Raw genomic sequence first — 115,343 nt, forward strand, 5'->3', positions numbered from 1 at the left:
TACATTCTTACAATGTTACTGCTCCGCCCCATGCTGCCGGAGTTGCGTCATTAGAGCTTGAAGTTGCCGATGGTCGTTTAGATAAATTGTTGGGAGCCGTTCGCTATGTCGAGCCCCTTAATTTAAATAGTATTTTGCCGGAAATGGGGAGTGTTAACGGCGGGTCTGTAGTCATTTTAGACGGTACCGGCTTTGTTAGCGAAGGAGGGACCAGAATTTGGATTGGAGACGCTGAAGTAGAAAGCTTTAAGGTGCTAAGTCCAGAGCGTATTGAGTTAATTACTCCTCCTGGTCAACTAGGAAACCATGATGTAACGGTGGTTAATAATGATCAGCAAACCGCTACTTTGACTAAAGCCTTTGTATATCAGCAAGCTGCCAACATGTTTATTGATACAACGTCTGGTCGCATCTACCAAATGATTATGGACCCTACGAACACTTATGTTATTGCTGCTGCGGGCAGCGAAGGCGTACTCATTACGAATATCGACGCGTCTACGTATACGTCTGATGTGGATAATATTAGCAATCCAGATGACTTGTTAGAACGTATTGATAACGATGGTGACGAAATTGATGACCGTGTGGTTGGGCGTATAGCATTACCTAGTGGCTATCGAGCACTAGGCGTAGCCGCTTCATTTAGTCGAAATAGTAAACGAATTTATGTCAGCGCCGCCAAATTTTCTGGCTCGTCCCCACGTGATGCACGTTTATTTATTGTTGGTGTGGATACCGAGGATTTATCAGATTCTGTAATTATACGTTCGCTGCCGTTAGATGCTCGTTTTGCCAAGGCGATTAAGCATCAAGATAATCGCTTGCTATTGGCTTTAGCTGAGCAAGGAATGGGAATTGCGGATGTTAATTTAGATACTAAAGCGTATTTAGTGAGTACTAGCCCATTGACTCATCAGTTACCTGCTTTGGATCTAGAAATGCTACAAGCCGATCAAAATGGCTCGGCGTACATTGTAGTGGCTGGTGATTACGATTTTGATGACCAACGTTTATTAAGCCCTGAAATCAGTAATCAGGGCGGGTTTTATATACTCGATTCAACCAGCGAGAACGGCATTTCTGTATTATCTAGTCTAGATATTCCGGCTTCTAGAGTATTTTCCCATAACCAATACGCCTATCTTGCCGCTGGTGATTCAGGCATGGTGATTGTGGATATTAGCGACTTACAAAACCCAGTTGTAGTTAATCGAGTGAATACTCTCGGTCACGTTTATGACATTGCTATCTCAGGAGATTTTGTTTACGCAGTAACAGAAAAATCAGGTGTAGTTGTTATTGATGTCACTGTTCCTGCAACCCCTATTGTTATAGATAGCTTTGCAAATAATGGGCAGGCTAAAACCTTAGTCACGACTCCTTATTCTGTAGTGAGTGGCGGAAGAGGGTGGATTCAAGCAGCTCCGGACGTTGTTTTAAAACTAAGCAGCGTTGATCCGTCTAATGGGATTGTTGAACTTGATTCAGTTGCACAAGCAGATATACGCTTTCGTTTTAACAAGGCCATAGATTTAGTTCCAGGAAACGAACAGTTCTTTAGCTTGTTTGATGGCAACAATGCTCCAGTTCCTTATGACATTGAAATTGTTAATAATGATGCAATTATTAACCTCGTTGCGCCAGAGCAATTAAGAACCGGCGATAGCCTGGAACTATCTGTTCGAGAAGGATTAACTGCAGCGAAACCGATCATTGTAGGGGGAGTCGAAGCCAGTAAAATCCTGTATGAACTAAAGCAATCTATAAAACGTGAATTCGTTGTTTCTCAACAACTTGTTGAGCCGATAGAGCTCTATTCGTTAGTACCGAATCACGCTTCTGTTAATACACCGGTTGTGTTAACTATTTCAGCTCGTGGTATTCCTTTATCGACAGAAGGATTACAGGTTTTCATTGGTGGAAAAGAGCTAAAAGTAGAAGGCGTACAACGTAGCGAAGATAACGCTTTAGTCAGCATCATCACGGTAACAAGCGAGGGTTTTGAGCACGCAGGCATTTATGATTTGTTTGTTTCTCTAGAGACTAACGGTATAACCATTAGCGCTAGCCAGGCAGGCGCGTTAATTGTTGATAATACCTTGAGTTTAAGTGGTTTGACTCCTGCATGGGGCCCGTTATCTGGAGGAACTAGAGTTACAGTAAGTGGTAGCGGTTTTGAACCCGGCACATCGGTAAGCGAAAGCTTGTCGCTGAGCATCGGTGGCGCGCCTGTAAGCAATGTTGAAGTTGTATCAAGTAGTAAGTTAATGCTGACCACTCCTCGAGGAGTGAGTGGTAAAACGGCGCTTGAAGCCAGAGATCGATATGGTAAGCAAACAACGCTGCAACCATCTAAGGGTTTTGGTTATGGCTTAGAATTGTTAGGCGAAACAACTGCTCAACAAACAAGCCCTGTAGATATTCTTGTCGACAAAAAGAGTGGCATAGCTTTAGCGGCTTCTGGTTACTATACCGATGTTAAATCTTCTATGAGTGTTGCTGGGCAGGAAGTGTCTTTCTCTTGGTTAGCGAGCACCTTTGACGTACAAAATGCCAATCAACCTGAATTAGTTGGGGGAGCAAGATCTATAGGTGCGGGAGTATTACAACAACGGCACTTAGACAGGGCATTGTTATCTTCAAGCTTGTTATCTAAAGCGAGCGACTTGAGCACCAACGTGGTGGATCTTGATAGACTTAGTGAAGATGAAAAACGCGCTTTCGAGCGGAGCAAAGAGCATAAACTTCCCTTATCTGCAGATTCTATATTTATACAAAAGAGCCAAATTGGTCATCAATCTGTGTTGTTTACCGCTAACGGTTCTGCCGGAATTAGTTGGTTAAATCTTGATGATATGAATAGCCTGCAAAGTCAGGGGAATTTGTATGTTGAACAAGGCAAAATTGTTAGTGGTTTATTCCAATCCGGGAACTCTTTATTTGCATCAACCTATAATGACTACCTACCTGATAACCCAATACCACCTTGTGGCTTTTTAAGTGGTTCGGTTTCAGCGGGTTCTGTATTAACAGCCAATTTTATGGCGGCGAATGACCCGATTAACATTGAATCAGACACAAGTTTCCGTCCTGCGGGTAGCCTGTATTATCAAAATGGTTGGTTATTTGGTCAACGTTCTGGGGCCGCGGCCAATTGGATAACATGTGGACTTCAGTTAAGCGACACTGCAGCAGCGCGACAGAATGGCTTAAGTGATGAAATAAATGCTGCTAACCTTTTCGATCCTTATCTAAGCCGTAATTGGTCGTTTGAAAATACCGTATTTGATTTAGAGTTTTATGGTGACTACGTATTTGTAGCTATAGGTCGTTTAGGACTTGAGGTATTCCATATAGAGCGCCCAGAAGAGCGGGTTCGTTTGCCTCTTGATAGCTCATTACAATCTCAAGCAAACTCGACAGGCTACGGTGCTGTAGGTTTAACACGTTTTGCTAACGTTTTGTCGGTAGCTACTCAAGTTGGAGTGGTAATGGTAGACATTAGTGAACCAATGAACCCCAAGGTTATTTCTGCGGGTAACAATGAGTTAGTACTTAATGTTGATTATTTTAATGGCCGACTTGTTAGTGCGTCTGGGAGTGGAGGAGTAAAAAGTTTTAACCTACATAAGGTTTTTGTAACGGAATCTTCAATACAACCAGAGCAAGTGATTGCGAGTAATCACTCAATACAAATAGGCTTTAGCGAAGCGGTAACTTTAGATTCTTTAGAAACGGGTATCACCGTCACCGAACTCGGCAGTAATACCGTTGTTCCAGTAACTATAGATGCCGCTGATTCCCAAGAAAATGCAGCGGCTTCGTTTAAGGTTATTTTTCCCCGTAAACCTTCAACAAAATACAGCTTGATGATCGAGGGGGCTCGTTCGCTTCGTGGTACTGGTCAATGGTTAGAATACAACGTGGCGTTTTCAACAGCTAATGAAGATGAATTGAAACCAACTATCCATGCTGTGGAAAATGGGGCGTACCGCCAGTACTCTCAGGCGGCAGTAGTCATTAATGGTGATGGCTTTGTGGCTAGTGACAAACTGAAACTCTATGTAGATTTATATGAAGTACCTTATTCATGGGTGAGTGAAAATCGCTTAGAAATTCCAGAAAATGCTTTGAGCATGTTGCCTTTATCAATTGGCCAGCATCATTTAAAACTAGTTAATGGTAGCCAGAAAAGTGAGTTCTTGGGCGCGATTGTTACGGCTGAAAGTATTGACGGCATCCAATTTGACATAGGCCCCGAGTCTATCGATTTGGTAGGAGGCGATCTCATTAATGTGAAAGCTTCTGCAAAGGCAATATTACCTGGTACTCGCGTTGTTTTGGAAAGCCCTCAAGGCGAATATATTCGAACAGAATATACTCAAGAAGGTGCATTGGTAAAAGAGCTAGAAGATGATGTTATTTCATTAAACCAGTTCCAGTTTCGCTCTCCAGGCGTGCTCAATGGTGGTGTTTACAAGGTATATATAGAGAGAGAAGAAGAGCTTACTCTTATAGGGTCTTTGGCTTATACCGAACGTTCTACAGATTTGTTTGATTTACCTAACGTACCGCCGCATCAAATCAGTTCTTTGCAGCGTTACGGTGATTTGTTGTTTGTTGGTATTTCGGCTGGCGCTAAGCCTAACAACAGTAATACAACGCTGATGGAGCATGGTTTAGAGATATATGATCTGAGCATTCCGTCGCGTCCATTGCGTGTGTCACAGCTACCAACAGACCAGCCTGTAAATGACTTAGTTTTGGTTGGCAACACCGTGTTTCTCGCTAGTGCTAGTGATGGTTTACAAGCGGTAGATGTGACTGAACCGAGCTCACCACTACTTATGAGTACTTTCCCTGTTCCTGGATTCATGGCGACAGGTATCGCCTTCGATCCTAATAGCCAACTGCTGGCCTTGTCGGTAGCCGACCCATTTGGATTAGGTTTCGTAAGATTCTTTGATTTGAATAGTCCTAGATTAGATCCTCCTTTAGGATTATCTAATCTAGTGTTTAGTGAAAATGACCTACTGGGTCAACCCCTAGATGTACAGTGGCATAATGGTGTATTGCATGTATTGCTAAAACGCGGCGACGAGGTGTCTTTGGTTGTTTTTAGTGATGTAGAGAAAGGGATTTACACTTCGCAAATCTTAGAGGGGCTGTCGATTGAAAACCTTAATGCTAGTTTCACTTTGCAGTATGGCCAGCTAACCATTGCCACGGATTCAATGGTTGGTGTTTATGCACTAAGTCAAACTAACCGTTGGGAAAATAGTGGCTGGTATCCAACAGCATCTAGTGGTGGAGCAGTTGCTATCTCTGATGGTAGTACGCTTATCGGCAGTCAGCCTGGAGTAGGTGAGTTACCTAATACTAGCTTTATAGTTAGTCAGGTAACGCCAAATGACGGCGGTGTGTTAGGTAAAAATGAATCGCTTAATATCTATTTTAATCAGCTTATAAACACTCAAGAATCTAATATTGAATCGTCTATTGCTGTGAGCTTGAATGGTAAAGAGCTCAGTGCTGACAAGTACTCTATCGCAGCGGTTAACACGCTTAGTGGTGGAATGATAAGCATTTCGGATGTCGATTTTGGAGACGTAAATAGCGGTACGATTGAGATTAATCTAACTAGTGACTTGTTGAATTTATATGGTTTACCCTTGTCGCAAGTAGTGACCCTTCAGTACGAATTGGTTCAAGTTCAGCCGATAATTGATTCAGTGGTACGGGTTAAAGATAACCAAACTCTTGGACACTATATTCATGGTGTGGCTGGAGAGGTGTTACGTATAGAAGGTCGTCATTTTGGCGACAACGTAGAACAAATTTCGGTCAAAATTGGTGATGTAGTTTTGGCTGAAGATGCATTACAACGATTAGATGATTCAAGTGTAGTTGTTGAGCTACCTAATTTATTGCTGGGAAGCAGTATTGTTTCTCTACCAGTATCGGTTACGCGTAACAACGCAACGGCTACTTTGTTTGGTGCTGTTGTAGTGATGCCAGCCATCGATATTCAAGATGTGAATCCTCTGCAAGGACCACCTCAAGGTGGCAATTACCTTGAAGTTTACGGAGCAGGCTTTGGTTCTTCCACAAGTGTATGGTTTTCAGGAGTTCCTGCAGCCAATGTAAAAATAGCTAATAGCCATCGTTTGTCCGTACAAGTACCCGCAGGAGACTTTGGATATAGTGATATTACTGCTGCTAATGCACAGTTCCCAGACGAAGTTGCTATTGCTAATCAGTCTTATTTTTACACTGGAGTGTCTTCTGGTTCTGTAGATTTAGCTAGTGATAAACCTAGTCCAGTGTCTGGAATGGCAATGGCTGAACAAGTGATATATGCCATTACTGGTGGTGAATATGATATTTACAATTTATCGGGCCGATTAAGTAAGAAACTACGCACTAATGTAGCGCGCTTAGTGGTGGCTGATGTATCTGATCCGGTTCGCCCGATTATTGTTGAAAAAAGCTTTAGTGACTTAGTTAAGCCCTATGTGTTTGATGTAAGCGGGGGATTAGGAACGAAAGGTTTTGAATCTATTTCTCTGAGTAACAATGATTTGTTTATAGCTGGCGGAAAAACCTTATATCACTTTGATGTGACATTAGCGACAGATCCCTTATTGTTGAATAGTTACCCATTGGATGGGAATGTTCGAGATATTCTATCTGACGAAAACTTGGTGTACGTCTCCCATAGCGGAGGTGTTGAAGTGTTTAGGCGTGAAGACAACAGAACGCTTTGGTCTATCGCTATAGTTGACCGGACGGTACTTAGCGGTACGCCATATCAGTTAGCTAAACACGATAACAGTTTGTGGATAGCCATGACTGACTCCCGCAGGATTATTGAGCTAGAACTTGGTAGCGGTCAGTATCAACTTGTCTCTCAATTTAATACAACCGATCTCAGCGGTACTAGGTTTAGACCCGAAGATTTAGTTGTTCATGGCAACTTGGTGTTGGTGAGTTCTGGTAAAGGGGCCTCTGTTGTTGCTTTTGATCGGAATAGAATAGATGGTGCTGCAGCTGTAGATAGCATTAACTTAGCTTACTTAGTTAAGAATGGAACCGTTAATGCTGGCGAACTTCAGTTACAAGGGCAAACGCTATATGTGGCTGCGGGTCAGGGGGATATACAGCTATATGATGTTTCACCTTGGTTAAGTGGGCAGTATTCTAATGCCTTACCATTACTGCATTACTTTTCTGTACTTGGTGATGCCACAACAATAAGCCTCCACCCTAGGGCTATTTATGCAGGTTCTTCGTTCCCATATTTAAGTGGCGAACCAACGGAAAATCCAATTGCTGGTCCTGAAAGTGTAAATCATCTAGGTGGACGACTAAGTACCATTGAAAATGACATTTTGCAGATATCTTCACACTCCCCTGAAGCAGAATCAGTGTGGCCGAGCCAAGAACCAATTGACCTATATTTTAACCGAATATTAGATCGAGAATTTTTGAGTCAATTTGGCGACAGTCTTGTTGAGTTATATGTTGATGGCGCGAAAGTATCAGGTGATTTATCTCATGAGGTAGTGGCTCATGGATCGCGTTTACGTTTTACTCCTCATCAAACTTTGTTGGCCGGCAAACGGTATCAGGTTGTTGTGTCGTCGGCGGTTCGTGATCTTCATGGAATGCATTTACCAAATGATTATCGATTCAGGTTTATTGCTACTGACGGCGTTAAGCCTCAGCTGTCGGATGTTATGCCTTCGTTCGGTTCGTGGCGTGGCGGGGACCTTGTCACGATTGTTGGTAGTGGTTTCACAAGCCAATCTCAAGTTTTAGTGGCTAATCATTATTTGGATAATGAACATGTTACTTGGGTCAATGAAAATGAGTTAAGCGTTTTAATACCTAGTTTGTCGCAGTCGCCTAACGATAACCTTAGCGTTGGTGTAGGGGTTAAAAATGGTGAATTAGTCAATGTTATGAATGGCGCATTTACCTATATTGCAGACCCATATATTGATAGCGTTGGTGTTTGGAATGATGGCCAAGTTAATAGTCATCAACATCGCCTTCAATACGGCGATAGCCAGTGGGTTGGCATTACTGGTAGAGGCTTTAGTGAGAAAACGCTTGTGCGTGTTAACGGTCAAATTGCAGACCAAGTACAGCTTATCGACCCGCATACCATTGTATTCCGCCAACCGGAGCTTACTCTTGGTGAGTTACTGATCGAATTAAGTAATCAAGACACAGATGCGGATAAGGTAACTAATCGGGATATTTCCGTAGTGTTGCAGGGTACAGATCGCTTAACGGGAGTGAATGGTTTTGTGCGTAGCGGAGATTTGCTACTTAGCTACAGTAACAAAAGTTGGAAGCTTTTAAGCACCTTAGAATCAGACGTACCACAATTGCTTTCTAAAGGTACCGTAGCCAACACTATTAAAGACGCTGCAATAGGTAACGGATATATTGCGCTCGCCTATGGTGAGAAGTCTTTGCAAGTTGACATTTTGGGCTTATCTAATCCTTATTCACCTGACTTACTGTCTCATTTTGCTAATAATGAGAACCATCCATTTGAGCAGATTGGTTTATGGCACGATGTATGGTTTGGCTTCAGTACGAGCGGAGCGGTTATATCTCCCATTAAGGGCGATGTAGTAGAGCATATATCATGGGCTCCTGGCATTGATGCTGTGGCTAATGAGCAAGGCGTTTTCTTGCTTTACCCTGGGCGTTTAGAACATCGTAGTATTGAGGCGATTGAACAAGTTACATCAATTAACCACTCAGTGATTGCCCCAACAGAAATAAGCCTTGATCAACAACGGCTGCTAATTCGCTCAAATAGCGAGTTGGAACTGGTTGATGTGAATGCGCAACTGGCTTCTTTAGGTAAAGTGATATTTAGTCAGCAGCAAGTACGCTTATCTGGCGAATTACTGATCGCTCGCTTAACGGCGCCAGAACGAACGGTTGTTTATGATTTAGATAGTCATAATTCTCAATTAGCTTTAAATAAAATTGTAGAAGTAGACCATTTTTCATCGACCGAGCAATGGAGTATTCAAGGAAACTTACTTGAGTGGGTAAGTGACAACAATTATTGGAATTTATCGTTACCGTTAAATAACTTTTGGGGAATACACCCTTACCAATTGAGTTACTCAAATCAGCTGATATCTGCTCTTATTGCTGGGGAAGGTATTGATTGGTTATCGGTACTGATTGATGTTTCTGCTAACGATAGTAATAACATAGTAGATGGCGGCACGGTTTTAGTTGGAAAAGAGCTACGTTTTCAAACTTTTGGTGACCAATATAAGCTAGGGGATGAGTATAAGGTAACGCTCTTTAATCAACCTAATCAGTTGGTCAATGGTGCATCTGTCAATATAGATTTACCTTGGGCACTAACAACTAAGCCAGCATTCAGCCATTTAGAACCTCGTTTAACACACGTTATACCTAGTGGTTCAATTACTAGTCGTACCGCTTTCTATACCCTGTATGGTGAGCGCTTGGATCAGGTTGAGCAGTTATTTATAGGTGGCGATAGTCTTCAATCTGATGCATTTAATGTTAATCAAAATGCTACAGAAATTAATTTTTCACATGCTATTGGAGCGCCTGGTATTTATTCGGTTACAGCGAGTTTTGCCGATAATGCCGATCAAATTACTTTACCAGCGGCTGTTCTTGTGAGCCAAGCCATTGAGCTAAGCAGTGTAACGACAAGTAATTTGTCTGGTAATAGTTTACTTAGTGATTCTGGTAGTAACAGTATTACGATTAAAGGGCTTGGCTTGAAAGGTAAATTGGAGGTTTTCTTACTACCTCTGAACTTAGGTTGGAGTATTGATGATCTTCAATCGGTAGCCTATTCAGTGATTGGCGACGATTTAGTGATTGCGGATTCACCAGAAGCACAAGCAGGCACCGAGTATCAAGTAGTAATAAAACGAAATAGTACAAGTGAACTTATTTATGCTGACGAAAGCATGTGGCTAACCGTTATAGATGATACAGCCCCAACACTAGAAAATATTGACTCGCTTAACTATAACCAAGCGCTAACTATGCGATTTGGCGAAGCTGTTACCGCCAGTCATTTCACAGTGATTAAGCAATTCCGAGACTACAGTGATGCTGAAAACTTAGATATATCTGAGCGTTTTGAGTTAATTACTTTAAGCGAAAACGTTATTCAATTACGCTTAAAGTCAGGGTTCTTGGAGCATAACGCAGAGTACCGGATAGCTATCAATGGTCTGCGAGACTTAGCGGGAAATATTGCAAATGACAGTAAAATTGACACTGGTGTGTATCTTGAACATTTTGTAGCAAAAGATACGCTTGCACCTAGGTTATTGCGTATAGAACGCATATCCGACGGTGAACTGGTTGATTTAGGAATGTTGTTAACCCGCGGCAGAACTGAACAATTTTTAGTGAGCGCAGAAGACAACTATGAAGGTGAAGCTAATTACAAATATCGCTTATCCTACGCTTTTGGAGCTGCTGCTAGTGGATGGAAGTCTACAAATAACCAGAAGATAGCTGAACAGATAAAAGAAGAGTATGAATACCTAGAGCTTAGATTACTTGCTTCTGATGGTGCTGGAAATAGCAGTCAGATGAGCTTTAGGTCGTCATTACGCGACCCTCTCATTGAGTTAGAAAGCTTTTACACCAATCCGATTGAACCTGAAGAGTCTGTACGATCAGAACTATATTTTGACCTATTTGGCGATATAGATATGGTTAGTGCAACCACTATGGGTGTAGACAAAATTAGAAATGGTGCATCAGTAAATGTTTATAACAACTATTCCTTGGCTACCGGTTTGGTAAAAGGGTCGTTTTTAAATCCCAAGATTAAGGACTTATTACCAGAAGGTGCAGATGTAAAACCTGTTGAATTCAAAGCTAGGCTGAATGTGGCTTATGGATTTGGTGCCAGCAAAACATTTGACCAAGATTACACCTTATATTTGGACCGAACACCGCCAACTATAGAGATTGTGTCGCCAGGCGATGGCGAGTTTGTTGCTCTAGATGAGCGTACCGACGTCATCCTCAAATCATTTGATAAATATGGAATTGAAAAAGTAGAAGTACGCCAAAATAGTGGTGCTTGGCAACCGTTGACGGACCCTACTAAACATAGTGTTGTTCCTAGCAGCACAGATATAGAAGACGGCATTCTGATAGACGCTCGTGCTTACGATCCAAATGGGAATGTGAGTGTTATCGAGAGCATTACACTGTATCCATACGATGCCGAAGAAGGTGCACCTAAAGTGGCGTTTTTGTCACCGGACAATGGGACTTCTTACCGCGAGGGTGAGCCTGTTGTATTTGAAGTATTGTTGAGAAATGTTTTTGATGCAGAGGTATATTTCGACATCGGCGGTATTGAATCAGATAACCCTGTAATGCAGGTAAGTCGCAACGAAGCAGACAATGAAAGGCAGTTTGTTACGATCAACATGCCTGCAATTGATGAAAATGTGGTGGTGTTAGCACGGATTCAGAAAGCAAATCTTAAAGGGTTCACCTTCCTTAATGTTGCCAATGATGATGGCATTGAGGAAAGCATGCCATTGGATGTTCAACCATCGCAAAGGGTATTAACTGGTACTCAAGTGAAAGTTGAAGCGCAAAAACCTAATGATATGGCAGATTACTCGCCGTTGTCTTTGATAGAACTGAATGACCCCTTAGACGCATCTGCTGCGAGCACCTTATCAATAGGGTTCCCGCAGTTTGTTGAAGTCTCAAATGTTGGGGAGCAATTCAGTATAAGTTCGGTGTTAAGAGATCGCTCAGGCCACGAGAAGCGTGAACTGCAAATATTGACTAAAGTTCCGTATTTTGTAACTGATGACTGGGACCTTTTGGTTAAGGCTAGTTCAGCTACTGAGTCAGTGGTGGATATGGTTGGCCTGCCAGGCATGAGTTCCGGAAATGACCTTGTGATTGGGTTTGATAATCGAGCTGGTGGTTACAGAGTTACGAATGGTTCAACCACGGTAATTGAGTCGGCTGAAGGCGTGTTGGAGTCTATTAAAATGGGAACACATGGTATGTATGTGGTCTCTCGTGATAGCGCTGAAATACACCTTTCTAGATACGATGTAACAAGTAATGGTATTGCTAGTGGGCCTACTATGTTGTCTACAGTGGCAGGCGAACTTTTAGCAATAACCGAAGATTTATTATGGTTTAAACAAGGTAAGGCTATATCCGCTTACATTGATAACGGTGATACATTAGTTCCTGTTGCCGCTCACACGGTGTCTGGAGAAAACGTTTTTTCAGCCAAAGGTGATGGGCGTAGTTTATTGGTGTTATCTACCACTGGCCTAAGACGCTTGTCTGTTAATACACTGCCAGTTCCAGCTGTAGGCGTTGAGTATTCAATCGCTCTGCCTGCGGAAGCGTCAAACTTTGTTGTTAATCAAAGTGCAATCAGTACATGGCATAATAACCAGCTGAACAACTACCAACTACTGAGTGATGGACAGCTAGTTCCTGTCAATTCGCTATCCTTATCGGGAGAAATTAAAAACGTTGTTTTAGATGGAGAGTTACGCTGGGTTAATGTCTTGGAAAACGGGCAGTCTCAATGGCTAGCCACTCATAAAGAGGAATTGCTGGGGTATCTTCCTCATGCAGCTGAAAAAATAGCGGTGTTGCCGCAAACAATGTATTTACTTGATTCTACTCAAGAGGTACCAAAAGTCTTCTTGCGCCATATAGCCGTTAAAGATGAGTCTTTGTTGTCTACGATAACAGTGACTGAATTACCTAATACTGTTGAATTAGAACTAAGTATTGCTCAAAAACCTTTTGGACAGTTATCTACTGCAGTGTTTAGTGCTGAGCAGAAAATTGGTGGCTCTGCAGTTAATTTACAATCTCAAGGCGCTTACCGCTGGCGTATTCCGCGCAATGCGATCAACGGAAATGCGCTTACTTTAGTGACTAAATCTCATTTAGGCAGAACTGAAGAACCTATTTATTTGGCGACAGAGCGAGGAGCAGATTTAAGCAATCAGTCTCCTCCTGAACTGCAAACTATAGCCGAAGGCGCGACCGTACCATTAGTATCCACGTTGCTCAGTAGTTCTCGTGTTGAACGGGCATCGGGCGTTATAAAAGGCACTGAGTTAGCTTACGCCTCTTTTGATAGCTCTAGTTTGTTGGCTTGGGCTGAAATTGATTCTATAGATGATTTGAGTGTAGAGCTAAATATAGACAGCTCGCCTACTATTCGCACTCAATACCAAGTTATAGAGAATCAATCAGATAGCTTGTCGGTAAATATTCTATCTCCTCTTACTACAGATACGTTCGCGAGTGGCTCAGTTGCGTCTGTTAAATATCAAGTTAACGGTACTGAAGTAGATAACTTCCGCTTTGCTGAAGTGCGTTTGTTTGATTTCAATCGTAATCAACTAGGTCGTTGGTTGTTGGCAAATAGCAACGGTGAGATTGACATCCCTCTGCCTAGCCAAGTAAGTGGTGATATTTATTATGCGCAAGTAAGGGCGTATCACGGAGAGCATTATTATTACTCTGAACGTGAAGTCGCCTTTAAAATACTAGCAAGATCTCAATTGCCTAAACCTATTGTAGAGGGCATAAGTGCTAGCGCAATGGTGGGTGCAAATGTGGCGTATACCTTGACTAACTCATCGACTGAGTTACAAGGTGAGCTGCAGGTTTTCGAACTCAATGGTGAGTTAATCTCTGCAGACGAGAATCAAGTAAACTTTGTGGTACCTGATACTCAAGAGCTATCTGTTCAAGCAATATTACGTGATTCAGAAGGCAATCAATCTGCACAGGAATTTAAGGTGGCAGTGAGTAAAGGCGTCTCAGTCGAGGCCGCTGGTCAACGATTGCCTTTCGACACAATGTTGGGTGATGCAGGTCAAGCATGGCACAGCGTAGGCAGGGAGTTAATCAATCACAACGGTGACGCTGTGGTAGAAATGGCGGGTGACATTACAGCCATGGTAAGAATTGGTGACCGACTGTTGTTGGCAGTTGAGGGGCAAGGCTTACAAATTGTCGATCCTCAGGAAGGCTTCCAGTTACTGAGCAGTACACCTTCGCTTTCACGTACTCACTATATGGCTGTTTATGCAGATATCTTGTTGGTACAGCAAGAATACTCATTAGTGGCTTATCAAATAAAGGGCAATACGCTCGAGCAAGTAGCGGTAAATAGCAAGCAATCAAAGGGAGAATCTTCTCAACCCTATAGTGGCGAAGGAGAGATCCGTTCGATTCGCGCGAGTTTAAATGGATTTAGTGTTTTACAAGGCGATAGCTTACATAGATTTGAAGGTCATTTAGATGCTGTAGGCGGGAACCAAAGCTTGGCTCTACATGAACTAGTCGATTTACGTGTTGAGCTTGAAACCCCTCTCAGTAGTTTAACTAAAGGCGAGGTGGAGTTTGTTCTTAATGCTCAGCAGCAACTAGTTTCCTTAAATGGGAATACTGTTCTTGATGAACTGTATTTGGGCACCTCTGCCGAAATGTTAATAGAGTTTGACCGATACTTGTTAGCGTTAGACGCGACTAACGGGGTATTAACACTTATCGATGCGGTTAACCCTTCTCAGCTGTTATCACTAGGTTACTTTGCACTTCCTGCAAATCCAGGTGCTAAAGCGGCCACTTGGTTTAACGGTCAGTTGTGGTTGGGTGGTGACAATGGGACGGTGGTTAACATAAACGTTGAGCCTCATAGTCCAAGCTTAGTACTTGCTTCTGATGGAACCAAAGGTGCGATAAGCGAAGTCGCAATACAGAATGGCCACGTGGCAGCTGCAGCTGGTTATTATGGGAGTTTGTTGTTCCAACGTAATGTTGAACAATGGCAAGAACAAAGCTATCCGCAAAAAGGCTTCTCACAGGCTATCGACAAAATAGCTTTGGATGAGAAGTTCGTTTATATCGCTAGCCATTCGTTTGGCAGTATTAGTCGTATAGCGATAGATGATTTTGCAAGCGCTTCACCTGAAGTTACATCTGTGTTCTCAAATGTCGTTGCCGAAGAGTTGATCACAACGCCTACGCGTATTGTTGCTGCTCAAGGTAATCAACTCTGGTTCGCTAATAAAGAGAATCTTAATTCGATTGATTCTGTGGATTTACCGCTGGGTGAAACGATCATTGACGTTAGAAATCTAGGGGAAACCTTGTTTGTTGCGACCAATAATCGTCGCCTATATAGAATTCGATTGGGTGAAATGCCGTTTGAAGCATTTGATACAGTTATTGAAAGTGTTATTGATGGCGCTGCAGAACAGATCCGTCTATTAAGTAATTCAAGCGATGCACTGTACTTTATGCAAAGTGGAACCCTCAACAAATTATCGTTAATCGATTACGCAACTTCTAGCTTAAGTATTGCCGATTTACGTAAAGCTACTGCTATGGTGTATGCAAATGGCTATATTTACGTAGCCTATCAAAATGAAAACAATAGTACTGTTGCGGTAGTCAACGCAGAGACTATGCAAATAGACGACTATTTACCCTATACCTTTAGTGATGAGATAAGCTCTTTAGACATTGATCAAGATCTCATTGTTCTAGGTTTAGTAAACCAAGGAGTGAGAGTTTATGAATTAAATAGGCAATATTTTTCACCTCAACCCGGTTTAGCGTCCCCAGTACAAGGGTCTACCTTTGTACAAGGTGATTCTGTTTCATTGCGTTTGAACGATACATCTCACGTTGCTTCTGTTCGCTATTTCATTAATCAGCTAGAAGTTGGGGGAAGTGATAAAAGTCCATTTGTTGCCGACGCATTAGTGCCACCTAGTTTGCGTAATGGTCAGCCATTTTTTGTTAAAGCTCTCGTTGAATTACAAAATGGTAATTTGCATCAAAGCCAAGCGTTAAAAGTACTATTACAAGGTGAGGAACTTCCTGGTAATGCCTTTAATGTGACGCTAGTTAAACCGACTAACGGTTTTGCTACTTATGTTCCTAAACCGCTAGAGATTAGAGCGGTGGTTAATGATTCCTCTGTGCCGGTTTATCAAGTCGAGTACCTAGAAGCGAATACTGAGCTTGGTCCTTATCAAGTTATCGGTAAGCATTTTGGACCAGAATATGTGATTTACCGAGATTATGGCCTTGAAGATAGCGGGAGATTCTTGAAGGTGAGGGCCGTTGATGTATTCGGTAACACTACTGATTCTGTGCCTATATCATTTGTTCGAGCCGAAGACTCAGTAGTACCTAATATTGGAGCTTATCAGCTTAGCGGCGCATTAAATAATGACGGTGACATCATTGAACAGCATGCCTACCAAATTAACGTCGCCGTAAGTGACGATGAAAGTGGTGTGGCTTCAGCAATTATGAAGCGTAATGGTTTGATGATTGCCGCAAGGTTCTCTGATGGTGAGATAAATATCACTGAGCAGGGGGCTATCGCCGGAACAGAATATAGTTATCAACTAGAAGTTGTTGATAATGCGGGTAACCGAAGCCTATACGAGCAAAGCTATACGATGGTTGAGGATTCAGCCCCGTCTATATCTAATGTTGTGATTTCTCCGATGGAAATATTTGAACAGGGGAGATTCACATTAAGTGCTGATTTTGCTGATGATGTTGATTTACGTTTAGCCGAAATTGAGTGGAATAGCTTTGTTTACCCTGTTGCGGTGAGCGGTAAAACAACTCGCTTTACGAATCGTTACCGAGACCAACGTACAGAGCGCTTAACAGCAAACAGTAATGAGTTGTTAGTTCTCCGTGTTACAGACAATTTAGGCCAACTTACTGAACTACCAATTGCTGTAAATTTGGTACAAGACAAAGCCCCAGACCTTTCTAAGCTAGCGGTTGACTTCGATCCTGCAAGTTTTTATGGCGGCCATGCTCGTTTAACCCTTGGCAATTTTAATCTAGCTAATGAAGGGGATGATGTAGTTAAGGTTGAAGTTATTCCTAGTCAGTCGTTAGGACTGTCGACTACGCGCGCAAGTTTTGACCCAGAAACATCCTTAAATGGTGAGCTTAAACTCTCGTTGCCTATGCCTGCTGAAGAAGTGGCCGATAATGTTTATCGCTTTAGATTGCGCTTAACTGACTCACTAGGGCAACAGGGTGAATCTGCCGAGTTTTCAATTCCTTTGTGGTTTAGGCCAAATAGCTTAGCATTTGTAAATCCTTTAGCTGAAGTAACCATCAATCAGCCGTATGTTTCGGTTGGCCAACCTGCTACTTATAACGTTGCTGTTCTGGATAGAACAGGTAGACGTGTACCGTTACAAACTATTGGCTGGTTACTGCAAGCTTATGTTGATGGCAAGCCTGAAGGTGAAGTGATTGAGTTGGAACAACAAATTTCTGGCAGTAATGGTGAGGTATCGTTAGTTCTGAATACCGCAATATCTGCTGGATTGTATCAATTGCAAGCCAAGTTAAGTAATGCAGCATGGTTAGATGTTGACCCTGGTGTTAGTGACATTACTGTCGCTATGGGGGTACGTTTAATTGCTGGGGAAACTGCAGAAGTACAACTTAAATATCTTCCTACTTTAGTGGCTGGGGAAATCGCAGAGTTACAGTTTATAGCGAGAGACGTAGGTAATAACCTAGTTGAGTTAGATAGCCAAACTCAATTAACCGCCACATTTGAACAGCCCGGATTCCACTTTGGCTATGCAGATTACGTGCAGCTAATTCCTCAATTTAATGGTGCTGAAAAAGCAATCATTAACTTGCAAAATGGTGTTGCATCAGTGCCGCTATCTATTGCTCAAAAAGCGGGTGATTACAGTTTAGCGCTAGGGATAATGGATAATGGCTCAGTCTTCTCAAGTTACGACCAAGATGGCACAAGCCACTTTATCGCACTAGATAACATTGACATTAGTGTAGTTGGAGCCAATGCAGCATTCGTAACGGTGGAAGCGACCGAGCGTACTAATTTGCCACTAGGGCATATAGACCGACTGGAAGCCGGAGAAATCGTTAGTGTGCAAGCCACATTACGTGACCAATATTATAATCACGTAACCACTGTTACTCCGTTTAACGCAGAAAGCGCAGATTACGATTTGTTGTTACAAGTTGACGGCTCCGCGATAATCGATAGCAATGCAAATCAAGTCACTGTGGCTATGTCCTCTGGTATTGCAACAGCAAAAGTATTTACCCCAATGATAGAAAAAATCACTGTAGTGGGTAAAGAGTTGGTTGATTTAGGCGTTCAATTAGACCACTTAGGAAGCTTAGAGCTGGACTTCCTTAAACCCTTACCCGCAATTCTATCGGTCGAAGTAGGGCGGGTTGATGACAGCATCATTTCGCCAATCAATTTAGTCTTTAATGAAGCGGTTACCCAACCGTTCTTTGGTAGCGTTTTGTCTGTCACTGCCAATGATGAAATGGTAGATGGCGAGTTTGTTGTAGAAGACGAACAGGTGAAGTTTATTCCTTTAGAGCCTTTGGCTTTATCTCAGTGCTATCAAATTGACAGTGCATCTTCAGTACTAGTCGGTGTAGCGGCTAGTGATTCGTTGCTACCTCAGCAGTTATCTACCTGTGTGCCAGCATTGCGTTTACATATACCGAGTTACCCTTATGTATTAGAAGGTGAAGAGTTTGTTCTATCTGCGGAGCACGCTGATACATTTGATTTAGCTAATTTAGCCGTTCGTCTTAAACTTGATGTAGATGGTGATCTGCCTGTTTACCAAGATACTGACCTAGCAATGTTAAGGTTATCTGCGCCTGTTCATAGCGATAAGGCCGGTTACTTAGACGGAACAGCATTGCGACTATCTATAGAGGCGCTTGACGGAAATACCGTTATTGCTGAGTCACATAACCGCGCCACTGTTCAGGTTCTTCAAAAAGGTGGAGACTTTGACCAAGATGGATTATCTAATGAGCTAGAATTCGCAACCGATGGACTCGACCCCGCTAATCCTGATTCTAATGGTAATGGCACATTAGATGGCGATGATGATCTCGATGGCGATGGAGTATCTAACCGCGATGAAGTTGAGCATGGAACTAGTCTTACTAATCCTGACTCTGATGGGGATGGTTTATCTGATTACGACGAGATCTACGTATATGGTACTAATCCTTTATTAAAAGATTCCGATGGAGATGGTGTTTCTGATTACTTAGAAGCTCAGTTTGGTACCGACCCTACTAGTGAGTTGGATGCATGGGTTGATCCCTTCTTTATTACGTCTTTGCAAGTCTCACCAATGGTATTGGAATTCCCAATGCAAGCGGGTAAAGAGAATAAATACCGTTTCAGTGTATCCGCTACTTTGGTAATGGAAGGGAAGACCTATTCGGGGGTTAATTTAAGCAATGCTTATGATTTGCTGTATTTACACAGTAGTGAGCCCACTATTGCTGAATTTGACCAAACTCAGCCTGGTGCTTATCTAAATATACACAGCGAAGGTGAAGTGGAGTTAGAAATCGCCCTGCTAGAAAACACCAGCTTAAGTAAAATAATTCAGCTTAAGGTGTTACCTGCCAGCACCGAAGATACTCAGGTGCCAAGAATTCAACTCTTGGGGTCGGAGCCTTCGCATAGTTTGTATCTTGGTAGTGAACAGGGAGAAGTGACCTTCGATATAATTTCGGATCGACGATTTACTATTGAGCGCTTCATGTTAGATGGTGTCGCTATCGATTATGCGCGTAGTGAATTTTACTGTGCCACCATGGACGACTCAGATTACAACTGTAACGGCACTACTAACTATGTTTATCGTGATGAGCATTCGGCTTACCCGCAGCTAGGTGATAGAGACCTACGCTCTCACCGCTTTATCTTAAGCATGCCACAAGGTGTTACAGAAGATACCTTGGGCTTGTTAATGGCAGTGATTAAAGTCAGAGATAGTGTCTCCGACGAATTGATCGAGCTACCATTAGTTAAGCAAATTCCAGTACTAGAGAATTCTGAGCCGGAAGTGATCATTCACACTCCGCTAACGGGAAGCTTTGATGCAATAGAAGGGCAGAGCTTTAGCTTAGACTTTGATGTGCTTAATCCAAGCTTTGCGCCGCTTGAGGTGGAATTGTTAGCCGATGATGAGCCCCTAGCCACGATTGCTATGGCCGAGCTAAGTATTGATCTCTTAACTCGAGAAAAGTCTTATCAGTGGAGTGATTTGGGTGGTGAGTGTGATTTAACTCAAACCTGGACTAAACAAACCAATAACGGGCTTATCCTTAACCGCTATGCGATATCGGGTAATACCTGGCTGGCGATTCACGAGGCGGATGGCTTTGGTGAGCAATTATTACGTTCTAGCGATGAAGGTGAAAACTGGTTTAGCGTGTCGCCGGGTTCTGATGATTACTACGGTGACATTGCCAGTGATGGTAAAGGGCGCTTTATCGTAGGCGGTACCGGATACATTTCTGTTGATAACGGCAAGAATTGGCAGTTATTACCATCAAATATTCGTAGCGCTATTACCGGAAAAATTAAAACGGTTAAAACCAATGGGCAAGGCACATGGATGGTGCTTACTAACTCAAGAGAAGCGGCCATGTCTCATGATAATGGGCAAACTTGGCAAGCCGTGGATGAGCTTTCGGATAAAACGGTAAGTTCCCTGGAAGCGGGGGCTGACAATGTTTGGCTAGCATATGAAGGTTCTTCGATATTACGTTCTACTGATAATGGCCTAACTTGGGAAGCTACCAATGTAGGGTATGGACTTGAATCTCTGACCTCAGATGCGCAAGGTACCTGGATGTACTTGCGCAGTGATCGAGTCTATGTCTCTTATGATAATAGCGCCTCATTTGAAAAAGCAGATGTGTCGTTTAACTCTGAAGGCAGTTACTGGGGTACCAGTGGGGCTGTCAAGTTGGTTCAGGGAGCCGGCGATTGGGCTGTCTTATATAATGACCGTTTGTATCTGACTTCAGACCTTGGCCATACTTGGGTATATACCCCTCTTTATTTCCCTGAGTTTTTTCAAGGTGGTTATTATGCCGACTATTACTTAGGTGCATCTAATGTTGGGATCCATCTTGATGGGGCTAAATCCAAGGTAATGACCGGTTTAGATTTAAGAACCCCAAGCTGTGCCGGTACGCCAGGTATACAGCAATCGGTCTTATTAAACAGTGAGCTAGAGGGGGCGCAGCTTAGCCTTAGAGTTACCGCCCATACGGCCAACCATAGCCAAGAGCAATACTTCGCTTTGGGTCGCTTAAACTTGGCTGAAGAAACATGTCTGGCTACCAGTGTTAGCCTTCCGGAACAATACAGTAATGGTGTGTATTTGGAGAATGATAGTCACATTCAGTTGCCACAGTCATTTGCTGACAATTATGGCCAATCGTTGCTTGATAAGAGTAAATATTTAGCGAGCTTGAGCCCAGATACTCCTGAGATAGCAAGACCAATCTTCAAAAATGAAGACTTTTATATCGATAGTTCCGGCCTAGAATCGTTGGCATTAGTCGTCGATAACGAGGGGGTAAGCACCAATATTCCATTAGTTAAAACAGCGCTGGGTCGGTTCTTCTTAGACGATAAAGCGATGCTGGCGAACGCTATTGTCGATAATAGTATTCACTTAGTGGGTCTTAGCCCTTGTGGGGAGAGTTTCTCTTATCAACTTGATCTAGAGATTAAAGATCAAGCCAGCAATTTCATCGTAAGTCCGCTAAGCCTTGATCTTGAGCAGGAAATGACCAATAGCATTGCTATTGAGTTTGAAGGACAAGGTGCAGCCCCCGTTTATGTTGGTTTACTGGCCCATGTAGAAGAAAGCGACGAGCCTTTCCAACTATTGGGTGAACTGTCTAATTATAAGCAACAAGCGAGCTGTACTTTAGCCGAACGTTGTCTTGTCGACTTAGATCTTGTCAAGCAATGGTCTGAATACCAGTTTGGCTTTAGTCGAGATCTTCAGCTATCTATCCCTGTCTATACAGAGCTTGGATTAGGAGAACATCGCATGAGTTTATTAGTGGTACATGCTGATGGCCGAGTTGAATTGCAAGCGCTCGGTGAGCTGACCATTATGGAAAATAATGCTAGAGATATTCTGGAGGCAGAAGAGAATGTCTTGCTTGAGCTTAATCAAGTTCTTGCGGCTGGTGAAGTCGGGCAGCACAGCTTTATTGTTACTCAGCGAAGTCTGTTAACGATTGCTATGGGAGACATAGGCGCTAACGCTTTGTTTTATGTGGTTGATGCAAATGGTAATTTAATTTATAGCAGCGATGACTTTGAAGGGGACATTCCGGGTATTTACGCGTGGTTTGAACCTGGCGAATACACTATTTATATTGCCACTGAGGGGCTATCTTTTGCTGATGCCTTGGTCGGTTATGACCCTAATTTCTTAGGGGGAGAGCTTACTCTTACTGTAGAGGAATGTCTGCCAGGCGCTGCAATGGCGCCTGCGAGTCACTGTTGGCGTGAGAACGGTGGTCGCAGTCCTGTTGATAACAACCATTATTTTAATGCCGCTATAAAATGGCTACAGGGTTCGGTGCGGCCTAGTGCAGATGGTTATTATTATGTAGCCTTTGATGTATTAACTAATAGCAAGTACCACCTGTCTGGAAGTTACGATGCGGGCTTAGATTTTGACCTATACACTGGCTGTAATAGATACGTAGCGGGTACTGATTATTGTTCTTATCAGAGCGGGGGGGTGTTCATCGACAATCAAGCCTTTACTTCCCCTGACTATGGTGGTGGTTATAGTCACTCGGGCCGAGCTAATGCCGAAGAGTCTGGTAGCCGTTACTTGTTAAGGCTTACTTTAGAGAAAGCTGATGAACTGGACTATCAGGTCTGTTTCGACTTCTATGTGACTTCTGGTAAGCGTAGTGTCTGCAAAACTTTACCCAAATTATTGTCGGATACTCAAACATATAGCATTGATAGCTTAACAAGCTTATCGGAAGGAGACATGCTCAATGATTTAGTTGCTGAGCTTGGCTCCTTGAATGAAGTTGCACAAGTAGGCTATGCCCTAAATGGTGAATACCAAGGCACCTTATCAGCGAACCATTTCTATATTGATCCTTTCAAAGGGCTAGATGTAGGCATCATTCATACTGGGTATAAACTAGAGCAGTTCTTCGCGGAGCAAATTCTGGAATCAGATTGGCAATTCTTTAAACAATATGAGCGAGAGGGATATGGTGTTGAATTTATTAACCCTGCTTCAGGAACAACGGTGGATATTCGCTCATCAGGTTGTGTAGGTTCAGAATCGTGTATTTATGCCGGTAGCTATTGGTCTGAAAGCAGCAGCTCACAACGTTACTCCTTAGAAGGGCGTTATTACTCTGAAAATATTGTTAATGATGGTCAAAGTACTTGGTTAATCCTTGGTTCTGCTGCGCAAGTGTTCCGCTCTATAGACGATGCTTATAGTTGGGAAGAGATTGCGGTGCCAGATGGTGATTATACCGATGTCATGGATCTTGGTGAACAAACCTGGTTAGTAAAAGGTTCATGGATTGGCGATTCTCACCTTATTTCTCGTGATAATGGCGATACTTGGACCCCTCTACCTCATGACTTTAGTATGGAATGGCTGGAGTCTAATGGGCTGACTAGTGTTGCAAATGATAGCAATGGAGTGATTCTTGCTATGTATTCAGATGGTTCGGTGATCCGTTCCAGCGATCGAGCCCTGACATGGAATGCCTTGCCGGAAAACTTAGGGCTAAACACCAGCTGCAGCCTTCGCCCTAGGTTCATAAATTATATTGAAGGTCAGACTTGGTTGGCTGCCTACTATGATAGCTGTACAGGGTATGTGGGTCTGATGTCTAGTGATGGTGGCTTAACGTGGAAGCCTTTATCAAGCACTATGAATCCGCATATATATAGCCTCTCTATTGCTCGCTATGATGAACAAACCTTGTATGCAATTGCTGAAAATGGCAGCTCTTATCAAAGCCTTGATGATGGTTTAACGTGGGAAGATTTAACAAATTATCCTTACTTAAACGTACCAGTAGGCAGCAGCTACGCAGATGTTGACGATTTTGTGCATTTAGGCAATGACGAGTACTTATTAGCTATTGATAGCAATGTCTATTTATTGAAGGGACTGGCCGAGTGCATGGAGTGTAATAACTACCAGCAAGTCTATAAGCATTTCTCTACCCGAAGTATCGACTCATTCAAACAAATGTCTTGGGGATGGTTAGCCGTTGGAGATAACTTCTATGCGGTACCAAGTTCTGAGCGGCACTCGTTGGCGAGGGGCCATGAGCTTAGTCTTGAGGATGACGGTAAAGATTTAAGCCTAATCGTGCAAAGTAAAACCGGTGATATTAATGCTATCGAACTGGGGGCCGTATCTGTCAGTCCTGCAAGTTGTGCTGAGGAAAGTATTGCATGGGCTGAAGCGGGCAAGCCTTACAGAGATTTAAGCTGGGGAAGTCATTATCATGCCGATAATGAGTTAAATACCGCTCAGAGCCGCTATTTGCCATTCATTTGGCAGCAGTTAGCCTTGCAGCAAGACTCTGTGGTGCAAATAAATGACAAGCCAATTCAGTTTGCTGGGGCTCGCATTCAAGAGCTCGCGCTATATTCACCGCTAGATGACAGTTATAATGCGGAGGTGCTCTCGCAGGTCTCATCTAAGCGCTTTGAATTTGATGGCAGCCTTGCTGGACTTAGCCAATATCTTCAAGGTGAGCAACTCACTCTTAAAGGTAGTGGTGACTGTGGCGATTTTGAGGAAAATTTAGACTTATCCTTGATAGATGATCCTGCGCCTAGCGTTAAGTCGATTGGTTATAGGGATATCACTGCTAAATCTCAACGAAGCTTTGATTTAACAGTACAGGACGCGGGTAAGAATATTATCTATGTTGGACTGTATTTGGATGGTGCCCCTACTGCAGGTGACGTGCAGCTGATGGGAGAGGTGAGTGGTATCCGGCAGATTGGTGCGGGGGCTAATCAGCTTACCAATAGCTTATGTGCTCGCAACGGCTTTAAAGGTGACGCATGTTGGCAATATATTTATAGTCAAGACGAACAGTATACATTACAGGTACCAGTACAAACCTCGACGGCTCCAGGAACGTATTCGCTTAAGGCCTTAGTGGTCGACTCTACTGGGCATGTGACTTATGAAGACGTTGGGCAAGTTCGTGTTAGAGCTGAACGGTATTATTATAACCCTCCACCGAGTTAGAGAGATGATGAAATAAGTATGACCCTACTTAGCGCCTTCGGTTATCGGCCGAACAAAAAAAAGCCAATAAAAGTAGCAAGCCACATTAGCCCGCAGAGGGTGAGTGTGGTAATACCGGTAAAGAATAACCAAGCGGGGATAACTCGCTTCTTATCTCGACTTCAACAAGTGATGGTCGCTGATCAGCGTCCCCTAGAGGTGATTATTGTCGACAATAATTCTGATCAGCCGCTGAGTCTTCCAAAAGACTATCCGCTTCCCTTAACTCTGGCTCAATGTAAGTTGGTGGGGCCTGCTGCTGCCAGAAACGTGGGCGTTGGTTTGGCAAAAGGAGAATGGGTGCTGTTTACCGATTCAGATTGTATTCCCACCGCTAACATGGTGGCGGGTTACTCGACTAAGCAGAATCACTATGTTGCTTACGCTGGAGGGATAGAAATTATATCTAATGATTTACTCTCTCGTTATTATCGAGGGCAAGAAACGCTTACCCCGCGAGAAGCAATATACAGTGAACGTTTAGCACCAGATTATTTAGTCACGGCCAATTGTTTGGTGCTGAAAGCGGCGATTGAGCATATTGGAGGCTTTGATTGTAGTTTTAAACAAGCGGGAGGGGAAGATATTGACTTGGCCTTCCGGCTGCTGGAAATTGGCGAGCTAGCTTATCAATTCAACAGTATTACGGTGCATGAGTTTGATGATGGTTTTAGCGGTTTTGTTAAGCGCTTTCAGCGTTATGGGCGAGGGGTTCGACAGTTAGCCGACAAGTATCAGCTTGACTTTAAACCGCGACCCTTTTTACCAACAAAGTTTACTTGGGCTAATTTAGTGTTAGCGTTGATAGAGTATGTAGCTTATGCCACCGGTTATGCTAAGGGCGGACTTAAGTGAAGCGGGTTTTGGTAACGGGGGGCGCGGGGTTTATTGGCGCTAACCTAATTAGAGCCCTAGGCACTGACGTTGAGCTAACCGTTATTGATAACCTGCAGAGCGGAACGAAGCAAAATTTAGTCGGTTTAGATATAAAGCTGATTGTGGCAGACATATGCTCCTTTGATTTTTCTAGCTTGCCTAAGCAAGATGAAATCTACCACCTTGCCTGTGTGGCTTCCCCTCAACATTATCAAGCGCAGCCTTTAGCAACTTTAGCTTCGTGCTTTTTAGGAACTCAAAGGCTGCTAGATTTTGCGTTAAAAAATAACAGTAAAGTTGTTTTCACTTCCACCTCAGAAGTATACGGTGATCCTTTGGAGTTTCCACAAGCTGAAACTTACCATGGTAACGTCAACCCCTTGAGCAAAAGGGCTTGCTACGACGAGGGAAAGCGAGTCGCTGAAACCCTTTGTTATGAGTACTATGTACTGGGCTTAGATGTGAAAATAGCTCGAGTATTTAATACTTTTGGCCCTTATATGTCAGCCAACGACGGACGTGTGATCGCTAACTTTATTAATCAAGCTATACAAGGGCAAGCATTAACGATTTATGGCGATGGAATGCAAACCCGTTCTCTAGTTTATGTTGATGATACTGTTACAGCTTTACAGCGCTTAATGGCTTTAGTGACTCAGCAGCTCTGTGTTGTGAATGTGGGTAATGACCAAGAAAAAACAATTTTGCAATTAGCTTTAGATGTTAAAAGTGCCATTAACCCGCAATTGCCCTTTGCTTTTCAAGCACTGCCAGAAGCCGACCCACAAAGGCGCAGGCCTTGCCTTGCTAAGTCCAACGCCTTACTCGGAAAGTACCAGTTTACCTCGTGGCAACAAGGTTTGAATAATACGATTAAGTATTTTTCTAGCCCCTTCGCTAGCCTTCTTTCAGGATAATACACCTTGTTATTCTGACCGAAGAGTTAGTTTTCGAGCTTGTTTAGGATCGTGTATGTAGCGAGCCGTTTCCATTAATTCTGTCCAACGCTTCATTAAGTTTGGGTTAGCTTGTAATTGTGAATTATGCCAAGGACCAAAGGGGTGATCTTTCCACAGCTCTACATTCCACATCGGTTGAGTTGGCCAGTCAGTGTTGATATAAGACACTGCTTTAATTAATCCCTGGTTAAGTTCAAAGAAGTTATGACTCCATTCAAAGAAACGCCACACCCTATCTGGGTTTGGGTTGGAAGTATCATAGTCGTGAGCGGCCCACTCAGCGACAAACACCGGAAGCTTCTTGCTTTTAGCTAAGCGATGCGCAACGGGATTGGCGCTAGACTCAGCACTTAATGGTCTAAATAGCGCATAGCCTATCCAGTCAACATAGTCATCGCCGGGCCAGAATTGCTTCCATTTTTTGGCGGGAATATGCATAGTGCTGGACTGCATGACGGTGGCAAAGTTATCAATGTTTCGGCTGCGTAGGTGATCGACAATGCGGCGAAAAGCTTGCTGAAAGGCTTGAGGATCATAGTTATTCCAAGGGGCATCAAATTCATAGCCTATCCGCAGGAAAAATTGTCGCTCGGGGTAGGCAGCCATAAAAGTACTAAATTCGTCTAATAAATGATCTAGTTTACCCGTGCTGATTTTTTTTTCTGCATCTGTCTGCATCGATATAGCAATATGTACCATCATATCTTTAAGCTCAGGGCTATCAAGATAACATTTTAAGCACATTGGGCCGGCACCCCAATTATCATTATGATTTAGGCCGTCAATACGCCCAGTAGCAAAGGTGTAGGAATGTTTATCTAATTCAAAGTTCAGGGTCCCGCCCTCACCAAAATAAACATAGTGGGTTAAGCCCGCGGGTTTACCAAAATGATCTATGTAGCCATTGCGGTAATCAGCATGTCCACCAACGGTGTCATTGTCTTGTCCTACAAAGACCAATATAGAGTCATTATCGGGTTCAAACTTAGTCGCATGCACATGGCTTATTGTAAAGAGTAATGCAATAAGCGAAATCCGTTTTAATCCTTTAGCTAACATTTACTTCCTTCTCGACACTCTTTATGTTTAATTTATTTAATTACATCATGTTACAGTCACAATTGACAACCTTAGTTATATGCTATTTCTTAGTCCTAGTTATGGAGTGGTTAGGAGAATATTTAGTTAAATGGAAGTAGAATTGTATTAGGGCGCAATCACCCAGTTCACTCGCCTATCGCTGGGGATCGAGAGCAGTTTCTACGCGGCGTAAACTCATCACCTAATAGCCATTCTACCACCGTTAAACGTTGTTCAAGATTTTGGCTTTGATGGGGCTCTTGAGCAAAAGTATAATATTGTCTCATTAAGCTACGAACAAAGCGTGGTATATCATCACCGCGTATTTCTGAAGGCCATTTAACTAAGTCTTTTATGCCCAAGGTAGATTGCTCGGTTAATAGATAACTGATGCTTTGCGTGCAAATGATTGGGTAAAGAGATAGTAAGTATTCTAGGGCTACTTCGCCAAAGAGCTTAGGGGCAAGCTCGGTGACGAATGGCTCTGGTAATAGGGTAATGCTAGGTGCTGGCATGCAGATCCTTCAGCTACCTGTCGCGCTAATCATCAACTTCATTGTCTTTTCTATCAAAATGTTAAGCTGATAAATACGAAGAATAACAAAATCTTACTGTTAATAGCGTCAAATTTATAGATGTTCGTTTGTTTTTGTTATAACAGCGAAGCGACTAGCCACCGGCTATTTCAGCGAGTGAGGGTGATGCGCTTTTAAGGCGCTTTAACTTTCTCTTCGTGTACTAGGTCGTGAAAAAGGTTTTGGCGCCAATCAAACTCTAAGCTGCGGTCGTTGGGGGCGGGGTTGTAGTAGTAGGTGAATCTAACAAAACCATTTTCTCTACCTTTGGTTTTGTTTTGTTTTGTTGATGAGAAAAACTCCCCCAATATTTTTCCATAATTTGCATGTATTACTTCACCTTCACTGTTTAGCTTAGTGTTGACTCGGAAAATGTAACCTAAAGCTGAACTATCATAGGTTGTGATAGTTTTAGTGTTTGAAGATAGGCTCTTTTTCAAAGCAAGGGTTCTAGAGTAAGGTGAGTCGGGGGCTTGATAGGGGAATAGATATTCGGAGTTAGTCGTAGCTTTATTTAGTTTAATTAAGCCGTCTCCAACATTAGTAAAGGATACCCTTAGCTCATTGTTATTATTATCATAATCTACATATTCCCCTTCTAAGTAAAAGAGAATATGGGCAGTATTTCCCATTCCATATGGTGTAACCCAATCTGCTTGCTCAAAGTCAAAACCAATCGCGGTTTTTTTCTTGGGGAAGCGAAGCGTTAGCTTTTTGGCATACATAGCGGTGGGATTTTTCTTTTTGCGCAGCTCGATGGTGAGGTTTTGGTCACCACGGCTGGTTCTTCTAATGTTGGAAGGATAATAACCGTCTTTGTATATGCCTATCATCGCACCAAATTGACTGGTTCGTCGTGCGCTAACTTCACCTTGTTTATCCGTTAATCCATCAAAATCGTTACTGCCTTGGCTTAACATAAAGTTCATAACCACTTTAGCATCTTTAACAGGGTGGCCATCTTGGTCAACCACTTTTAGCTTAATTTGGATTAAGTTTCCTGCGCAGGCGGTTAGCCCTAAAATTAGCAAACTTAGCGCTAAGTGTTTAATTAAGATGATGTTTGGCCCCTTGGCATAACCCGTTATTCCTTTAACTTTACAGTCAGTTAGTGTGTCTTTTGTTACTAGCCTTGTCAAAGCTATTCATTTAAAAACATTAGCTTTTACATGATCTTATGGTGTTATCACATTCTCTTGTTACCCTTTGTCACCGGGTTACTCCAGTAACTTACTTCTTTGCGATTGCTCAAAAATCCACAATGGCTCCGTCAAAACAAAACAGCGTTACGCCAACTGCTTAATCGCTGATTTAAACCGGAGATTTACACTATGACTACATCTACTTTTAAAAAGCATCCGCCAATTCCAGCTGAGCGTTTGGCTAAATATCAAGATTTATGGATGAATTCGCAGAGCATCGATGGTATCGATCAAGACGTGATGGAACACTTAGTACGCATTAGTGAAATGGGCGGTGTTGGGCTTGAGGTAGTGGGTAACCTAAACAAAGAATACTTAGGTGCATTTATGGCGCCGTTCTCTCGCGATACCAAGAATGCCGATATTGTGGTGGTAGGGCAGCCTTTAGAAAAAGCCGCGCCTATGAATAGCTCGCACAAATATGGGCCAAAGGCCTTGCGCGAAATTTCTAAAAACGCCATGGGTACTATTGAGCCAAGCCCAACCGGTGGCTGGGATATTCCGTTTGATGATGCGCGCATTATTGATTACGGCAATATTGATACTTACGGCCAGTTTGATATGAAAGATGAAGTGCAAAAAATTGTTGAAGAGTACGAAAAAATTGTACTGGAAGACGATTGCGTTACCTTTACCTGGGGCGGCGACCATACCACCAGCTATGCACCTATTGCGGCTTTAGGTAAAAAGTTTGGCCCATTAAGTTTGATTCACTTTGATGCGCATTATGACTTGGTAACATTTGCTGACTTTGAATACCCGTACCATTCGGGCAACCAGTTTACTCGTAACTTTGCTGAAGGGAATCTAGATCCTGAACGCATGATTACCATGGGCATTCGTGGTCGAATGACAGCTTTAGTCGGCGGCCATGCTAAAAACTTTGGGGTTGAAACCTATACCTCTGACGATGTGTTCGACTTAGGCACCACCGAGATCGCCGAGCGTATTTTACAACGAGTTGGTGATGGCCCTTGTTACTTTAGCTTTGATCTTGATTCATTAGATGCCACAGACAATGCCTCTAACTCGGCGATTGAACCCTTTGGCCTTAAGTCACGCCAAGTGTGGGATATTATTCGTTACTTGCGTAAGCACGGTAACATTAACTTAGTAGGGGCCGACGTGGTGGAATACACACCACAGCATGACATTTCTAAGCGTGATGGTTACATTGCTGCGGGTATTAGCTGGAAGCTGCTTTGCTGGTTAGCCGACTGCACTGCTAAGCGTAACGGTGAAAAACGTAAAACAGAATGGCCACAAGCCTTTGGCAAAGCCAGTTTGTAATGAATGAGGCGGCAGTAATGTCGCCTTTTTGTTTTTCCCGCTTAGGAGTTATATATGAAAACACCACGTTTTTGGGGTTTAGAAGGCTGGTACACCGCGCATTTGTGTTACGGGGTTATTCAGCTGGTGTTTATCCCGATCCTCGTCCCTACTTTTATTTATGAGCAAACTGGCAGCGCTACGCAAGTGGGCTTGGCGATGGGAATATTGGGTTTATCGGGTTTATTGGCGCCGTTACTTGGAGGCTTGGCTGACAAGTATTGTGCGCATCGAGCTGCACAGCTAATTGGATTGGCCGCCATTGCCATTGCAGCATTGCTTTTTGCTGCTTCTGGTGCAAGCTTTGCGCTGCATCTTATTGCTTCGGTTTTTCTGGGTTTAGGTTCCGCTTCCCTTCTGATGATTAACCCGGCGTTTATCGTCTCCGGGGGTTATGACGCAGAAGAGGAAGCCTCTAAACTTACAGTGCTTAATCAGGTCGCTATTGTAGGTTCATTACTTGCGGGGGTGGGTTTGGCTGCATTAACCGAGGCAGGCGTATCGTTTGAAATACGCTTTGCAGTAATGTTTGCAGTGCCTTTAGTTGCCTTAATCATTACCGCCGCCACCAATAAACAAGCTGCTTCTCGAATTAGGGTTGATCAAGTCGAGCAAGGTGGAAGTGGAACCGGTGGAATTAAACAGATCGTTTTCTCTCGTTTTGGTTTAATTTTGCTGGCTATCTTTTTTGTGTCGATAGGTCAGGGAATTATTACCGGTCAATTTCCCAACTACATGGGCAAAGTGTTCGCAATACACGCAGCGTCGTCGGCTATGGCTTTGTCGGTATCGGCGGTGGTGAGCTTGGTATTGTTGTCGTTAGTGGGTAAAACCATGGCAAAAGTGGGCGGGGAGAAAGTATGGCTACTCGCAGTATTAGTGAAAGTTTTTGTGATGCTGGGTTTAGTGGTACTAGCATTAAGCAGCAATAATGCGGCGTACTTACCTTTGGCACTGTATGTGGCGTATTTGCAAGGCGTTACCACTGTAGATATGGTGCAACCGGCGATTGCCGCTAAAGCTTCGCGAGCTGGCGCTGGCATGACTCAAGGTTTATTAATGTTTGCGATTGCCGGGGCATATGCATTAGGCAATTTTGCTAGTGGGATAAGTGCCGATGCTTTTGGCTGGAGCTCGTTGGCCTGGTTAGTTGCTATGGTGAGCACTATCGCCTTGTTATTGGGATTACAGTGTATGCGTGCTAAACCAATAGTTGAAATGCACCGAGCTAGTTTTAACGGCTAACCACAACTTTGCGACAATATATTTAAGCACTCATGGCGTTACGCTGTGAGTGCTTTTTTATTTTTGGCTGTTTATTAGCGGCGCTTTCTAAAGATATCGTCTTAAGTGAAATCAATTTCTGTGTTTGTCACGTATTAGCTATGTATAAGCAAACTTTTTGTCTGGTTTAAGAATTACTCTTTAACAAGGTATTAACATCAATAGAGGTTGAATTATGTGGTCACATTTAGTTCGAATTTTTAACGAGCATCCCAGTAGTGTTAACGAGAGTTATTTTCAGCACTTAATGACTGCAGGGCGTTTTTCTTTGCGACTATTTTTTGCAGCAGTTGTGTGTTTAGTACATGCTGTATTGCCCTTTGCTTTTGTTAAAACGGGCAGCCAACAGATTCAGGCTTTGCACGACAGCATGCTAAAAAACCGCCAAGTGAACGCATCAAGTCATACACCTGACAGTGAAATTCAGGTAAACAGTTTCAATTTTGAAATCTAGCCCGTTGAGTAAACTTTACTTCTCGCTTTCCACCTGTTTAATACAGGCGACCTCTGCTGAGCTTAGCTCTCGCCAACTGGCAGGCTCAACGTTAAGGCAAATATCAGCAATTTGTTGTCGGTGTAAGGCGGTCACGCGGTTGCCAACTGCCGCAAGCATTCGTTTCACTTGATGAAACTTGCCTTCGCTAATACTCAGTAAGATTTGTTTATTCGATATCAGCTTAACCACCGCAGGGCGAGTGAGTTGTGGTTCACCTTGCAGTTGTAGGCCAGTTTCTAAGGCTTGAATGGCTTGTGGAGTTAGCGGTTTACTTAGGTTCACCCGATAAACCTTAAGGCAGGCCTGCTCTGGCCGAGTGATAGAAAATGACCAGCGGCCATCGTCGGTGGCTAATACTAAACCAGTAGTGTCGGCGTCTAATCTTCCTGCTATATGCAGTTGGTCATCTAAGGGGAGGCCCACCGCGGTGAAAACCGAGGGGTAAGCTTCATCAACATTAGAGCATACACATCCGGCCGGTTTGTTAATCATTATATAGCGAGAAGGGCGAGCAAAGAGTTGCTTGCCAGCCAAACTAATATGGTTGTTTTCATGTACCTGTGTATTTACATGCAAAACACATTGCTGGTTTACGTGTACTTGGCCGTTTTCTATCGCTTCCCTAGCTTGTAGCAGGCTTAGCGAAGTGCTTTTACAAATAAACTTATCCAGGCGCATAAATAGATAGAGGGTGAATTGAATAAAATAGCTCGCGAGTGTAACCAAATACACTGCTTTTGAATACCTTTAAGCCCAGCAAAGCTGGGCTTTAACGCGATTAAAACAGGCTTTGCTTGGGCTTATAAGCGGTCTAATGAGGCAAGCATTTGTTGCTTAAGTTTAGGGCAAACAATATAGGCGCTAAGATACTGCTCTCTGGCTTGCTTAAAGTCAGGGCAAAGTTCTAGCACTTTTAAGTAAGCCGATTTTGCTTGCGCATATTCGCCTTTTTCTAAGTGCAGAATGGTTCTTAACAATGGTTGCCAGTAAAGTTGGCTTAAAGAGAATTGATCTAAGGCTTTTAAGGCCTGATCAAAATCTTGTTCAGAATAAAAGTAGAGTATGTCGGCTAAAGCAAACCACGGTGGGCGGAACGGATTCAGCGCTTTAGAGCTCGCTAGTAAAGCTCGGCCTTGATTAAATTCACCGGCTAAACACAATGCCCAACCCGCTAAACCTACTTGATAAGCCGCATTAGGGTTAAGCTCTACCACTTTGTTTACCGCGGCAATTAAACCTTGTTGATCACCATTGCTTTGGTAAGCCATGGCTAAGGCCATTTGACACTCAGGGTTATTAGCCTCTAACTCAACCGCTTTACGCGCGCAGTCAAAGCCCAGTTCAACTGCATTAGGAATACTGGCCATTGCTAGTCGGTCGGCATCTATGTACAACACCGCTAACATTGCCCAAGCAAGGGCAAATTCGGGCTCTTGTTGGGTGGCTTGTTGCAGCGCCGCTAAAGCCGGTTGATAGTGCTCTTTGTTCAGCGTCATTAAATAATGGCGGTAACGCAAGGTGGCTTCGTAAGTGGATAATTGCTCAACTTTTTTATGGTTGCAGCTTTGGTAAATCTCGCGATGAATAATGCCAAAGCTAGACGCGAGTTCTGCCACTATCTCGGCAATAATTTGGTCCTGTGCGTCAAACAAATCTTGAGTAGACATATCACAGGTGTATTTTTCAGCCCAAATTTGTTGGCCTGTGTCTGCGCGATATAAACGAGCGTGAATGCGCATTTTATCGTTTAGCGCACGCATGGTGCCGGTGGTAATAAAAGATACGTTTAGCTCTTTCCCTACTTGGCTAATATCGGCAGCAGTTTTTATGTCGAAGTTGGTATCGCCCATGGCATACATAGACACCACGTTTAAACTGTCGAAACGAGACAATTCAGTGGCAAGCTCCTCACCAAAGCCGTCGGCAAAAAACTGTTGCTGATCATCGGCTGCTAAAGACAAAAATGGCAACACCGTTAGGCTAGGGCTTAAGCTCTCTGCCTTATTCGTAACAGGCGTTTGTGCCGCTGGTGTAGGTGAAAGGTCTTCTTCACTGCGTAGTTTAAAACTAGGGGCATAACGGCCTTTAGGGATATTTATGTACAGGGCATCATTAACACCTTCGGTAAAATAATAGGTATCTAAAGAGCGACGCACTCGACCTGCTTGAATACGTACAATGGGGTCTGATTGGTGATCAAAATCAACGCCTCGGTCAAAGATCTCAATGGCAATGGTGAACTGCTTAAGGCGGTCGCCATTACCTTGCAAAGTTTGCTCAACCAAAAAGCTGAGTAACTCTTTCATTTTTGGACTTTGCTCAAATACGCTGCTTTCAATAATTCGTTCTAGCTGCTCGCGTATTAGTATCTGATGCTGCTGATTTGCTACATCTAAACTTTTGCCGTTTGCCACTGTTTATCACCTGTTTCTTATTATGCTGAGTTCATTCTGCCATTAATAGGCGCCTAAAAGTAGCACCTTGCTTAGCAAAACCTTTGCTAACAATAGCTTAGTTGCTGTTTAGGGAATTGTTGTCTGCTGTTACTTATTGTTACCTAAAAAAACCTCTAAATGGTCACTTCTAAGTATTTGTTTATACGTGATTTTTAATCTATTCCGGCTTGGATCCAGTGTGTAACTTCGAGATTTCTAGCCATTGAGTAAACTGGCTTCCGTCAAACAAATACACATTGTTTTTAGCTAATAGAGAGACAGATTATGAGCACACAAGTTCAAACCAAATCAGTTAATGCGGGTTTCATGGAGTTTTCTTTAAAGCGCGTATGGCAAGCAACCGGTGCCAGTGAGGAACACGCAAACGCAGTGGCTAGCGCATTAATGACCGGCATACGTCAAGGTAAATTGAATCAAGGCCTAGGCGTGTACGAAGCGATTGATTTAACCTTTCAAGCTGGCGAGTTAGACATAAAGGCTGAGCCAGAAGTTGTAGAAGAAGGTGACAGCTGGGCTGTGATTGATGGTAAACGCTCTAGTGGTTACTGGACTGTAACCAAAATGGCCGAATTGGCGATTGCTAAAGCTAAAAAATACGGTATTGCCATTGTATTTGGCGGCAACCATAACGACGCCGGTAGTTTTGGCTCGTATGCATGGATGGCTCATCAACATAATATGTTTGCTCAAACGTCTAACAACAGTGTACCGATGAATTCTCCATATGGCGGAATGGGCAATGTGCTATCGGTACCACCATTTGATGCCATTGCCCCGTCGGGTAAAGAAGCGCCCGTTTGGACCAGCGTTAAGTTGTGTGAATGGTACGACGGCCACACCGCTCAAGCGGTATTACAAGGCACCAAAGTACCAAGCAATACAGTGATTGACCCAAACACCGGTGAACTAGGTAACGATTTAGCGCCTTATGCGCGACCTGTAGAAGGTTATGGCCGAGTATTTGATCAATCTTGTTACCAAAACTTGACCGACCCTAGAGTGTATTCACTAAACCTGTGGAACGAAGCACTAACGGCAATTATTAACCCATTAGGGGTGATTGCGCCTGAAATGCCAACGCTGACTGATTACTTAAATGGCGATGCCGACAAACCATCAGTAGGGGGGAGCTATTACATCGCTATCGACCCAAGCCACTTTGGGCCAATTGGTGAGGTACTGGCTAAGGCCGATCGCTTTACTCAAGCGGTGCAACAAACTCAGCCACTACCAGGAAAAGGTGCTCCACGTATGCCAGGGCAAAAAGGTTACTACAGCCTTAAAGCACAAACCGAAGAAGTGGAAGTACTTGCTAGCCATTGGACACCGTTCTTTGAACAAACGGCAGCGAAATACGGCTTAAATGAAGCGAAATTACGTGAAGAGTACGCATTATTAGTTGCTGAAGACGCAACAGTGTAAACCCATTAATAACGGTCTCGTGCGAGAACTTAAATACAGTCGAGGGATAGATTGAGGAGCGCAGGGAGCGCTTCGTTTTAAGTCCTTAATTGAAGACTATTTGCATTTAGTTTCCATTGATATCAGAGGATTATTATGACGCTTAAAGGTAAAGTCGCCATTGTAACGGGCGCAACAAAAATGAAAGGTTTAGGCAGAGCAATTGCGTTAAAACTGGCTAAACAGGGCGCTAAAATAGCCTTAACCGGGCGAAGCAGTTCAGCAGAAGGCTTGCAGTTGGTGGTTGATGACCTCACTGCCCAAGGTGCTGAAGTAATCAGTGTGATTGTTGACGTCTCTCAGCAAGCTGAGGTGAATACAGCAGTTCAGCGAGTGATAGATCATTACGGCAGCGTAGATATACTGGTTAATAACGCCGGTGTTGGTGCTGGCTCTCCAGTGTTTCTAGAGAACCAAAGTAAAGATTGGGATGCCAACTATGCGGTAAATGTAAAAGGCACCATGGCAATGTGTGCAGCCGTACTGCCGCATATGGTGCGTCAAGGCGCTGGGGCTATTGTAAACATTGCTTCATTAGCCGGTTTAGGTGCCTTATCGGGTATGCCTTATCCCTATACGGCAACCAAATTTGCCTTAGTGGGTATTACCAAGGAACTCGCGCTTGAATACGCAAACAAAGGAGTGAGAGTAAACGTAGTGTGCCCCGGCGCTATCGCCACCGACATGTTACAGCAAGCTTATAAGGGCTTAGCGGAAGCAGAAGGTATAAGCATTGAAGAGGCCGCTAAACTAGAGAATGCAGGTATTGCGATGGGGCGTCCAGCTGAGCCGAGTGAAATCGCTGATACCGTAAGTTATTTAGCGAGCCCAGCCGCCAGCTATGTAACGGGGGTAGCGATGCCGGTTGGTGGCGGAATGTTACCGGGTTTGTAGTTAGCCATTTAACGCAGTAAATAAAAGCGAAGTATCGATTAAGGGCTTCGCTTCTTTGGTTATTTAGTCCAAGCTCTTTTATTGCTTTGCTTGTAAATTTTGCACCAAGGGCTCGCAGGGTAGCGGTTTTACTTTTAACGGCTTTGGTTTTTTAGCGGGCTTAAGAGTAGGGGCCTTACTAAGTTGGGTTTTCCACCAATCTAACTCGTCACAGCCATGGCCTTTGGCAATCGGCTTCTGATTTTTGCACTGTTTATCGCCAGCAGGACACACTAATCGCACATGCATATGCGAAGTATGCCCCCACCAAGGGCGAATTTTTTGCAGCCAATCGTCTTGCTCGGTACGTTGATTACAGAGCTGCTCTTTAATCACAGGGCTGACAAAAATACGCGCAACTCGCTCATCTTGAGCGGCAACTTTAAGCATGGTTCTATGCTCACCCTTCCAGTTGCTTTTATTAATGGTTAGCTGTTTTTTGTCTACTACGCTTACCGCATATGGTTTAGCCAGTTGCTTAGCGCTGAGTGTATCGTTTTCAAGTTTGAGCCAAATGTCTACGTCTAAGCCAATTTGATGGCTGCTATGGCCAAAATTAAACTGGCCGCCGCGTGGCATAGACATATCACCCACCAAAATATTGTTGATACCTTGTTGTTTCAGTTGTTTGGCGTAATCACTGATGAAGTTCACTAAATTGGGATGCCCATAGTAGCGCTGGCGTTGGCTACGAATAACTTGATAACCTTCGCCCTCAAGCGGTAACGCTTGTGCACCGGCTAAACAACCATTTGCATAAGAACCAATTGCAGCAGCGGGTGCTTTATAGGTGCTGGTGGCTGCTTCCCATGGGTTGTTTTGCGCAAGTGTTGGTTTGCAAGTTAGCAATATGAGTAGTGAAACAGTCACCTTTAACAATTTCATTTAGCGCCTTTATTCCTTAACATTGATAGCAACTATCCGCTTAAACAAATCTATCACTTAGTGTAGCGGGCATGGCGTTGGTCGGGTGAGAATATTCAATGAAGGGCTTGTACAAAGAAGTGGTGAAGATAACTAGGAGTATGTTGTGAGCAATGCGCCTATACCAAACTTGAGTATTTACAGTACCAAGCGACTCTATGTGGAAGCTGCTGATGCCGCTTACATTGCAACAAACAAACCTTTGCTTATGTTGCGCGCTGTGGAGTTACTCACTCCAGCAGTAACCAGTGAGTTGCCACCTTATTTTCAGAACGTAACCGACTTAGGTAAGGCTGAGCAGTGGTTAACACAGGTGAGCCAAGGCAGTCGCTTGTTTGTGGTAACGAAAATGAGTGATCAACAGATGATTGGCTTTATGTTTGTTTACCCTGATGACCAAAGCCGCGCGCATTTAGGATACTTACTGGGTGAAAATTATTGGCGGCAAGGTTTTGCGCTAGAGCTGCTAGAGGGGTTTATTACTTGGGCGGAGCAGGAGCGAGAATTTACTACTGTTATTGCAGGCGTAAGCCAAGATAATACTCCCTCTCAAAAGTTACTAAATAAGCTAGGATTTTCCACGCAAGGCGGTGCAGATAACACTGCTCAGTTTTATCACTATCATTTAAGAAATAGCGAAAATAGAGAATAAAACGGCCGGGTCACTACGATCTTCGCCAAAATGTACTGAACATGGCTTAAAAGCGCCTGTTTTCTATTCATTCGGTCGTTTTGCTGATATTACTTTGGTTTATAGGTTAGGCTAGCTCTTCGCTCAATAGCAGCTAAGCTGCTGTTTTACATATTTATTTAAGTATTTACTAAACTTTAAAGCCGATGCCTATCTATTCTGTTCGATCTCTTATTCAATCAACCCTCACTGTTCGTTGTTTATTGCTTAGCCTTAGTGCTTTAGTCACTGTTGCTCCGGTTAGCGCTAAAACCTTGCTTAAGCCCAGTGCAGATAGTTATTTCTCTATTACTGGTGGCAGTGGTATTACCCATCTAGATGACGGCGCAACAGAAGAACAAGAGAAGCAACAATTCCGCTCTTTTGATATTCGTTTTGGCCAGCATTTTCATCGTAACTGGCGGGTCGATTTAATTCACGCCAATGAAGGTCACCCATATAACCATCATCGAGATGGGTTTTCTGCTCACGCTACCTATGTGTATGTGCCTTCAGATGCTTTTCGCTTAGAAGTGGGTGCTGGCCCGTATATGTCTTTCGACACAACAGTGGATGAAACAGGCTTAGAGTTAAACGAAAAAAGGGTAGGGGCGATGAGTACATTGGCCTTTATCTATCCCTTAAAGCGCTTTAGCGATAGCGCGCATTTGCGCTTGCAGTTAAACAGTTATCTTATGTCTGCACGACCAAACGGCAACTCCTTATTGATTGGTGTGGGTTGGGATATCGATAATTCAGATTACCAGCCAAGAGAAGCACACTATCGCTGGGTTGATGATGTTTGGGCCTCAGTGATGAATGTAAAAATTAATCATGGCGGACCTGAAACCAAGGTGGGTTATAGCGTAGATATGGCCAAGCGCTTCCATAACAACCTCGCCTTATCACTGGGTTACATTGATGAGGGTGGCTACAACGGCGCAACAGACCGTAGCGGATTTACCACACAGCTATGGAAAATTATTCCTTTGGGTAACAACTTTGAAGGCCGAATGGGCGGTGGTGGTTACTTTGTCGTGGATAAGGTTGAACACACTAGCGCTTATGATTTGAAAGGCATTGTGAGCTTTGGTGCTAATTACTACCCACATTGGTCATTTTTCGAAGATGGTTACTTTGGGGTGAGTATTAGTCGGGTGATTGACCGTAAAGGTCACCAAGATGATGCCGACTTATTCCGCTTTAGTGTGGGTAAACGTTTCTAGCGCTCATTATGGCCGAATAGAAAAAAGCGCATTGAAAGTTTAACTTCAACGCGCTTTTTTATTGGTTGTATAGCTACAATGGCTAGTGTTTATTTAGCCGCGCCGTGAGTGACGTCTAAGCTGTAAAACGTTGCTTGAACGTAGTCTTCTGGGTCACCAGAGCGGTTTTGATTGTATACACCCGCTTTGAAATACATCCATTGGTCTTCTAAGCCGTAGCCAGAATTTTGCATATCTACTTTTTGCACTACATCGGCTTTGCCTTCACGGCTAATCGTTACCGTCATATCAGCGCCGTTAATGTCAATTTCGTAAGAGAATTTCTCGCCTAAAGCGATACCGTCATCATATGACTTAGCGATGTCTTTATCTTTTTGTTTCCAGTAATTTGGTTTAGTTGGGCCAATCATTGGGAAGGTAATATCATCGCCACCATTTGGTTCGTGGCTTATCCATACCGAACCCGTTTCATGGTTAGGCAGTTTACGGTAGTAAATTTTAACTGGCTCATCATCGGGTGCATGAATTTGACCAATAATAACCCGGCCTTGTTGCCAAATTTCACCGGTAGAGGTTACGTGGTCAACAGACAGAGTCGCTTTTAAGTTACCATCCACACCTGCTGCATTTTTCAATGAATCTACTGACTCGTTGTGACCAAATACCCAGTTGTTACCGTTAACGCCCTTTGTTTTGTGGCTGGTGTTGCCGCAACGCATCATTTCACGAAGCTCTGAGCGAACATACTTCGTGTTTTTAGAGGTTTTTATCCCTTGAACAGGAGAACGGAAAACAACGCCATCTTTTGCTTCATTTACGTAAAAGTAATCAGCGTGCATCGCGCCTTTAGCGATCTCTTTTTCACTGAATTCAGTAGGGCGATCGCCATTGTCTAAAGACACTGGCAACGTTACTTTCCAACAAGATAGGTCTAGCACCTCTGCTGGCGTGGTATTGGCAGCGGCTACACTAGTGCTTAAAGCTCCTAGCATCATAACAGCAAGAGTTTTTACTTTCATAAGCTCACCTTCAATTACTTAGATTGATATTTTGTACTACAATAACACCAAGATACCTCTGGTTAAAAACCGAGGTCAATGAGAGCTTGTGCTAAATGAGACATCAAACAGTCTTGATTCAATCTATCAGCGTTTAATTGAGCTGATGTATCAAACTCAAAGCAAGGTTCTAGGCTTGGAATAACGTTGTTAAGCCCAGTACTGAAACACTATTAGCATCATTTGTTAGCGCTATAGCGTCGTTCGGATAAGGTATTTAAAGTTTTTTGGGAGAAGCATATAGTCACTGCTGCCTCAGTAATACTCGCTACACTTAGCGTAGTTCAGTAGGCAAGGAAACCAAGGGGGATGTATGCAAGAAACCGATATAGAGGGGAGCTGTTTATGTGGAGAGGTGAGCTACCAAATAAACGGCAATTTAGGCATTTTTCAATACTGTCATTGCTCTCGATGTCGCAAATTTACTGGTAGTGCCCATGCTGCTAATTTGTTTGTATTGCCCAGCCAATTTCGGTGGTTGGCCGGTGAAGACAAGGTTCAGCGCTATCAACCTGAGCACACTAAGTACTTTGCTACTGCCTTTTGTCGCACTTGTGGTTCGTCTTTGCCTTGGCTAGCGAAAACGGGCAAAACTATGGTGATCCCAGCCGGTACCTTAGACCAGCACCCCAACATAGAACCGATTCAGAATATTTTTTGTGCCCACAAGGCACCTTGGTTTGTCGACAGCCAGCAGCTTCCGCAATTTGCTGCATTACCACCGCGTAAACCCAAAGCATAAATGGATATTGGGTCACCTAACTTAAGTGATCGAAGTGATAGTTTGTAAAGTAATACTAAGTACTTTTAATTGAGCTAAAGTAATACATTAACCAAAGGGTAGGAGCAAGTGATGGAAACACCAATGACAGGACAGCAACACAGCAAACCACAGTATGCCATTCCTCAAGAGGCTTTTGATTGGTACGACGAGTATGCTCATGGCCTTATTGACCGCCGTACTTTTTTAGCGCGCTTATCTAAATTAGCGGCTGTGGGGTTTTCTATGGCGGTGTTGTCGTCAGCCTTGTTACCTAATTATGCCTTGGCGGAACAAGTATCGTTTAACGACCCAGAAATAAAAGCGCAGTTTGCGACTTTTGATTCCCCCAAAGGGTATGGAGAAGGGCGTGGCTATTTAGTGATGCCTACCAACTTGCAAGGAAGCGCTCCTGTGGTCTTGGTTATTCATGAAAACCGAGGGCTTAATCCTTATGTTAAAGATGTCGCGCGACGTTTAGCGAAAGATGGTTTTATCGCCTTTGCACCAGACGCGTTACATAGTTTAGGCGGCTACCCTGGCAATGATGATGAAGGGCGCAGTATGCAAAAATCTTTAGACCGCGCCAAAATTGAACAAGACTTTTTAGCTGCCGCCAGTTTTCTAAAAAGTCATTCTGCCAGCAACGGTAAGTTAGGTGCAGTTGGTTTTTGTTTTGGTGGTTATGTGGTGAACATGCTGGCTGCGCGCATGGGCACCGAGCTTAATGCAGGCGTACCGTTTTACGGCACCCCTGCTGCAAAAGAGTTAAGAGCCAACATTAAAGCGCCGCTGCAGATTCAGTTAGCTGAGTTAGATAAACGGGTAAACGCTACTTGGCCTGAGTACGAGCAAGACTTAAGGGCCAATAACGTCGACTTTGACATGCATATGTACGCGCAAGCCAATCATGGATTTCATAATGACTCCACAGGCCGTTATGACAAAGACAATGCTGAGCTAGCGTGGAACAGAACCATCGCTTTCTTTAAGCAGCATTTAGCTTAATTAATCCCATCTAGGGCTTTGCTTATTGATGTTAGCAAAGCCCTTTTTATTCTAGAATTGCTTGCCACGGTAGCTGCCCACTTCATTTTCCCGTTTAATCAATAGATTACTGATGAATAAGTTATTTGTTAGTGGTTTAATTGATCTCTATTTTTAGCGTTAGCTACCACTCGCGAGTTTACCCAATATGACCAAACGCTTTGACATCATCGGTGCTCCCTTTAATCATTTAGGTTGCGTGACCACTAAGCAAAATACCGTAGATGGTCTTAGGCAAGCTAGCCAAAATACTTGGGTAGGGCTATCGAATTGGATTGATGTTAGAAATAGCCGTTGGAATGCGGACATTAAAGATTGCGGTGATGTGAGCCCTTCTAGTGAGGTATTGCGCTTGCTTGAGGAAGAACAAAACGTAAGCGCCTTAGCGGATTACGGAGACGCGCTTTGCGCTGCCGTACTCAATAGCTTTGATCAGGGGCGCACTCCCATCACTATTGGTGGGGACCATTCTATCGCGGTGGGCACACTGCAGGCGGTAATGACCTTTTATCAGAAACAACGGGACAAAAAGGTAGCGGTTATCTGGGTGGACGCACATGCAGATTGTAACGATAAGCTAGATGGCAATTTGCATGGCAAACCTTTAGCGATGCTTATGGATAAATACCCCGATAAAGCCTGGAGAATTGATCCAGAACGAGAGCTTAAGCCTCAAGATATTTATTACATTGGGGTACGAGATGTAATGCCTAACGAGCAACAGTTGATTAGCGAACTTGGTATTTGCCATTACGGTATGCCAAGCATAGATAGCTTAGGTATAAACGGCGTTATTTCTAGTTTGATGACTGAGTTAAACGATAACTACGATCATATTTATTTGTCTTTCGATTACGACGCGCTAGACGGCAGTGTTTATAGAGCGTGCGCTACGCCTAACGTAGGTGGATTAAGTGCTAGAGAGGCAATTCACTTAGTCTATTCGGTTGCATCTAGCCCTAAATTTGTCGGCGCTGACTTTGTAGAATATATGCCAGAACTGGATGACAATGGAGTATCCAAAGAACTGATGATTAAGCTGATAGATGCAGTGTGGGGGTTTAGAACCTAATGGTTACGCTACGACCAATTACCGCTAAGGAGTTTGCAGATTACTGTGAGTATTTTGTTGATGATTACAGCCGCGATATCGCAGCGAATCAAGGGCACTCTAAAGAAAGGGCGTTAGAGTTAGCCCTACAAACCCTAGAACAGAGCTTTCCGCAAGGGGCAGAAAGCCAAGGCCACCAATTGTTGTGTATCGAGCAGCAATCAGAGTTGCTTGGTTATTTATGGCACTCTATTCAAGCCAGTGACCAATCCACTTACATTTATGATTTTTATATTTTCCCCAAGCAGCGCAACAAAGGGTTTGGCAAGCTGGCGATGAAGGCGCTTGAACAGCAGTTGACGGGGTTTGGTATTAACCAAATCAAGCTTAGAGTCGCATTTAGTAATCAGCGCGCGTTAGCATTGTACCAAGAGCTTGGCTTTGTGGTTACCGGCTACAACATGTCTAAAACCATTACCCAGTAGCGTAAACCTAGTCGGCTTTTGGAGCCGTCATTTAGCGGATTGCCTGGCAGCAGGGCGGAAAAATACTTGTTCATTTTTCGGTAGCCGATAAATCTACACTGAGTTATTTTGGTTTTATCTACTCTCATTAAGCAGTAAAGGTTTATGGAACCACTAAGCTTTCAGCAAAAGTATGACGCAATGAGCCGCAAGGATGCCCAGTACGAAGGGGTGTTTTACACTGCAGTAAAAACCACCGGTATTTTTTGTCGACCAAGCTGTCGAGCGCGCAAACCTAAAATCGAAAACGTCACCTTTTACAACAGCGCTCAAGAAGCCCTGCAACACGGCTATAGAGCTTGTAAAGTATGCAAACCGATGCAAGCTTTAGACGAAGCCCCGGATTACATAAAAGCGCTGTTAGACGATATTCAGCAAGACAACTTTACTCGAATTAAAGACGGTGATTTGCGCGCCCGTAACCTAGACCCTGCTCAAGTGCGCCGCTGGTTTAAGAAGCATCATGGGATTACTTTTCATGCCTATCAACGCATGGTCCGAATTAACTCGGCCTTTAGCCAAATTCAACAAGGCGATAGCATTAGTAATTCAGCCTTTGATTCGGGTTACGAATCGCTAAGTGGGTTTAATGAAGGGTTTAAGAAAGTGTTTGGTGGCGCGCCAACTGGCAAAACCAGTAATGTGATTAATATTGTGCGTTTTACCACGCCAATTGGGCCCATGTATGCCTGCGCCACTCAGCAGGGGATCTGTTTGCTAGAGTTTACCGACCGCCGAATGTTGGAGACCGAATTTAACGACCTCACTAAACGTTTAAAAGCCGTTATTTTGCCGGGAGAAAACCCACATCTGGATCAAGTTCAGACAGAAATTGCTGAATACTTTGCTGGAACCCGCAAACAGTTTGACGTAGCACTAGACACTCCAAGCACCGAATTTAGGCAATTGGTATGGCGTGGGCTAATGGATATTCCCTATGGCGAAACACGCAGTTACGGCCAACAGGCAGAGTACTTAGAGGTACCTAATGCCGTGCGGGCGGTAGCCTCGGCCAATGGCCAAAATCGTATTAGCATTATTATTCCCTGTCACAGAGTGATTGGCGCTAACGGCCAGCTAACAGGCTATGGCGGTGGTATTCATCGTAAAGACTGGTTACTGAAACATGAAGCAGGTTTGCGCAATGGCTAAACAAGAAAGCTCTGAGAAAATAGCCGCTTTACAGCGACAGGTAAAGCATTCTTACTCGCCACTTAAACAACAACTGCATGCTTGGCTGTTAGCGCAAGCGGGTATTAGCGAGACGTTTTGGCCAAACGATAGCGGAGGCTTTTACGGCTTTGTTTATAAGGGCAAAGAGTTTGCTCACTTTCATCAAGGTGATGAGTTAGATTTAAAACTTGGGCGAACAAGCATTGCTGAGCAAGGCTTACGGCATCCTGCGCTCTCTATATCCCACCCTAAACGCAGCCCACGTTCGGCCTGGAAGAGCTTGGTTTTTCAGACCAAGGCTCTTTGCAACAGATACAAGTTTTGGTCCTATTGGCTATTTCGCCTCTATAATTGTCACTGTTCTATTGTTGATAAGTGGCTAAATGGGCAGCAAATTCGAGTTAGCTCATAGTAATTACACGCAATAACAATATAATAATACTATTACTGCAAATAGGTTATTACCATGCCGCAAACACTGTTGCCGAACATTATCGAATTTTTGTCGCAGATTTATCCATTTAATTTATTGCCGCCAGCCTTGCAGCGGCAAATTGGAGAGTCGGTAACCATTAGTTATTTGGCGCGAGGCGAGCAAATTCGTTTCGGTTCCGATAAATCAGAGTGTTTCCTATACATTATTCGCACCGGGGTAATGGAGCAGCGTAAACCTGATGGGGTGTTACGCTCAAAACTCGGCGAAGAAGACTTATTTGGTTTTACTTTTTTAGAGCCACTAAAAGACGCGCTTGATGGCTATAGTGCAACAGCAATTGAAAACACCTTGCTGTACATGGTGCCGCATACCGAGTTAACCCAACTGCTTGAGCAACACCCAGAATACGCCGACAGCTTTGCTTCTAAAGCGCGAGTACGCCTGCAGTCGGCGTTAAACGTGGTGTGGTCTGACAATGAGAAAGGCTTATTCTTTAAAAAGGTGTCGGAAGTTGCTAGCGGAACGGTTGCAGTGGTCACTGCTGATATGTCGATACAAGCGGTGGCGAACGAAATGCGAGTGCAGTGCCGCTCGTCTACTGCGGTAATTAAAAAAGACGGTGTTATATGCGGCTTAATCTCAGACCGTGATATGACCAAACGGGTGATTGCCGAAGGCTACGACATCACTCGCCCGATTAGTGACGTAATGACCTCGCCAGCGGTCACCACTAAACCGAACGATCTTATTCTTACCGCCGCCTCACTGATGATGGAACACAACATTCGCAGCTTACCAGTGGTGGAGAACAATCAGGTATTGGGCTTGCTCACCACTTCACATTTAGTGCAAAAGCACCGCGTGCAGGCGATCTTCCTGATTGAAAAAATTAAGTACACCGAAACTGTAGAAGGCTTGGCAAAACTTACTTCAGAGCGCCAAGCGATATTTGAAGCACTGGTCGAAGGCAAGGTGAGAGTAGAGGTAATAGGCCGAGTTATGGCCATGATAATGGATGCCTATAATCGCCGACTGATTCAAATGGCCGAAGCCAAACTAGGCGATCCACCTTGTGCATATACTTGGGTAGTAGCGGGCTCTCACGCTCGTAACGAAGTACACATGTTGTCTGATCAAGACAGTGCTATTATTTTGCCAGAGAACGTTAGTAAGTCTGACCGGATGTACTTTACCCATTTAGCTATGTACGTGTGTAATGCCATGGACGCCTGTGGTTACCCCTTATGTACCGGCAAGTTTATGGCGGCGACACCAAAGTGGTGTCAGCCGATTAATGTATGGAAAGAGTATTACCGTAAATGGGTGTCTAACCCTGAATACAGCATGTTGTTAAATGCCACGGTGTTTATGGAAGTTCGCAGTATTTATGGCGATGCCAGTTTGTCTGAGCAGCTTCAGCAGCATTTGTACGCTCTGCTTAATAACAATAAAACCTTCTTAAACTCACTGGTCACAGATTCTGTATCGGTACAACCACCCCTAGGTATTTTTAACAACCTAGTGTTGGAGAAGGGCGGCGAACACAGTGAAATGCTCGATATTAAAAAGTACGCCTTATTGCTTATTGTCGACTTAGGCCGCATTTACGGTTTAGCGGTTAATAGTGACGATACCGGCACCGAGCAACGCTTCACCAGTGCTGCAAAGAAAAAAATACTCAGTGAAGATGCTCTAAAAGACGTACTAGGCGCTTATCGGTTTATTACACAACTTAGATTCCGCCATCAACTTAAAGCATTAAAAGAAGGTTCTGCGCCAGATAACTATATTGCCCCTAAAAGTTTTGGTAACTTTGAACGAGAGCACTTAAAAGACGCATTTCGTATCATTAATAACCTACAAGATGCTGCTAAGCTGCGTTTTAGCGAAAAATAGGGTAAGCAATGTTCACACGTTTTAAACCGCTGGCGAAGCTAGGCCGCGCCCGCGAAAAGGTGATAGCTAGTGGTGGTTTACCTAAAAAGTTTAATCGGCTGTTAGAAGCCACGCTTCCCAGTGAAGGCTCCAATATTAAAGACCTCGAGTTTCTCGCCTTCGATCTTGAAACCACCGGCTTGCACCCAGAAAACGATCATATTCTTAGCATTGGCTACACCGTGATGAAGAATTTGAGCATAGACCTAAACAGCGCCTCGCATTGTTACATCAACAGTGGCAACAAAGTTAAAGCAGAAACCGCGGTTATTAATCAGATTGTGCCAGAAATGCTCGCGCAAGGGATTAGCCTAGACCAAGCTATGGATCAGCTTTTTGAAGCGATGCAGGGCCGAGTATTACTGGTGCATGGCTGCTGTGTAGAGCAGCAATTTATTGATTATTACCTAAAGCAGCGATACCAGTTGAATACCTTGCCTTTGGTTTGGGTAGATACCCTAAGCTTAGAGAAATCTTTAATAGCCAATGCCAATCATCAAAAAACTGGGGATTTTCGATTGTCGGCTATTCGTAAACGTTATGGCTTGCCTGAATATCATGGTCATAACGCACTGATGGATGCCGTAGCCACTGGCGAGCTATTTCTCGCCCAAACTAAGCGCATTTTTGCAAAATCTCCGCAAGTGATTGGGTCACTGATTAAAAAATAAAGGCAGCTATTTTCCGTTGCTTTAATAGCGACTTCTTAGTTACCTGGTATCCACCAAAGCTCGCATTCCTTTATTGTGGGTGATTTATCAATTTATTTCTTAGGCTACTAAAGCACGATAGTTTAAGCGGTTAGACAAACAGGAGTAAACGTTGGATCACAAAAAATTTAGAAGTTTAGTCAAAGATCTATACAAAACGGTGGCAGAACTAGAAAACATGTTTTCGGGTAGACATTTTACTCCTGATGGCCATATGGTAGGAAGCTTAGGTGAGTGCCTAGTTGCTGACGCATATGGTCTTGAATTGCTTACCGCATCGAATAAAGGGTTTGATGCTATGAGTCCATTAGGCGTCAAAGTAGAAATCAAAGCTACGCAGTCTACTCGTGTGGCATTTCGTAGTTGTCCTGAGCATGCGATAGTGATTAAGATATTGCCTGACGGTACATTCGAAGAGTTTTACAATGGAAAAGGTTCACGAGTATGGGAACAATTTTCCGGCAAACCAATACCGAGTAATGGCCAATATCAAATAGCTTTATCAAAGCTAGCAAAGCTAAATGAACAAGTAGAAGAGAGCGAAAAACTTGAGAAATTCGCTTAATCAGTTGCTCAAAAGTGATTCGTGAACCCAGGCCGACTTTGCTTCATTACGGCGCTCATTTTAGTCTCAGCATAGCGAGGCGTTATGTTTACTTTAGAAAGGGCATTAATTGAAAGTTAAAACGATAATTTCTTATCTTGAAGAGCTTGAGTGTCACTCGAGTGCTCAAATGTTTCGCGGTCACGGAAACTTGGAATGGGCGCTGATTCCATCGATTGCTAGGCTGAAACCTAAAGAGTTACCAGTTAGGCACTACGATGGTTGGAAAGGTATAGAAAAACAATTGCTTATAGAGTTTAAAAAGTATGCTTTAAGGCACATTGACAGAGAGCCTACGTCGCAAATGGAATGGATGATCCAAGCACAACATCATGGTGTACCTACTAGATTGTTAGATTGGTCAACAAACCCTCTTAAGGCTCTTTATTTTGCTATTGAAAACACTGAGCATGATGATAAAAATGGAAAACTTTATGTTTTTACACCTCAATCATGGGCACCGAATCCTGATATTGTTGATGTAGAATGCCAAAAAAGCGTTAAAGCTTTTCATCCCATTGTAATCAATGACCGAATTTTAGCCCAAGAAGGTTGTTTTACTTTGTTTCCGCAACAGGATAATCATAATAGTTTTGAAGCTCTTGAAGAAGGTTTTTCGCGTCAAGAAGATGTATTGAATATGGCTAGTATTATTATTCCAAAAGAGGCTAAGCCTGTTTTAAGAACGCAATTAAGAAAACTTGGCGTTACAGATATGACTATGTTCCCTGATTTAGACGGAATAGCTAAGAAAATTCGCCGCGATTTTGGCATCCTGTAAATATGCCACGCTAATGAGATAGGAAAAGTAGTTTGTTATTTTCGTTTCTCGATTTCTTGCCCATTTGGGGAGAGTATGATTAGCCAATTTAAAGGTTATATGCCCATGTCCCCAGTATCAGAAACTTCAGTTTGTAAGAGAAAATTGTTACAAGGAAGGTAATAATGAATAGACCTAAGAAGAAACGACCTTTTCTAACGAGAATTGTTTGTGCTACTTGCTCAATAACGTTTCTCAGTGCTGCTTTTTATTTGGTTGTCTTTGGTTTTGAAGTCGCTGCAGTACTGTTAGTGACAAGTGCGTTTGGTGGATTAGCAACTACCAGTGTTGTATACAGTGAAGGTTTACTAGATTTTTTAATAACTCTCGTCGAGGTATTTATCGAGGGGCTTAGTGCGTTATTCGAAGGAATAACCAACATTTTTAGCTTTTGATTCTGCGCCTACATTTTCTATCTAAATGGGTACGATATTTTTTGATAGTTTGTATCTTAAAAGCAAGTGAACGATTTTGTATTGAAGGGTTTTGGTTCGAATTTCTAACAAGGTAAACCTTTAGTATGCATAATGATCCAATCATTAATTGACAACTTCCTGCTCATGGTTGAGGATTAAACGATGAATACTGACCTTACGCAACAGGCGCTACGAATTATCATCATTCCTTAGGAATGGTGGGATTGTTAATGCGCTGTTGATGTGTAAAACCCACCCAAAGAGGTGGGTTTTTTGTATCTGCCTCATGGGGATTATTACTACAAGGAGTTCACATGAAGAAAATAGCTGTTTTTGGTAAGCCGGGCAGTGGTAAATCCACCTTAAGCAAAGCATTAGCCTCTGCGGTAGACATTCCTTTATATCAACTCGATTCGCTGGTGTTTAAGGCAAATGGCGAAAGGGTAGCGCGTGAGATATATGACCAAACACATCAGGGCATCTTATCTCGCGAGCAGTGGATCATCGACGGCTTTGGTCCGCTAGCTTGCTTCAATCAGCGTTTAGCAGCGGCAGACACCTTAATTTACATCGACCTGCCTTATCCAACCAGTTATTGGCTTGCGACTAAACGAATGCTTAAAGGCTTGTTGGTAAAGCCTGAGGGTTGGCCAGATGGTAGTTCGGTGCTAAAAGGCACGCTGCAGAGCTATAAAATGCTCAAGCTAAGTCCAACATTCTGGAATGATGATTTTGTAAAAAGCTTAACGGATCAGTCGCAAGGTAAAGAGTTGCATCATATTAAAAGTGTTGCTGAGCTAAATGGTTTTGTTAGGTGTGTGACTAAGTAGTGGCGTATACACTGGCAAATGGCGGCTTACTTTAAGCGAGAGCCTAGCAAACTCGTGTTGTTCCGCTCTTTAGAAAAAGCAAAAAGAAAAGCTAAGCGGGTTACGCTTAGCTTTTTATCTACTAGAAGAGACCCAGCTTTGGCGTTTTTACCAAGGCCTAGAACCAAAAAGGCAGTGTTTAGGCCAACACCCTAAACACTGCAAAAGAAGGAATGGTCAGTTCCTATATACTACAGGTCTTACTATGATTCTGATTCTACTGCTGGTTGGCTAGTCGGGGGTGTTTTGTTACTGGTGTTCGCTTTAATCAGTAGCACACCAACACAAAGGATAATGGCTCCACACAAGATAAACACTAAACGGTCACCCATGCTGTTTGGCAATACCACTAACAACATTACAAAGGCACCTGCCGCAGCGATTAACTTACCTAACATGCTACGTTGTTTGTTATCTAGCACTTCTTGTTCTGCTGACTCGTTCACTAGTGGTGTATGCAAGTTGTTAAAGAACTTGTCTACATCTTTAGAACGCTCTTCGCTCAAGCCTTTGTAGAACAACTGAGACATTACAAAGAAACCACCGGTGAGAACAATGTGGCCAATTAGAGCAATGGCTACTTTAAGGTCTTTCCACTCACGGTTGGTTAAGTCTTGGTCTAGGTTGAAGATATCTTGGATATGCTCTGGACCAATCACAAAACCTACTACGTAAGATACACAAGCACCTACTAGTAGTGTTCCCCAGCCAGCCCAATCTGGTGTCTTCTTAATGAAGAAGCCAAGGAAGGCAGGAATTGTCATTGGGAAGCCAAGCATGGCACCGGCAAACATCATTGCGTCGAACAGGCTTAAGCCTTTGAGCGAGTTAATGAATAGGGCGAATAAGATAATTAGTACACCAAACACTGTAGAGGTGATTTTTGAAACGGCGACTAACTCTTTTTCTGATGCGTCGGGGCGTAGTACTGGTTCGTAGAAGTTTTTAACAAAAATACCAGAGTTACGGTTAAGGCCTGAATCCATTGAACTCATTGTTGCGGCAAACATTGCAGCGATAAGCAAACCTACCATACCTGCAGGCATGTATAGCTCAACAAAGGCTAGGTATGCTGCGTCGGCAGCTTTGCTGCCCATTTCTGGGTGCATGGCGGCTAGATCTACGCCTTGGCCTGCTAAGAACCACGGTGGAATAAACCAAATCACCGGGCCTAAGGTCATTAAACAACAGGCTAACAACGCCGCTTTTTTAGCATTTTTTGAATCTTTAGCCGCTAGGTAACGGTAAGAGTTAAGCATGTTATTGGTAATGCTGAACTGTTTAACAAAGATGAAGAATGCCCAAATGGTTAAGATGCTTACGTAGTTAAGGTTGTCACCAATAACGAAGTCACGTGGGAAGTCATCTAGAATGTTACCTACACCGCCAGAGTGAATAATGGCAACAATACAACAGGTTACTGTTACGGCCATAATCACCACCATCTGCATAAAGTCAGATGCGATTACCGCCCAAGAGCCACCCGTTACAGACATAATAAGTACGACTAAACCGGTTAGTACAATGGTCCAGGTCATGTCGAAGCCAAAAATACCAGAGGCAATAATGGCCAAACCATTTAGCCAAATACCGGCAGATACCACACTGTTTGGCATACCAGACCAAGTAAATACTTGCTCGTTATATTTACCAAAACGCATGCGGATTGCTTGAATTACCGTTACAACACGAAGTTGACGGAATTTAGGCGCGAAGTAGGCGTAGTTCATAAAGTAACCAAAGGCATTGGCTACGAAGATAATGGCAACGGCTAGGCCGTCGGTGTAGGCTTTACCTGCGGCACCGGTAAATGTCCAAGCACTAAATTGTGTCATGAAGGCGGTTGCACCTACCATCCACCACAACATCTTGCCGCCCCCGCGGAAATAGTCACTGGTATTATTGGTAAATGTGCGGAACATCCAACCGATTGCGATTAGAAAACAAAAATAAATGAGTACGATAAGGACGTTTAAATCCATGTCTGTAATTCCTCTTCCATAGTAGATAACCTTACCTTAACAAGCACTATGGCATTATTGTATGACATAAAGGGCTAAGTGAGATTATGATCTCACTTTTATATCTTGTCAGATTGAAAACGTTATCTAGATCCCATCAAAATAGTCTCAAGCTTCTTATTTAATTTTTAGTTATCGGTGACTCTCTCGCACAAACAGCATTTAGCTATTACGTTTAGGGGGAAGTGAAAACAACATTAATTGTAATACATATGTGATGGTTTTTTAAGCGATACTGTCGGGAATAGGCAACACATTTAGTCATTTTTGGCAGTGACTGTATTGAAAAAAGTACAGTAATATCAAAATCCTATGTGCAGTTAGCTAGTGTAAATGTTGAAATCTGTTAACGTAGACACACTTTAGTTGAGCGGTATTGAATATGCTGCACTAAATTAATATGTATGGTTGATTTCATAGGATAGCAAAAGGACACCTATGGCTAACGAATTTGCAATGATTGAAGGCGCATCGCGCAGCTTACACTTACAGGTAGCAAGGGAAATAGCTAAAAGCATTTTGTCTGGCGCGCTTCCTCAAGACAGTATTATTCCTTCAGAGATGGAATTGTGTGAGCAGTTTGGCGTAAGCAGAACCGCGTTGCGTGAAGCAATTAAACACCTCAGCTCTAAAGGCTTGTTAGAATCGCGCCCCAAAATTGGCACCCGAGTGAAAACTAGGGACCATTGGAATATGCTGGATTCTCAGTTGTTAAGTTGGATGGCAGGGATAGGCGAAACCCAAGACCTGCTAACCGAGTTTTTAGCACTACGACGTGCCATTGAGCCAGAGGCCGCAGCGCTAGCGGCAAAGAACGCTTCGGCTGAACAACGGGTATTGTTGTCTGAATGCTTTCAGCACATGGTAGCCATTGCTAATGGCGATGAAGATGCCTCTGGTTGGGTACAGGCTGATTTGCAGTTCCACCGTTTGGTTTACTTAGCAACCGCGAATAATTTCTATATTCCATTTGCTAACGTGCTGCAGGTAATGTTTGTGGGTTTCTTCAAACACTCTTCAAAAGAAGGGGGCACATGTATGGCCGAGCACACTGCTATTTATCAAGCCATTATGGCAGGTGACTCTGAAAAAGCCCGAGCAGCTAATTTAGAGCTCTTAAATAACAGTAAGCACCGCCTTCCAGAGGAAGATGTGGCTTAAAACGGTTACTAATGAAAAAAAGCCTCGCGTCGCGAGGCTTTTTTATTTCGTTTAGTTAGCTTACACCTTATATGCCATACAATTGGTAGTGTATTACCTCATTATATTTTGTCTTAAAAAATCACCAAATCCTCATTCTTTCCCGATTTTGCACAAAAACAGCCTGCCAACTTATTTCGTCCATTGGTTAAATTGACGGCTTACTCTGTAAATTCAGTGATACTTACACTAAATCACTATTACTCGTTCAATTCGCTGATTTTATTGAATTTATGTAATTGAAGTTAATTAACCAGGCGTAGTGAGCTACCTCAAGTTTTTGGCAGAGAATTAGCTCGGTGGTCAGAAATGTGACCCCAGTAAAGGTGGTATTGTATGATTTATTGTTAAGGTTTATTTAACATTTCTAAGCAGTAGTGAATAGGAAATTACCGCAATGTGGTATAGCGGCTAGCCTGTTAGCGCATGGATGTGTAAGCGATGCCAACGACGAGAGCGAGGGCACGAAATGGACAGCCTGTATTGGGCGCATATACATAGGACATATAATAATGAAACTGACGCGAAATCGCATCACTGCTGGGCTAGGTGCCTTAGTATTGTTGCAATCTCCTGTATTGCTAGCAGAAACAATTTCTCTTACTAACCCCGGATTTGAAAGTAGCAGCCAATTTGATGGCTGGACAGATACCGATCCTTCTTCTTTGTCTGGTGTTGCTCAAACCGGCAGTAAATCAGTAAAAATTAATGGCAGTGGTGGAAGTGTAGAGCAAACGCTTAACATTGCGGCTAATACTTCCTATACGCTAGCGGCTTTTGTTAAAGGCTCTGGTACTATTGGTTTGCGTTTTGGTTCGCAAGAATATACTAAAAAAATTAGCACTAGCAGTGATTGGACGGAAGTGAGCGTAACCGCCAGTGCTGGCTCTGCTAACCAAGTGACGGTATTCGCAGAATACAACGGCGCTGAAGGCCGTTTTGATGATTTCTCTTTGAGCAGCAGTTCTGAACCTAGCACTGTTACTCCGCCAGTCAGTGCTGGTTCATGTTCTTCGCCAGCTAACCTGACTATTGCGTCTGCCAGTGATAATGGCAGTAATGATGGTCATGGCCCAGAAAACGCTATAGACGGCAACCTAAGCACTGAGTCTCGTTGGTCATCTCAAGGTATTGGCAAACAGATAGTGTTTGATTTACAAGCTAACGCCAATGTGACGAGTTTAGATGTGGTGTTTTTAAAAGGCGACCAGCGTTCGAGTTACTTCGATGTGGCTACCTCTAGTGATAACAGTAATTGGACACCGGTATTAACTGGTGCTATGTCGAGTGGTATTGAAAGCGGTTATGAAAGTTTTGATATTAGCGACAGTGACGCTCGTTATGTAAGAGTTACTGGGCAAGGGAATTCTGCCAATAACTGGAATAGCATTATTGAAGCGAAAGTATTTGGCTGTATTGATGGAAGTGCTCCCGTTGACCCTGTCGATCCGGTTGACCCAGTAGATCCTGCACCGGTTGATCCTAACCTTAATCCGTCTTTACCTCCATCGGGTAACTTTGATTTGTTAGATTGGACCTTAAGTGTGCCAGTAGATGATAACGGTGACGGTAAAGCCGATACGATTAAGGAGCAAGCCTTATCAAGCGGTTACCAAAGCAGCGAGTTTTTCTATACAGCGACAGACGGAGGCATGGTATTTAAAGCGCCGATTAGTGGTGCTAAAACATCTTCGAGCACCTCTTACACACGCTCTGAATTACGCGAAATGTTGCGTCGTGGCGATACCAGCCATAGCACGAAAGGGGTTGGCAAAAACAATTGGGTATTCTCAAGCGCTCCTTCGTCGGCTCAAAATGCAGCGGGTGGGGTAAACGGCGTTTTAGACGCCACCTTGGCAGTAAACCATGTAACAACCAGCGGTGATAGCGGTCAAGTAGGCCGAGTAATTATTGGTCAGATCCATGCAAATGATGACGAACCAGTGCGTATTTACTACCGTAAGCTAAAAGACAATGCACGTGGTTCAATCTACATAGCTCACGAGCCACGTAGTGGCAGTGAACAATACTACGAGATGATTGGTAGTCGAGATAATAGTGCCGATGATCCTGCAGACGGCATTAAATTGAATGAGCGTTTTTCATATCAGATTAAAGTGGTTGCTAATACCTTAACAGTAACTATTAGTCGTCCTGGTAAGAGTGATGTTGTTCAAGTGGTTGATATGAGTAATAGCGGTTACGATATCTCTAGCCAATATATGTATTTTAAAGCTGGGGTTTATAATCAAAATAAAAGTGGCAACGATTCAGACTATGTTCAAGCAACTTTTTATTCTTTGAATAATACCCACAATGGTTATTCTTACTAAGTTAACCGTTGAATAAATAAAAGCGGCAGCCTATGGCTGTCGCTTTCTATTTTAATGCGATGCATATATACGACGACTGTATGATACATTCTTTGGTCGAGTTAATTCGTTTACCTTGATGTAGCTATCTACCGAAGAGTACTGCTTGATAGACGGCGCTTTGTTCATGTTGCGCTGCATGTCCTCAGTTTTTTCCCACATGCTAATGGTAGAGTAATGCTTATTACAGCAAGGGCCGCTGGCCATACTGAGGCTAGAATAAAACATTCCCATAAATAAACTTAATGCGATTAGTATTTTATTCATTGTTCTTTCCTCTTATTGATTACACTTAAATAGAACGTTTGTTTTTGTGTTTATGTTCACGTTTATTTTAGTTATTTTGTTTTTGCTGCTTCTGAATCTTCAATGTTCTATTTAAATCATTTACTTAGCACCTTTACTTGTTTAATTCGTTTTTAGTCTTTTAGATGCATTGAGCAAGTCACTGTTGGGTGATTTGCTAGGTAACTTACCTTGCCCCTCCGGTTTGTAACTCTGTTACTCGCGTCGTAAGCGTTAACTTAGCGTCATTCCATAGCAGCAAGTGGCTGCACAAACAGAATAGGGGTAGGCAATGAATCACTTTTTTAATTTAAATGGAAAGGTAGCGGTAATTACTGGCGGTACGTCTGGCATTGGTGCTGCCACTGCTGAGCGCTTAGCTAATGCAGGCGCTACTGTTGTAGTTGCGGGTCGTAAAAATGCTCAAGAGTTTGCCGAGCGCTTAGGCGGAAGTTTTGTTAAAACCGACGTCTCTGATGAAACGTCAGTTAAAAACCTAATGGCAGTCGCCCATGACCTCTATGGAAAAATCGATATTTTGGTTAACTGTGCTGGTGTAAATCGTGGTTACAACACGCTATTGGAGTCTGAGCAAGAAGATTTCGACTTCAACTTTAAGGTTAATACCATGGGGGTAGTGTTTGGAATTAAACATGCGACTCCTTATATGCCAACAGGCGGTAGCATTGTGAATGTCGCCTCAGCCGCAGGTATGCAAGGGGTGCCATATTTAGCTCCCTATGTTAGCTCTAAGTGGGCAGTGTTGGGTATAACTAGAACTGCCGCCTTAGAGCTTGGTGTGCAAAACATTCGGGTTAATGCCATTTGTCCTACCTCCGTTGATACGCCAATGGCGCGTGCCGAAGGCGGAGAGCCGCAACTGCGTATGGAGCAAAAAGCTGTGCCGCTTGGCCGAATCGCAGAACCAGAAGAAGTTGCCGCTATCATTCATTTTTTATCTGCGCCTGATTGCGCCTTTGTTAATGGCCAAACTATTGGTGTAGACGGTGGTTTTACTGCAGGTATGAGCATTAATGCTTATAACTGCTTAGCCGAGAGTTAAGTTTACATAAACCGATAAGTATCTGGTGAGTGGTAATCACTGCCTGTTGCCACTTTGGTGCTTATTCATGGCTTTATTAGCCACCGGTAATACGCGGTATTACCGGTTTTTTTAGCTTCTAAAAACGCTTTGTTAGTCGCATTCTTTGGGGCTGGCGTCGATAAAAGTGGCTTTGGCCGCCAATATGCGAGTGACAGTGGTAATGCTGCACAATGCTGCAAAGGTAAACGCCAAAACGGTAAAGTACTGCGGAAATAAACAAAACAATACAAAGGTGGCAATAGTTTCGGTTCCCTCAGTTAACCCTCCCAGATAGTACAACGACTTATGCGGGTACACGGTATTATCTATGTCGCGTTTAGCGGCCATAATGGCAAAGGTTAAAAAGCTAGACCCGGTGCCCATAAATGTCCAAATAAGCACATTGGCGGCGATGGCATTTTGCTCTGGCGCAGCGAGGGCGAATCCCAGTACAATCCCGGAGTAGAAAATAAAGTCACAGACAATATCTAAATATCCGCCAAAATCGCTACAGCCTTGTCGTCTTGCCAATGCGCCGTCTAAGCCATCAAAGATCCGATTGAGGATTATCAGTAACAGAGCTATTTGATATTGTTGAAAGGCTAAAAATGGAATGGCACTTAAGCCAATAGAAAAGCCGATAATGGTGACTTGATTAGCACTAAGGCCTGCTTTGTCGAGGATTTGTGCGCTTAAATCTAATGGCGTCTTTATGATTTTTATGGCGTAGCGGTCTAACATTGTTGTCCTATTTACTTGCTGCTTAACTGTACATTGCCGTTGATTAGTTCAGTGAAAATCGCGTGAACGCACTGAAAGATCGGCTAATAACCACGAACAGTCTTCTAGCTTCCCTGCAATAATATGTATTACCTCATCGCAGCGCTCTAAACGACCATGAACCTTAAGTAAACGAGATGAAATAAGGGCTTGGCGCTGCGCTTTAGCGGTTGCTGACCAGACTATCACATTGCTGTTGCCTGTTTCATCTTCTAAGGTAACGAAGGTGACATCGGCCGAAGAACCTGGTCGTTGTCGACCCACGACTAAACCTGCCACCTTAACCAACTGACCGTGCTTACACTGATGTAATTGCGTTTGCGAGTAACAATTTTTTAGTGCTTGATGTTCGCGCAATAAATGCATGGGGTGGCGCCGTAAGCTTAAGCGTGTAGCGAGGTAATCTTGTTTAATATCTTCAATTTCGCTAGGGGCAGTGAGGTTTACCTCGGCTTCCTTGGGCATATCAAATAATGGCAGTGGCGCTTCTGTGCCACTCATTTGCCAGCGAGTTTGATGGCGATGACCCGCTAGGCAAGCAAAAGCATCGGCGGTGGCTAAAGACTCTAGGCTGGTTTTATCTAATTGTTGGGTGAGTTGATTTAAGTGGCTAAACCCTTGGCTAGGGCGGTTTGCTAATAGATGAGCAAATTTGCCTTTATTTAAGCCCTTAATTTGTTTTAAACCCAGCCTAATCGCCCCTTTAGCGTGTTGACTGTAATCAAGGCTATGCTCCCAATCACTTTGGTTTATATCGATAGGCAGAATGGTTACGCCATGGCGTTGAATATCTTGAATGAGCTGGCTAGGGCTATAAAAACCCATGGGTTGGCTATTGAGTAAGGCACAGCAAAAAGCGGCGGGCTCATGACATTTTAACCAAGACGATATATACACCAATAATGCAAAGCTGGCGGAATGAGATTCTGGAAAACCATATTCGCCAAAGCCCTGAATTTGTGAAAACACCCGCTCGGCAAAATCTGCAGGGTAGCCACGCGCTTGCATACCGTTAATCAGTTTGTCTTTAAAGTAAGCCAGTTTGCCGTTACGTTTCCAGCTGGCCATTGCTCGGCGTAACTGGTCGGCTTCGCCGCCACTAAACCCTGCGGCCACCATCGCGAGTTTAATTACTTGTTCTTGAAAAATAGGCACGCCTAAGGTTCTGGCTAATACCGACTCTACTTCGGGGCTAGGGTAGTCTACAGTTTCTTCACCATTACGCCTGCGTAGATAGGGATGCACCATGTCTCCTTGAATGGGACCAGGACGAACAATGGCCACTTCAATGACTAGGTCATAATAGTTACGCGGTTTTAGCCGCGGTAGCATGCTTATTTGCGCCCGCGATTCCACCTGAAAAATCCCTACACTATCACCTTGGCACAGCATGTCGTAGGTGGCCTTATCATCTTGAGGAATATCGCTAAGGCTAATGGTGCGTTGTTCTCGCTGGCTTAAACTGGCTAAACAGCGGCGAATAGCACTTAACATGCCAAGGGCGAGCACATCTACTTTCATTAAATGCAGTGCTTCTAAGTCGTCTTTATCCCATTGAATAATGGTTCGGTCAGGCATGGCGGCATTTTCTATCGGCACTAAATCGCAGAGCTTATCCTGCGCAATCACAAAGCCGCCAACATGCTGTGATAAGTGCCGAGGAAAACCACGTAATTGCGATACTAACTCTGCAAAGCTGCGAGCATTATTTTCGGGTAACAAACCCGCCTGCACAATTTTATTCACCGTATTGCTATTGCCATCGCGCCAATCAATATTGTGGTTTAGTCCATGTAAAATATGCGCGGGGATCGCCAAAGCTTTACCTATTTCGTTAATTGCACTGCGAGTGCGATAGGTAACAATACTAGCTGCCAACGCTGCACGGTCACGGCCATATTTGTTGTAGATATATTGAATGACTTCTTCGCGGCGTTGATGCTCAAAATCTACATCAATATCAGGTGGCTCATCGCGTTCTTTTGAAATAAAACGCTCAAACAATAAACCCACTTGCTGGGGGTTAACTTCGGTTATGTTTAAGCAATAACAGACCACCGAATTGGCGGCGGAGCCACGCCCTTGGCATAAGATTTCTTGGCGCCTTGCATACGCCACAATGTCGTAGATAGTGAGAAAGTAGTGCTCGTAATGCAGTTCCCTAATTAACGCCAGCTCATGCTCTATTTGTGTGCGTAACTCTGTCGATAGGTTATCTCCAAAACGTTGCTTAATGCCTGCTTCTACAAGTTGACGCAAATATTGCTGGGCGCTGTAGCCTTTAGGGACATTGTCTTTGGGATATTGGTAGCGTATTTCCTTTAAGTTAAAAGTACATTGCTTTGCTAGTGCGGTGCTACGCGTCAGCTCTTCAGGTAAATAGCGCTGTTGTAAATGTGACCACTGTAATAAACGCCGCTCGGCATTACTGCTAAGTAAAAAACCAGCCTGTTGTACGGTACTGTGTTGACGAATGGCATCGAGTATATCGGCTAATTTTTTTCTATTAGCAAGGTGCATGCGGGGGTTGATAGACGCTACACACTCTATTTGATGTTGTTTGGCGAGTTGACGATAGCTATCGAGCAGGCTAACAGGTTGCGATAAATCGTTATGCAGCAGTAAATAAATAGGCTGCTTTAGCTGCTGTTTAAGTTGACTAAGTTGAGCGGCTTGCAGATTTTTATTGGCTTTTACCAGCACCAAACACTGATCTAAGCCTTGATCAAACTGCTCCAAACTTAGTTGATAGCTGCCTTTTTTACTGTGTTTTCTGGCCTGAGTAATAAATCGGCAAAGTTGCTGATAAGCATTAAGGTTTTTAGCCAATACCACTAATTGGCATTGCTCATCGGTGGTAAATTGGCTGCCAATGATCAAGTTAATATTGCGTTGCTCGGCCGCTTGGTGCGCTCGAACGACACCACTTAACGAGCAATCATCGGTAATTGCAATGGCTTGGTAGCCATAGTGTTCAGCTTGTTCCACCATTTCTTCTGGGTGAGACGCTCCATACAAAAAACTAAAGTTACTTTGTGCGTTAAGCTCAGCAAAAGGGAGAGTACTCATTAGGCAAACCAGCCATGTAAAAACCATTGTTTATTTTCATGGCAAATCCACGCTATGCCTTGCTGCGGGCATTGCGCCATATAGTAATCTCGATTAATGCTTTGTTCGTCCCACCAACCACTGGCGATACGCTCTGGCGGCGAAAGCAACGTGAAGTGCCGAATATTAATAGGTTTTAACTGGGGCAATAGCCAGCAGGGCCGAGGAAACAGACTCGGGTAGTTAAGCATATCTTGCTGTTGTAGGGGTAAATACTGGCTGGCACGCTCGGGGCGATAATCGGCTTGGCAACTTAAGCGGCTGATGGTGTGCTCGCCTAAACGTACGCTGAGCTGATCAAACAATAAGTTGTCATCGCTGGATTGCTGCTGTTCAAATAGGCTACTCACCTCACTACCTAGGGGATAAAGCGCCTGGCAATAAAGGGAAAATTCGAGCACCGCCGCAGGCAGGCGTAGCGTTTCTAGTTTTAGCCTAAATAGGGCTAACCAATCTTGGCTGGTTTGTAATAAGCGAGCGCTTTTAAGGCTTACTTGCTCACTGGGTTTATCGCGAAAAGATAAAGTAAGCAGTAAGGTGTTACTGCATAGCTGGCGCTGCCTTAACCACTGCTGTAAATGCTGGCAGGCTTGCTTGAGGGGAAAGCTTAAACCTTGAATAGTGTGAGTTTCACTTAATAAGGGGAAACGCTGTTGATAGCAGGCCTTTGTTTGAATAAAAGTAAGCGGCGTATTTTGCAAACCCAGGGCTTGGTCTAGAGTACCTAAGCTCTCTTCACCAAGGCGTTTACGCAATTCGGGACGGGGCAGGTTGCTAAGCTGTTTGATGGTATACAAACCCATTGCCTGCAAGCTAGTGACTTGGGCACTAGGAAGATCGCTATAACTTAAAGCGAGGTCGGGCAAATGTTTGGTACCTGTTTCAGGGTGCTTTATATCTTGCGAGCGCACTAACCAACGCGCGGCTATGGCTGTTTCTGCGTAAGCGATCCGAAAACTAACTTGCTGGCGCTGATAATGCTCTGCTAGTTGTTTTAGGTGCTTTTCCGGTTGCTGGTAAATACTCAGCATGCCAGCCCCGCTGATGTATAAACCTTGCTCTTCATGTAAAGCCACTTGAGCACAATACTGTAAAGCTTGTTGAGCCAAGCTGTCGAAATAGGCCTCGCACGATAAATCGGCTTGTTCGTACAAATGTAATTGTGGCGCTAGTTGGTAGGCTGTGTTCAGAGAGCTACCTAAATATACACCTAGCTGATAAGCGACTTGGTTAAGTTGAATGATCTGCTTGTTGTGATGAATCGCCAAGGCGTGCTCAGCGGGGTGCTCGCGCTGTAGTAAGTCCAGCGCGAGCTGAGGAAAATCAAGGTAAATCCAGTACATGTGTTGCTTGCATCATTAGCACTGGCTTAATTAAGTCGTGGCATGCTTTGCTCGTAGAGCGGCGCGCCACCACGGCGTTTTAGCAAGTGGTAGTTAATTTGGTTAGGCGCCTTACTAGGGTGCAGGGCCATTCGTACACTGGCGCTAGAGCTTTGCTGTTGTTGCTGTAGCGGTCTAAATAAATAACTTAGGCTGTCGCCTTGTTCTGCAGCCAGTTGTAAACGGCGACTGGCTTTTAAATCTAAGCCATCTACCCAACCTAATACCGCACTGCATGAGCCACTTTTTAGGGCTCGCTCAATGGTCCACGTTATATCGCTACATTGCTCTGGGCGAATAACAATCACTTTGCTTATGTCTACGCCATGTTGTTGTAGGGCAGGCGCGTTAGGCATAAATGGCGGTGCTACCCAAATGATCCAGCGAGATTGTTGACTCAATTTTGCCAGAGCAGGAAGCAGCAACTGTAATTCGCCAATACCGTGTTGCTGATAAAGCACCTCGGTAATACCGCCTTGTGGCCAGCCATGGTTAGGTAGCTGTTGGTCAAGCTGTTCAAAGCCACTTGAATGAACGTCAAGATGACTGTGTTGCCATTGGCTGCCTTGCCATACCTTGTTGCTTTGTAGCAGTTGTTCAATTTGTTGTGCCATTGTTCGCTCCATGCTCTAAGTCAATGTCGAAGTTTAACTGTGTTTTTATACAGTGTATGGATATACAGTATTACCTGTTCAAAGAATTTGCAAATATTTTTTTCAATTATATGTATGACAATTAGCCCTCGGCGCTAGTAATTTTTCGTAAATACTTGCAAAATAACATTGAGGACTGAAAAGGTTTTCATTAGGAAGCGTGCTAATAAATAGGGATAAAAATGATAACTCTTGGTGAATACATAATAGAAAAACAACACCAGTTTCCCGATGCAACAGGGGAGCTAACCCAGCTGTTGGGGGCTATTCGTTTAGCTTCTAAAGTCGTTAACCGTGAAATCAACAAAGCCGGCCTGGTTGATATTATTGGTGCCACGGGCATTGAAAACGTTCAAGGAGAGGTACAACAAAAGCTAGATTTGTATGCGAACGAGAAATTTAAAGCGGCCTTAGAAGCCCGTGGTGAGGTATGTGGTGTAGCCTCTGAAGAAGAAGATGAGTTTGTGAGTTTTGATAGCTCGCGCTCCATAGACAGTAAATACGTCGTATTGATGGATCCTTTAGATGGTTCGTCGAATATTGATGTAAATGTATCAGTAGGCACCATTTTTTCTATCTATAAGCGTATCAGTCCCTGTGGTACGCCTGCAGTATTAGAAGATTTTTTACAGCCGGGTAACCAGCAAGTGGCAGCAGGTTATGTGGTATACGGCTCCTCAACCATGTTGGTATATACCACGGGCCATGGGGTTCACGGTTTTACTTGCGACCCATCGCTAGGGGTGTTTTATTTATCTCACGAGAATATGTCCATTCCAGAAGATGGTGTGATTTATTCAATTAACGAAGGTAACTATCTTAAGTTTCCTACAGGCGTGAAAAAATACCTTAAGTACTGCCAAGAAATAGAACCGGACACTAAGCGCCCATATACCTCGCGTTACATTGGCTCGTTGGTCTCTGATTTTCACCGTAATTTATTAAAAGGCGGGATTTATATATATCCTTCTACGGCTTCGGCACCAGAGGGTAAGTTACGCTTATTATATGAATGTAACCCAATGGCCTTTTTGATTGAGCAGGCAGGTGGTAAAGCCAGCGATGGCTTTGATCGGATTATGGACATTGTTCCTAGCGAGCTTCATCAGCGTATTCCGTTTTTCTGCGGCAGTACCCAGATGGTAGAAACCGTAGAAGGCATGATGCGTGAATATTCCTCTGAAGAGCGAAAGCGCTAAATTTACCGGCTATGTAGCTTAGCATTTGCCCTAACGAGCCAATCGTTAGGGCAAATGAATATTCGTTTGGCAGATTGTTGGCCATTTTTAGGTAGGTACAACTGTACTGGTCCTTTACTGAGGTCTAAGTCTTTTTCACAATCGCTGAGATGATAAGCCGCTGGATTTAACCATTGCTGCTTAGTTAAACGCTTCCACTGGCTTTGCTGCATGTGTTGCCAGTGCTGAAGGTCATACCAATGAAGATCTTGTGGTTGAGTGTGCTTAGGATCAGCAAGTTTAAATAAATAACCCGGTAATAAAATCCGCTGTTTAAATGTGTAATTGGGGTAGGGGCTGCGCAGTTTTTGAATCTGCGGATGACGGCCAAGCGGTAGCTGCTTTAGTAATAGTTTACTGAGCTTATTGTTGAGCCGATCTTGCTGGTTGGGCCCTAAATAATGTTCACTCTGCGGAGATGATTGAGTGGCTAGGTAAAACTTTACCGCCAGTTCCCAATGTTCTATCTGTTGCTGCGAATGATTAAGCAATAGAAAATCGATAGCTCCTTGAGTGCGACCATCTTGTTGCACCGCTACATTGTCGGCCAATAACTGCCAATCGGGATGAAGCGCAATTAAACTGCGCCACAGCTGCTCAAAGTACAAGCCTAAACGAGGATTAACATCAACTTGCTCGGCTAATGCTAAATGCTGCTCTAGTGCTTGCTGCCAGCTTTTTTGCCAATCCTTATCTACGGTAAAAGGAAGCGGGTGAATACCTAGTAGAGCAGGGGCGTGTAAACACCAACGTAAATCCTCAATGAAACTCTGCCTATCCAAAAATGTTATTCCTTTGTTATTTTTTTACATCTTTTTAAACCAATAGCTTTTTATTTCGACGTTTTCTACGGTTTTTGTAGTTTTATTACTAAATGTTGGCTACTATTTAGTGGTCAAACCAGTCGAGGTGTTCGAAATGAGTAAGCAATTTTCTACCAGCATTATCATCGTTCGTCGTATCGCGTTATTTCTAGTTGGCCTAGTGTCTTTCCCTTTTGTAGCAATGGCTGGTGTTAGAGCGCCATTTTACAGCGCATTACACCGCCAGTGGATCAAACGTAACGATCGTCCAAGCTGGATGCAACAAGCAGAGCAAAACAGCCAGTTTGTATTGTTTTAAGTAAAGCCTACCAGCTAAAGCTTGTTTCTGATCGGGTCTGCTACTTACAATGTGCCAAACCATTGTGAGTTAATGTAATGAAAAATACCCGATTAGAAAACATATTAAACCAGCATTTAGAAAGCGTTAAGTTTAAAGACTATTGCCCTAATGGTCTGCAAGTTGAAGGCCGTGAGCAGGTTAAGCGAGTGGTTACAGGTGTTACTGCCTGCCAAGCCTTAATTGACCAAGCTATTGAAGTAAACGCCGATGCTATATTGGTTCATCATGGTTTTTTCTGGAAAAACGAAGCCGCAGTCGTTACCGGTATGAAACGCCGTCGTCTACAAGCGTTGTTAAATCACGATATCAACCTTTATGCTTATCACCTCCCATTAGATGTTCATCCCGAACTAGGCAATAACGCACAGTTAGCCAAGCGTTTGGGGATTACTTTAAAACGCGGTTTAGAGCCGTGGGATCCACGCAGTGTGGCAATGGTAGGCAAGCTCGCCGAACCTGTCTCAGGTGAAGCTTTTGCTGAGCGTATTGAACAAGTATTACAGCGTAAGCCTTTACACATCTCCAATCAGAAAAGTATTCAAAAAGTCGGTATTTGTACTGGTGGTGGTCAATCATATTTAACATTGGCCGCAGAGCAGGGCTTAGATGCCTTTATTAGCGGTGAGATATCGGAAAATACCGTACATACCGCCAGAGAGATGGGCATTGACTACTTTGCGGCGGGTCACCATGCTACCGAGCGCTACGGCGCACAAGCATTAGGTGAGTGGTTGGCTGTAGAGCATGGTCTTGATGTCAGCTTTATTGATATAGATAATCCAGTATAAACTGAAAAAGATATTGCGAATGATAATGGTTCGCAATATAATTGCTGTATTGTTATTAGTGAGGTGCAGCAATGTTTGTATGTTTATGCCACGGAGTTACCGACAAGCAAATTAAAGAAGCGGTGCAGCAAGGCTGCGAAAGCTTAGCCGATGTACGAGAAAAGCACGGTGTTGCGTCGCAATGTGGTAAATGTGCCAGAATGGCTAAAACCATCATTGATAAAGAATTAGAAATAACCCCAAAATACTACGAAGTAGCCTAACGTATTGGGCTACTTACTCCGCATCATCGCGGTGGATCAGCAAGTCAAAGCCTTTATCCCGCCAATATTGAATCAATTCAGATTGTACCCCTAAGATCGCCAGCGACACTTGCTGATCTTGGCAGCGTTGTTTTACGCTTTGCCAAAAAGCGCGGTTATCATTATTCACATTTAGCAAAATCCACATATCCAGTGAAATCACTAATACATCTACTAAATCTAATACCGTAGGGTGGTTTTTGAGTTGAGCTACTAAGTTAGGCTGCCAAGCTAATTTTACTTGTTGTTGCTTAATTCTTATCAGACTCGACAAATTATCCATGGGAAATTCAGGGCTAAAGGCCAGCATGATGTTGCTATAGTGCTTGGCAAGATGCGTTAGCTCTATGTTGTTTTTTAACAGCTCATATTTGAAGTGATGCCAATACACCGCGTTAACCGGTTCACTAAATTCGCGTGTTTCGTCGCTTCGTCGCTGCGTTTCTGGCCAGTCCCAATATCCTATTAGTTCATTTTCATAGGTACAGTGAATTAAGTAGTGGCTATGTTTAGTGGTATCGCTGAGCTGATTAAGTTTATGTCGATAGAGCCGGAAAAATTGACGGCTAAGGTAGGCAACTTGATGCGTAAACTGGTTATAAAGCAAAGACGTATAAAGATTTAAACCATAGTGTTTAGTGAGCAAAGTAATGCTGTTTTTAAGGGTAGATTGTTCTTGAAACAATAAAAACAAGCCAGGGCGGTGTAACACTGAGGCGAGACTTTCTATCACGTCGATGATTTCTGGGTCATCATCAAATACCGATACCACTACCAAATTAGCCTGCTGCAATAGCATTTGCACATTGTCTTGTTTAGCTTGCCAGGTATGGGTTTCGCCAAACCCTAGGTTTTTCATCTGCTGTTGCAAATCTTGGTCTGCCACTGGGCTATAAATGTAGACCGATTTGTTCGCTGCCCACTCACGATATTGCGCATTAATTGAATTACACCAATGGGTAAACTGCTCGTTCAACTCTTGTTGGCTTTCGCAGTAAGTAAAGTCGGGTAAATTAAAGGCCATATTGGGCATTTGCCCTACCAAAAATACCGAAATCTGCGATTGTTCTTCTAACAAACCCGCTAATAGCGTGAGTTGGTTGCTATCAAGCTGAGCGCAGTTAAACACAATGGCATCAAATTCATTAGACTGCTGCAGTTGTAACTGCAATTCGTCTATTTGCGTGACTTCTACATTTTCTAAGGGGTAGTGGGATGGGATGGCGGTTTGCTGAAACCACAATATTCTAAGTAATTTTGAGGAGACAGGAGTGGTACTTGGCGCCAGTAATAGCGCCAATTCATCGTCATTTATGGAAAATGACCCCGAGGTCATGCTTAGTAAGTGACCTTAATCTTAGCGGCTACATGCTTAGCGTTAGTTACCGCTTGCTCGATGCTGTCGCTAAGATTTAGCGCTACGCCTAAACGGCGCTGACCATTAATATCTGGCTTGGAGAATAAACGCAATTGGCTGTCGGGGGAATCTAAAGCCTCGGCTAAACCACTATAGCAAATATTTTCTGAGTTACCGTCGCCCATAATAACTGCAGAGGCGCTGGCACCAAACTGGCGAACTTGTTTAATCGGTAAACCCAATATGGCTTTTGCATGTAAGGCAAACTCAGATAAGTCCTGAGAGATTAGGGTAACCATACCGGTATCATGGGGCCGCGGTGATACTTCACTAAAGTACACTTCGTCACCTTTAATGAATAGCTCTACACCAAATAAACCATAACCACCGAGTTCGGTGACAATTTTACGCGCTACATCTTGAGATTTAGCTAATGCTTGCTCAGACATGGCTTGAGGTTGCCATGATTCACGGTAGTCGCCGTCTTCTTGGCGATGACCAATGGGCGCACAAAAATGAATACCGTCTACTGCGCTAACCGTAAGTAAGGTAATTTCGTAATCAAAATCAACAAAACCTTCTACGATAATTCGGCCCGCACCAGTACGGCCGCCTTCCTGTGAGTAATCCCAAGCGGCGTTGATTTGGCTGTTATCACGTAGCGTCGATTGGCCTTTACCCGATGAACTCATTACCGGTTTAAGTACGCAGGGCAAACCTACATTGGCAACGGCCTGTTGGCATTCTTCTAAGCTATCGGCAAATTGATAAGCAGAAGTTGGCAAGCCTAGTGTTTCTGCTGCTAAACGGCGAATACCTTCGCGGTTCATGGTGAGTTGCGTAGCACGAGCGCTAGGAGTAACAGCAAAGCCTTGCTGCTCCAACTCAACTAAAGTTTGGGTTGCTATGGCTTCAATTTCAGGAACAATGTGCTGCGGTTGTTCTTTTAATATCAGCGCCTTAAGCGCTTCGCTATCAAGCATATCAATCACATAACTGCGGTGAGCTACGTGCATTGCAGGAGCATTGGGGTAGCGATCTACCGCGATAATCTCAACGCCGTAACGTTGTAATTCAATGGCAACTTCCTTGCCGAGTTCGCCAGCTCCGAGCAATAACACTTTCGTTCCAGAAACGCTTAGCGCAGTTCCTAACATTTAAATACTCCTACGTTGAAGGGTAGCTATGGTGGACCATAGGTTTTTGAGAATGTTCCGCAAAATTCTGTAATTCTTGCTTAAAGCTGAATTGATTGTCCTTATGTTCCCATAATTCGAAACGTTCTACTTTGTCTAAGCTCAGATGTTTTAGCGTTAGCTGTGATAATAAAGTGAGAAGCGGCGAGAGAGAAGGGTTAAACGCAACGTTTTCTAGGTAACAGCTCCAAGCGAGCACTTTGTCGCCAGCGTAAGCAAACATCGCACTTTGTACTTGGGTGTAGGGCGCGTAGCTGGCTTTTGCAAAATCGGGGGCTTGCGAGGCGGTGCTTAACGCTAAGCGGGCTAGCGGAGTAGTAACGCCTAAATCTTCAGGGCCAAAGGATTGTGGTAACAATTCTGGAAAATCATAGCTCTGCTGATTAAAGCGAACACTTAGCTGATTGGCATTGGCTAACTCATTAATGAACTGGCGGCAATAACCACAGGGCGCTGCGTTAATCACTAAGTGAGTGAGTTCGCTGGCTTGGTGGCTTAAGGCATTAAAAATCGCGCTTTGTTCGGCGTGCAAGCTGCCTGTGAGCGGGCCATAGGCTAATTCGTAATTAGCGCCTAAAAACAGTTGTTGCTGTTTATCTACTGCCACAGCACCAACATTAAAATTAGACTTGGGTGCAAAAGAGAAGCTCGCGGCTAGTGGCAATAGTCGCTCGGCTAATTCAATTGTCGTGCAGTTTAACCTTTGGCAAAGTGCAGCGGTTTGTTTGCTATTTAAGCGACTTGGTATTAGTTCACTATTAACAACCGTTTTTAGCGCATTGAGCAGAGATAGATCTTGTGGGGTGGTTTCAGACATATTATCGTTCCCTTTATTTTGTCGAAGCTAGCAAGAAATCATGATTTAGTCATGATTAGTTTGCTAAGGCTTCGATTATAATCTGCCGCAATCGTGTTTACTGAAGATAGATCACTAATATCTAAGGTAGAGACTAGCGTGTAATTTATTGTAACTAAAGGTGTTGATAAGTGTTTTCTAACTTAGACTCTGTTCTTCAATTGGTTCGCCAGTGGCAACTGCCTTCGCCACAACATCAAATCTTATACACCCCGCAGTGGGACAAGCAACAATGTGTGGTACGAATCGACAACTTGTCTGCGAATAGTTTGCAATTGGGTCCAATTGATTTGTTTTCAGGGCAATTACCTGAGAACGCCCAATTTCATGGTGAAGGGTTTCAAATGCTGGCGCAAAATTATGGTAGCGCCCAGCACATTACAGCCATTGGTCGTTGCCCTGATGCTGGTGAGTATCGCTTAAGTGAAGACCGCGATCATTTCACCGCTTACAATCAGTTACTTATTGAGTGTGACGGGCAATATACTCTTTTAGGATTTAGTTCCTGTGAGCGTTTTAGTGGCTACTTTAAAGTGTACCCTGATGGTCGATTGATCATTGGTATTGATACCGATACCTTAGCTGTAGCCGCTCGTCACCATATAACGAGTGAAAGCTTGTTTGTGGGCCACAATGCTAGCCGCGAAGCACTGCTTGAAGAATTTGCAGAGGCTATTGAACAGCAGCACCCACGCCTACAGTGGCCGAGTAAACCAAACGGTTGGTGTTCTTGGTATCACTATTACGCCGATATTAGCGCCGCTGATATTGAAGAGAATTTACAGCAATTAATTAGCCCTCATGATCAACTTGGGTACTTGTTAATTGACGACGGTTACCAAGAGTTTATGGGGGATTGGTTATATCCTTCGGAGCGTTTCAGTGGCGGAGTAGAAAGCCTATGCAAGCGGATCCGTGAGCAAGGTAAAGAGCCTGCTATTTGGGTGGCACCGTTTATTGCCCAAGCTGAATCTCGTTTGTTCCAACAACACCCAGAGTGGTTTGTAAAAAATCAATTTGGCCAACCCTTAGCGGCTGAAGAAGTTACTTATGGCGGCTGGCGCTGTACACCTTGGTATGTGTTAGATACCACTCAGCCAGACGTGAACCGTTACCTACATGATGTATTTAGCCATATGTACCACCATTGGGGCGTGCGTTACTTTAAATTGGATGCCATTTACTGGGGTACCCTGGCTAAAGGTTATCGAGCCGATCCCAATAAAACACGTATTGAAGCCTATCGTATGGGCATGGAAACGATCAATAAAGCGTGCAATAGTGATGCATACATCTTGGGCTGTAATGCGCCAATGTGGCCATCGTTAGGTTTAGTTCACGGTATGCGTATTGCCGATGATGTTGATCGAAACATTGGCCGCTTTAAGCAAATTGCTAAAGAAACGTTTTTCCGCAATTGGCAAGACCAACGTTTATGGCATAACGACCCAGATTGCGTGACTTTAAATAACATTCCACATCAGCAAACTACCGCCGCCGCTTACAATTGGCACCGTATAAGTGTGTTGGCCAGCAGCGGATTGGTATTTTCTGGTGACCGCCTAAATCAGCTAAATGCTCAACAGCGCGACGTGTTAACAGTACTAGAGCAAAATAGTGCAGACGCCGCACGTTTTGACGATTTTTCTTTGCAACACGCAAAGCAATATCAACAACAGCAGTTAGTGCGCCAATACTGGTTTAACTGGAGCGACCAACAAAGCTTACATATAGAGATTCAGCTTGATAGTGAGCAATGGCAAGTTCTATGGGCAGATGCTGACTTTACGGTGCAAGGCAAGGGTAATAAACAAACTATTGTTTTAGCGCCAAACAGTGCAGTGGTATTTGAAAGAAAAGCGTAGTTGAAGCTGAAAGTGGGTTTAGTACTTAAATTCTAAGCCCACAGAGAAGTTACTGTCGCCGTAACCTGGTATGTCGTGACTTGAAACAATAGTTTTCATTGACACCTTGTCATTGAGTGGCGCAACAAAACCTAAACCTACGGCAATATCAGTTTTGTCTACCAAGTAAGACATTTGACGTTGTCCTAGGCTGTGGTAAATCGAGTCTTCATGAAGTTGGTTATATACCGAATACTTAGGGTCGTAAATGTGACTAAATAACTCTACGCGAAAAGAATTAAAAGGGGTTTGAATTACCGGTACCGCCACCATGTCGTAAAGCTCTGATTTAGAGAAATAACTATTAGTGAGAGTGGGGGAGAAATCGGTATCTTCGTAGGTCTTTTCGAAAATATCGCCTAATAGAGCAAATTGCTCAGCACTTAAACGAAGTAAAGAAGACGGGCGTAAGGATAAATGTTCGTCGGAAGAGAAGCACGGGGAGGAAAAACATAAAGTCATAGCGACAGCAATACTTGCTGTTGATGCTATCGACAATTTTACCTTCTGAGCCATTTCCATTGAATTTTCTTGTTCATCCCTAATGCGCCGCCAATTATAACCTAGTCGGCGGAATAAAGTAGCATTTTGCTCACGTTTTAAAGGTTTTCTATATAGTTATACAGGCTTTTTAACACATTTATCTTATTAGTATCATTTTGATACTCGTTCATTAGCATTTCCAACTCGGGATAAACCACCGCAATTTGCTCGGCCAATGTGGCTTGGCGATGGGCTTGCCATTGCTGTAATTCGTTTTCGCTTAAGTATTCAGGGTAGTTACGCCCTTTAAAACGTAAAATCAAACGGTTCAAACGAGGGTCACTAAACTGAAACTGCTGTTTAGTAATCAGCTGCGGATCACTCGATCTTAACACCTGCATCAGGTTTTTATCTGCATTGCCCACAAAGCCTTTATATAAAGAGGTATCTGGGTTGTCATCTTCGGCAAACTCGCGCTCAATGGCGAATACCTGATTAAGTTTTGCTTCTATTTGCGGCTTGTTTTGTACCATCAAGTCTAAGCTTTGACGGCACTGGCTGCGATTAAGGCCAAGATCTTCGGCGCGTTCAGGTGTTAGTGTACTGGCGGGGGCTAACACTGGGCACTTGTTGGTATGAATTAGCTTCACCGGAATGGGAAGCTCACCATCGGCCAAATTAGCGTGTGAAGTATAAAGGCGTTGGTGAATTTGCTCAGCGCTTAACTCAAGCAATACACTGGCATCTTTATTTAAATCGACCACTATCATGGCGTTTTTATTTACTGGATGCCAGGCAACTGGCAATACCCATGAAGCACAGCCTTGAGCGGCGCCAAACATACCTGATATATGCACCAGTGGTTTGTTATTAAGTAAATCAAACTGCTGAGCCACCGCTTTTTTGTTACGAAGGTTAAGCAAATAGCTAAAGAGTTTAGGTTGTTTGTCTTTAATCAGCTTAGCCATAGCGATGGTGGCGTACACGTCTGATACCGCATCGTGTGCATTGGCATGGCTTAGGCCGTTGGCTGCCGTTAGCAACTCTAAACGAAAGCTTACTAGGCCATCGTCGTTAGTTGGCCATTCAATGCCTTCTGGTCGAAGCGCGTAACATGCCCGCACCATGTCTATTAAATCCCAGCGCGAATTTCCATTTTTCCATTCACGCTCATAAGGATCTAAAAAGTTACGAAATAGAGTGTAACGCGTAACTTCATCATCAAAGCGAATACTGTTATAGCCAACACCACAGGTACCAGGAACACTGAACTCTTGATTTATACGCGCAATAAAATCACTTTCAACCAGGCCTTTTTTTTGCGCCAACTGTGGTGTGATACCTGTTATTAAACACGCTTGAGGGTGAGGAACATAGTCATTTGGCGGCTGACAAAACCACTCGATAGGTTTACCGATAGGATTAAGATCCCAATCTGTTCGAATTGCAGCAAACTGACAAGGGCGATCTTTGCCCGGATGAATACCAAAGGTTTCGTAATCGTGGAACAGAAAAGTGTTGTCGCTCATGAACTGTTTTTAATCTTGTCGCTGTAAGTAAAAGCTATATCGCTAACCATAACACAAATCTGTTTGAGGTCGCTTGAACGGTGCAATAAACGCTTAGTTTGCTTAGCTTTTCGCCAAAAAATTTTGATTTATCCGTCATAGAAAACTTTTCTACTACACTGTGCGTATTGTTAGAGCAAACTACACAACATAGGGATATGCAATGAAAACGCTCACTCTACTCGGCGGCATGATGCTCGCTTCAAGTGCTAACGCAGCCATGGTTAGCCAAACGGTAACCCATACCATTGGTGATAAAAGTTTCGAATCTACCTTAGTATTTGATGATGCGAAGAAGGGGCTACCGGCTATTCTGATGGTTCCAAATTGGATGGGCCCCACCGAAGGCTCGTTAACTAAGGCAAAAAAAATAGCAGAAATGGGCTATGCGGTAATGATGGCCGATGTCTATGGTACTGACGTTAGACCCACTAATGCAGATGAAGCAAAAGTGGCGGCAACAGCGCTTCGCAGCGACAGACCCTTACTACGTGCTAGAACTAAGGCAGCGCTAGATGCGATGAAAGCTAATTTGCCCAGTGCAAATATAGACGCCGATAGAGTCGGTGCAATCGGTTTTTGCTTTGGCGGTGGCGCAGTGCTTGAATTAGCGCGTGCGGGCGAAGCCATCAATGGTGTGGTGTCTTTTCACGGTAACTTAGATACCCCGAATCCTACAGACGCTAACAACATCACTTCGCCTGTATTGGTACTGCATGGTGCCATAGACCCTTTTGTTCCGGCAAAGCAAGTGGCCGATTTTGAGCAAGAAATGAGTGCAGCAAAAGTTGATTGGCAGTTTGTGGCCTACGGCGGTGCAGTTCACTCTTTTACTAATCCAGCGGCTGCAATGACCGGGAAAGCGGAATATCACCCTAAAGCAGCAGCGCGCTCATTTATTGCCATGGATAACTTTTTTACTGAATCTTTCAACTAGAGTTGAGAGAGTTTTTGTTAAACGCCCTTAATTAATAAGGGCGTTTTTATTTAGCTAAAGTAGTAAGCTTATCTTTTGAATTTAATTGATTTTTAGCTTTATGGCCTAAGCATTGTATTTAGTTTTGATTGGGGATTATAGTTAAGTGATTGGCCCTAAAAGATGGGGTGACTAAATGCGAGTGACAAGGAAAGTATATGCAAGTTGAGCAATTGTTATGGGTACTGTTTGCCTTACTCATTTTAATCGTGATGCTTTTGAACAGGTTGCGTAAATCAACCATTGAAAATGTCAGCTTATTACTTAGCTCGCGTAAAAGTATTTTAGTGATTGTTGCCATATGTACGGCAGCCATTGCTTTTATTGCTGCGGTAACCAGTATTGGCCTGCAACAACTAAAGCATCATCAATTCTCCCAGTTAGAAGATGTTATTGAATCAGTACTTGATACTTCTGATGCTGGATTGGACGAATGGAAGCAAGGCTGGCAATCTAAAGTTGATGCGATTGCCTTAGATCCCACCTTTAAGCATTTCTCTACTGTGTTAATTGAGGCAGAACATTCAAAAGACAGTTTAATTGATGACCCCGCATTAGAAGGCTTGCGTCAGTCTGTTGACAATTATCGTGCGATTTTTGATGATTTAGGTTTTTTCATCATTTCTAGAGATCGCATAAACATTGCCTCAATGCGAGATGAAAACCTTGGTGAAATCAACGTTATTACTCGTTACTACCCACATTTGCTGAATCGCGCGTTTAACGGTGAAACGGTGATTATTCCGCCTATTCGCCCTGAGATTAATTTAGATGGCATGTTGCAAGGTAAAGTGCAAAATGTGCATTCCACCATGTTTATTGCTGCACCGATAAAAAATCGAGATGGTAAGGTTGTGGCATTGTTGACGCTGCGCATGGATCCACAGACCGAGTTCTCGCAATTATTAAAAGGTGCTCGTATTGGTAAAACCGGCGAAACCTATTTGGTTAGCCGTTCAGGTTATATGATTTCACCCAGTAAATTTGAAGATGAGTTGACTGCTTTAGGTTTACTTGAAGACAAGCAATCTTCAGTACTTAACATTAAGCTTCAAGTCCCTAATCGTAAAGGCGATGATCCAGTCTGGACCGAGAGCGGCTATTCAATTATTGCCAAGCAAGACGGCGCCAATTTTATAGGTTACAAAGATTATCGAGGGGTAGCTGTTGTTGGCGCATGGCGCTGGGATCCGGAGCTAGAAATTGGCTTAGTATCCGAGATTGATCATGAAGAAGTGATGCAAGGTTACTTACGTTTTCGTAATATTGTGTTGTTGGTACTGGGGTCGGCTCTCGCATTTTGCATTCTATTGTTTGTTTTGGTGTTTGCCTTAGTTCGCAAAATAAACCTGCGTTTAGAGCGTTCTAAAGCAGAATTAGAGCAAGAAGTAGAAGACCGCACAGCAGAGTTACAGGTACGCGAAAAAACCTTGTGGGATCTCTACGAAAATGCCCCTATTGCTTATGCTTCGTTAAATGAAGACGGTAAGTTTTTAAAACATAATCTTAGTCTTGCGGAATTAATCGATCAGCAGCGAGATCAATTTGAACATCTACATTGGCACCAATTAGGTGTAGATGACGCGAACCAGAAATGGGCTAAACAGCTGCTGCAAAGCGCGCTACAAGGCAAAAGCTTTAATGATGAAACATTGAGTATTATCTGTGCTGATGGCCAGCAAAAAAATGTCAGTGTTAATATTGCGCCAGGTGTTGTGGAAAACGACAAAATCGTTGAAGTAAAAGTTTCACTTATTGATATGACCGAGCGCTACCAAGCGCGTTTGGCCTTGGCCGACAATGAAGAAAGGATCCGCACTATTGTGGATACCATTGCCGACGGTATTGTACTGATAGAGCAATCTGGCGTTGTGCGTAGTTTTAGCCCTGCTGCTCAGCAAATATTTGGCTACACCGAGCAAGAAGTTGTAGGGAATAACGTTAAAATGCTCATGCCAAAGTCTATTGCCGACCATCACGATCAAACCTTAGCCGATTATCAACCAAAACCAAACTCGGTCGTTATTGGTAACGAGCGCGCTGTATTTGGTTTACGTAAAAGCGGTGAAGAGTTTCCCATGGAACTGGCGGTTAAAGAAGTATTCCTAAAAGGAAAGCGCCACTTCACCGGTATCATTCGCGATATTACAGAACGTAAAAAAGCCCAGCAGAAATTGGCCGACAGTGAGCGTCAATTTAGAACCCTGACCAACAACTTACAATGCGTAATTTATCGGGTAAAACTGGTAGAAGGTGAAGCTCCGGAGTGGCTGTATGTTAGTGAGCAAGTGCTTGAGCAAACGGGTTACCCAGTAGAAGATTTTGTAGGGCCTAATGCGCCCCGACGTTATAAAGATCTTGTTCACCCTGATGATTATCAAGAAAGCATTGACCGCTCGAAAGATCTCAATCAAAAAGGCGGCGCTATTTCTCAAGAGTTTAGAATTATTGATGCTCACGGTCGCGAAAAACACGTGCTGCAAAAGGCTTTTGTCTCCCTAGGTGAAGAGGGAGAAGCAACGTTCTCTGATGGCGCTATCTTCGATATTTCTGAAATCAAACAAGTAGAAGCGCAATTACGCGAAAGTGAAGAGCGATTAGATTCTGCGGCGTCTGGGGCAGGCTTAGGGATGTGGGATTACTATCCGCAAGAAGACCGGATAGAAGTGAATGCTATTTACGAGAGTATGCTTGGCTACGCCGCTGGCGAATTACGTGCGGGTGATGGATTGTGGGCACGTTTAAAAGGGGATACCGAAGCGTGGCTTAAGTTAATTCATCCTACAGATGCAATTCGTAACAATGACAAGCTAGAAGAGCACTTAGCTGGGGAAACGGATTTATTACGTAACGAAATACGCTTGCGTTGTAAAAACGGCCAATACCGTTGGATATTAAGCATTGGCCGTGTGTCCGAACTCGATGATGAGGGACGACCAATACGAATTAACGGTATTCATGTTGATATTAACGAGATTAAACAACTGGAAGACCAGTTAAATGACGCTCGCGCTCAAGCAGACAGTGCTAACCAAGCTAAGAGTGACTTTTTAGCCAATATGTCGCATGAAATAAGAACACCAATGAACGCGATTATTGGTATGTCTTACTTAGCGTTAGAAACTGAACTAGACAATAAACAGCGAAATTACATTGATAAGGTACACCGCTCGGCAGAGGCTTTGTTAGGCATCATTAACGATATTCTCGACTTCTCCAAAATAGAAGCTGGCAAGCTAGATATCGAAGCGATTGAGTTTCGTTTAGAAGATATTCTGGACAATTTAGCTAATTTAGTGGGCTTACGTGCCGAACAAAAAAATCTAGAATTACTATTTGATATAGACCCTAACATGCCAACAGCGCTGTTAGGAGATCCACTTAGGTTGACACAAATACTCGTGAACTTGTGTAACAACGCGGTGAAGTTTACCGAGCAAGGCGTTGTAGTGGTAAAAATTGAGGCTAAAGAAATTACCGACGCTCAAGTACAAATGTATTTCTCGGTAAGTGACACCGGCATAGGCATGACACCCGAGCAGCAAGCTAAGTTATTTAAACCTTTTTCACAAGCCGATAGTTCGACCACGCGTAAACATGGCGGTACAGGATTAGGGTTAGCGATTTGTTTAAAACTAACTGAAATAATGGGCGGGAAAATTGCGTTAAGCAGTGAGCCAGGTAAGGGCAGTTGTTTCTATTTCGACTTACCGATGGCGATTCAGAAAAACGCCAAGGCCTTACGCGATACAAACAATTCGCAGCTATCTAACTTAAAAGCGCTGGTGGTTGACGATAACCCAAGTGCCAAAGAAATTAATGTTCAGGTGCTACAGGGTTTTGGAATCTCGGTAGAGTCTGCCGCTAGTGGTAAAGAAGCTTTGGCCGTGCTGCAAGAGCCTGATGTAGTGCCTTTTGATATGGTGTTTATGGATTGGAAAATGCCAGAAATGGATGGCATTGAAACGGTACGTAAAATTGAAGCACTGGGTATCGATTTAGATGTAGTGATGATCACTGCATTTGGTCGTGATGAATTAAGCAAAGAAGCTAAAGACATTAAAATAGACGCCATTCTTACCAAGCCAGTGACCCCCTCTCATTTATTCGATACGGTTATCGATGTAAGACGAATAGAAGTGTTTGAGCAAACTAGACGAGAAGCTCAACAACATGGAGCAAACCAAGATATAGCTCATTTACGTGGCGCAAATATATTGGTGGCCGAAGATAATGAAATTAACCAAGAGTTGATTACTGAGCTGCTTAAAACCAATGGTATTTCCTGTGTGGTTTGTGGAGATGGAATGCAAGCGGCCGAGTATCTAAAAACGCATCAAGTAGACGGTGTATTAATGGATTGCCAAATGCCAGTAATGGATGGGTACACCGCCACCAAAGTGATACGTCATCAGTTGGCCTTAAAAGACCTGCCGATCATTGCGCTTACGGCAAATGCATTAGCGGGCGACAGAGAAAAAGCCATAGAAGCGGGCATGAATGATCACATACCCAAACCCATTAATGTAAATAGCTTGTTTAGCGTGATGGCTAAATGGATTACGCCTAGTGCGCCAGCACTTGAGTCTGCAGCTGACCCAGCGTTTACCGCTAGTGACAACGGATACCAAGCACTGCCAGTTGTTAAAGGCTTGGATACTGCGGTTGGTCTAGCCAATGCAGCTGAAAATAAAACCTTATATTTGAAATTGATAGCTAAGTTTGCCAGTGTAAATAATACGTCTTTGGTTGATTTACAGCAGGCATTTCAGCAACACCAAACAGCCGATGTTCAACGTATTGCACACACTATAAAAGGCGTGGCAGCAACTTTAGGTGCGCAAGTCGTTTCAGATTTAGCCGCAGTGATAGAGCTGGCAGCAGAGCAGGGAGAAGTATTAAGTGAACAGTTAGACCAACTGGCGAGTCACTTGCAACCACTACAAATAGCCTTACAACAATTTGTGCTTAGTAGTGAGCAGCAAGCTCAGCCTGAATCGGCAGTTCAATCGAATGTTAGCGATGAGGAGATTCTCTCTGATTTACAAACTTTGTCCCAATTGCTGGATGACTTTGATAGCGAAAGTAATGATTTTCTTGATCAACATGAGGCTATTTTGCAGCGGTTCCCATCTCAGGCAAAACGCCTACAGCAGTTAATAGAAGAATATGATTACGAAGCTGCCGAGACCATTGTTAATGAAATGCAGCAATTAGTTGCAAATAATTCATAGGCATAACCAAGGCTCACAAGACTTGTTTAGTCACTTGGGGTAGACTTCCCGCGAATTGTTATTATCGACTCAGGGGATTGTTGTGACTCAAACACTTACTATTACTAGACCAGACGATTGGCACTTACATTTACGTGACGGAGCAATGCTTAATGTTGCAGCAAATGCGACCGCTAAGCATTTTTCGCGCGCGATTATTATGCCAAACCTTACTCCGCCGGTTACCCAAGTCAGTGATGCTAAAGCTTATTATCAGCGTATTAAACAAACCCTGCCTGAGCAAAGTCAGTTTGAACCGTTAATGACTTTATATTTAACCGACGCCACGAGTCCTGAAATGATCGCCGAGGCAGCAGCCAGCGGCATTGTTAAAGCTTGTAAGCTTTACCCAGCAAACGCCACAACAAATTCTGCCCACGGCGTAACCGACGTCAGTGCTTTACGTCTGGTCTTCGAAGCAATGGCTGAGCACGGATTATTGCTGTTAGTGCATGGCGAAGTAACGCATTCAGATATTGATATTTTTGATAGAGAAGCTGCGTTTATTGACGCACACATGCGCGACTTAGTCGCTTCTTTGCCAGACCTTAAAATAGTGTTTGAGCACATTACTACTGCAGAGGCTGCTGAGTTTGTGATGAGTGCGCCAGATAATGTCGCAGCAACTATTACTCCGCAGCATTTAATGTACAACCGAAATCATTTGTTAGCGGGAGGTTTACGCCCCCACAACTATTGCTTGCCCGTATTAAAGCGTCAAACTCACCAACAGGCGTTACAAAAAGCAGTGGCTACTGGCACTAAGAAGATATTTTTGGGAACTGATTCTGCACCTCACGTGCAAGGAGCCAAAGAAAGTGCTTGTGGTTGTGCGGGTTGTTACAGTGCGCCGGCTGCCATTGAACTATATGCAGAAATTTTTGACCAGCTAGGCATACTGGATAAGTTAGAAGGGTTTGCAAGTTTTAATGGCCCTGACTTTTACGGTTTACCACGTAACAGCGAAACGATTACGTTAAGCAAGCAAGCATGGCAAGTGCCAGAAAGTGTAATGGTTGAAGATGAGATCTTAGTACCGTTTTTTGCTGGCGAAACCCTACAGTGGCAAGTTAAGTAGGCAAAAAAAAGCCCTTTGCTATAGCAGCAAAGGGCTTGCGTAATTGTGTAAAGGTGTACACAGCAATAGGTAACTAAACGCGTGACTGAGTTAGCTACTCAGTCGCGATAAATATTATCCTCAGCGGCTTTAGTTCACCATTCCCCAAATGGGTGAAATTGCTCCTTTAGCTATTTATTTATTGATATTCAATAGCTTGCATTAACTTTTTCTTGTTAAAAAAAGCAAAAAAAAGCCCTTTGTTTATAAAAACAAAGGGCCTGCATAATTTGTGTAAAGGTGTACACAGCAATAGGTAACTAAACGCGATGACTGAGTTAGCGACTCAGTCGATATAAATACTACTCCGCTAAGCTGTCCTCTACTATTACCCAAATGGGTGAAATTACCTAACATCCCTAAAATAGTGGTTCCCAGCAGAGTTGATTGGCTTGCTGGTGTAATTGTCTCTGGACAACTAAGCTCAGAGTAACAGCACTTATTAGGAGTATTGGTTATGCCAGAGAATCTTAAAGTTCGCGACTACATGCTGACTCGTCCGGTGTGCTTTACCTCTAAGCAGCCGATTGCCGAAGTGGTGCATAGTTTATTGGAACACAAGCAGCTAGGCGCGCCAGTGATTGATGAACAAAAACATGTCATTGGTTGGATATCAGAACAGGACTGTTTAAAGAGTTTGTTAGAGGCCACCTACCATTGCGAAACCGTATCTTTAGTGGAAGACGTGATGCGTAGCGATGTACTTATTGTAGGCCCAGACACTAGCATACTAGAACTTGCTCAAAGCATGCTTCAGCAAAAGCCCAAAATGTACCCAGTTATCGAGCGGGGCAAACTTTTGGGCATTATCACGCGCGAAGAAGTGCTAGGTGGTATCGATAAACATTTGCATAGTTGCTACAAACAAGTGAGTTAGACTTGTTTTCTCAGTGATTATTGTTAGCATTTGCGCCTCGTATGCAACCCTACGAGGCGTTAATTCTTGCAGTCGGCTTTTTCAGATCTAAAACAACAAATTTCTCTCGCGCTAGCCAAAGACCGTTATCGTCTGCAGCGGCAGCTTGCTCAGCTAAAATCAGAAGATCAGGCCAAGCAAAGTGCCGCTTTTGAAAAATTTAGTTCAAGCTTAGCTAAATCTCTAGATTTAGCTAAGCGTCGTCGTAGTGCTATTCCACCTATTGAATACCCACCACAGCTGCCAGTTGCTGAACAAAAGCAAACTATTTATGAGGCGATTCGCGACAATCAAGTGGTGATCATTGCCGGTGAAACAGGCTCCGGTAAAACCACTCAAATTCCTAAGATTTGTTTAGAGCTTGGCTTGGGTAGTCGAGGTTACATTGGCCATACTCAACCTCGTCGATTAGCCGCCAGAACAGTCGCTGCGCGAATAGCCGAAGAAATAGATACACCGATTGGTGAATTAGTGGGTTATAAAATCCGCTTCAACGACAAAATTAAAAACGATAGCTTAATCAAATTAATGACCGACGGTATGCTACTGGCAGAAATGCAGCAAGATCGGTTTTTATCGCAGTACGAAGTACTGATTATTGATGAAGCACACGAACGAAGCTTAAACATTGATTTCATTTTGGGCGTATTAAGGCAATTGCTGCCTAGACGTCCAGATTTAAAAGTAATTATTACTTCGGCGACGATCGACCCGCAGCGTTTCTCCAAGCATTTTAACAATGCTCCAGTGATTGAAGTATCTGGGCGAACTTACCCCGTAGAAACTCGTTATCGCCCGTTGAATGAAGGCGAACAGACTAAAGATGTATTAGAAGGGTTAGCGGAAGCGGTTGAAGAACTATATCGCGAGAAGCCGGGTGATATTCTTATCTTTATGAATGGTGAACGAGAAATTCGCGATGCAACTGATTATCTGCAAAAACGAAATTTCCGTGATACCGAAGTACTGCCGCTTTATTCTCGTTTGTCTAATGCAGAGCAAAACAAAATTTTCTCTTCGCATCGAGGAAGGCGCATTGTATTAGCGACTAACGTTGCTGAAACCAGTTTAACGGTTCCAGGTATTCGTTATGTGATTGACCCTGGTACTGCTCGCATTAGCCGTTATAGCTATCGTTCTAAAGTACAGCGATTACCCATCGAAGCCATTTCTCAAGCCAGTGCTAATCAGCGTAAGGGCCGTTGTGGGCGGGTTGCCGAAGGTATCTGTATTCGTTTATATAGCGAAGAAGATTTTGAAGGCCGCGCAGAATTTACTGATCCAGAGATTTTGCGGACCAACTTAGCCTCGGTTATTTTGCAAATGCTTGGTCTAAAACTGGGTAAATTGGAAGATTTCCCATTTATTGATATGCCCGATCAGCGCAATATTAAAGATGGTTTAAATTTACTTGAAGAAATTGGCGCGTTAAAAGATGGCTTAAGTAAACCTAGCTTGAGCCCGCTTGGGCGCGAAGTGATTAAGTTTCCCATTGATCCTCGTTTAGCGCGAATGATGGTTGCAGCTAAGCAGTTTGGCTGTGTTCAGGAAATGATGGTGATTTGTGCCGCGCTTTCAATTCAAGACCCACGAGAGAGGCCCAATGATCGCAAACAAGCGGCGGATCAAAAACATGCTCGTTTTGTAGATAAAGATTCAGACTTTTCTAGTTACCTATTGTTGTGGCGCTATCTACAAGAACAGCAAAAAGCCTTGTCGGGTAATCAATTTCGCAAACAATGTAAGCAAGAATTTCTAGCCTATATGCGAATTCGCGAATGGCAAGACTTAGTCTTTCAACTGTCCACGGTAGTTAAAGAGCTCGATTATTCAGTTAATCAAGAAGAAGCCAATTACGATGCGATTCACCAAGCCATTACCGCGGGTTTGTTAAGCCATTTAGGCTTTAAAGATAAAGACCGTGAATTTTTAGGTGCACGCAATGCTCGTTTTGTGGTGTTCCCTGGTTCTAGCCAAGCTAAAAAGCCACCTAAATGGGTAGTGGCGGCTGAACTAGTGGAAACCTCTCGCTTGTTTGCTCGGGGTGTCGCTAAGATTCAACCCGCTTGGTTAGAAGAACAAGCTAAGCACCTGATAAAAAAATCATACAGCGAGCCACATTGGTCAACTAAACAACAGGCTGTAATGGCTTACGAAAGTGTTCGTTTATACGGCGTAAGCTTGGTGAACAAACGTTTAGTTAACTACGGGCGTATCGACCCGGTGGTTGCGCGTGAAGTGTTTATTCGTTCAGCATTGGTAGAAGCCCAATGGCCTGCTAAGCATGATTTCTTTAAACAGAACCAGCAATTGCTTGATGACGCCGAAGCGCTAGAGCAAAAGCAGCGTCGCCGTGATGTGCGAGTTGATGATCAAGTGCTATTCGATTTCTATGCTGAGCGAATTCCCGAAGACGTAGTATCGGCTAGCCATTTTAATCGCTGGTGGAAAAAAGCGAGCGCGCAGCAAGCTGACTTACTGAGTTTTTCTAAGCAAATGCTCTATCAGCACGATGCTAGCCATGTAACAGAACAACAATATCCAGAGCAATGGCAGTTTGAACAAGTATCGGTAGCCTTGAGTTATGTATTTGAGCCGGCCGAGGTCGATGATGGTGTTAGTGCGCATATTCCTTTGGCACTATTAAACCAATTAGACTTCTCGCGTTTTGATTGGCAAATCCCTGCGTTTAGGGAAGAGCTGATTAGCGGTTTAATTAAATCTCTGCCAAAGCCGATTCGCCGCAACTTTGTGCCGGTGCCTAACTACGTAAAAGCGTTTTTACAAGCAGTGCCAAATGCAGAAGGGCAGCTATTTGAAGTATTAACAAAGCAACTGCTTAGAATGACAGGAATGAAGATCCCCGAAGATGCTTGGAATATGGATTCGGTGGCCGATCACCTAAAAGTTAACTTTAAGGTGATTGATGATAAAGGCAAGGTAGTGGCGCAAGGGCGAAGCTACCAAGCTCTGCAAAATAAGTTACAAGATCAAGTTGAACAAAGTATTGCTGAAATTGCGCCTAGTTCCTTTGCCGAGCAAGCTAAGGTAACAGAATGGAGTTTTGGTGAGCTACCTTCAATGATTGAAGAGCAGCGTCAGGGCTATCAAATCACTGCATTTCCCGCGCTAGTGGATCAAGGTAAAACCGTTGCCCTTAAGCTATTTGATAAACAAGAGGAAGCCAGCTGGAGCCAAACACGCGGTTTAAGTAAGTTATTGCAGCTTAATATTCCTTCACCATTAAGCTACTTACAGCAACATTTGCCAAATAAAGCCAAACTGGGTTTGTATTTTAATCCTTTCGGCCGAGTGGATGTATTGCTTGATGATTGTTGTTTGGCAGTAATAGATAAATACTCTCAGCTGCATCAAGTCGATAACCCTGATGACTTCACATCCTTATGTGACACTGTGCGTGCAGAATTAGCCACTGAAACCCTAGAAGCAGTGGTACAGGTAGAGAAAATACTAAGTTTGCACTATCAAATTAATAAGCTGCTAAAAGGCAAAGTAGGTTTTGACCGTGTATTGGCACATGCCGATATAAAAGCGCAACTGGCGGCATTGGTGCACAAAGGTTTTGTTCGAGAGGTTGGCTTACAGCGTTTAGCCGATGTGCAACGTTATCTTAAAGCCATAGAGCGCCGCTTAGAAAAGCTAGCGATAGATTCTCATAAAGATCGCTTAGCGATGCAGCAAATTGATACCAGTATCGAAAGAGAGAAAGAGCTGGCGTTGCCGGTATACAGTAAAGAGGGTGAAGAACTGCGTTGGATGATAGAAGAGTTACGCGTATCTTTATTTGCTCAGCAGTTAGGGACTAAATACCCGGTTTCTTTAAAGCGAGTGCTAAACCACATTACCGATTTACAGAAGAGGAAATAAGCATGTCGGTAGCGCAAGAAGTCGCCTTACCTAAAGTAGCAATATATTACTGCAGTTTATGCGGCTGGTTGTTAAGAGCATCGTGGTTGAGCCAAGAGTTGCTGACTACTTTTTCTCAAGAGCTCAGCGAAGTTGCGTTGCGTCCAGCCAGCAAAGGGCGTTTTCAAATATATGTTAACGACCAATTGATTTGGTGTCGCGTTGCAGATGAAGGTTTTCCTGAAGCTAAGATCCTTAAGCAGCGAGTAAGAGATGTGATTGCTCCAGATATGAGCTTGGGTCATAGCGATCGCAAATAAGCGGCAAGTAAAAGTTAGATAACAAAAAGGGCGCTACTAATAGCGCCCTTTTTTATTGCCTTGCTAGGTATTTAGCTTATGCGAAGTTTGCAGCAGCAAATTCCCAGTTAGCTAAAGCCCAAAAAGCGTTTAAGTAATCAGGGCGAACGTTACGGTAATCAATGTAGTATGCGTGTTCCCACAAATCACAAGTGAATAGTGGTGTAACGCCTTCATCAGTTAACGGTGTAGCAGCGTTGCTAGTATTAACGATGGCTAAACTACCGTCAGCGTTTTTAACTAACCAAGTCCAGCTAGAACCAAAGTTGTTAATTGCACTATCAGTGAATTTTGCTTTGAACTCATCGAAAGAACCGAAGCTTGCGTCAATTGCTGCTGCCAAAGCACCAGTAGGTTGACCGCCAGCGTTTGGCGCTAAACAGTTCCAGTAGAAGGTGTGGTTCCATATTTGAGCAGCGTTATTGAATACACCACCAGTAGAAGTTTTAATAATCTCTTCTAGGCTTTTTTCTGCTAAATCGGTGCCTTCAACTAAACCGTTTAACTTTACTACGTAAGTGTTGTGGTGCTTGCCGTAGTGGAAAGACAAAGTCTCTGCTGAGATGTGTGGCTCAAGCGCGTCTTGTGCGTACGGTAAAGCAGGTAATGTAAATGCCATTGTTTTTTCTCTCCTTGTTATAATTGGCTGAATCAGCGCAATCTTTTATATAGTAAAAACTTTACAAACGAGTTTAGCACTAGTGCTTTATGTGGCAAAGCAAAAACACTAAAAAAAATTGATCTAGCGCAAAGTGGTGAAATCGGCGACTATTTTTGCTAGGGTACGCCCAACACCTAGAATAGACTTAGTGTAAAAATTAGAGAAGTTTAAAATGGAAACGATTGAGAAAATCAAACAGCAAATTGCTGAAAACCCAATTCTACTTTACATGAAAGGTTCGCCTAAGTTCCCAAGCTGTGGCTTTTCTGCGCAAACAGTAGAAGCCGTTATGCAATGTGGTGAACGTTTCGCGTATGTAGATATTCTACAAAATCCAGACATTCGTGCAGAGCTACCAAATTACGCTGATTGGCCAACCTTCCCACAACTTTGGGTTGAAGGTGAGCTAGTGGGCGGTTGTGACATCATCATGGAAATGTTCCGCACTGGTGAGCTACAACCTCTTATAAAAGAAACTGCTGAAAAGTACCCAGCAGCGGAAGAAGAATAGAAAGATAGCCTATACTAAAAGCTACTAACCGCTCACTAGAGCGGTTTTTTATTGTCGCCTATCAAGACGGCTAATGTTTTTCCATAAAAATGTAAAATCAATGAGACTTTTTGTGATCAAAAGCGTATAGTGCGCATCCTTTAAATAATTGTGGGCCAAATATGACCGAATCCAGCAGTTCAAGTTTTGAGCAATTCGCTCTACCTGAAACCATTTTAAAAGCTATTTCCGAGATTGGATTCGAGACACCGTCTCCTATTCAGGAAAAAACCATTCCATTGCTGCTGGAAGGACATGATGTACTTGGCTTAGCACAAACAGGTACCGGTAAAACCGCTGCTTTTTCTTTGCCGTTAATTGCAAAGTTAGACCCTAAGCTAAGCGCGCCACAAATGTTGGTTCTTGCTCCTACGCGTGAACTAGCTAACCAAGTAGCCGATGCCATTAAAGACTTTAGTCGTCATATTCCTGGTTTACGCGTGCTGCCTATTTATGGTGGTGCAGATTACGGACAACAAATTAAAGAGCTACGTCGTGGCCCTCAAATTGTTGTTGGTACGCCTGGACGTACTATCGATCACCTAGATCGTGGCAAGCTTAAGCTTGACCAACTAAAAGCCCTAGTATTAGACGAAGCAGATGAAATGCTACGTATGGGCTTTATTGATGATGTTGAACGCATTATGCGCGATATGCCTAAGGAGCGCCAAACAGCGTTGTTCTCGGCAACGATGCCGCCGGCAATTAAAAACATCACTAAAAATTACATGTCTGAGCCAAAAGAAGTAAAAATTGCGGCTAAGACTCAAACTGTATCAAATATTGAGCAGTTCTATTGGCACGTTGCTGGTTTAAACAAAATAGAAGCGTTGGCCCGTATTCTAGAAGTTAACAGCGACAGCGCTTCAATTATTTTTGCCCGCACAAAAACCTCAACCACTGATATTGCTGAGCGTTTGGAAGCGAAAGGCTTCAGTGTTGCTGCACTGAACGGCGACATGAACCAAAGCATGCGTGAGCGCACGATTACTCGTTTGAAATCTGGCAAGCTAGACATTGTAGTAGCAACTGATGTTGCAGCACGTGGTTTAGATGTAGAACGCATTGGCTTAGTGGTTAACTTTGACATTCCATATGACGCTGAAGCTTACGTTCACCGTATTGGCCGTACAGGTCGAGCTGGACGCAGCGGTAAAGCGGTAATGTTTGTTGGTTATCGTGAACAGCGTTTGTTGCGCAACATTGAACGCGTAACACGTCAAAAGATTGAGCAAATGCAGCTACCTACTCGTGAAGAAATTGAGAAGAAACGTGTTTCTAGCTTCCAAGAAAAGCTTGCTGCAGCAGTAGAAAATGCACAATTAGAAGATTACCAAACGATTGCTTCTGAACTTGCGACCAACCTTGGCATGAGCGAACTTGAACTCGCTACCGCTTTGTTGTTCCAAGCTCAAACAGCACGTCCGTTTAAACTGCCTACCGACCCAGAACCTCGTTCTTCACGCTTCAGCAATGAACGCGGACAACGTGGCGAACGCTCGCAACGCGGCGAACGTGGTGAGCGTAATCATCGCGGTCAACGTGGTGGAGAGCGCGGCGAACGCCCAAGTCGTAACGAAGCCGGCGCAGCTAAACGTAAACGTCGCACTGCAGATGTTGAAATGAACACTTACCGCGTAGATGCTGGTAAAGAACATGGTGTTCAAACTAAACACATTGTAGGTGCCATTGCCAACGAAGCGAATATCAGCAGCGATTACATTGGTAGCGTAAAATTGTTTGATAGCTACTCAACGGTAGAGCTACCAAGTGGTATGCCTGAGAAAACATTCAATCATCTAAAACGTAGTTTTGTTCGCCAACGTGCGATGCGTTTAGAGTTGATAGCTCAATAGGCAGTTAAAATAACAAGCAAAAGGTGAACTTCGGTTCACCTTTTTTATATACTCTCGGTACTGATTTTATGAATGCCGATTAACATGCCCCTGTTTATTAAAATTTCCCTTCTCTGGTTTGGTTTTTTCTCACTGGCTAGTCAAGCTGCACTAGTTTCGCCTCCTGGAACCATTGTTAGCTATGTTGGGCCTAATGGTTCTCAAAACAGCCAATTGTTGCTTACCCCGGCTAGTACTTTAAAGGTGATTACCGCCACTGCAGCCATTAAACAACTTGGTGCAGATTATCGCTTTAATACCCAAGTGAGTGTGAAACCTAGTCCCGAAGGGCTGCATCTTCGCTTACATATGCGCGGAGACCCCAGTTTTACCTCCCAAGATCTTAAATCTCTATTAGCTCAAGTCACTAAAGGTTTTGGAAAAAAAGTGGCTTCAATAACCATAGATGAGGGAGTTTTTAGTGGTCATACCCGTAGCCAAGGCCAAGTTTGGAATGATATAGGCATTTGTTTTGCCTCACCTGTGAGTGCGCTGAACATCGATAGCAATTGTGTCAACGGCAACTTAAAGCCAGGAGAATTAGGCCAGTTAAGCAAACTTCATGTGAGTGATACTCAGTTACTGAGCATTGATAACCAGATAACCACGGTGAGTAGAGAGCATCAAGATTGTGAACAAAGCTTGATAGTGGGAGATAACAACCAGTATCAACTCACAGGTTGTATTAACCAAAACGCTAGGATGATGCCGTTACGTTTTTCGATTAATGATGAACAGCAATATTTCACGCTTAAGTTACGTAGAGTATTACGTCAACTTGGGGTGACTTACCAAGGTAAAATAAGTTATCGCACCCAGTTATCTGAATATGATTCAACATTCAGTCACCGCTCGGTTCCGCTCATCGATTTAGTAGAATTCATGCTGGTGGAATCGGACAACCTCACTGCCGATAGTTTGTTTAAGACGATTGCTGTGGAGCAACAACGGGCGGGTAGTTATCAAGCCGCTAGCGAGTTAGTTAAGCAACAATTAACCGAGCTAGGCCTAGATCTCAGCTATACGGCTTTAAGAGATGGCTCCGGTTTATCTCGAGAAAACTTGGTCAGCGCCGAGTTGCTCTACAACCTGCTTGAGCTTTGGTTAATAGATCCTGATTTAACCCCGCTTATTGATAAGTTGCCGGTAGCTGGGGTGAGTGGCACTTTAAAGTATCGACGCAGTGTAACGCGCCCACCGTTGAAAGCACATATTCATGCTAAAAGTGGCTATGTAAACGGCGTAATAAATCTAGTGGGTTTTATTGAAAAACAGGGAAAAATGACGCCCTTTGTATTTATGACAAATGGGGTATCGTTAAATGAGCAACAAACTAAGGCCCTAAGGCAACGACAAATAATTCATCCAGTACTAGGCTATGAAAGGGACTGGCTTAAACAACAGTTAGCTGCAATAAAATAGCAATTTATGCATTGTTGAAGAATTATTATTCGGCATATTAAACTGACTATTGAGTGTTATATAGATTGCTTGTAATGACGGATCGCATAAATTCAGCATAAAGATTCATTTTATCTGTAATTCTCATTCTGTTTATGCTTAGATCGGCGGCCTAAAACACGGACGCAATTAGCAAACACAATATAAAAAGAGAAAATCATGAGTAATAACACTTCAGTGAGCAATCGCTGGTCGAGTAACTTTGCTTACATTTTAGCGGCTACCGGTGCTGCTGTAGGTTTAGGTAATATTTGGAAATTCCCTTACATTATGGGCGAAAATGGCGGTGGTGCCTTCGTTCTAGTGTATCTATTATGTATTCTTTTCATTGGTATTCCGGTGATGATGGCCGAGGTTTATTTAGGTAAACAAGGCCGTTCGACACCGGCGAACGCTGTCGCAAAAGTCGCCTTAGAAAATGGTCGTTCTAAAAACTGGGCCTTCATTGGTGGCATGGGCGTACTTGCAGGCTTTTTAGTATTGAGTTTTTACATCGTTATTGCCGGTTGGGCGGTTGCGTATGTATTCAAATCTGCTGGTGGCGACATTTCTGCTGCAGCAGGCGATGCGAAACAAATTGGTGCGCTATTTGGCGATTTAACCTCTGATCCAAAGCAACTTATTCTTTGGGCTACGTTGGTAATAGTTGGCACTGTAGTCGTTTTGGCTAAGGGCGTTACTAAAGGCCTAGAGCGTATCGTTACCTTGTTAATGCCTGCGCTATTTGTATTGCTTACTATTATCATGATCTATGCAGCTGTAACCGGTGATTTTGCCGCCGCAGTTAGCTTCATGTTTAGTCCTGATTTTTCTAAATTGACCATAAATGGCGTACTTATGGCCCTAGGCCATGCCTTCTTCACGCTAAGTTTGTCTTCGGGCATTATGATGGTTTATGGCGCTTACCTGCCTGAAGGTGCGTCTATTGCTAAAACCTCTATCTACATTGCCATCGCCGATACTGTGGTTGCGCTAATGGCTGGTTTAGCTATTTACCCGATTGTATTTGCCAATGGCATTGAGCCAAGTGCGGGCCCAGGTTTACTGTTTGTATCGTTACCTATTGCCTTTGGTACTATGCCGCTAGGTGGAGTGGTATCAACAATATTCTTCGTAATGGTTACAGTAGCGGCATTTACGTCGGCGTTAGCATTGCTTGAGTCTACTTCAGCATACCTTGTTGAGCGTAAAGGTTTCCGCCGTAATATTGCTGCTATTGTATCTGGTGGTGCGGTTTGGTTATTAAGCTTAGGTACGATTGGCTCATTTGCAGGTTGGGAGATATTCCAATTTGAAGAAAGCCCAATGGGTAAAAACTTTTTTGAAGTTCTAGATTACATTACCGCGAACATTCTTCTACCACTTGGTGGCTTATTCATTGCTGTCTTTGTAGGTTGGATTGTTCAAGCTGACAACGTTAAGAAAGGAATGGGTTTAGAAAGCCAAGCTTTTCAAATGTTCTCTAAAAGCGTGCGCTTCATATCGCCAATCGCTATTGCAGTAGTATTTTTGAATGCGGTGGGCTTACTGTCGTTCTAAGTTTATTGCTATTAAAAAGTCGGCTTAGGCCGACTTTTTTGTTTTTAGCCTTAAGCTAAAAAGGTTAGCTGCACTAACTAATATCTTTTACAATAACTTCATCTTAATTCATGTATTTTCGACATTCTATATAAGGACGTTTCATGGCCGACTCTTCAGCTCAACCTACAGCCAAATTCCGCTCAGACTACCAAGCACCCGCTTACACAATCGATAGTGTGGCCTTAGAGTTTGATTTAGAACCTCAATCTACTCGAGTTACTGCGGTGTCATCCGTCGTGCGTAAAGCTGAACAGGCTTGTGATCTGATATTAGATGGCGAAAAGCTTGAGTTAGTTAGTTTACGAGTTAATGGCAACACACACCAAGACTATCAAAAGAGTGATTCTCAACTGGTCATTCGAAACCTTCCAGAACAGTTTGAACTAGCCATTGTTACTCAAATTAATCCGGCAGAAAATAAAGCCTTTGAAGGCTTATATCAATCGGGTGATGCGTTTTGTACGCAATGTGAGGCAGAAGGTTTTCGCCGCATTACTTATTTCTTAGATCGTCCCGATGTACTGGCGACGTATTCTACCAAGATTATTGCTGACCAAGCTCAATATCCATTTTTGCTATCCAATGGTAATAAGGTTGACCAAGGCGAATTAGAAAACGGCAAACACTGGGTAAGCTGGCAAGACCCATTTCCAAAACCTTGTTATTTGTTTGCTTTAGTCGCAGGTGACTTTGATTTATTGGAAGACAGCTTTGTGACTCAGTCTGGTCGAACGATTGCCTTAGAATTATTTGTTGATAAGGGCAACCTGAACCGAACCGAGCATGCAATGGCGTCTTTAAAAGCCTCTATGAAATGGGATGAAGAGCGCTTTAATCTTGAATATGACTTAGATATTTACATGATTGTGGCGGTTGATTTTTTCAACATGGGGGCCATGGAGAATAAAGGCTTAAACGTATTTAACTCAAAGTATGTGTTGGCCAACAAAGAAAGTGCTACAGATAACGACTTTTTAGGCATTGAAGCCGTGATTGGTCATGAGTATTTTCACAACTGGACGGGTAACCGCATTACTTGTCGAGATTGGTTTCAACTGTCTTTAAAAGAAGGATTAACCGTATTTCGTGATCAAGAGTTTAGCTCTGATTTAGGCTCGCGCGCGGTAAACCGTATTAAGAATGTTCGAGTATTGCGTAGCCACCAGTTTGCTGAAGACGCAGGCCCAATGGCGCATCCAATCCGCCCCGATAAAGTGATTGAGATGAACAACTTTTACACCCTTACAGTGTATGAGAAGGGCGCAGAAGTGATTCGTATGCTGCATACTTTATTGGGCGAAGAGGGCTTTCAGGCTGGTATGCAAACATATGTAGAGCGCCATGACGGCCAAGCAGCTACCTGCGATGACTTTGTTAGCGCAATGCAAGATGCCAGTGGCAAAGATTTAACGGTGTTTAAACGCTGGTATAGCCAGTCGGGTACACCGATACTCAATGTTGAAAGTACCTACGATGAAGTAAACAAGCAATTCAGTTTAAGCATTCGCCAACATACGCCTGCAACGGCCGAGCAAACCAACAAACAAGCGCTACATATTCCGGTATCTATTGAGCTATTGGCTAACAGCGGACAGGCTTTTGCGCTAGAAATTAATGGCTCAGCTGTGTCAGAGGTGCTGGAGTTAACTGAAGATAAGCAAACGTGGTTGTTTGATAACATTAGCGAACAGCCTACTTTGGTTATGCTGCAAGAATTCTCTGCGCCGGTTAAGTTAGAGCTGTCTTATTCTACCGAGCAGCTATTGCTGATTATTAATCATGCTTCAAATACCTTCGCTCGTTGGGACGGTATGCAAAAATTAGTGACTGGGTGGATGGTTCAGGCTGTGAGTGCTATTCAGCAAGATAAAGCCTTAGAAATAGATCAAGCAATTGTAACTACGTTCCGCCAGTTACTGGAAGATCAAAATATCGATAAAGGCTTATTGGCAGAGTTGCTAACGATTAGTGGCGAAAACGAAATCGCCGATAGCTTTGAGCGAGTAGATATTGATGCTATTGCTAAGGCGCGTGATTTCTTTATCGAAAAATTGGCAGAGCACTTAGCCGAGCAGTTCTTGGTGCTAGAACAACGCTGCGCTGAACAAGACCAACAAAGTTTAGCCCACTCAGATATTGCCTTACGCTCATTACGCGCGGCTTGTTTACAGTATTTGGCCTATAGCAAACCTAGTTTAGTGGCAGACGCTTATTTTGAAAGCCCATTAATGACCAATAAACTTGCTGCCATGTCTGCTGCAAATAATGCTGCTATCGAACAGCGTGCAGCCATGTTTAACGATTATGAGAAAAACTGGCAGCACGATGGTTTGGTGATGGATAAGTGGTTAGCATTACAAGCGAGCTTTTCAGAGGATGGCGCATTAGAACGGGTTAAGGGCTTAAGCCAACACCCAAGCTTTACCATGGAAAACCCAAATCGAGTTCGCTCCTTAATGGGTAGCTTTGCTAATAACAATGCTCGTCATTTCCATGCTAAAGATGGTTCTGGTTACCGCTACCTAACAGATATTCTGTGTATTCTTAATACTCAAAACCCACAGGTTGCGTCTCGTTTAATCACGCCATTAATTCAAACCGTGAAACTTGACGATGAGCGCAAAGGGTTGATAATTAAGCAATTAGAACGATTAGCTGGCTTGGACGATCTTAGTAAAGATTTATTTGAAAAAGTCACTAATGGTTTACAGCAACTAAAGGCTTAATTAACTAAGTATCCGATGAAGCAGTACATCTTTAATTTACACATTTCTTACTTGGAGTTTGAACGGGTCTACAAAGGTAGCGCCCGTTCAGTTATCGCTACCGACCAAACCGGTAAGCGGATCCAAATCCCAGCGCTTCGCTTTTTACCTTTTTTAAACTCTGGTGGAGTGAGCGGTCGTTTTGTCTTATCTACCGATAACGAAAATAAATTCCTATCGCTTCAAAAATTCTAGTCAACAATGTTGTAAAAATGTAAAAGCATGGTCTAATTGTTTGTAAGGTTTAGCGTATATCTTATCGATTATTTTCTAAACCGAACTACACTAAAATAAACAATAAGCCATTGTTTTAAACAATAATAATTTTACTCTACTAGGATAAGGAATGCGTTATGACAAGAGCGCAGCAACACGCCTCCGTACTGCTTAAAAAAGTCTACCAAATTGTTAATCAGAAACTTGATTCAAAGGCTGCGCCATTAGCCGAGGAGTTTCTCTCTCGGCTGTTTTCTGGCATGGGCAGCGACGATCTCGCCAATCGCAGCGACAGCGATTTATATGGGGTAGGGGTGGGCTTGTGGAACGCCCTCAATCTCACTCAAACCTGCGACCGTCATATCAATGTTTATAACCCTGAACTAAGCCGCCATGGCTGGCAATCTACTCATACTATTATCGAGATTGTGGTTCCAGATTCGCCGTTTTTGGTGGATTCTATGCGGATGGCGTTAGGGCGTAGTGGCATAAATACCCATCTGCTAATGCATCAGCCAATGCGTTTAGATAGAGATGCGAACAATCAAATCACCGCAGTGCATGATGTGCAGCATGCTGAGTTGGGCAATCAAACCGTATTTATGATTGAGATTGATCGCCAAAGTGACGAAAAAGCGCTGCGTCGTTTAAGCAAAGAATTGAATACCGTATTAGACGAAGTCAATGTAGTGGTAAATGACTGGGCTTTGATGTTAGAAAAGCTGAAAACGGTTAGTAATGAATTGGCTAAGAGTAAAGGTTTAGCGGGTGAAGAGTCGTTGAGCCAAAGTACCGCCTTTTTGGCCTGGATGGCAGATAATAATTTCACTTTGATGGGCTATCGTCACTATAGTTTGAAAAAGATCAAAGGTGATTTACAACTGATTCCGGACGAAAGCGGCAGCTTAGGTTTGTACAGAGAATATGTCACCAGCCAAGTGGTGACCCTATCAAGTTACACAAGTGCCGGACGAGATCTCGCCACTAATCAAACGCCCTTGGTGCTTAATAAAAGCAATCACAAGTCACGAGTACATCGTCCCGCCTATATCGACCATGTTGGCGTGAAGATTTTTGATAGTAAAGGCACAGTAATTGGTGAACATCGCTTTATCGGTTTATATGCTTCATCCATTTATAACCGCAGTGCCTTAGAGATCCCATTAATTAATCAAAAGCTCGCCAGAATTATGGTGAACTCCGATTTGCCGGCTGGCTCCCACGCTTATAAGTCTTTGCTGAATATCATGGAGACTTATCCGCGCGATGAGTTAATTCAAGCCACCGAAGATGAGTTGCTCGATATTGGCTTGGGTGTTGAACAAATTCAAGAACGCGATTTAGTGAAGCTGTTTGTACGCAAAGACATCTACGGTCGTTTCTATTCTTGTTTGGTGTACACCACCAAAGAGCGTTACAACACGGCTTTACGTATTCATAGCCAACAGATTCTAAAGCAACATTTTAAATCTAAAGAAGATGTGGAGTTTTCTACCTATTTCACCGAAGGGTCAATGGCACGAACTCATTACCTTGTGAGAGTAGATAATAATCAGGAGTTCGACTTGAGCGAGTTACAAACCAACCTCATTGAAGCGGCTAGAACTTGGGAAGATAGGTTAGTTGACTCACTGATTTCTAATTTTGGCGAAGAACGCGCGATTCAGTTAAGCAACAAATACCAAACAGCCTTTCCACGTTCTTATAAAGAAAACGTGCTACCAGGCTCTGCAGTGGCAGACATTATTCAGTTTGAAGACTTAGGTGATGAAAACCAACTCGGTATGTTGTTTTATCGCCCACAAGAGGAAAAGCTCAATACCAACCATGTACGCTTAAAGCTATTTCACTTAAATGAGCCTTTGCACTTATCCGACATTCTCCCGATGTTAGAGAATATGGGGCTTCGCGTTATTGGTGAAACACCTTATCGGCTAACCACTAGCGACGACAAAGTGTATTGGGTACTAGACTTCGCGATGTTGTTTGTTGGTGCACAAGACTTAGATATTGAACAAAATCGAGATAACTTCCAGCATGCCTTAGCCGAGATTTGGTCTGGCCAACTTGAAGATGATGGCTTTAACCGTTTGGTATTGGCTGCACAAGCCTCGGGGAGAGATGTGGCGTTATTGCGCGCTTACGCTAAATATATGCGCCAAATAGGCAGTAATTTTAGTCAAAGTTATATTGAAGAAACCTTTGCTAATTACCCTGATATCTCAATGCTACTCATGGAGTTGTTCCGTCGCCGTTTTAATCCGAGTTTAAAACGTTCAGATAAAACGGAAGAGAAAATAGAAGCCAAGCTAATTAGCTTGTTAGATGGCGTAGAGAACCTTGATGACGACCGAATCATTCGTCGTTATTTGGAAATGATTAAAGCGACGTTACGAACCAACTTTTATCAGCTTAACCAAGAAAAAGGCATTAAAGATTATATCTCATTTAAGATGAATCCAAGCTTGATCTCCGACATGCCACAGCCTGTCCCAATGTTTGAAATCTTTGTCTATTCTCCTCGAGTAGAAGGGGTGCACTTACGCGGCGGTAAAGTAGCCCGTGGCGGATTACGTTGGTCTGATCGCCGAGAAGACTTCAGAACTGAAGTGTTGGGTTTAGTTAAAGCACAACAAGTAAAAAATACGGTGATTGTTCCGGTTGGCGCAAAAGGTGGCTTTGTTTGTAAACGCCTACCAAGTGCCAGTGATAGAGACGCGTGGCTAACGGAAGGTAAGGAGTGCTATCGCATCTTTATTCGTGGTTTGCTAGACATTACCGACAACAATGTAAAAGGTGAAATAGTCCCACCTAAGCAAGTGGTACGCCGAGATGAAGACGACCCTTATTTGGTAGTAGCCGCCGATAAAGGCACGGCAACCTTTTCAGATATTGCTAACCAATTAAGCCATGAGTATCAATTTTGGATGGGAGACGCATTTGCCTCTGGTGGTAGCAATGGCTACGACCACAAAGGCATGGGCATCACTGCTCGTGGTGCTTGGGAATCGGTAAAACGTCACTTTCGAGAAATTGGTGTTGATTGCCAAACCACAGACTTTAGCTGTGTTGCTGTAGGCGATATGGCTGGAGATGTATTTGGTAATGGTATGTTGTTATCTAAACATACCTGTTTAGTGGCTGCATTTAACCATATGCACATTATTATTGATCCAACGCCTGATGCTGCGAGTTCGTTTATAGAGCGTAAGCGTTTATTTGAGTTACCTCGTTCGTCTTGGCAAGACTACAACACCAGCCTAATTAGCGAAGGCGGTGGCATTTTCTTGCGTAGTGCTAAATCAATTAAGTTGAGCCCACAAATTCAAAAATTGCTAGCAACCAAAGAAACTAATGTAACGCCTAACGCCTTAATTAAACTTATTTTGTGTTCACCCGTCGATCTGTTCTGGAATGGCGGTATTGGAACTTATATTAAATCTACCAGCGAATCAGACTCCGATGTGGGAGATCGCGCCAACGACAGCCTGCGGATTAATGGTAATCAGTTAGGCGCTAAAATTGTTGGTGAAGGCGGAAACCTTGGAATTACCCAGCTTGGTAGAATTGAGATTGCAGCCAATGGCGGCCGTATAAACACCGATTTTACTGACAACGTAGGTGGCGTAGATTGCTCTGATAACGAAGTAAATATCAAAATTCTGCTAAATGGTTTAGTTACAAACGGAGATCTTACCGAGAAACAACGTAACAAGTTGTTAGTGGATATGACCGAAAACGTTTCAGAAATAGTGCTCGAAAATGCCTATCGCCAAGGGCAGTCGATTAGCATTACTGAGCAATTAGGTGCCAGCACGGTTAAAGAAATCATTCGCTTTATGCACGCCCTAGAGCGGGATGGTTTACTCAACAGAAGCCTGGAGTTTTTACCTACAGACGAAGAATTAATAGAGCGCCAATCCAATGGTTTAGGGTTAACCCGTCCGGAATTATCTGTGTTGGTGGCTTACGGGAAAATGGTACTCAAAGAGTGGTTCAATGTTGAAGAAGTCACTGAAGATCCATATTTGAGCCAAACCCTAGTTAAATCTTTTCCAGTATTGCTACAAGAGCGCTATGTAGAGCAAATGTATAGCCATCCTTTACGTCACGAAATTGTGGCGACTCGATTGGCAAACAAAGTGGTAGACGACGTTGGTTTTAACTTTGTAACGCGCTTAGTCGAAGAAACCGGTGCTCATCCAGCAGAAATTTGTACTTGTTATGTGATTGCCTGCCAAGTATTTGGTGTGTGGGAGTTGTTTGACAAGATTGAGAGCCTCGACAATAAAGTGAACGCACAGTTGCAGCTTAAGATGATGGATAACATGCGTCGAATTATTCGTCGCGCTACACGTCGTTTCTTAACGCTACGCGATCGTTCGTTAAGTATTGCCCAACAAATAGATCGTTACCGACCTAGTTACTTACAGTTACAGCAAAGCTTAATGGAAGTTCTTGCTCCTGAAGAAGTAAAACTAGTAAACGCCGAATCGAAAGAGTTGCAAGACCAACATGTACCTGCGGATATCGCTTGTGCAATGGCTAAAATGAATTCGATTTATTCGGTACTAGATCTTACTGAAGTAGCAGAGCAGGCTGAGCAAGATATTGTAGCGGTAGCCAGGCTTTACTTTAACTTGGGGGCAAACATTGGTTTGCACTGGTTCTTAGCGCAAATTAATCTGCAAAGCGTTGATAATCATTGGCAGGCATTAGCAAGATCCTCGTTTAGGGAAGATCTGGATTGGCAACAACGTCAACTTACCGTGAGTGCACTTAAGTGGGCTGCTAAAATGGAAAGTAGCGACGCGCTAGATGATTGGTTAGCTGCTCATGAAGGCCTGTTAGACCGTTGGAACCACATGTTAGCGGACTTTAAGACCGGTAATACCCATGAGTTTGCTAAATTTTCAGTTTTATTGAGGGAATTGAACCTTTTAAATTTAAACTGCTCCGTAAATTAGTATAAAATACTGCCCCCGAAGCCCTGCATCTTCGGGGGTCTTATACTAGGAGTTTAAATGTATTACCCACTTGCTCGAAAACTAATTTTCCAACTTGATCCAGAACGCGCTCATGATCTTACTATCGAGATGTTTAAACGCACTGGTGGAACACTGTTAGATCGTGTTTATCGCCAACATGTACCTTCTAACCCGGTAGAGCTAATGGGGCTTACATTCCCTAACCCGGTGGGTTTAGCCGCTGGTTTAGATAAAAACGGTGAGTGTATTCAAGCGTTTGACGCAATGGGCTTTGGTTTTGTTGAAGTAGGTACGGTTACACCACGTGCGCAGTCGGGTAATGACAAACCACGTATCTTTAGGGTATTAGAAGCCGATGGTTTAATTAATCGTATGGGCTTTAATAATTTAGGGATCGATAACTTAATAAATAATGTAGAACAAAGTCAGTTCAAAGGGATCCTTGGGATCAATATTGGCAAAAACTTTGATACTCCTGTTGAGAAAGGAAAAGATGATTATTTAATAGGCATGAATAAAGCGTTTCCACATGCTTCATACATTGCTGTTAATATATCTAGTCCAAATACTCCTGGTTTACGATCTTTACAATATGGTGAAGCATTAGAAGATCTATTAAAGGATCTGACTGAGCGTAAAGATCAATTAACTCAGCAATATAATAAACACGTTCCTTTATTGATCAAAATTGCACCAGATTTATCTGAAGATGAAATAGAACAGATAAGTGACTCTTTACTCAAATATAAACTTGATGGCGTTATCGCCACCAATACTACCCTTGAGCGCTCTATGATTGAGGGTATGCCACACGCCGCTGAAACTGGTGGCTTGAGTGGTCGTCCTTTGCAATTAAAGTCTACCGAAGTGATTCGAAAATTAGATCATTATTTGAAATCTGAGATCCCAATTATCGGGGTAGGTGGAATAGATTCAGCCATGGCTGCAAAAGAAAAAATGGATGCAGGCGCTAAATTAGTTCAGGTTTATAGTGGATTTATTTACAAAGGCCCGGAATTAATTAAACAAATATCGAATGCTGTATAAAAAATAGTAAATATATTTGTTTTTGTTGGGCTCACGTAGTACATTTGTTTATTAAGTGAGCTCAACACGGATAGTTCTGTTTTTAAATAATGTTAATTCAACCTAATAAACAATGGCACTGGGTATTTGATTCTAATAAGGGAGTAATGACTCTTGAGTTAGGGCCGAATATGTTGTTTGTGTCTAAGTTGTGTAAAAAGCGTTGTGTTCAACATGCCCAAGAAGACAGCCCATTTACCGCCGAGCACACTCAGCTTTATTATCAATTTCTAGAGCAATTAGAATCCTTTAATTGGTCAGATCCCATCAAAGTTCAAATTTGCCTGAATGCTGTTGCCTCAGCGCAATTTCTAAAACCTTTAATGCCGCAAAGTTGGTTTTTCAAAAGTATCGCGACTTCTTCGCAAAATCTGCTGGAACTGGGTAGCTTGGCTGTTTTACAAACCGAGCATTCGCAAACACGTTGTGTAGTGGTTGAGGTTAGCGAGCAAACGTATACGTTAATGACGATAGAAGCGGGCATGGTGTTAGACGAACGTAAAACACTGAATCAGTTTGAGGCCATTAAGGTGATGCAAGATCGCGTAGCGTCTTTGTCACAACTACTACAAGACCAAAATGGCTTTGCTCAAACGGGCTAACTAGTTGTAAAGCAAATCGAGTAATTGCTGCTGCATTTGCTCGCTAATCATTGGCTGTGCCTGTTGATTAGGGTGAATCCCATCGTTTTGCATCAAATGTGTTTGAGTCGCTATGTCTTCAATAAAAAAGGGCAGGTAGCTAACTTGCTGCTGTTCAGCAATTTTTGGGTAAAGTCCTTCAAAGGCTTGGCGGTATCGCTTTCCATAGTTAGGGGGAATACGGATCTGCATTAATGCCACCTGCACATCGTGTTGCTTTGCCAAGTCGATTATTGCGTTTAAGTTGTTTTCAATATTACTGGTTGGGTGACCTTGTAAACCGTCGTTCCCACCTAATTCAATCAGTAACCAATCAATGCTATGTTGTTCCAGTAGGCTAGGAAGGCGTCGTAACCCGCCAGCTGTGGTTTCACCACTAATACTGGCGTTGATAAGATCTACTGGCTGATTATTCGCGTTATAGTATTGTTGACTGAGCGCAACCCAACCTTGGTCGATTGTCATGCCATAACCTGCGCTTAAACTGTCGCCTAATATCAAAATAGATTTTGAATTAGCGAAAGCTGTCGTATTCAATGTAAAAAAGAGTAAAACAAATAGTGCGAACAGCGAAAAACTTTTACTTTTGTGTCTAACCATCATTCTTGAGCACCTACTTTTATGCCAACAACCGAATCAACTTCAGCGCCTAACATAATCATAAACGCCAGCGGACTCAATCATCATGTTGCAACTCATGCCGGAAACCTGAGTTTATTGAACGATATAAACCTGCAAATAAAGCAAGGTGAGTCTTTGGCCATAGTAGGCGCATCTGGTTCGGGGAAAACCACCTTGTTAAGTATTCTGGCAGGCTTAGATAGCGCTAGCCAAGGCAGTGTTAACTTGTGTGGGCAAAACTTGGAATCTTTGGATGAAGAGCAAAGAGCCAGTTTAAGACGTGAAAACGTAGGCTTTATTTTCCAACAGTTTTTATTGGTCCCTGCTTTATCGGCGCTTGAGAACGTAATGTTACCTGCTGAGCTTAAAGGGGTGGCTAACGCTAGGCAATTGGCAGAACAGTGGTTAGAAAAAGTAGGCTTGGCAGAAAGACACGACCATTATCCCAATCAACTCTCTGGTGGTGAGCAGCAAAGGGTAGCAATTGCTCGCGCATTTATCAGCCAACCAAAAGTGTTGTTTGCCGATGAACCATCGGCAAATCTCGATAACAGTAATGGTCAAATTATTGAAGATTTATTGTTTGAACTAAATCAGCAGTCAGGCACAACGCTTGTACTAGTGACTCACGAGCTTAAGCTAGCAGAACGTTGTGCAAGGCAAATTACTTTGCAAGCCGGCAGAATTATCAAGCAATAAGGAACAATCCATGAAAAGTTTGATATGGCGTTTGTTTCGAGCTGAATTACGCCGAGGCGAGTTAACCATTGTTGCCGCAGCCATTGTATTGGCTGTGAGTTCGGTATGGCTGTTTACCAGTATTACCGACCGCATGGAACAGGCTATTTTTAATAAAAGTGGCGACTTTATTGCTGCTGATAGAGTGGTACGTAGTGCTCATCCGGTAGATTTACCCTTAGCTGAACAAGCGGATGACCTTGAGCTAGATTACGCTGAGCAACTGCTTTTTCCATCAATGGTTTATGGTAACGAAAACCTAGTGCTTGCCAGCGTAAAAGCGGTGTCAGAGCAGTATCCCTTAAAAGGTAGCTTACGGATTAGCTCTGATGTGGCTAGCAGTGATGCCGCACAAAAACAGGGCATTGCGGTTGGAGAGGCTTGGCTGGCTGAACGGCTATTTTATCAACTTAAGGTTGATGTAGGTGATGCCATAGAAATAGGTGAGGCAGAGTTTATTATTAGCGGGCGAATCGTTAATGAACCTGATGCGCCGTTTAGTGTGTTTATGACAGCACCGCGAGTCATTATTAATATTAATGATGTAGCCAAAACGGAAGTAGTACAACCTGGTAGCCGTTTAGCATATCGCTATATGTTTGCTGGAGAAAAGACCAATTTAGCTGAATTTGAAAACTGGGTGAAACCACTGTTAGCCGACAATCAACGTTTAGTTAATGTAAGCAGCGGTGATTCGCCCTTAGCTGGCGCCTTGCAGAAGGCGCAGCAATTTTTATTATTGGCTGGCCTTATTGGCATTTTATTGGCCAGTGCAGCTATTGCTGTTGCTAGCCGTTTATATTGCCAGCGACATTACGACACGGTCGCAATGTTTAAAGTATTAGGCGCTAGCAAGCCGCAAATTAGGGCCATTTATTTAGGGCATTTGTTTGCGGTTATCGTGGCCTCTATTGTGATTGGTGTTGGGGTAGCGTTTATCGTTCAATGGCCAGTGGCAAATTACGTAGAAAGCTTGCTGAATATAACACTTCCTAGTGCCGGTGCTGCGCCTTACTTAATGGCGATAGGCAGCGGACTTATCTGTGGGGTCGCCTTTACTCTTCCTACACTTATTCAACTCTTCGATATCGCACCTATGCGAGTGATTCGTCGCGACAGCGATGACGGAGTGGTAAACCCACTGTGGGTTGGGATTTGGATGCTGTTAAGTGTATTTGTATTGCTGCTGCTTTACAGCGGTTCGCTAATGTTGAGCTTAATACTGCTAGGTGTTGGTATCGCAGCAGTGGCTTTGTTGCTGGTAATTAGCCAGTTACTGTTGTGGTTTGGTAAAAAACGCGCCGCTAGCCTGCGTAATTTGAGCCTTAAAATTGCAGTTTCATCATTGTACAAACGTGCCAAACAAAATCGAGTGCAACTGATTGGCTTTACGGTGGCGATTAAATTGGCCTTAGTAGTATGGGTTATCCAACAAGATTTGATTAGTGAGTGGCAACAACAATTGCCTGAGGGGGCGCCCAATCACTTTATGTACAATATTAGTGAGCCTCAGAAACCGTTAATCAACGCGCGCTTTGAAAATGAGAATGTAGAACTTACTGAAATGTTCCCTATGCTACGTGGCCGATTAGTCTCTATTAACGACGAAGCGGTGAGCCAACAGCGCGAGGGTGAATACTCGGAAAAAAATTCATCACGTAGGCGTGGTGCTGGGCGAGAGCTTAACTTGAGTAGCGTGGCTAACTTGCCTTACCGCAACGCGCTATTAGAAGGAGAATGGCTAAACGCGAGTAGTGTAAATGAGGCCTCGGTAGAACAAGATTTTGCTCAGCGCCTCAATATTACTGTTGGCGATAAACTTGGCTTTATGGTGGGTGCGAGCGAGATAGTGGTAAATGTGACCAGTATCCGCAGCGTTGATTGGAATACGATGCAACCCAACTTTTATGTGCTGCTTAGCCAAGACATTTTAAAAGATTTTCCCACTGGTTATTTAACCTCCTTTAACTTACCTGAAAACAAAAGTGCCTGGATGGCTGAAACAATGGCCAGTTTTCCTACCTTGGTTCTTATTAATGTAAAAGCGCTGATTGCTCAGTTGTCGCAAGTTGTTGATCAAGTGGCATTGGCACTGCGTTTGGTACTAGTGGTGGTGTTGTTAGCGAGTAGCTTAGTGCTGTATGCGCAGGTGCAAAGCTCACTAGAAGAACGCAGGCAACAGACTGTGATACTGCGTACCTTGGGGGCCAGCGCTAAGTTACTACGCAATGCTGTTATTTATGAATTTGTTATTCTAGGCTTCTTAGCGGGTTTTATTGCCGCGAGCGCAGCACAGACTATCTTACTACTATTGCAAGTGATGGTATTTGATATTGGTGCGTCGATTAACTGGGGATTATGGTTATTAGGCCCAGTGATTGGCACCTTGTTAGTCTCGGTGATGGGAGCAGGGGCTACCTTACGTTTACTAAAACAGAATTCAGCACAATTAGTGAGAAATTTGAACTAATTAACGACTGACAAATATGTAGTGGAAAGACATTTCATTCTCTGGTTGTTTGATTATATACTTATAAAAAAATGTAATAAGAAACCCACTAACGGACAGTTAGTTGGTGTTTCGCGCCAGAGAATTTAACTACATGAAATTGCAGCAGTTACGTTATATCGTAGAAGTCGTTAACAATAACCTTAATGTGTCGGCGACTGCGGAAAGCTTGTATACCTCCCAGCCGGGCATCAGTAAGCAGATACGCTTATTAGAAGATGAGCTTGGTGTTCAAATTTTTAAACGTAGCGGCAAACATCTCAGCCAAGTGACTCCTGCGGGTAAGGAAATTATCCGCATTAGTAATGAGATCATGGCTAAGGTGGAGAGCATTAAGGCAGTAGCTAACCAGCATACTCACCCTGATCAAGGCTCCTTGAATATATCAACCACTCATACTCAAGCACGTTATGCATTGCCTGAAGTGATTCAAGGCTTTATTCATCGTTACCCTAATGTGTCCTTGAATATGCATCAAGGAACGCCGAATCAAATTAACGAAGCGGTTGCTAAGGGAAGTGCTGACTTTGCTATTGCGACTGAAGCACTGCATATTTTCTCTGATTTAGTGATGTTGCCTTGTTATCACTGGAATCGCAGTATCCTGGTGCCTAAAGAACACGAGTTAGCTAAAAAGCACCTTAACGGAGAAGTTGTTACCGTTAACGATTTGGCTAAACACTCGATTGTTACTTACATCTTCGGCTTTACTGGTCGCTCTGATCTCGATGATGCCTTTGGCCGAGCCGGTAAAGTACCTAAAATTGTATTTACTGCTACCGATGCAGACGTAATAAAAACTTATGTGCGTATGGGGATTGGTGTGGGTGTACTAGCTAGTATGGCCATTGATAAGCAGCATGACCAAGATTTAGTGGCGATTGACGCGAGCCATTTATTTAGAGCCAGCACCACTAAAATTTGTTTCAGAAAAGGCACGTTCTTGCGTACTTACATGTACGACTTTATTGAACGATTTGCTCCACACTTAACCAGAGATATTGTAGATAAAGCTGTGCAAGCTAAGTCGCTAGATGAAGTAGAGGCGTTGTTTACCAATATTGATTTACCTGTGATGTAAATCTACCGCTTAAAATAAAAAAGCAGCCTAATGGCTGCTTTTTTATTGGCTTGTCTATACTACGAAAGTAGTCAATAAAATCTAGTTTAGGCATCGTTGCCTAGGCATTAATTTTCGTGATGACAAATCGCTAATTAGAGCCCGCCCCGTAGACTTCTTTAACGTTTGTCTTTAAGCTTCTTAGACAGTGGTTAATGTTTTGTTACAGGGCTGTACGAACATTGGGGATAGAGCTACTTCACTCAACGCAGGGAAAGCGTATTTACGCAACATCATCATGACAATTAACTCTTTACGCAGCTTAAGTCAGCAGGTGCTGACCGTTTTTGTTCTACTATTCTGCGGGTTAGTTGCAACTAAAACATATGCTGAGTCTTTATCGGCCTTGCATGTAAATGGCTTAGAAGATGGCAGCCGTTTAGGACAGCATTTTCATGTGTGGCATGATGAAAGTGGTAGCGCTGATTTAGCCGATGCCATTGCCGCTTTTCGTTTACATAAATTCTCCCCGCTAAAAAGCAAAGGTTCTACGGGTTTACAGGCCGGTGCGTTTTGGAGCGTTTTCTACCTACATAATGATAGTGATAAACCTATTACACTCAACCTAGAGTATGTAGACCATCAGCTGATTTACTTAAGTGCTTATCAGCGTAATACAAGTGCACCTAGCTTTCTTGAGATAGCAGATCTCGCCCTTAGCAATCCTTTTTCAGAGCGCTTAGTTAGTCACCAACGTTTTGTTGTGCCGGTAGAGCTAGGAGCAGGAGAGACTTATCAATTCTATTTTCGATTTGGCTCAGACGAGAAGGGCTTTGTATTCCCAGATCTAAGGCTCTGGCAGCCAGACAAAATGCACTATGTGCAAAGCATTGAACTGGGAAGTATCGCCTTTTTAGTCGGTGGATTAGCACTGATGGCAATTATTTCTTTAGTTACTGGTGTAGCCACAAACGACAAAACTTATTATGCCTATTTCGTTTATGCTGGGACTAAGTTAGCCACTTGGCCAACCATTCTTGGCTTTAGTCATATGTTCTTTGTGCGAGAAGATTTTCACTGGAGTTACATGTCTCTCACGGGAGCTATGTCTATTATGACAGGGGTTATCTTTGCTCGAATTTTTCTCCAGACTAAAGTTAATACGCCGCGGTTAGACTACGTTCTCAAGTTTATGATTTTAAATGCAGGCTTATTGGCATTAGCCGCGTTAACCAGAGAAACCGTGTTCTCGGTAGTGCTTATTACTATCGCCTTACTGCTTTACCCTGTGTTAGCTATTGCCAGTCTTATTCGTTGGTATCAAGGGTCTAAAGAGTCCGCTGTATACACCTTAGGCTGGACAGTGTTGATTATTGGTCTATTTAGCCAAGCCTTGCGTGACCTAGGCTTAGTTGAACATACTTTTGTTACTTATTATTGGCCCGTTGTGGCGTCTTACAGTGAAATGATGGTGATCATGGTTGCCATGGGGATCCACTTGTTCAGATTACGACGCTTAAAAGAACAAGCGGAGTTACGTTACCGCAGCCAATTAGAGCGCGCTAAGCAAGAATTAGAAATATTGGTGTCTGAGCGCACCCACGCTTTAGAAGTGGCTAAATCCGAAGCCGAGAAAGAAGCGCGTACCGATCCGCTTACAGGAATCAATAACCGACGCAGCTTTATGGCGAAATCAGAAGCCATGTTCGACAGCTGCCGAAATCGCTCGCATCCTATGTCTATGTTGATGTTCGATATCGATCATTTTAAAAAGATTAATGATAATCATGGTCATGCTGTTGGTGACCAAGCGCTTAAGCTGTTTGCGACCACTATTGAAAGTGAAATTCGAGACGGTGACGTGTTAGGCCGCTTGGGCGGGGAAGAGTTTGGACTTGCCTTGTATTCTGATAAAGATACGGCTATTCACACAGCTGAACGTTTACGTAGCGCAGTAGAAAGGATTTACCTAAACACCGGGGTCGTACAGGTACGATTTACTACCAGTATTGGTGTTGCTTTGATGGAAGCTGAAGAAAGCATAGAGCAATTGATGAGTCACGCTGACCAAGCTCTGTATAAAGCAAAAGAAAGTGGCCGAAACAAAGCTGTAGTATCGGCCGCCTAAAGCGGTTTATTCAGGAAATCCAGAATACTGTTTAATGCTCTCTATGTTTTTGTACCAGCTTGCTTTTTCTTTTACAAAAATATGGTCTTGAGGCGCTAAGCTTGGGCTGCTATCTAATGATCCAGCCGGAACAATTACCCAACGTTTACTCGACGACAGATAGGGCACAGGGCTGCCGCAGTGTTTACAAAAAGCATTGGAAATATTCCTACCAGGAACATCATATTGGTTTATTTGCTGCTCCCCACTTAACCAGTTAAAGCGGCTCGGTGTTAAAAACAAATTGGATACGTGGGCACCACCGGAGATCTTTTTGCATTGATCACAATGGCAAAGATGAAATTGCTCGAAGTTATCCTCTGCTTCAAATCTTACTGCTTCACACAAACAAGTGCCTCTTAATACCTTCATTTGATTTATCTCCGTAAGTATTTCGTGATGAATTGTACTAAATGCTGTTCAATCTCTTATGCCTTGATGGTATATCAAAAATATTAATAAATGATAAAAATATCTAACTGAGGTCTTTTTACATTAAATCCGTCCATATCTTGATACACGCATTTAACATTTAAGTTGCGTTAAAGCAGCAATTTACTAGTCTTTATGGTATTTCTATTAATAACAGTGATTGCAATTAAGTAACTCGCCTTTCGTTACATATTAATAACAAATACAAAATTCCATTTATGGTAACAATTAGCTAGTGCATTTTGGTTATATGCACGCAGTGGCAATGGAATTGCCAAGATAGATTTAGGGACAAATCGTGAAACCTTTAACAACCTCCGCAACGAGCTTGCTTTTAAGCCTCAGTGCGTTAGTTGGCTGTAGCCAACATTTAACGAACTTTGACAGCAACTACCAAGACGCAGTTGTTCAAGCTGCATTTCCAAGTAACCAAGATGTGAATCACAACTTGTTTGCTCTCAACCAACAAAATGAGTTGCTGCAATGGAACGAGCAAGGCGACAAAGTGTTGGTGGTGACTTGGAAAAGCCAGCAAGCGATTGACCAGTTCATGCTACCTAACACCCACAGTTCAGAAAGCCCAGAGTATCCAATTTGGGTAAGCTTGGCACCGCAGTTACGCCAGTTTTGCCAAAACTACGTTAAACAACACCCTGGTTTAGAGCAGGAACAATTAGCTTTGCGCTTAAAGCAATATCTAGGTCTTGACTCCAATTGGCATTACGACGCTATAGTGAGCCTGTATGTTAAGCCTGACGATCTATTTCGCCCTTGTGTTGACCCAGAAACTAACGATAGCAGTTGCCAATTAGAGGCAAGCAACATTACTGGCTCAGTAAAGGGGATAGATAACTACGCCAATTATTACCAACAATTATATTTCAAAAGCTTTCGAGCTTCGGCAGGTGTTCCTTGGACCGGCTTAGGTTACACCTTCGATTGGGGTAACCCTGCGTCTAGACAAGGCGCAAGTGAATACATTTTGGTTCCCGGTGCTGAGTATCAAGTACATGCCGTCACCGCTACGGAGCAATATTGCCATGAGTGATTCAGCGCAGTTACAAGCATTGGGAGATTTTCTCAAGGCAACGCCGGCCTTTGCTGGGTGTGATAAAGAAGATCTAGCACGGTTATTAGCAAATATAAGTATCGAGAAACTAGCTGCCGGCGAGCGTCTTTGTCATACCGGTGATACTGCAGATAAGCTTTATTATTTGTTAGAAGGAGAGCTAGAAACTACCAATAAAGACCAAGTTAAAGGGCCTATTAGTGGTTTTTTTGGGGAAGAGTCGGCACTCGGTATGCGCAGCTACATTTACGACATTGAAGTTGTTGATTGCGCCGAGGTAGTTGTGCTCCCGCTGGAAACAATAAAAACTCTGGTTAGGTACTCAAGCTTTAAACAGAGTTTGCTAGATAGTTTTCACGCACGTTTAGCTGGGCAAACCCATGTAGAAGTAGATTTATCTAAACAGCCAGAAGTAGAAATTGGATACCGATTACTGGTTGGTTGGCTGTTTGCTTTAATTACCCCAGTTATGATTTACATGGGCCTGCAATATAGCGACGAAGGTCTGCATCAAGATGCCATCTATTTTGCTTCCATTCTGGGCATATGCTCAATCATGTGGATATTTCGTTTACTGCCCGATTATGTGCCGGGTTTATTTGCGGTGTTAAGCGCGGTGTTGTTGGGGATTACCAGCAGCGAATCGGCCTTCTCAGGATTTTCAAGCAATAGCTTTTTTATGGCTTTAAGCATTTTGGGCTTAAGTGCGGTGATACGTTCTTCAGGCTTAAGCTATCGCATGTTATTGCATTTACTGTTAATTGGGCCAGCCTCAAAGATTTGGTACAACCTTAGCTTTTTTAGTGTCGGAGCATTGCTTACGCCAGTTGTGCCAACGGTGAATGGCCGAGTGACTATTGTTGCACCTTTCTTAAAAGACTTGCTCAGTGGCGCTTCAAAAGAAGCTCGCGAACAAGAAGGGCCACGTTTAAAAGCCAGCTTGTTGTTTGGCGCGAGCTTACTGTCGCCTATTTTCGTGAGCAGCAAATCGGTTAACTTTATTGTGCTGGGTATGCTGCCTCAGCAAGTTCAGCAATACTTTCAATGGTTAGACTGGCTAATTGCCGCTGTGGTTTGTTGCTTAGTTTTACTGTCACTTTATGTCATTGCACTGTGTTGGATTTATCGCAATAAGCAAAACTTAATCATCCCTAAATCGATTAGTGATCAACAGCTAAAAACTCTGGGCCCGTTAAACCCCGCTGAATGGTCATCTATTCTTGGTCTAATTGTGCTTATCGCCAGTTTACTGTTTGCCAATATTCACAGAATAGAAGTGGCATGGGTTGCGTTGGCGATTTTGTTTTACTTGATGATGTTTGGCTTTCTAAACCCTAATCAATTTAGGCAAAAGATTGATTGGAGCTTTCTAGTTTTTCTCGGTTCTTTAATCGGTATGGTCGACATTATTCACCAAGTTGAACTAGACGTATGGCTGACCGGAAAAATTTATTGGTTAGCAGCTTATATGCAAGAAAGCTTGGCCTTATTTGTGGTCATGTTAGCGCTAATCGTGAGCTTAGTGAGGCTGGTATTACCAATTAACGCCACCGTGGTCATCTTAGCGACCTTGCTTATCCCTGCGTCGATTGAAGTTGGCGTAAATCCCTGGGTGATAGGGTTCTTAGTGCTGTTTCTTTCAGAAAGCTTTTTTTGGCCATTTCAAGCGTCTTATTACATGCAGTTCCTCAGTTTAACCACTGGGGTGGTGAGCGACGACGAAGCCAAACTCATGAAGATGAATATTGCAATCTACTTATTTAAGTTAATTGCGGTGTACGCCAGTATTCCTTATTGGCAAAGCATGGGGCTTATTTAATGAAAAAAATCTTATTAAGTATTGTGATGCTGAGCTTTTTGGTAGCCACCATTACCATCACATTAGTTGAGGGGGCATCTCGCCCGCGGATTTTAATTTTACATAGCTACGATACCGATTACTCGTGGACTCGCACGGTTAATCAAGGCATTAAACGGGTAAAAACCGCGCATCTTAATGTGGATATTCGTTACCACTACATGAACACTAAAAATCAATCTAGTGAAGCAGCTAAACGCCGAGCAGCCGTGGTAGCGCATAGAGTTGTAGATTCTTATCTTCCCGATGTATTGATTGTTATTGACGATGACGCCCAGCGTTTAGTGGCGGTCGATTATTTAGACCGCCCCGAGTTACAGATTGTGTTTGCTGGCGTAAATGCCGAACTAGAAACTTACGGTTACCAAAATGCCAATAATGTAACGGGGATTTTGGAACGAAAATCAGTGTCGGCGATTAAAGAAGTATTGCGCTTGTTGGTGGAAGCTCAGCCTACACCCGGAAAGTTAAATGGAAAGGTTATCTATTTATCTGATAAGTCTTCTTCTGCGAAACATGACGCGGATTACCTTGCCAAACAGCAGTGGGATCCGATTCTTTACCAAGGCCATTTGGCGGTGGGTAGCTTTGAGGAATGGAAGCAAACCGTGTTGTCTTTGGCTGGGCGTTACCAGTTTTTACTGGTTGGTGGTTACCGTAAATTGTTAG

The 115,343-nt window shown here is 43.3% G+C and carries 73 protein-coding genes (2 of these 73 only partly in view); 51 read left to right on the plus strand and 22 right to left on the minus strand.

Translation table 11 applies throughout. The features are described 5' to 3' along the window. The 3 genes in view from Q4592_RS00675 to Q4592_RS00685 are tightly spaced (at most 18 nt apart) and all read left to right on the plus strand, a layout consistent with a single transcriptional unit that may run on beyond the window. Positions 1-25,214, plus strand: the 3' portion of a protein-coding gene (locus Q4592_RS00675; protein ID WP_303508516.1) for an Ig-like domain-containing protein. It extends 13,126 nt beyond the left edge of the window; the window shows 25,214 of its 38,340 coding nt (coding positions 13,127-38,340); its start codon lies off the left edge, out of view; it ends in the stop codon at positions 25,212-25,214. Between the two features lie 18 nt (positions 25,215-25,232). Next, positions 25,233-26,108 carry a glycosyltransferase gene (locus Q4592_RS00680; RefSeq protein ID WP_303508519.1) on the plus strand — a complete coding sequence of 292 codons (876 nt, stop codon included), beginning with the start codon at positions 25,233-25,235 and terminating at the stop codon, positions 26,106-26,108. Then, positions 26,105-27,046 carry an NAD-dependent epimerase/dehydratase family protein gene (locus Q4592_RS00685; RefSeq protein ID WP_303508521.1) on the plus strand — a complete coding sequence of 314 codons (942 nt, stop codon included), beginning with the start codon at positions 26,105-26,107 and terminating at the stop codon, positions 27,044-27,046. Before Q4592_RS00680 ends, Q4592_RS00685 begins: the two co-directional genes overlap by 4 nt. 9 nt (positions 27,047-27,055) lie before the next feature. Here the strand turns inward: Q4592_RS00685 and Q4592_RS00690 are convergent, their stop codons facing one another. The 3 genes from Q4592_RS00690 to Q4592_RS00700 all read right to left on the minus strand — a co-directional run bounded on the left by Q4592_RS00690 (position 27,056) and on the right by Q4592_RS00700 (position 29,882). Next, positions 27,056-28,147, minus strand: a complete 1,092-nt coding sequence (locus Q4592_RS00690) for a hypothetical protein (RefSeq protein WP_303508523.1) — start codon at positions 28,145-28,147, stop codon at positions 27,056-27,058. 167 nt (positions 28,148-28,314) lie between these two features. Next, entirely contained in the window at positions 28,315-28,683 is a 369-nt protein-coding gene (locus tag Q4592_RS00695; RefSeq protein WP_303508525.1) for a hypothetical protein, read from the minus strand. Between the two features lie 194 nt (positions 28,684-28,877). Beyond that, entirely contained in the window at positions 28,878-29,882 is a 1,005-nt protein-coding gene (locus Q4592_RS00700) for a hypothetical protein (RefSeq protein WP_303508528.1), read from the minus strand. 192 nt (positions 29,883-30,074) lie between these two features. Between Q4592_RS00700 and Q4592_RS00705 the strand changes: the two genes are divergently transcribed. The 3 genes from Q4592_RS00705 to Q4592_RS00715 all read left to right on the plus strand — a co-directional run bounded on the left by Q4592_RS00705 (position 30,075) and on the right by Q4592_RS00715 (position 33,012). Beyond that, complete coding sequence (locus Q4592_RS00705) at positions 30,075-31,235, plus strand: arginase family protein (protein ID WP_303508530.1); 1,161 nt, start codon at positions 30,075-30,077, stop codon at positions 31,233-31,235. A 54-nt stretch (positions 31,236-31,289) separates the two neighbouring features. Next, positions 31,290-32,519: an MFS transporter gene (locus Q4592_RS00710; protein WP_303508533.1), complete on the plus strand. Its 1,230-nt coding sequence runs from the start codon at positions 31,290-31,292 to the stop codon at positions 32,517-32,519. A 214-nt stretch (positions 32,520-32,733) separates the two neighbouring features. After that, positions 32,734-33,012, plus strand: a complete 279-nt coding sequence (locus Q4592_RS00715; protein ID WP_303508535.1) for a DUF6356 family protein — start codon at positions 32,734-32,736, stop codon at positions 33,010-33,012. 15 nt (positions 33,013-33,027) lie between these two features. Here Q4592_RS00715 and Q4592_RS00720 read toward each other — a convergent pair whose 3' ends face one another. Beyond that, complete coding sequence (locus Q4592_RS00720; protein ID WP_303509128.1) at positions 33,028-33,732, minus strand: pseudouridine synthase; 705 nt, start codon at positions 33,730-33,732, stop codon at positions 33,028-33,030. Between the two features lie 122 nt (positions 33,733-33,854). Beyond that, complete coding sequence (locus Q4592_RS00725) at positions 33,855-35,468, minus strand: transmembrane adenylate cyclase (protein WP_303508538.1); 1,614 nt, start codon at positions 35,466-35,468, stop codon at positions 33,855-33,857. Between the two features lie 306 nt (positions 35,469-35,774). On the opposite strand from Q4592_RS00725, the gene Q4592_RS00730 reads away from it, so the two are divergent. Further along, complete coding sequence (locus tag Q4592_RS00730) at positions 35,775-36,932, plus strand: Ldh family oxidoreductase (RefSeq protein WP_303508541.1); 1,158 nt, start codon at positions 35,775-35,777, stop codon at positions 36,930-36,932. A 135-nt stretch (positions 36,933-37,067) separates the two neighbouring features. After that, positions 37,068-37,865, plus strand: a complete 798-nt coding sequence (locus tag Q4592_RS00735; RefSeq protein ID WP_303508543.1) for an SDR family NAD(P)-dependent oxidoreductase — start codon at positions 37,068-37,070, stop codon at positions 37,863-37,865. Between the two features lie 78 nt (positions 37,866-37,943). Here the strand turns inward: Q4592_RS00735 and mepA are convergent, their stop codons facing one another. Beyond that, positions 37,944-38,789 carry a penicillin-insensitive murein endopeptidase gene (gene mepA / locus Q4592_RS00740; protein ID WP_303508545.1) on the minus strand — a complete coding sequence of 282 codons (846 nt, stop codon included), beginning with the start codon at positions 38,787-38,789 and terminating at the stop codon, positions 37,944-37,946. A 145-nt stretch (positions 38,790-38,934) separates the two neighbouring features. On the opposite strand from mepA, the gene Q4592_RS00745 reads away from it, so the two are divergent. After that, positions 38,935-39,480 (plus strand): GNAT family N-acetyltransferase, encoded by a 546-nt coding sequence (locus tag Q4592_RS00745; protein WP_303508547.1) that lies wholly within the window; start codon positions 38,935-38,937, stop codon positions 39,478-39,480. Between the two features lie 185 nt (positions 39,481-39,665). Continuing rightward, positions 39,666-40,724 (plus strand): hypothetical protein, encoded by a 1,059-nt coding sequence (locus Q4592_RS00750; protein ID WP_303508549.1) that lies wholly within the window; start codon positions 39,666-39,668, stop codon positions 40,722-40,724. Positions 40,725-40,813: 89 nt separating this feature from the next. Here Q4592_RS00750 and Q4592_RS00755 read toward each other — a convergent pair whose 3' ends face one another. Then, positions 40,814-41,743: a polysaccharide lyase family 7 protein gene (locus Q4592_RS00755; protein WP_303508551.1), complete on the minus strand. Its 930-nt coding sequence runs from the start codon at positions 41,741-41,743 to the stop codon at positions 40,814-40,816. A gap of 352 nt (positions 41,744-42,095) precedes the next feature. On the opposite strand from Q4592_RS00755, the gene Q4592_RS00760 reads away from it, so the two are divergent. The 11 genes from Q4592_RS00760 (at position 42,096) to Q4592_RS00810 (ending at position 52,088) form a co-directional block, all read left to right on the plus strand. After that, positions 42,096-42,524, plus strand: a complete 429-nt coding sequence (locus Q4592_RS00760; protein WP_303508553.1) for a GFA family protein — start codon at positions 42,096-42,098, stop codon at positions 42,522-42,524. Positions 42,525-42,635: 111 nt separating this feature from the next. After that, positions 42,636-43,550 (plus strand): dienelactone hydrolase family protein, encoded by a 915-nt coding sequence (locus Q4592_RS00765; protein ID WP_303508554.1) that lies wholly within the window; start codon positions 42,636-42,638, stop codon positions 43,548-43,550. 187 nt (positions 43,551-43,737) lie between these two features. After that, a complete protein-coding gene (locus tag Q4592_RS00770; protein ID WP_303508555.1) occupies positions 43,738-44,661 on the plus strand; it encodes an arginase family protein in 924 nt (307 codons plus the stop codon). Continuing rightward, positions 44,661-45,125, plus strand: a complete 465-nt coding sequence (locus Q4592_RS00775; RefSeq protein WP_303508556.1) for an N-acetyltransferase — start codon at positions 44,661-44,663, stop codon at positions 45,123-45,125. Before Q4592_RS00770 ends, Q4592_RS00775 begins: the two co-directional genes overlap by 1 nt. A 144-nt stretch (positions 45,126-45,269) precedes the next feature. Then, positions 45,270-46,316, plus strand: coding sequence for a bifunctional transcriptional activator/DNA repair enzyme AdaA (locus Q4592_RS00780; RefSeq protein ID WP_303508557.1), 1,047 nt, complete (start codon positions 45,270-45,272; stop codon positions 46,314-46,316). Continuing rightward, a complete protein-coding gene (locus Q4592_RS00785) occupies positions 46,309-46,749 on the plus strand; it encodes a luciferase family protein (RefSeq protein WP_303508558.1) in 441 nt (146 codons plus the stop codon). Before Q4592_RS00780 ends, Q4592_RS00785 begins: the two co-directional genes overlap by 8 nt. A 54-nt stretch (positions 46,750-46,803) precedes the next feature. Continuing rightward, positions 46,804-48,669: a putative nucleotidyltransferase substrate binding domain-containing protein gene (locus Q4592_RS00790; RefSeq protein ID WP_303508559.1), complete on the plus strand. Its 1,866-nt coding sequence runs from the start codon at positions 46,804-46,806 to the stop codon at positions 48,667-48,669. Positions 48,670-48,677: 8 nt separating this feature from the next. After that, positions 48,678-49,379: a 3'-5' exonuclease gene (locus tag Q4592_RS00795; RefSeq protein WP_303508560.1), complete on the plus strand. Its 702-nt coding sequence runs from the start codon at positions 48,678-48,680 to the stop codon at positions 49,377-49,379. Between the two features lie 151 nt (positions 49,380-49,530). Then, the gene (locus Q4592_RS00800; protein WP_303508561.1) at positions 49,531-49,983 is read left to right on the plus strand and encodes a hypothetical protein; all 453 of its coding nucleotides are present in this window, start codon (positions 49,531-49,533) and stop codon (positions 49,981-49,983) included. A gap of 109 nt (positions 49,984-50,092) precedes the next feature. Continuing rightward, the gene (locus Q4592_RS00805; protein ID WP_303508562.1) at positions 50,093-50,803 is read left to right on the plus strand and encodes an FRG domain-containing protein; all 711 of its coding nucleotides are present in this window, start codon (positions 50,093-50,095) and stop codon (positions 50,801-50,803) included. Between the two features lie 769 nt (positions 50,804-51,572). Beyond that, positions 51,573-52,088 carry a shikimate kinase gene (locus Q4592_RS00810; RefSeq protein ID WP_303508563.1) on the plus strand — a complete coding sequence of 172 codons (516 nt, stop codon included), beginning with the start codon at positions 51,573-51,575 and terminating at the stop codon, positions 52,086-52,088. A gap of 242 nt (positions 52,089-52,330) precedes the next feature. Here the strand turns inward: Q4592_RS00810 and Q4592_RS00815 are convergent, their stop codons facing one another. Next, on the minus strand, positions 52,331-54,109 hold the full coding sequence (locus tag Q4592_RS00815; RefSeq protein ID WP_137672972.1) for a sodium:solute symporter family protein: 1,779 nt from the start codon (positions 54,107-54,109) through the stop codon (positions 52,331-52,333). Positions 54,110-54,586: 477 nt separating this feature from the next. On the opposite strand from Q4592_RS00815, the gene Q4592_RS00820 reads away from it, so the two are divergent. Both Q4592_RS00820 and Q4592_RS00825 read left to right on the plus strand, forming a co-directional pair. Further along, on the plus strand, positions 54,587-55,309 hold the full coding sequence (locus Q4592_RS00820) for a FadR/GntR family transcriptional regulator (RefSeq protein ID WP_303508565.1): 723 nt from the start codon (positions 54,587-54,589) through the stop codon (positions 55,307-55,309). A 551-nt stretch (positions 55,310-55,860) separates the two neighbouring features. Then, complete coding sequence (locus Q4592_RS00825; protein ID WP_303508566.1) at positions 55,861-57,681, plus strand: polysaccharide lyase family 7 protein; 1,821 nt, start codon at positions 55,861-55,863, stop codon at positions 57,679-57,681. A gap of 51 nt (positions 57,682-57,732) precedes the next feature. On the opposite strand, the gene Q4592_RS00830 is transcribed toward Q4592_RS00825, so the two are convergent. Beyond that, a complete protein-coding gene (locus Q4592_RS00830; RefSeq protein ID WP_303508567.1) occupies positions 57,733-57,987 on the minus strand; it encodes a hypothetical protein in 255 nt (84 codons plus the stop codon). A 310-nt stretch (positions 57,988-58,297) separates the two neighbouring features. Between Q4592_RS00830 and Q4592_RS00835 the strand changes: the two genes are divergently transcribed. Continuing rightward, the gene (locus Q4592_RS00835) at positions 58,298-59,068 is read left to right on the plus strand and encodes an SDR family NAD(P)-dependent oxidoreductase (protein ID WP_303508569.1); all 771 of its coding nucleotides are present in this window, start codon (positions 58,298-58,300) and stop codon (positions 59,066-59,068) included. Positions 59,069-59,200: 132 nt separating this feature from the next. Here the strand turns inward: Q4592_RS00835 and Q4592_RS00840 are convergent, their stop codons facing one another. Genes Q4592_RS00840 through imuA form a run of 4 tightly spaced genes read right to left on the minus strand, consistent with a single transcriptional unit; the run spans position 59,201 to position 64,973 of the window. Further along, complete coding sequence (locus Q4592_RS00840) at positions 59,201-59,830, minus strand: CDP-alcohol phosphatidyltransferase family protein (RefSeq protein WP_303508570.1); 630 nt, start codon at positions 59,828-59,830, stop codon at positions 59,201-59,203. 48 nt (positions 59,831-59,878) lie between these two features. Further along, positions 59,879-62,938 carry an error-prone DNA polymerase gene (locus tag Q4592_RS00845; protein WP_303508573.1) on the minus strand — a complete coding sequence of 1,020 codons (3,060 nt, stop codon included), beginning with the start codon at positions 62,936-62,938 and terminating at the stop codon, positions 59,879-59,881. Beyond that, complete coding sequence (locus tag Q4592_RS00850) at positions 62,938-64,320, minus strand: DNA polymerase Y family protein (RefSeq protein ID WP_303508576.1); 1,383 nt, start codon at positions 64,318-64,320, stop codon at positions 62,938-62,940. Before Q4592_RS00850 ends, Q4592_RS00845 begins: the two co-directional genes overlap by 1 nt. Before the next feature lie 26 nt (positions 64,321-64,346). Beyond that, positions 64,347-64,973 carry a translesion DNA synthesis-associated protein ImuA gene (imuA, locus tag Q4592_RS00855; protein WP_303508579.1) on the minus strand — a complete coding sequence of 209 codons (627 nt, stop codon included), beginning with the start codon at positions 64,971-64,973 and terminating at the stop codon, positions 64,347-64,349. Between the two features lie 221 nt (positions 64,974-65,194). Between imuA and fbp the strand changes: the two genes are divergently transcribed. Next, positions 65,195-66,211 carry a class 1 fructose-bisphosphatase gene (fbp, locus tag Q4592_RS00860; RefSeq protein WP_137672964.1) on the plus strand — a complete coding sequence of 339 codons (1,017 nt, stop codon included), beginning with the start codon at positions 65,195-65,197 and terminating at the stop codon, positions 66,209-66,211. Positions 66,212-66,213: 2 nt separating this feature from the next. Here the strand turns inward: fbp and Q4592_RS00865 are convergent, their stop codons facing one another. Further along, positions 66,214-67,032, minus strand: coding sequence for a DUF1853 family protein (locus Q4592_RS00865; RefSeq protein ID WP_303508582.1), 819 nt, complete (start codon positions 67,030-67,032; stop codon positions 66,214-66,216). Between the two features lie 136 nt (positions 67,033-67,168). Here Q4592_RS00865 and Q4592_RS00870 point away from each other — a divergent pair, with 136 nt between their 5' ends. From Q4592_RS00870 to Q4592_RS00880, 3 genes are all read left to right on the plus strand, one after another. Beyond that, a complete protein-coding gene (locus tag Q4592_RS00870) occupies positions 67,169-67,372 on the plus strand; it encodes a DUF2517 family protein (protein WP_137672962.1) in 204 nt (67 codons plus the stop codon). 77 nt (positions 67,373-67,449) lie between these two features. Continuing rightward, complete coding sequence (locus Q4592_RS00875) at positions 67,450-68,202, plus strand: Nif3-like dinuclear metal center hexameric protein (protein WP_303508587.1); 753 nt, start codon at positions 67,450-67,452, stop codon at positions 68,200-68,202. A gap of 71 nt (positions 68,203-68,273) precedes the next feature. Beyond that, entirely contained in the window at positions 68,274-68,465 is a 192-nt protein-coding gene (locus tag Q4592_RS00880) for a bacterioferritin-associated ferredoxin (protein WP_137672960.1), read from the plus strand. 13 nt (positions 68,466-68,478) lie between these two features. On the opposite strand, the gene Q4592_RS00885 is transcribed toward Q4592_RS00880, so the two are convergent. The 3 genes from Q4592_RS00885 to cdd are packed head-to-tail and all read right to left on the minus strand — an operon-like array spanning position 68,479 to position 71,874. Then, positions 68,479-69,840: a hypothetical protein gene (locus tag Q4592_RS00885; RefSeq protein ID WP_303508590.1), complete on the minus strand. Its 1,362-nt coding sequence runs from the start codon at positions 69,838-69,840 to the stop codon at positions 68,479-68,481. Between the two features lie 2 nt (positions 69,841-69,842). Next, positions 69,843-71,018 carry a formate-dependent phosphoribosylglycinamide formyltransferase gene (purT, locus tag Q4592_RS00890; protein ID WP_303508592.1) on the minus strand — a complete coding sequence of 392 codons (1,176 nt, stop codon included), beginning with the start codon at positions 71,016-71,018 and terminating at the stop codon, positions 69,843-69,845. Between the two features lie 10 nt (positions 71,019-71,028). Further along, on the minus strand, positions 71,029-71,874 hold the full coding sequence (cdd, locus tag Q4592_RS00895; RefSeq protein ID WP_303508594.1) for a cytidine deaminase: 846 nt from the start codon (positions 71,872-71,874) through the stop codon (positions 71,029-71,031). A gap of 170 nt (positions 71,875-72,044) precedes the next feature. On the opposite strand from cdd, the gene Q4592_RS00900 reads away from it, so the two are divergent. Beyond that, entirely contained in the window at positions 72,045-73,778 is a 1,734-nt protein-coding gene (locus Q4592_RS00900; RefSeq protein WP_303508596.1) for a glycoside hydrolase family 36 protein, read from the plus strand. A gap of 18 nt (positions 73,779-73,796) precedes the next feature. Here the strand turns inward: Q4592_RS00900 and Q4592_RS00905 are convergent, their stop codons facing one another. Both Q4592_RS00905 and sbcB read right to left on the minus strand, forming a co-directional pair. After that, entirely contained in the window at positions 73,797-74,339 is a 543-nt protein-coding gene (locus Q4592_RS00905) for a hypothetical protein (RefSeq protein WP_303508598.1), read from the minus strand. 77 nt (positions 74,340-74,416) lie between these two features. Continuing rightward, on the minus strand, positions 74,417-75,829 hold the full coding sequence (sbcB, locus tag Q4592_RS00910) for an exodeoxyribonuclease I (protein WP_303508599.1): 1,413 nt from the start codon (positions 75,827-75,829) through the stop codon (positions 74,417-74,419). A 202-nt stretch (positions 75,830-76,031) separates the two neighbouring features. On the opposite strand from sbcB, the gene Q4592_RS00915 reads away from it, so the two are divergent. The 6 genes from Q4592_RS00915 to Q4592_RS00940 all read left to right on the plus strand — a co-directional run bounded on the left by Q4592_RS00915 (position 76,032) and on the right by Q4592_RS00940 (position 88,337). Then, positions 76,032-76,805: a dienelactone hydrolase family protein gene (locus Q4592_RS00915; RefSeq protein WP_303508601.1), complete on the plus strand. Its 774-nt coding sequence runs from the start codon at positions 76,032-76,034 to the stop codon at positions 76,803-76,805. A 197-nt stretch (positions 76,806-77,002) separates the two neighbouring features. Continuing rightward, complete coding sequence (locus Q4592_RS00920; protein ID WP_303508603.1) at positions 77,003-82,078, plus strand: PAS domain S-box protein; 5,076 nt, start codon at positions 77,003-77,005, stop codon at positions 82,076-82,078. An 82-nt stretch (positions 82,079-82,160) separates the two neighbouring features. After that, entirely contained in the window at positions 82,161-83,195 is a 1,035-nt protein-coding gene (pyrC, locus tag Q4592_RS00925; protein ID WP_303508605.1) for a dihydroorotase, read from the plus strand. Between the two features lie 496 nt (positions 83,196-83,691). Beyond that, entirely contained in the window at positions 83,692-84,111 is a 420-nt protein-coding gene (locus Q4592_RS00930; protein WP_137672950.1) for a CBS domain-containing protein, read from the plus strand. A gap of 66 nt (positions 84,112-84,177) precedes the next feature. Beyond that, positions 84,178-88,038 carry an ATP-dependent RNA helicase HrpA gene (gene hrpA, locus Q4592_RS00935; RefSeq protein WP_303508609.1) on the plus strand — a complete coding sequence of 1,287 codons (3,861 nt, stop codon included), beginning with the start codon at positions 84,178-84,180 and terminating at the stop codon, positions 88,036-88,038. A gap of 2 nt (positions 88,039-88,040) precedes the next feature. Continuing rightward, complete coding sequence (locus tag Q4592_RS00940; protein ID WP_303508612.1) at positions 88,041-88,337, plus strand: SelT/SelW/SelH family protein; 297 nt, start codon at positions 88,041-88,043, stop codon at positions 88,335-88,337. A gap of 76 nt (positions 88,338-88,413) precedes the next feature. On the opposite strand, the gene sodB is transcribed toward Q4592_RS00940, so the two are convergent. Beyond that, a complete protein-coding gene (gene sodB, locus Q4592_RS00945) occupies positions 88,414-88,995 on the minus strand; it encodes a superoxide dismutase [Fe] (RefSeq protein WP_137672947.1) in 582 nt (193 codons plus the stop codon). A gap of 214 nt (positions 88,996-89,209) precedes the next feature. On the opposite strand from sodB, the gene Q4592_RS00950 reads away from it, so the two are divergent. From Q4592_RS00950 to Q4592_RS00990, 9 genes are all read left to right on the plus strand, one after another. Continuing rightward, positions 89,210-89,548 carry a Grx4 family monothiol glutaredoxin gene (locus Q4592_RS00950; RefSeq protein WP_303508616.1) on the plus strand — a complete coding sequence of 113 codons (339 nt, stop codon included), beginning with the start codon at positions 89,210-89,212 and terminating at the stop codon, positions 89,546-89,548. A 161-nt stretch (positions 89,549-89,709) separates the two neighbouring features. Then, positions 89,710-91,443, plus strand: coding sequence for a DEAD/DEAH box helicase (locus tag Q4592_RS00955; RefSeq protein WP_303508620.1), 1,734 nt, complete (start codon positions 89,710-89,712; stop codon positions 91,441-91,443). Between the two features lie 84 nt (positions 91,444-91,527). Then, a complete protein-coding gene (dacB, locus tag Q4592_RS00960) occupies positions 91,528-92,904 on the plus strand; it encodes a D-alanyl-D-alanine carboxypeptidase/D-alanyl-D-alanine-endopeptidase (protein WP_303508623.1) in 1,377 nt (458 codons plus the stop codon). Positions 92,905-93,102: 198 nt separating this feature from the next. Beyond that, a complete protein-coding gene (locus Q4592_RS00965) occupies positions 93,103-94,482 on the plus strand; it encodes a sodium-dependent transporter (RefSeq protein WP_303508626.1) in 1,380 nt (459 codons plus the stop codon). 143 nt (positions 94,483-94,625) lie between these two features. After that, positions 94,626-97,250, plus strand: a complete 2,625-nt coding sequence (gene pepN / locus Q4592_RS00970; RefSeq protein WP_303508629.1) for an aminopeptidase N — start codon at positions 94,626-94,628, stop codon at positions 97,248-97,250. A 15-nt stretch (positions 97,251-97,265) separates the two neighbouring features. Then, complete coding sequence (locus Q4592_RS00975; RefSeq protein WP_303508633.1) at positions 97,266-97,484, plus strand: DUF2835 family protein; 219 nt, start codon at positions 97,266-97,268, stop codon at positions 97,482-97,484. A 158-nt stretch (positions 97,485-97,642) separates the two neighbouring features. Then, entirely contained in the window at positions 97,643-102,472 is a 4,830-nt protein-coding gene (locus Q4592_RS00980) for an NAD-glutamate dehydrogenase (RefSeq protein WP_303508636.1), read from the plus strand. Between the two features lie 57 nt (positions 102,473-102,529). Further along, a complete protein-coding gene (pyrD, locus tag Q4592_RS00985) occupies positions 102,530-103,540 on the plus strand; it encodes a quinone-dependent dihydroorotate dehydrogenase (protein WP_303508639.1) in 1,011 nt (336 codons plus the stop codon). Positions 103,541-103,629: 89 nt separating this feature from the next. After that, positions 103,630-104,181 (plus strand): cell division protein ZapC domain-containing protein, encoded by a 552-nt coding sequence (locus Q4592_RS00990; protein WP_137672939.1) that lies wholly within the window; start codon positions 103,630-103,632, stop codon positions 104,179-104,181. Here the strand turns inward: Q4592_RS00990 and Q4592_RS00995 are convergent, their stop codons facing one another. Continuing rightward, positions 104,182-104,823 carry an arylesterase gene (locus tag Q4592_RS00995; protein WP_368509289.1) on the minus strand — a complete coding sequence of 214 codons (642 nt, stop codon included), beginning with the start codon at positions 104,821-104,823 and terminating at the stop codon, positions 104,182-104,184. A gap of 18 nt (positions 104,824-104,841) precedes the next feature. Here Q4592_RS00995 and Q4592_RS01000 point away from each other — a divergent pair, with 18 nt between their 5' ends. The 4 genes from Q4592_RS01000 to Q4592_RS01015 all read left to right on the plus strand — a co-directional run bounded on the left by Q4592_RS01000 (position 104,842) and on the right by Q4592_RS01015 (position 111,276). After that, the gene (locus Q4592_RS01000) at positions 104,842-105,540 is read left to right on the plus strand and encodes an ABC transporter ATP-binding protein (protein WP_303508644.1); all 699 of its coding nucleotides are present in this window, start codon (positions 104,842-104,844) and stop codon (positions 105,538-105,540) included. Between the two features lie 10 nt (positions 105,541-105,550). After that, positions 105,551-108,049 carry an ABC transporter permease gene (locus tag Q4592_RS01005; protein ID WP_303508647.1) on the plus strand — a complete coding sequence of 833 codons (2,499 nt, stop codon included), beginning with the start codon at positions 105,551-105,553 and terminating at the stop codon, positions 108,047-108,049. 133 nt (positions 108,050-108,182) lie between these two features. Then, entirely contained in the window at positions 108,183-109,169 is a 987-nt protein-coding gene (gene cysB, locus Q4592_RS01010; protein WP_137672936.1) for an HTH-type transcriptional regulator CysB, read from the plus strand. 277 nt (positions 109,170-109,446) lie between these two features. Beyond that, positions 109,447-111,276, plus strand: a complete 1,830-nt coding sequence (locus Q4592_RS01015; protein WP_303508648.1) for a diguanylate cyclase — start codon at positions 109,447-109,449, stop codon at positions 111,274-111,276. 6 nt (positions 111,277-111,282) lie between these two features. Here the strand turns inward: Q4592_RS01015 and Q4592_RS01020 are convergent, their stop codons facing one another. Beyond that, a complete protein-coding gene (locus Q4592_RS01020) occupies positions 111,283-111,687 on the minus strand; it encodes a GFA family protein (RefSeq protein WP_303508651.1) in 405 nt (134 codons plus the stop codon). Positions 111,688-112,045: 358 nt separating this feature from the next. On the opposite strand from Q4592_RS01020, the gene Q4592_RS01025 reads away from it, so the two are divergent. The 3 genes in view from Q4592_RS01025 to Q4592_RS01035 are tightly spaced (each overlapping or abutting the next) and all read left to right on the plus strand, a layout consistent with a single transcriptional unit that may run on beyond the window. Beyond that, the gene (locus Q4592_RS01025) at positions 112,046-112,795 is read left to right on the plus strand and encodes a hypothetical protein (RefSeq protein WP_303508654.1); all 750 of its coding nucleotides are present in this window, start codon (positions 112,046-112,048) and stop codon (positions 112,793-112,795) included. Then, the gene (locus tag Q4592_RS01030; RefSeq protein WP_303508656.1) at positions 112,788-114,635 is read left to right on the plus strand and encodes an SLC13 family permease; all 1,848 of its coding nucleotides are present in this window, start codon (positions 112,788-112,790) and stop codon (positions 114,633-114,635) included. Before Q4592_RS01025 ends, Q4592_RS01030 begins: the two co-directional genes overlap by 8 nt. Next, a protein-coding gene (locus Q4592_RS01035) for a hypothetical protein (protein ID WP_303508658.1) crosses the window boundary here: on the plus strand, positions 114,635-115,343 show its 5' portion. 329 nt of this gene lie beyond the right edge of the window; only the first 709 of its 1,038 coding nucleotides appear in the window; its start codon is at positions 114,635-114,637; the stop codon falls past the right edge of the window. The genes Q4592_RS01030 and Q4592_RS01035 overlap by 1 nt, the downstream gene beginning before the upstream one ends.

Origin of the sequence: Agarivorans sp. 1_MG-2023 (assembly GCF_030548385.1) — a bacterium.
Classification (GTDB): domain Bacteria; phylum Pseudomonadota; class Gammaproteobacteria; order Enterobacterales; family Celerinatantimonadaceae; genus Agarivorans.

What these genes read in the sequence shown, in the direction of transcription:
- Q4592_RS00680 (WP_303508519.1), top strand. Translation starts at nt 25,233, where the DNA reads ATGACCCTACTTAGCGCCTTCGGTTATCGGCCGAACAAAAAAAAGCCA.
- Q4592_RS00690 (WP_303508523.1), bottom strand. Translation starts at nt 28,147, where the DNA reads ATGTTAGCTAAAGGATTAAAACGGATTTCGCTTATTGCATTACTCTTT.
- Q4592_RS00695 (WP_303508525.1), bottom strand. Translation starts at nt 28,683, where the DNA reads ATGCCAGCACCTAGCATTACCCTATTACCAGAGCCATTCGTCACCGAG.
- Q4592_RS00705 (WP_303508530.1), top strand. Translation starts at nt 30,075, where the DNA reads ATGACTACATCTACTTTTAAAAAGCATCCGCCAATTCCAGCTGAGCGT.
- Q4592_RS00710 (WP_303508533.1), top strand. Translation starts at nt 31,290, where the DNA reads ATGAAAACACCACGTTTTTGGGGTTTAGAAGGCTGGTACACCGCGCAT.
- Q4592_RS00715 (WP_303508535.1), top strand. Translation starts at nt 32,734, where the DNA reads ATGTGGTCACATTTAGTTCGAATTTTTAACGAGCATCCCAGTAGTGTT.
- Q4592_RS00720 (WP_303509128.1), bottom strand. Translation starts at nt 33,732, where the DNA reads ATGCGCCTGGATAAGTTTATTTGTAAAAGCACTTCGCTAAGCCTGCTA.
- Q4592_RS00730 (WP_303508541.1), top strand. Translation starts at nt 35,775, where the DNA reads ATGAGCACACAAGTTCAAACCAAATCAGTTAATGCGGGTTTCATGGAG.
- Q4592_RS00735 (WP_303508543.1), top strand. Translation starts at nt 37,068, where the DNA reads ATGACGCTTAAAGGTAAAGTCGCCATTGTAACGGGCGCAACAAAAATG.
- mepA (WP_303508545.1), bottom strand. Translation starts at nt 38,789, where the DNA reads ATGAAATTGTTAAAGGTGACTGTTTCACTACTCATATTGCTAACTTGC.
- Q4592_RS00750 (WP_303508549.1), top strand. Translation starts at nt 39,666, where the DNA reads ATGCCTATCTATTCTGTTCGATCTCTTATTCAATCAACCCTCACTGTT.
- Q4592_RS00755 (WP_303508551.1), bottom strand. Translation starts at nt 41,743, where the DNA reads ATGAAAGTAAAAACTCTTGCTGTTATGATGCTAGGAGCTTTAAGCACT.
- Q4592_RS00760 (WP_303508553.1), top strand. Translation starts at nt 42,096, where the DNA reads ATGCAAGAAACCGATATAGAGGGGAGCTGTTTATGTGGAGAGGTGAGC.
- Q4592_RS00765 (WP_303508554.1), top strand. Translation starts at nt 42,636, where the DNA reads ATGGAAACACCAATGACAGGACAGCAACACAGCAAACCACAGTATGCC.
- Q4592_RS00770 (WP_303508555.1), top strand. Translation starts at nt 43,738, where the DNA reads ATGACCAAACGCTTTGACATCATCGGTGCTCCCTTTAATCATTTAGGT.
- Q4592_RS00775 (WP_303508556.1), top strand. Translation starts at nt 44,661, where the DNA reads ATGGTTACGCTACGACCAATTACCGCTAAGGAGTTTGCAGATTACTGT.
- Q4592_RS00780 (WP_303508557.1), top strand. Translation starts at nt 45,270, where the DNA reads ATGGAACCACTAAGCTTTCAGCAAAAGTATGACGCAATGAGCCGCAAG.
- Q4592_RS00785 (WP_303508558.1), top strand. Translation starts at nt 46,309, where the DNA reads ATGGCTAAACAAGAAAGCTCTGAGAAAATAGCCGCTTTACAGCGACAG.
- Q4592_RS00790 (WP_303508559.1), top strand. Translation starts at nt 46,804, where the DNA reads ATGCCGCAAACACTGTTGCCGAACATTATCGAATTTTTGTCGCAGATT.
- Q4592_RS00795 (WP_303508560.1), top strand. Translation starts at nt 48,678, where the DNA reads ATGTTCACACGTTTTAAACCGCTGGCGAAGCTAGGCCGCGCCCGCGAA.
- Q4592_RS00810 (WP_303508563.1), top strand. Translation starts at nt 51,573, where the DNA reads ATGAAGAAAATAGCTGTTTTTGGTAAGCCGGGCAGTGGTAAATCCACC.
- Q4592_RS00815 (WP_137672972.1), bottom strand. Translation starts at nt 54,109, where the DNA reads ATGGATTTAAACGTCCTTATCGTACTCATTTATTTTTGTTTTCTAATC.
- Q4592_RS00820 (WP_303508565.1), top strand. Translation starts at nt 54,587, where the DNA reads ATGGCTAACGAATTTGCAATGATTGAAGGCGCATCGCGCAGCTTACAC.
- Q4592_RS00825 (WP_303508566.1), top strand. Translation starts at nt 55,861, where the DNA reads ATGAAACTGACGCGAAATCGCATCACTGCTGGGCTAGGTGCCTTAGTA.
- Q4592_RS00830 (WP_303508567.1), bottom strand. Translation starts at nt 57,987, where the DNA reads ATGAATAAAATACTAATCGCATTAAGTTTATTTATGGGAATGTTTTAT.
- Q4592_RS00835 (WP_303508569.1), top strand. Translation starts at nt 58,298, where the DNA reads ATGAATCACTTTTTTAATTTAAATGGAAAGGTAGCGGTAATTACTGGC.
- Q4592_RS00840 (WP_303508570.1), bottom strand. Translation starts at nt 59,830, where the DNA reads ATGTTAGACCGCTACGCCATAAAAATCATAAAGACGCCATTAGATTTA.
- Q4592_RS00845 (WP_303508573.1), bottom strand. Translation starts at nt 62,938, where the DNA reads ATGAGTACTCTCCCTTTTGCTGAGCTTAACGCACAAAGTAACTTTAGT.
- Q4592_RS00850 (WP_303508576.1), bottom strand. Translation starts at nt 64,320, where the DNA reads ATGTACTGGATTTACCTTGATTTTCCTCAGCTCGCGCTGGACTTACTA.
- imuA (WP_303508579.1), bottom strand. Translation starts at nt 64,973, where the DNA reads ATGGCACAACAAATTGAACAACTGCTACAAAGCAACAAGGTATGGCAA.
- fbp (WP_137672964.1), top strand. Translation starts at nt 65,195, where the DNA reads ATGATAACTCTTGGTGAATACATAATAGAAAAACAACACCAGTTTCCC.
- Q4592_RS00870 (WP_137672962.1), top strand. Translation starts at nt 67,169, where the DNA reads ATGAGTAAGCAATTTTCTACCAGCATTATCATCGTTCGTCGTATCGCG.
- Q4592_RS00875 (WP_303508587.1), top strand. Translation starts at nt 67,450, where the DNA reads ATGAAAAATACCCGATTAGAAAACATATTAAACCAGCATTTAGAAAGC.
- Q4592_RS00880 (WP_137672960.1), top strand. Translation starts at nt 68,274, where the DNA reads ATGTTTGTATGTTTATGCCACGGAGTTACCGACAAGCAAATTAAAGAA.
- Q4592_RS00885 (WP_303508590.1), bottom strand. Translation starts at nt 69,840, where the DNA reads ATGACCTCGGGGTCATTTTCCATAAATGACGATGAATTGGCGCTATTA.
- purT (WP_303508592.1), bottom strand. Translation starts at nt 71,018, where the DNA reads ATGTTAGGAACTGCGCTAAGCGTTTCTGGAACGAAAGTGTTATTGCTC.
- cdd (WP_303508594.1), bottom strand. Translation starts at nt 71,874, where the DNA reads ATGTCTGAAACCACCCCACAAGATCTATCTCTGCTCAATGCGCTAAAA.
- Q4592_RS00905 (WP_303508598.1), bottom strand. Translation starts at nt 74,339, where the DNA reads ATGGAAATGGCTCAGAAGGTAAAATTGTCGATAGCATCAACAGCAAGT.
- sbcB (WP_303508599.1), bottom strand. Translation starts at nt 75,829, where the DNA reads ATGAGCGACAACACTTTTCTGTTCCACGATTACGAAACCTTTGGTATT.
- Q4592_RS00915 (WP_303508601.1), top strand. Translation starts at nt 76,032, where the DNA reads ATGAAAACGCTCACTCTACTCGGCGGCATGATGCTCGCTTCAAGTGCT.
- Q4592_RS00920 (WP_303508603.1), top strand. Translation starts at nt 77,003, where the DNA reads ATGCAAGTTGAGCAATTGTTATGGGTACTGTTTGCCTTACTCATTTTA.
- Q4592_RS00930 (WP_137672950.1), top strand. Translation starts at nt 83,692, where the DNA reads ATGCCAGAGAATCTTAAAGTTCGCGACTACATGCTGACTCGTCCGGTG.
- Q4592_RS00940 (WP_303508612.1), top strand. Translation starts at nt 88,041, where the DNA reads ATGTCGGTAGCGCAAGAAGTCGCCTTACCTAAAGTAGCAATATATTAC.
- sodB (WP_137672947.1), bottom strand. Translation starts at nt 88,995, where the DNA reads ATGGCATTTACATTACCTGCTTTACCGTACGCACAAGACGCGCTTGAG.
- Q4592_RS00950 (WP_303508616.1), top strand. Translation starts at nt 89,210, where the DNA reads ATGGAAACGATTGAGAAAATCAAACAGCAAATTGCTGAAAACCCAATT.
- Q4592_RS00955 (WP_303508620.1), top strand. Translation starts at nt 89,710, where the DNA reads ATGACCGAATCCAGCAGTTCAAGTTTTGAGCAATTCGCTCTACCTGAA.
- dacB (WP_303508623.1), top strand. Translation starts at nt 91,528, where the DNA reads ATGCCCCTGTTTATTAAAATTTCCCTTCTCTGGTTTGGTTTTTTCTCA.
- Q4592_RS00965 (WP_303508626.1), top strand. Translation starts at nt 93,103, where the DNA reads ATGAGTAATAACACTTCAGTGAGCAATCGCTGGTCGAGTAACTTTGCT.
- pepN (WP_303508629.1), top strand. Translation starts at nt 94,626, where the DNA reads ATGGCCGACTCTTCAGCTCAACCTACAGCCAAATTCCGCTCAGACTAC.
- Q4592_RS00975 (WP_303508633.1), top strand. Translation starts at nt 97,266, where the DNA reads ATGAAGCAGTACATCTTTAATTTACACATTTCTTACTTGGAGTTTGAA.
- Q4592_RS00980 (WP_303508636.1), top strand. Translation starts at nt 97,643, where the DNA reads ATGACAAGAGCGCAGCAACACGCCTCCGTACTGCTTAAAAAAGTCTAC.
- pyrD (WP_303508639.1), top strand. Translation starts at nt 102,530, where the DNA reads ATGTATTACCCACTTGCTCGAAAACTAATTTTCCAACTTGATCCAGAA.
- Q4592_RS00990 (WP_137672939.1), top strand. Translation starts at nt 103,630, where the DNA reads ATGTTAATTCAACCTAATAAACAATGGCACTGGGTATTTGATTCTAAT.
- Q4592_RS00995 (WP_368509289.1), bottom strand. Translation starts at nt 104,823, where the DNA reads ATGATGGTTAGACACAAAAGTAAAAGTTTTTCGCTGTTCGCACTATTT.
- Q4592_RS01000 (WP_303508644.1), top strand. Translation starts at nt 104,842, where the DNA reads ATGCCAACAACCGAATCAACTTCAGCGCCTAACATAATCATAAACGCC.
- Q4592_RS01005 (WP_303508647.1), top strand. Translation starts at nt 105,551, where the DNA reads ATGAAAAGTTTGATATGGCGTTTGTTTCGAGCTGAATTACGCCGAGGC.
- cysB (WP_137672936.1), top strand. Translation starts at nt 108,183, where the DNA reads ATGAAATTGCAGCAGTTACGTTATATCGTAGAAGTCGTTAACAATAAC.
- Q4592_RS01015 (WP_303508648.1), top strand. Translation starts at nt 109,447, where the DNA reads ATGACAATTAACTCTTTACGCAGCTTAAGTCAGCAGGTGCTGACCGTT.
- Q4592_RS01020 (WP_303508651.1), bottom strand. Translation starts at nt 111,687, where the DNA reads ATGAAGGTATTAAGAGGCACTTGTTTGTGTGAAGCAGTAAGATTTGAA.
- Q4592_RS01030 (WP_303508656.1), top strand. Translation starts at nt 112,788, where the DNA reads ATGAGTGATTCAGCGCAGTTACAAGCATTGGGAGATTTTCTCAAGGCA.